The 115,343-nt window shown below is 43.4% G+C and carries 97 protein-coding genes, 1 other RNA gene and 1 riboswitch (1 of these 99 cut by a window edge); of the genes, 65 read left to right on the top strand and 33 right to left on the bottom strand.

The window, feature by feature from the left end; genetic code table 11:
* Positions 1-543, bottom strand: the 5' portion of a protein-coding gene (locus tag HF888_RS13875; RefSeq protein ID WP_007018419.1) for a GGDEF domain-containing protein. Its footprint begins 360 nt before the window's first position; only the first 543 of its 903 coding nucleotides appear in the window; the start codon lies at positions 541-543; the stop codon falls past the left edge of the window.
* 187 nt (positions 544-730) lie between these two features.
* Here HF888_RS13875 and HF888_RS13870 point away from each other — a divergent pair, with 187 nt between their 5' ends.
* The 5 genes from HF888_RS13870 to hemH all read left to right on the top strand — a co-directional run bounded on the left by HF888_RS13870 (position 731) and on the right by hemH (position 8,797).
* Positions 731-1,990 (top strand): alkaline phosphatase PhoX, encoded by a 1,260-nt coding sequence (locus HF888_RS13870; protein ID WP_007018420.1) that lies wholly within the window; start codon positions 731-733, stop codon positions 1,988-1,990.
* A 50-nt stretch (positions 1,991-2,040) separates the two neighbouring features.
* Positions 2,041-4,368 (top strand): TonB-dependent receptor plug domain-containing protein, encoded by a 2,328-nt coding sequence (locus tag HF888_RS13865; RefSeq protein ID WP_007018421.1) that lies wholly within the window; start codon positions 2,041-2,043, stop codon positions 4,366-4,368.
* 71 nt (positions 4,369-4,439) lie between these two features.
* Positions 4,440-6,314, top strand: a complete 1,875-nt coding sequence (locus tag HF888_RS13860; protein ID WP_007018422.1) for a phytase — start codon at positions 4,440-4,442, stop codon at positions 6,312-6,314.
* Positions 6,315-6,403: 89 nt separating this feature from the next.
* A complete protein-coding gene (locus HF888_RS13855) occupies positions 6,404-7,723 on the top strand; it encodes an NAD(P)/FAD-dependent oxidoreductase (RefSeq protein WP_007018423.1) in 1,320 nt (439 codons plus the stop codon).
* Positions 7,724-7,813: 90 nt separating this feature from the next.
* On the top strand, positions 7,814-8,797 hold the full coding sequence (hemH, locus tag HF888_RS13850) for a ferrochelatase (protein ID WP_007018424.1): 984 nt from the start codon (positions 7,814-7,816) through the stop codon (positions 8,795-8,797).
* A gap of 18 nt (positions 8,798-8,815) precedes the next feature.
* Here hemH and HF888_RS13845 read toward each other — a convergent pair whose 3' ends face one another.
* The 3 genes from HF888_RS13845 to lipA all read right to left on the bottom strand — a co-directional run bounded on the left by HF888_RS13845 (position 8,816) and on the right by lipA (position 12,511).
* A complete protein-coding gene (locus HF888_RS13845; protein WP_083771931.1) occupies positions 8,816-9,391 on the bottom strand; it encodes an EAL domain-containing protein in 576 nt (191 codons plus the stop codon).
* 188 nt (positions 9,392-9,579) lie between these two features.
* Positions 9,580-11,151: an IS1182 family transposase gene (locus tag HF888_RS13840; RefSeq protein ID WP_007018426.1), complete on the bottom strand. Its 1,572-nt coding sequence runs from the start codon at positions 11,149-11,151 to the stop codon at positions 9,580-9,582.
* A 286-nt stretch (positions 11,152-11,437) separates the two neighbouring features.
* The gene (gene lipA, locus HF888_RS13835) at positions 11,438-12,511 is read right to left on the bottom strand and encodes a lipoyl synthase (protein WP_007018427.1); all 1,074 of its coding nucleotides are present in this window, start codon (positions 12,509-12,511) and stop codon (positions 11,438-11,440) included.
* A gap of 136 nt (positions 12,512-12,647) precedes the next feature.
* A riboswitch (yybP-ykoY riboswitch) is annotated at positions 12,648-12,782 on the top strand.
* An 83-nt stretch (positions 12,783-12,865) separates the two neighbouring features.
* On the opposite strand from lipA, the gene HF888_RS13830 reads away from it, so the two are divergent.
* The 5 genes from HF888_RS13830 (at position 12,866) to HF888_RS13810 (ending at position 18,341) form a co-directional block, all read left to right on the top strand.
* Entirely contained in the window at positions 12,866-13,420 is a 555-nt protein-coding gene (locus tag HF888_RS13830; RefSeq protein ID WP_040298028.1) for a TMEM165/GDT1 family protein, read from the top strand.
* A gap of 69 nt (positions 13,421-13,489) precedes the next feature.
* On the top strand, positions 13,490-14,425 hold the full coding sequence (locus tag HF888_RS13825; protein WP_007018429.1) for a DMT family transporter: 936 nt from the start codon (positions 13,490-13,492) through the stop codon (positions 14,423-14,425).
* Positions 14,426-14,668: 243 nt separating this feature from the next.
* Positions 14,669-15,940 carry a DsbA family protein gene (locus HF888_RS13820; protein WP_007018430.1) on the top strand — a complete coding sequence of 424 codons (1,272 nt, stop codon included), beginning with the start codon at positions 14,669-14,671 and terminating at the stop codon, positions 15,938-15,940.
* 125 nt (positions 15,941-16,065) lie between these two features.
* Positions 16,066-17,091 (top strand): NADPH-dependent aldehyde reductase Ahr, encoded by a 1,026-nt coding sequence (ahr, locus tag HF888_RS13815; RefSeq protein WP_007018431.1) that lies wholly within the window; start codon positions 16,066-16,068, stop codon positions 17,089-17,091.
* A 218-nt stretch (positions 17,092-17,309) separates the two neighbouring features.
* Positions 17,310-18,341, top strand: a complete 1,032-nt coding sequence (locus HF888_RS13810) for a metallophosphoesterase (RefSeq protein ID WP_007018432.1) — start codon at positions 17,310-17,312, stop codon at positions 18,339-18,341.
* Positions 18,342-18,415: 74 nt separating this feature from the next.
* On the opposite strand, the gene HF888_RS13805 is transcribed toward HF888_RS13810, so the two are convergent.
* The 5 genes from HF888_RS13805 to HF888_RS13785 all read right to left on the bottom strand — a co-directional run bounded on the left by HF888_RS13805 (position 18,416) and on the right by HF888_RS13785 (position 24,861).
* Complete coding sequence (locus HF888_RS13805) at positions 18,416-19,078, bottom strand: TorF family putative porin (RefSeq protein WP_007018433.1); 663 nt, start codon at positions 19,076-19,078, stop codon at positions 18,416-18,418.
* 93 nt (positions 19,079-19,171) lie between these two features.
* Positions 19,172-19,762 (bottom strand): HAD family hydrolase, encoded by a 591-nt coding sequence (locus HF888_RS13800; RefSeq protein ID WP_007018434.1) that lies wholly within the window; start codon positions 19,760-19,762, stop codon positions 19,172-19,174.
* 5 nt (positions 19,763-19,767) lie between these two features.
* The gene (locus HF888_RS13795) at positions 19,768-22,875 is read right to left on the bottom strand and encodes an efflux RND transporter permease subunit (RefSeq protein WP_007018435.1); all 3,108 of its coding nucleotides are present in this window, start codon (positions 22,873-22,875) and stop codon (positions 19,768-19,770) included.
* On the bottom strand, positions 22,875-23,930 hold the full coding sequence (locus tag HF888_RS13790; protein ID WP_007018436.1) for an efflux RND transporter periplasmic adaptor subunit: 1,056 nt from the start codon (positions 23,928-23,930) through the stop codon (positions 22,875-22,877). Before HF888_RS13790 ends, HF888_RS13795 begins: the two co-directional genes overlap by 1 nt.
* A gap of 67 nt (positions 23,931-23,997) precedes the next feature.
* Entirely contained in the window at positions 23,998-24,861 is an 864-nt protein-coding gene (locus tag HF888_RS13785) for an alpha/beta fold hydrolase (RefSeq protein ID WP_007018437.1), read from the bottom strand.
* Positions 24,862-24,945: 84 nt separating this feature from the next.
* Between HF888_RS13785 and HF888_RS13780 the strand changes: the two genes are divergently transcribed.
* Both HF888_RS13780 and HF888_RS13775 read left to right on the top strand, forming a co-directional pair.
* Positions 24,946-25,119 carry a DUF6435 family protein gene (locus HF888_RS13780; protein ID WP_007018438.1) on the top strand — a complete coding sequence of 58 codons (174 nt, stop codon included), beginning with the start codon at positions 24,946-24,948 and terminating at the stop codon, positions 25,117-25,119.
* A 68-nt stretch (positions 25,120-25,187) separates the two neighbouring features.
* Positions 25,188-25,934, top strand: a complete 747-nt coding sequence (locus HF888_RS13775) for a substrate-binding periplasmic protein (protein ID WP_007018439.1) — start codon at positions 25,188-25,190, stop codon at positions 25,932-25,934.
* Positions 25,935-25,937: 3 nt separating this feature from the next.
* On the opposite strand, the gene HF888_RS13770 is transcribed toward HF888_RS13775, so the two are convergent.
* From HF888_RS13770 to HF888_RS13755, 4 genes are read right to left on the bottom strand one after another with little or no spacing between them, the layout of a single operon-like run.
* The gene (locus HF888_RS13770; RefSeq protein ID WP_007018440.1) at positions 25,938-26,651 is read right to left on the bottom strand and encodes an ABC transporter permease; all 714 of its coding nucleotides are present in this window, start codon (positions 26,649-26,651) and stop codon (positions 25,938-25,940) included.
* 1 nt (position 26,652) lies between these two features.
* Positions 26,653-27,360: an ABC transporter permease gene (locus HF888_RS13765; protein ID WP_168367070.1), complete on the bottom strand. Its 708-nt coding sequence runs from the start codon at positions 27,358-27,360 to the stop codon at positions 26,653-26,655.
* A gap of 39 nt (positions 27,361-27,399) precedes the next feature.
* Complete coding sequence (locus tag HF888_RS13760) at positions 27,400-28,152, bottom strand: transporter substrate-binding domain-containing protein (RefSeq protein ID WP_007018442.1); 753 nt, start codon at positions 28,150-28,152, stop codon at positions 27,400-27,402.
* A 30-nt stretch (positions 28,153-28,182) separates the two neighbouring features.
* Entirely contained in the window at positions 28,183-28,950 is a 768-nt protein-coding gene (locus tag HF888_RS13755) for an ABC transporter ATP-binding protein (protein WP_007018443.1), read from the bottom strand.
* Positions 28,951-29,255: 305 nt separating this feature from the next.
* On the opposite strand from HF888_RS13755, the gene HF888_RS13750 reads away from it, so the two are divergent.
* From HF888_RS13750 to HF888_RS13735, 4 genes are all read left to right on the top strand, one after another.
* The gene (locus HF888_RS13750) at positions 29,256-30,371 is read left to right on the top strand and encodes an aminotransferase class V-fold PLP-dependent enzyme (RefSeq protein ID WP_007018444.1); all 1,116 of its coding nucleotides are present in this window, start codon (positions 29,256-29,258) and stop codon (positions 30,369-30,371) included.
* Between the two features lie 366 nt (positions 30,372-30,737).
* On the top strand, positions 30,738-31,214 hold the full coding sequence (gene bfr, locus HF888_RS13745; RefSeq protein ID WP_007018445.1) for a bacterioferritin: 477 nt from the start codon (positions 30,738-30,740) through the stop codon (positions 31,212-31,214).
* A gap of 2 nt (positions 31,215-31,216) precedes the next feature.
* On the top strand, positions 31,217-31,684 hold the full coding sequence (bfr, locus tag HF888_RS13740) for a bacterioferritin (protein ID WP_007018446.1): 468 nt from the start codon (positions 31,217-31,219) through the stop codon (positions 31,682-31,684).
* 68 nt (positions 31,685-31,752) lie between these two features.
* On the top strand, positions 31,753-33,078 hold the full coding sequence (locus HF888_RS13735; RefSeq protein WP_007018447.1) for an SLC13 family permease: 1,326 nt from the start codon (positions 31,753-31,755) through the stop codon (positions 33,076-33,078).
* On the opposite strand, the gene gdhA is transcribed toward HF888_RS13735, so the two are convergent.
* Positions 33,075-34,424, bottom strand: a complete 1,350-nt coding sequence (gene gdhA, locus HF888_RS13730) for an NADP-specific glutamate dehydrogenase (protein WP_007018448.1) — start codon at positions 34,422-34,424, stop codon at positions 33,075-33,077. The two genes, HF888_RS13735 and gdhA, sit on opposite strands and share 4 nt — an antisense overlap.
* 138 nt (positions 34,425-34,562) lie before the next feature.
* On the opposite strand from gdhA, the gene HF888_RS13725 reads away from it, so the two are divergent.
* Both HF888_RS13725 and HF888_RS13720 read left to right on the top strand, forming a co-directional pair.
* On the top strand, positions 34,563-36,230 hold the full coding sequence (locus tag HF888_RS13725) for a thiamine pyrophosphate-dependent enzyme (RefSeq protein ID WP_007018449.1): 1,668 nt from the start codon (positions 34,563-34,565) through the stop codon (positions 36,228-36,230).
* Between the two features lie 16 nt (positions 36,231-36,246).
* Positions 36,247-37,545: an MFS transporter gene (locus tag HF888_RS13720; protein ID WP_007018450.1), complete on the top strand. Its 1,299-nt coding sequence runs from the start codon at positions 36,247-36,249 to the stop codon at positions 37,543-37,545.
* Positions 37,546-37,674: 129 nt separating this feature from the next.
* Here the strand turns inward: HF888_RS13720 and HF888_RS13715 are convergent, their stop codons facing one another.
* Positions 37,675-38,571 carry a LysR family transcriptional regulator gene (locus tag HF888_RS13715; protein WP_007018451.1) on the bottom strand — a complete coding sequence of 299 codons (897 nt, stop codon included), beginning with the start codon at positions 38,569-38,571 and terminating at the stop codon, positions 37,675-37,677.
* A gap of 121 nt (positions 38,572-38,692) precedes the next feature.
* Between HF888_RS13715 and HF888_RS13710 the strand changes: the two genes are divergently transcribed.
* Genes HF888_RS13710 through HF888_RS13695 form a run of 4 tightly spaced genes read left to right on the top strand, consistent with a single transcriptional unit; the run spans position 38,693 to position 44,709 of the window.
* Positions 38,693-40,267, top strand: coding sequence for an NADH-quinone oxidoreductase subunit L (locus HF888_RS13710; protein ID WP_007018452.1), 1,575 nt, complete (start codon positions 38,693-38,695; stop codon positions 40,265-40,267).
* Positions 40,264-42,732, top strand: coding sequence for a YbcC family protein (locus HF888_RS13705; protein WP_007018453.1), 2,469 nt, complete (start codon positions 40,264-40,266; stop codon positions 42,730-42,732). Before HF888_RS13710 ends, HF888_RS13705 begins: the two co-directional genes overlap by 4 nt.
* Positions 42,722-43,651 carry a sulfate adenylyltransferase subunit CysD gene (gene cysD, locus HF888_RS13700; protein WP_007018454.1) on the top strand — a complete coding sequence of 310 codons (930 nt, stop codon included), beginning with the start codon at positions 42,722-42,724 and terminating at the stop codon, positions 43,649-43,651. Before HF888_RS13705 ends, cysD begins: the two co-directional genes overlap by 11 nt.
* Complete coding sequence (locus HF888_RS13695) at positions 43,651-44,709, top strand: L-threonylcarbamoyladenylate synthase (protein WP_007018455.1); 1,059 nt, start codon at positions 43,651-43,653, stop codon at positions 44,707-44,709. Before cysD ends, HF888_RS13695 begins: the two co-directional genes overlap by 1 nt.
* Here the strand turns inward: HF888_RS13695 and HF888_RS13690 are convergent.
* A complete protein-coding gene (locus HF888_RS13690) occupies positions 44,661-46,136 on the bottom strand; it encodes a methyl-accepting chemotaxis protein (protein WP_007018456.1) in 1,476 nt (491 codons plus the stop codon). The two genes, HF888_RS13695 and HF888_RS13690, sit on opposite strands and share 49 nt — an antisense overlap.
* Positions 46,133-46,654 carry a PAS domain-containing protein gene (locus tag HF888_RS13685; RefSeq protein WP_007018457.1) on the bottom strand — a complete coding sequence of 174 codons (522 nt, stop codon included), beginning with the start codon at positions 46,652-46,654 and terminating at the stop codon, positions 46,133-46,135. Before HF888_RS13685 ends, HF888_RS13690 begins: the two co-directional genes overlap by 4 nt.
* Before the next feature lie 139 nt (positions 46,655-46,793).
* Between HF888_RS13685 and HF888_RS13680 the strand changes: the two genes are divergently transcribed.
* Positions 46,794-47,378 (top strand): outer membrane protein, encoded by a 585-nt coding sequence (locus HF888_RS13680; protein WP_007018458.1) that lies wholly within the window; start codon positions 46,794-46,796, stop codon positions 47,376-47,378.
* Positions 47,379-47,467: 89 nt separating this feature from the next.
* On the opposite strand, the gene HF888_RS13675 is transcribed toward HF888_RS13680, so the two are convergent.
* Entirely contained in the window at positions 47,468-49,918 is a 2,451-nt protein-coding gene (locus HF888_RS13675) for an acyl-CoA dehydrogenase (protein ID WP_007018459.1), read from the bottom strand.
* Positions 49,919-50,113: 195 nt separating this feature from the next.
* Complete coding sequence (locus tag HF888_RS13670; protein WP_243469388.1) at positions 50,114-51,109, bottom strand: helix-turn-helix domain-containing protein; 996 nt, start codon at positions 51,107-51,109, stop codon at positions 50,114-50,116.
* 126 nt (positions 51,110-51,235) lie between these two features.
* Here HF888_RS13670 and HF888_RS13665 point away from each other — a divergent pair, with 126 nt between their 5' ends.
* From HF888_RS13665 to HF888_RS13650, 4 genes are all read left to right on the top strand, one after another.
* Positions 51,236-52,624: an ethanolamine ammonia-lyase subunit EutB gene (locus HF888_RS13665; RefSeq protein ID WP_007018461.1), complete on the top strand. Its 1,389-nt coding sequence runs from the start codon at positions 51,236-51,238 to the stop codon at positions 52,622-52,624.
* A gap of 1 nt (position 52,625) precedes the next feature.
* Positions 52,626-53,432, top strand: a complete 807-nt coding sequence (gene eutC / locus HF888_RS13660; protein WP_007018462.1) for an ethanolamine ammonia-lyase subunit EutC — start codon at positions 52,626-52,628, stop codon at positions 53,430-53,432.
* Between the two features lie 146 nt (positions 53,433-53,578).
* Positions 53,579-54,943, top strand: coding sequence for an ammonium transporter (locus HF888_RS13655; RefSeq protein WP_007018463.1), 1,365 nt, complete (start codon positions 53,579-53,581; stop codon positions 54,941-54,943).
* Between the two features lie 2 nt (positions 54,944-54,945).
* Positions 54,946-55,110 carry a hypothetical protein gene (locus tag HF888_RS13650; RefSeq protein ID WP_007018464.1) on the top strand — a complete coding sequence of 55 codons (165 nt, stop codon included), beginning with the start codon at positions 54,946-54,948 and terminating at the stop codon, positions 55,108-55,110.
* Positions 55,111-55,190: 80 nt separating this feature from the next.
* On the opposite strand, the gene HF888_RS13645 is transcribed toward HF888_RS13650, so the two are convergent.
* Positions 55,191-56,441 (bottom strand): phosphatidylinositol-specific phospholipase C domain-containing protein, encoded by a 1,251-nt coding sequence (locus tag HF888_RS13645; RefSeq protein ID WP_007018465.1) that lies wholly within the window; start codon positions 56,439-56,441, stop codon positions 55,191-55,193.
* A gap of 373 nt (positions 56,442-56,814) precedes the next feature.
* Entirely contained in the window at positions 56,815-59,577 is a 2,763-nt protein-coding gene (locus HF888_RS13640; protein ID WP_007018466.1) for a peroxidase family protein, read from the bottom strand.
* A 169-nt stretch (positions 59,578-59,746) separates the two neighbouring features.
* Between HF888_RS13640 and HF888_RS16680 the strand changes: the two genes are divergently transcribed.
* The 9 genes from HF888_RS16680 (at position 59,747) to HF888_RS13595 (ending at position 72,505) form a co-directional block, all read left to right on the top strand.
* A complete protein-coding gene (locus HF888_RS16680) occupies positions 59,747-62,008 on the top strand; it encodes a LuxR family transcriptional regulator (RefSeq protein ID WP_007018467.1) in 2,262 nt (753 codons plus the stop codon).
* A gap of 77 nt (positions 62,009-62,085) precedes the next feature.
* Positions 62,086-63,441, top strand: coding sequence for a serine hydrolase domain-containing protein (locus HF888_RS13630; RefSeq protein WP_007018468.1), 1,356 nt, complete (start codon positions 62,086-62,088; stop codon positions 63,439-63,441).
* Positions 63,442-63,567: 126 nt separating this feature from the next.
* Complete coding sequence (locus tag HF888_RS13625; RefSeq protein WP_050758031.1) at positions 63,568-66,075, top strand: sensor histidine kinase; 2,508 nt, start codon at positions 63,568-63,570, stop codon at positions 66,073-66,075.
* Positions 66,072-66,500, top strand: a complete 429-nt coding sequence (locus HF888_RS13620; protein ID WP_007018470.1) for a response regulator — start codon at positions 66,072-66,074, stop codon at positions 66,498-66,500. The genes HF888_RS13625 and HF888_RS13620 overlap by 4 nt, the downstream gene beginning before the upstream one ends.
* Positions 66,500-68,179 carry a two-component system response regulator gene (locus tag HF888_RS13615; RefSeq protein WP_007018471.1) on the top strand — a complete coding sequence of 560 codons (1,680 nt, stop codon included), beginning with the start codon at positions 66,500-66,502 and terminating at the stop codon, positions 68,177-68,179. Before HF888_RS13620 ends, HF888_RS13615 begins: the two co-directional genes overlap by 1 nt.
* A gap of 110 nt (positions 68,180-68,289) precedes the next feature.
* The gene (locus HF888_RS13610; protein ID WP_007018472.1) at positions 68,290-68,940 is read left to right on the top strand and encodes a methylamine utilization protein; all 651 of its coding nucleotides are present in this window, start codon (positions 68,290-68,292) and stop codon (positions 68,938-68,940) included.
* Entirely contained in the window at positions 68,921-71,266 is a 2,346-nt protein-coding gene (locus HF888_RS13605; protein ID WP_007018473.1) for a bifunctional diguanylate cyclase/phosphodiesterase, read from the top strand. The genes HF888_RS13610 and HF888_RS13605 overlap by 20 nt, the downstream gene beginning before the upstream one ends.
* Complete coding sequence (locus HF888_RS13600; RefSeq protein WP_040298048.1) at positions 71,250-72,071, top strand: DUF3034 family protein; 822 nt, start codon at positions 71,250-71,252, stop codon at positions 72,069-72,071. The genes HF888_RS13605 and HF888_RS13600 overlap by 17 nt, the downstream gene beginning before the upstream one ends.
* A gap of 47 nt (positions 72,072-72,118) precedes the next feature.
* Positions 72,119-72,505 carry a group I truncated hemoglobin gene (locus tag HF888_RS13595; protein WP_207798136.1) on the top strand — a complete coding sequence of 129 codons (387 nt, stop codon included), beginning with the start codon at positions 72,119-72,121 and terminating at the stop codon, positions 72,503-72,505.
* Between the two features lie 98 nt (positions 72,506-72,603).
* Here HF888_RS13595 and HF888_RS13590 read toward each other — a convergent pair whose 3' ends face one another.
* The 4 genes from HF888_RS13590 to HF888_RS13575 all read right to left on the bottom strand — a co-directional run bounded on the left by HF888_RS13590 (position 72,604) and on the right by HF888_RS13575 (position 76,583).
* Complete coding sequence (locus HF888_RS13590) at positions 72,604-73,434, bottom strand: sulfite exporter TauE/SafE family protein (RefSeq protein WP_007018476.1); 831 nt, start codon at positions 73,432-73,434, stop codon at positions 72,604-72,606.
* Between the two features lie 76 nt (positions 73,435-73,510).
* A complete protein-coding gene (locus tag HF888_RS13585; RefSeq protein WP_007018477.1) occupies positions 73,511-74,554 on the bottom strand; it encodes a methionine synthase in 1,044 nt (347 codons plus the stop codon).
* Between the two features lie 24 nt (positions 74,555-74,578).
* The gene (locus tag HF888_RS13580; RefSeq protein ID WP_007018478.1) at positions 74,579-75,553 is read right to left on the bottom strand and encodes a DUF1852 domain-containing protein; all 975 of its coding nucleotides are present in this window, start codon (positions 75,551-75,553) and stop codon (positions 74,579-74,581) included.
* A 133-nt stretch (positions 75,554-75,686) separates the two neighbouring features.
* Positions 75,687-76,583, bottom strand: a complete 897-nt coding sequence (locus HF888_RS13575; protein WP_007018479.1) for a LysR family transcriptional regulator — start codon at positions 76,581-76,583, stop codon at positions 75,687-75,689.
* 113 nt (positions 76,584-76,696) lie between these two features.
* On the opposite strand from HF888_RS13575, the gene HF888_RS13570 reads away from it, so the two are divergent.
* Positions 76,697-77,479, top strand: a complete 783-nt coding sequence (locus HF888_RS13570) for an NAD(P)H-flavin reductase (protein WP_133308504.1) — start codon at positions 76,697-76,699, stop codon at positions 77,477-77,479.
* Positions 77,480-77,636: 157 nt separating this feature from the next.
* On the opposite strand, the gene ssrA is transcribed toward HF888_RS13570, so the two are convergent.
* Positions 77,637-77,994: a transfer-messenger RNA gene (gene ssrA / locus HF888_RS13565) on the bottom strand.
* A 455-nt stretch (positions 77,995-78,449) separates the two neighbouring features.
* A complete protein-coding gene (locus HF888_RS13560; protein WP_007018481.1) occupies positions 78,450-78,695 on the bottom strand; it encodes a TIGR03643 family protein in 246 nt (81 codons plus the stop codon).
* Positions 78,696-78,885: 190 nt separating this feature from the next.
* Between HF888_RS13560 and HF888_RS13555 the strand changes: the two genes are divergently transcribed.
* Positions 78,886-80,013, top strand: coding sequence for a porin family protein (locus tag HF888_RS13555; RefSeq protein ID WP_007018482.1), 1,128 nt, complete (start codon positions 78,886-78,888; stop codon positions 80,011-80,013).
* 93 nt (positions 80,014-80,106) lie between these two features.
* Here the strand turns inward: HF888_RS13555 and smpB are convergent, their stop codons facing one another.
* Positions 80,107-80,592, bottom strand: coding sequence for an SsrA-binding protein SmpB (smpB, locus tag HF888_RS13550; protein ID WP_007018483.1), 486 nt, complete (start codon positions 80,590-80,592; stop codon positions 80,107-80,109).
* A gap of 115 nt (positions 80,593-80,707) precedes the next feature.
* Here smpB and HF888_RS13545 point away from each other — a divergent pair, with 115 nt between their 5' ends.
* From HF888_RS13545 to HF888_RS13535, 3 genes are all read left to right on the top strand, one after another.
* Positions 80,708-82,060, top strand: a complete 1,353-nt coding sequence (locus HF888_RS13545; RefSeq protein WP_007018484.1) for a sodium-dependent transporter — start codon at positions 80,708-80,710, stop codon at positions 82,058-82,060.
* An 83-nt stretch (positions 82,061-82,143) separates the two neighbouring features.
* Positions 82,144-82,581, top strand: coding sequence for a type II toxin-antitoxin system RatA family toxin (locus HF888_RS13540; protein WP_007018485.1), 438 nt, complete (start codon positions 82,144-82,146; stop codon positions 82,579-82,581).
* A complete protein-coding gene (locus HF888_RS13535; protein WP_007018486.1) occupies positions 82,581-82,901 on the top strand; it encodes an RnfH family protein in 321 nt (106 codons plus the stop codon). Before HF888_RS13540 ends, HF888_RS13535 begins: the two co-directional genes overlap by 1 nt.
* An 18-nt stretch (positions 82,902-82,919) precedes the next feature.
* Here the strand turns inward: HF888_RS13535 and HF888_RS13530 are convergent, their stop codons facing one another.
* On the bottom strand, positions 82,920-83,303 hold the full coding sequence (locus tag HF888_RS13530) for an outer membrane protein assembly factor BamE (RefSeq protein ID WP_007018487.1): 384 nt from the start codon (positions 83,301-83,303) through the stop codon (positions 82,920-82,922).
* Positions 83,304-83,380: 77 nt separating this feature from the next.
* Between HF888_RS13530 and fur the strand changes: the two genes are divergently transcribed.
* Entirely contained in the window at positions 83,381-83,794 is a 414-nt protein-coding gene (gene fur / locus HF888_RS13525; RefSeq protein ID WP_007018488.1) for a ferric iron uptake transcriptional regulator, read from the top strand.
* Positions 83,795-83,925: 131 nt separating this feature from the next.
* On the opposite strand, the gene recN is transcribed toward fur, so the two are convergent.
* On the bottom strand, positions 83,926-85,599 hold the full coding sequence (gene recN / locus HF888_RS13520; protein ID WP_007018489.1) for a DNA repair protein RecN: 1,674 nt from the start codon (positions 85,597-85,599) through the stop codon (positions 83,926-83,928).
* 164 nt (positions 85,600-85,763) lie between these two features.
* Between recN and grpE the strand changes: the two genes are divergently transcribed.
* The 7 genes from grpE to HF888_RS13485 all read left to right on the top strand — a co-directional run bounded on the left by grpE (position 85,764) and on the right by HF888_RS13485 (position 93,177).
* Complete coding sequence (gene grpE, locus HF888_RS13515; RefSeq protein WP_007018490.1) at positions 85,764-86,360, top strand: nucleotide exchange factor GrpE; 597 nt, start codon at positions 85,764-85,766, stop codon at positions 86,358-86,360.
* Between the two features lie 142 nt (positions 86,361-86,502).
* A complete protein-coding gene (gene dnaK / locus HF888_RS13510; RefSeq protein WP_007018491.1) occupies positions 86,503-88,419 on the top strand; it encodes a molecular chaperone DnaK in 1,917 nt (638 codons plus the stop codon).
* 136 nt (positions 88,420-88,555) lie between these two features.
* Positions 88,556-89,668, top strand: a complete 1,113-nt coding sequence (gene dnaJ / locus HF888_RS13505; RefSeq protein ID WP_007018492.1) for a molecular chaperone DnaJ — start codon at positions 88,556-88,558, stop codon at positions 89,666-89,668.
* Positions 89,669-89,944: 276 nt separating this feature from the next.
* Complete coding sequence (dapB, locus tag HF888_RS13500) at positions 89,945-90,751, top strand: 4-hydroxy-tetrahydrodipicolinate reductase (RefSeq protein ID WP_007018493.1); 807 nt, start codon at positions 89,945-89,947, stop codon at positions 90,749-90,751.
* 100 nt (positions 90,752-90,851) lie between these two features.
* Positions 90,852-91,358, top strand: a complete 507-nt coding sequence (locus tag HF888_RS13495; protein ID WP_007018494.1) for a GNAT family N-acetyltransferase — start codon at positions 90,852-90,854, stop codon at positions 91,356-91,358.
* Positions 91,359-91,411: 53 nt separating this feature from the next.
* Positions 91,412-91,939, top strand: coding sequence for an NUDIX hydrolase (locus HF888_RS13490; protein ID WP_007018495.1), 528 nt, complete (start codon positions 91,412-91,414; stop codon positions 91,937-91,939).
* Complete coding sequence (locus tag HF888_RS13485) at positions 91,936-93,177, top strand: glycerophosphodiester phosphodiesterase family protein (RefSeq protein ID WP_007018496.1); 1,242 nt, start codon at positions 91,936-91,938, stop codon at positions 93,175-93,177. Before HF888_RS13490 ends, HF888_RS13485 begins: the two co-directional genes overlap by 4 nt.
* A 12-nt stretch (positions 93,178-93,189) precedes the next feature.
* Here HF888_RS13485 and HF888_RS13480 read toward each other — a convergent pair whose 3' ends face one another.
* Positions 93,190-93,969, bottom strand: a complete 780-nt coding sequence (locus HF888_RS13480) for a class II glutamine amidotransferase (RefSeq protein WP_007018497.1) — start codon at positions 93,967-93,969, stop codon at positions 93,190-93,192.
* A gap of 140 nt (positions 93,970-94,109) precedes the next feature.
* On the opposite strand from HF888_RS13480, the gene HF888_RS13475 reads away from it, so the two are divergent.
* Complete coding sequence (locus HF888_RS13475; RefSeq protein WP_007018498.1) at positions 94,110-94,814, top strand: SIMPL domain-containing protein; 705 nt, start codon at positions 94,110-94,112, stop codon at positions 94,812-94,814.
* On the opposite strand, the gene HF888_RS13470 is transcribed toward HF888_RS13475, so the two are convergent.
* Positions 94,811-95,257, bottom strand: a complete 447-nt coding sequence (locus tag HF888_RS13470) for an SRPBCC domain-containing protein (protein ID WP_007018499.1) — start codon at positions 95,255-95,257, stop codon at positions 94,811-94,813. The genes HF888_RS13475 and HF888_RS13470 overlap by 4 nt on opposite strands.
* Before the next feature lie 365 nt (positions 95,258-95,622).
* Between HF888_RS13470 and carA the strand changes: the two genes are divergently transcribed.
* From carA to HF888_RS13395, 15 genes are all read left to right on the top strand, one after another.
* Complete coding sequence (gene carA, locus HF888_RS13465) at positions 95,623-96,753, top strand: glutamine-hydrolyzing carbamoyl-phosphate synthase small subunit (protein WP_007018501.1); 1,131 nt, start codon at positions 95,623-95,625, stop codon at positions 96,751-96,753.
* 17 nt (positions 96,754-96,770) lie between these two features.
* On the top strand, positions 96,771-99,992 hold the full coding sequence (gene carB / locus HF888_RS13460; protein ID WP_007018502.1) for a carbamoyl-phosphate synthase large subunit: 3,222 nt from the start codon (positions 96,771-96,773) through the stop codon (positions 99,990-99,992).
* 187 nt (positions 99,993-100,179) lie between these two features.
* The gene (greA, locus tag HF888_RS13455) at positions 100,180-100,656 is read left to right on the top strand and encodes a transcription elongation factor GreA (protein ID WP_007018503.1); all 477 of its coding nucleotides are present in this window, start codon (positions 100,180-100,182) and stop codon (positions 100,654-100,656) included.
* A gap of 433 nt (positions 100,657-101,089) precedes the next feature.
* A complete protein-coding gene (locus tag HF888_RS13450) occupies positions 101,090-102,040 on the top strand; it encodes an ACP S-malonyltransferase (RefSeq protein WP_007018504.1) in 951 nt (316 codons plus the stop codon).
* Positions 102,041-102,048: 8 nt separating this feature from the next.
* Positions 102,049-103,101: a hypothetical protein gene (locus HF888_RS13445; RefSeq protein WP_007018505.1), complete on the top strand. Its 1,053-nt coding sequence runs from the start codon at positions 102,049-102,051 to the stop codon at positions 103,099-103,101.
* Complete coding sequence (gene acpS / locus HF888_RS13440; RefSeq protein ID WP_007018506.1) at positions 103,091-103,543, top strand: holo-ACP synthase; 453 nt, start codon at positions 103,091-103,093, stop codon at positions 103,541-103,543. The genes HF888_RS13445 and acpS overlap by 11 nt, the downstream gene beginning before the upstream one ends.
* Positions 103,544-103,562: 19 nt before the next feature.
* Entirely contained in the window at positions 103,563-104,321 is a 759-nt protein-coding gene (locus tag HF888_RS13435) for a 3-oxoacyl-ACP reductase family protein (RefSeq protein WP_007018507.1), read from the top strand.
* Between the two features lie 17 nt (positions 104,322-104,338).
* A complete protein-coding gene (locus HF888_RS13430; protein ID WP_007018508.1) occupies positions 104,339-104,974 on the top strand; it encodes a 3-hydroxyacyl-ACP dehydratase FabZ family protein in 636 nt (211 codons plus the stop codon).
* A gap of 10 nt (positions 104,975-104,984) precedes the next feature.
* A complete protein-coding gene (locus tag HF888_RS13425; RefSeq protein WP_007018509.1) occupies positions 104,985-105,281 on the top strand; it encodes an acyl carrier protein in 297 nt (98 codons plus the stop codon).
* Between the two features lie 14 nt (positions 105,282-105,295).
* Positions 105,296-106,489, top strand: coding sequence for an aminomethyl transferase family protein (locus HF888_RS13420; protein ID WP_007018510.1), 1,194 nt, complete (start codon positions 105,296-105,298; stop codon positions 106,487-106,489).
* 82 nt (positions 106,490-106,571) lie between these two features.
* Positions 106,572-109,070 carry a beta-ketoacyl-[acyl-carrier-protein] synthase family protein gene (locus HF888_RS13415; protein WP_007018511.1) on the top strand — a complete coding sequence of 833 codons (2,499 nt, stop codon included), beginning with the start codon at positions 106,572-106,574 and terminating at the stop codon, positions 109,068-109,070.
* A complete protein-coding gene (locus tag HF888_RS13410; protein WP_007018512.1) occupies positions 109,067-110,317 on the top strand; it encodes a beta-ketoacyl synthase N-terminal-like domain-containing protein in 1,251 nt (416 codons plus the stop codon). The genes HF888_RS13415 and HF888_RS13410 overlap by 4 nt, the downstream gene beginning before the upstream one ends.
* A 1-nt stretch (position 110,318) precedes the next feature.
* Positions 110,319-111,269: a hypothetical protein gene (locus HF888_RS13405; RefSeq protein ID WP_007018513.1), complete on the top strand. Its 951-nt coding sequence runs from the start codon at positions 110,319-110,321 to the stop codon at positions 111,267-111,269.
* A gap of 38 nt (positions 111,270-111,307) precedes the next feature.
* Complete coding sequence (locus HF888_RS13400; RefSeq protein ID WP_007018514.1) at positions 111,308-112,090, top strand: SDR family oxidoreductase; 783 nt, start codon at positions 111,308-111,310, stop codon at positions 112,088-112,090.
* Between the two features lie 12 nt (positions 112,091-112,102).
* Complete coding sequence (locus HF888_RS13395) at positions 112,103-114,616, top strand: beta-ketoacyl-[acyl-carrier-protein] synthase family protein (RefSeq protein ID WP_007018515.1); 2,514 nt, start codon at positions 112,103-112,105, stop codon at positions 114,614-114,616.
* Between the two features lie 38 nt (positions 114,617-114,654).
* Here the strand turns inward: HF888_RS13395 and HF888_RS13390 are convergent, their stop codons facing one another.
* Positions 114,655-115,158, bottom strand: a complete 504-nt coding sequence (locus HF888_RS13390) for an acyl-CoA thioesterase (protein WP_007018516.1) — start codon at positions 115,156-115,158, stop codon at positions 114,655-114,657.
* Between the last annotated feature and the right edge of the window lie 185 nt (positions 115,159-115,343).

The raw sequence follows: 115,343 nt of genomic DNA, 5'->3' as shown, positions 1-115,343 counted from the left end.
GCATATGTCGAGCATGACGATGGTTTGCTGGCTATTTTGAATGGATTGAGTGGCCAATACGTCTTTGATAAATTCTGCCTGAGAAAGTTGAGTTAGCTCATCAATAGTATGGTATTGGCGAACATAACCCTCGCGTTTTTGTAATTGACGATTCAAGGCTTGCTGCTCTTTATGCCAATGGAGTAAACCCAAGCTGAGGATTATGATTCCAAGAGGCATAAATCCGCTTTCGATCCAACCATTCCAATGTTGCGGATGAGGATTACCATACAACTCATCCAAGAAGTCCTGAAACAAGGCTAGGAATAGGCATGCCAAACCACACCATAACAAGTCAGTGACTCGTCCTTTGGGCCTAGACAATAAAATAAATGTCATCCACAAACCTGCTGCAATGGCACTGCCTCCTTCTCCGACTACATCCCACCAATCAATTTCAGACCATTCTTTGGCAATGCCTAGTTGGGAATTAATAGTAATAAGCGCCATTACTAATAGCAGTAATACTGTGATCTTGCGTTGGTGCAGGGTAATCCAGTTCATCTTGTCATTGACCTCATTTCTGATTCATAGCCTATGACGATTTTGTGACAGTTATATGAAGTAAATGATGAATGGGGGGTGCTTTTAGCTCACGCCTTTTTTGTTTCGATGCTTGCTTGTCATATTTCTGTTCCTACATGTAGCTAGCCTGTGCTTAATGATCTTTGTTTGTTGCAAGAGTTTTTCAATGAAAACTAGTCGTCGCGAATTACTAAGAAAAGCCTGCTTTGCTTCGGGTATGTTGGCCATGGGTCCTATGCTATGGGCCCATACTAATCCTGCTTCACCACGCAATGCGGTTCCACATGGGTTTAATAAAAAGCAAAGTAACTTAGCCGCTTTATCTAAAAACATGGTTGAGGTGTCTGTTGTTGGTGACCCTGAGACTCATGTGCGTATACCAGCAGGTTGTGAAATGCGCCTCGTAGCCAAATCCAATGAGACAGTAATTAATAGAGGCAGATATGAATGGCATTTTAATCCAGATGGTGGTGCCTGCTTCCCCACGGAAGATCAAGGCTGGGTCTATGTATCAAATTCAGAAATGAAGCAAAAAGGTACAGGTGGTGTAGGTGCAATCAGATTTAATCAAGAAGGTGAAATTATTGATAGCTACTCAATTTGTCAGAACACCACCAATAATTGTGCTGGAGGCATTACCCCATGGCACACCTGGTTAACCTGTGAAGAAGTGGCGGAAGGTTATGTTTATGAGTGTGATCCTTTGGGGAAAATACCCGCAAAAAAGATTCCAAGTCTAGGTAAGTTCAAACATGAAGCCGCTGCGGTTGATCCGAAAACCGGCATTGTGTATTTAACCGAGGATGAAGTCGATGGTTGCTTTTATCGTTATCGTCCATTTACACATACACCTGGTAGTAAAACAGATTTCCAAAACGGACAGTTGGAAGTCGCTTGCATGCAAGAAATGAAAGATACCGATATATGGCAGATGTATTGGTTGCCAATCAGCAAGCCCGAGCCTGATCTATCTCGATATTTACCAACGCGAAAACAAGTCAAAACGGCACAAGTATTCAAAGGCGGAGAGGGCTGCTGGTTTCATGATAGTGTCGTTTACTTTACGACAAAGCATGACAACTGTGTTTGGGCGCTTGATACACACTCACAAGAGCTAATTCGGATTTACGACCAAGCACGGGATCAGCACTTTGAACCTAAATTAAATGATGTTGATAACCTAACTGTGTCTGCCCAAGGGGACATTATCGTCGCAGAGGATGGTGCCAACATGCGCTTGGTCGTATTCAATCATCAGTCTAAACCATTCGAATTTGTTAATTTTCTTGGTCACGAAAAGTCAGAAATTTGTGGTCCCGCATTTAGTCCAGACGGGACACGTCTCTATTTTAGTTCTCAGCAAGGCATAAAAGGTGAGGCTGATGATGGCCGTACCTATGAGCTTCGCGGGCCTTTCTTCATTTAATTTTATCTATTCAATCAATCTAAATTAGGCAGTATCACTTGGGGAAATATATGAAAATACTTAATAAAAATACTCTAGCTCTGGCTATTTCTAGTCTTGCTTTTTCATCATCGGCTTTCGCCGAAGACAATACCATCGAACTACAAGGTTCCGATATGTCTATAGAAGAAGTTATTGTTCATGGTGAGATTGGGTATCGCAATCGAGTGGATACAATCGAGCAGGTTTTGGAATATGACCGTGGTTATTTTGAGCGTTTTGAGCCCTCTAGTGCTGGCGATGCATTGAAGCGAGTTCCCAGCGTGACGTTTTTGTCTGATGTCACTGAATCGGATGGTGCAAGATTACGAGGTTTAAATCCAGGTTATACGCAAATTTTGATTAATGGCGAAGCGGTTCCAGGTATCGGGCAAGATCGTTCATTTTTATTGGATCGAATTCCTGCTGAGCTTATCGAACGAGTTGAAGTCATTCGCTCCAATAGCGCTGACCGTCCAGGGGATGCTTTGGCCGGTGCAGTCAATATCATTTTACGCGATAGCTATAGTTTGGATGGTGCTTACGTGAAACTGGGCGGTGCTATTTATAGTGAAGAAGAGGAAGTAAAAGAGAGTCTGGCTGCTGTTTGGGGTGGCGAGCTGGCAGGTGGTCGTGCGGTCATTGGTGTTAATCGGCAGGGTCGTCTAAATCCAAAACAGAAAAATAGTCTGCGCTACTCTGATTCACCTGAGAATAACGCCAATTTTGCTACAGAAGAGTTTGATAATCGTGAAGATCAGAGCGATGTTCGTGATAGTACAGATACGTCTTTGAACTTTAACTATCAAAAAATGCTTATGGATGGTTCTGAACTTAAGTTTGATGGTGTGTATGTTGATACTGATAGAACCGAAAAAGAACGCTCATTTGAGTACGATAATCCAACGGCAACAACCGGGCCGGTGAACGAAGGCGGAAACTTACTCACAGATAACCAGCAACTTCAAGATATTGAGCAAAGCAACGCTAGCTTTAATGTGGCTTATAGTTTTTCCATGTTAGATGGCACATCAGAAGTCAAAGCAGGTTTCGCTCAGTTTGAAAGTACGAATGATAACAGAGAATCAGAAATTGACTTCGAAGACGCACAAAGTGTTATTGAAGATGAGCGTGAGCTGGAAGTATTTGAAGATGAAGAAATCAACATATCCTTTTCTCATGAGCGTAGCTTAAATGAGATGCTTACATTGAAAGCGGGAATAGATCTTCGCAGTAAAACCCGAGATACATCGATTAAAGCTGGCGATAATGAACGAGATATCACTACATCAGGATGGGATCAGTTTGCTTCTAATAGTCCCTTATCCGTTGCCAATTCCATTGATGACTTAGAGGCGATAGACGGGGGCTTAAATAGCATTGAAGAAGACCGTATGGATATTTATGCCTTGCTTGAAGGTGAAGTAGGTGCATTACAATGGGAAACGGGTGTCCGTTTCGAAAAAACCGATACCAGCATTGAAGATAAGAATTTAGATCAAACTGTCGATAATGATTATTCACAAGTATTACCCTCATTGCACATTCGATATGCAGTAACCGATTCTGATCGAATTATGTTGTCTTTAGCGCAAAGTGTACGTCGTCCTGATTTTAACTACTTAACGCCGGCGACACTGGAAGGAGAATTTGAAGATAATGATTTACGCGGCAATCCAAATTTAGAACCAGAGCGAGCAACAGGTTTAGATCTTGGATATGAACACCGAATTGGTCGTAAAGGTGTTATGGGTATTAACTTTTTCTACCGTGATGTAAGCGACAAAATTGAACTCGCAAATACACAGGAAGACTCAGTAACCGCCATTGAAGACAATGAACCAGGCACTTTTGTTTATGAACCTCAAAACATTGGAGACGGCACGGTTCAGGGAGTCGAAGTGGATCTGTCTATGCCTTTGTCTATTCTTGCGTTGGATAACACAGGTATATTCGTTAATTATTCGTATATTGATAGTGAAGTAGAAGATGAACTAGGGAAGCGAGCCTTTAACGATCAACCTGAGTGGGTTTATAACCTAGGATTCATTCAAGACTTACCTAATATAGCGGCATCATTCGGTGCGACCTATCGTGAGCAAGGGGATGCTTATGGCCGTTTTATCGCAGAAGAGATTACTACCAGCTATGGCCCAGACCTAGAAATTTTTATTGAAAAACGTTGGCCTTCAATGACCCTTCGATTTGTAGGTTCGAATCTGCTGGATAGCAGTAAGGACGAATCTTTCAATAAATTTGAAACCATTGCCGATCAGCAAAGCCGTAGCTTTGACGAATACGAATTGGAAACGGAAGAGGCCGGCCCCGTTTATCGCTTAAGCTTACGTATGGCTTTGTAAATAGAGTGGGTTATGGCAAAAAGCGTAGCGGATAAGTTTGCTGCGCTTAATTTAGTAGTAATGAGGAAATTATGAAATTGTTGAATATTTGCTTGGTGATAGCTCTAAGCACGCTCTTGTTAGCTTGTGATGACTCGAAATCGGCATCTCAAGTTGAGAGAACTCTGAATGTAGAAATAAAAAATGAATGGGATAAGGTCATTGCTAAGCAGCAATGGAAGAACCACTCCGCTTCAGTCTCTCAATCTGAAATACGTATTGAAAATAAAAATAATAATCCAGACGTATTAGAAAGCATAGAGGGTGATTTCGAATTGTTGACTATGGTAAAACACCAAGAAGAAGCTTGGTATTTTACCATTCAGGATGAACGAACACTGATCACTGTTAATGAAAAAGGTCTTATTTCAAAACAGATTTTACCCGCGCCAGTAGAAGGTATGTGCGCTGATATGCAGCAAGGAAAAGGTGATTTATTAGTACTGATGGAAAACGGAAACGGATTGCACTTTCATTTAGACGTCGATGAAAGTAAAGAGTTAAAGATACATAACTTACGTACTATTACATTGCCACCGCTTAGCGAATATTGTGTGATGGATCTTACTCATGATCGAGTTTTAGTTTCTGAGGAAGGTATTGGTGTGTGGGCATTGCCGTTGGATATGGAAAAGCAAATGCAGCGAACTTTGGTGGATACTGTGCAGCAGGGTCATCTTCAGCACACGGCAACTGCTATGGTTCTTCTTAAGGATCGTTTATGGATTGTGGATGAGCAAGCACTCAATCAATATCAGATATTTTCAGATCACTTCGAATTTGAAAAACGTTTTGCGTTTGCTAATACCTATGAAGCCGACCAGCTACTCGTATCGAAAAGTAATGACGTATTAGAGTTTGTATTGCTTGATGATAATACAAAGCAATGGTTAGCTTTTTCACTTAATGCGCCAGCATTCTCGATGCAGGACGTTAACACTATGGTCAAAGTGAAACCTGTGGTGGAAACCCAACCCGTTCCTTTGCAAGGAGATGTGGCGGACGACCCTGCAATCTGGGTGAATCCAAAAGATGGAGCCAAGAGCTTAGTTTTAGGCACCAATAAAAAAGCTGGCTTGCATATATATGATTTACAGGGCAAAGAGGTACAGCGCTTTGAAAATGGTCGCCTTAATAATGTGGATGTTATTCAGGGTTTCACCTTTCAAGGACAAGTAATGGATATCGCGGCTGCCAGTCATCGTGATCATAGCAGTATTGCTTTGTTTTCTATGGACCCAGAAACAGGACGCGCACAAATACAAAATGAGTTATCCACTGGCCTAACTGATGTATATGGTTTTTGTATGGGTCGCGATCCAGAAGGACAACCATTGGCGTTGATCAATGCTAAGGATGGTCGCTATGAAGTCTATGCCATAAAAGATAGCGAACAAGGTTGGTCGGGAGAGCTGGTGCGCCAATTCAAACTGCCAAGCCAACCAGAAGGCTGTGTTTATGATCGCCAACAGCATCTTATTTTTATGGGTGAAGAGGATAAGGGGATCTGGACTCTAGATTATAAAGATCCTTCAGCGACACCTCAGTTAGTTGTGGAAGTGAATGGCGATTGGCTAGTGGATGATGTGGAGGGTTTGGATATTTATTATGGCCATGAAGAGAGTGTCCTAGTGGTTTCCAGTCAAGGCAATGACTCCTATGTTTTGTTGAATGCCAAGGCACCCTTTGAGTTTATACACCGCTTTAAAATAGGTTTTAACTTGGATGCGGGCATTGATGGCGCGTCGGAAACCGATGGATTAGCAGTAACGTCTGCCAATCTTGGATCTGGTTTTGAGCAAGGCATGCTTGTTGTGCAAGATGGCCGAAACTTTTTACCCGAGGATCTACAGAACTTTAAGTACGTGTCCTGGCAAGATGTGGTAGCAACAATTCCTCGACACTAGCCGAATAGAAGCTGCCCAGCCTTGCTTGCTCGGCCTTAATGTGTAGAATCCTAAACATTGTAAAATATATTCTACATTTTGAGGTGAATATGGGCGTATCAGAGAACGCCAAGCAGCCTAGGGTGGGCGCTTATTACACTGCCACCGTCAAGCAAGAGTCTGATTATCCAGAGCTAGAGGGCGATATCCGTGTCGACGTGGCCATTGTAGGCGGCGGCTTTACCGGTGTGAATACCGCATTAGAGCTGGCTGAACGCGGCTTAAAGGTCGCCGTTATTGAAGCCAGTAAACTGGGCTGGGGCGCCACTGGGCGCAATGGGGGCCAAGTCACTGGTAGCCTCAGTGGTGATGGTGCTATGCGCAAGCAAATGCGTCGCGCCCTTGGCAATGATGTAGATAACTTTATTTGGCATCTGCGTTTTCACGGCCACGACATTATTAAAGAGCGCATCGAAAAGTACGGCATCGATTGTGATCTCAAGTTTGGTCATTTACACACGGCCTATAAACCCGCTCACATGAAAGAGCTGGAAGCGGATTATCAAGAGTTGGTTGAGCATGGCTTGGGTGATCAGGCGCAGTTAGTGGACCGCGAGGGCATATCTGAATTTCTAGAAACGGACATTTACCACGGTGGTATTTACAATAAAAAGAACATGCATCTGCACAGTTTGGATTTATGCTTAGGCGAAGCACTAGCTGCAGAATCTCTGGGCGTTCGGTTTTTTGAAAATAGCCCAGTTATCAATATTGATCATGGCAATAGCGCTGCCAATAAACCGGCTAAAGTTTTCACTGAAAAAGGATCGATAACGGCCAATACTGTGATGCTAGCAGGCAACGCCTATCATCGATTAGAGCGCTTAAAAATGAGCGGTAAAATTTTCCCAGCCGCAGGCGGTATTGTGGCCACGGAGCCACTGGGCGATGTAGCAGATTTGATTAATCCAAAAGATGTAGCAGTTTATGATTGTCGCTTTGTTTTGGACTATTACCGTTTAACCAAAGACAAGCGCCTTTTGTTTGGCGGCGGTGCTAATTATTCTGGGCGTGAAAGCCGTAATATCGAGGCGGAATTGCGTCCGGCCATTGAGCGAACATTTCCTCGATTAAAAGGCGTGAAAATTGATTATCAATGGTCTGGCATGATGGGCATTGTTATCAATCGTATTCCGCAGTTAGGTAAGCTTTCCGACAACGTATTCTACGCACAAGGCTATAGTGGTCATGGTATCGCGCTTTCGCATATTGTCAGTGAAATTATGGCCAATGCCATCACTGGCCATATGAAGGATTTCGATACTTTTGCTCAGTGCAATCATGTGCGTTTACCTGGCAGTGAATGGATTGGTAATCAATTCTTAGCGCTAGGCATGTGGTATTACGTATTGATGGAGAAGTTGCGCTAATAAATTTTACAGAGCGTTTGAACCGCGCTCTAGAATAGCGCGTATAGTTGCCCTATCATTAATGCAGACCGCATATGTTAAGGGGATACTGTGTCTCAAGTTAAAATCGGTGTTTTATTAGTCAACCTTGGTACACCCGAAGCGCCTACCGCTAAAGCCGTTCGCAAATATTTAGCCGAATTTTTATGGGATCGCCGCGTCGTGGACGTGCCTCGTCCTATCTGGTGGTTAATTTTAAACGGCATTATCTTACGTTTTCGTCCCGGTCGCGTTGCAAAGGGTTATCAAAGTATCTGGACGGAAGATGGTTCTCCTCTTATGGCCATCAGCAAGCGCCAACAGCGCGCTTTGCAAGACGCGCTTGATCAGCAAGGTTTAGATATCCCTGTGGAATTAGCCATGACCTATGGCGAACCTAGTATGGAAACAGCCGGGCGCAATTTGCGACAAAAGGGCGTGGAAAAAATGCTGGTGTTGCCGCTGTATCCTCAGTTCAGTGCGTCCACCACGGGTGCGGTTTTTGATCGATTGGCTAAAGGTTTAAAGCGTTGTCCACACCTGCCAGAAATGCGGTTTGTTAACGAGTACCATCAGCACCCTTTATACATTCAAGCCCTCACGAATTCGGTTAAAGAGTATTGGAAGGAGCACGGTAAAGGCGATAAATTAATGATGTCTTTCCATGGTATCCCACAGCGCTACGCAGACAATGGCGATCCGTATCCGCGCCAATGTAAAGCTACTGCTGATGCTTTGGCGCATGCTTTAGATTTAAAAGAGAACGAATACCTTTGTACTTTCCAATCTCGCTTTGGCCGTGAAGAGTGGGTCAAGCCCTATACTGATCATACGCTTGAAGACTGGGGGAAGTCTGGTGTAAAGCGTGTGGATATTATCAGCCCCGCCTTTTCTGCTGATTGCTTAGAAACATTAGAGGAATTGGAAGAAGAAAATCGTGAGAACTTTTTGGAAGCCGGTGGCAAAGAGTACCATTATATTCCTTGCCTAAATGATCGCTCTGATCATATTGAAATGATGTCGGAGCTAGTGAAAACTCATATCTGTAATTGGTAAGTTTTTGCGTTTTATATGTTACAGGTTTTGAATGTTCGGCAGGCATTCAAAACCAGGTTTCGCAAAGTAATAGCCTTGGATAAGTTCTACACCCAAGTCTTTCAGTGTTTGCATTTCCCCTCGGGTCTCTACACCTTCAGCAATGATACGAATGTTGAGTGCATAGGCTACTTCGATCATACCTTTAAGAATGATGTGTTTCTTTTCATCTGTATCCACATCACGTACCAAAAGCATATCAAGTTTTAAAAAGTCCGGTTGATACTCTGCTAGCAAGCCAAGGCCTGCATAGCCAGCTCCGAAGTCATCAATAGCAGTGTTCATACCACGAGCTTGGTAGTCTGTAACAATGCGCTTTAGATGTTCGCGATCTTTTATTTCTTCACTTTCCAAGAATTCGAATACAATGTTTTCAACAGGAAATCCAACCTCATCGGCGGCTTTGATTGTTGTTTGAATACAAGAAGCCGGCTCGTATACCGCGTTAGGTAAAAAGTTGATGTTGAGGCGGCATTCAATGCCGAGTTTCTGCGCTAGGGTAACGGCTTTGACTCGACAGGTTTGGTCAAACTGATAACGATTGTCGTCATTGATTTTGTCTAAGACGGAAAACGCACCTTCGCCATTAACGAGGCTGTAGAAAAACCACTTTAAGGACCATGATTCCCTACAGCCTAAATACTTAATTTAATTAGCCGTTAATTTGCCACATCAATTTTAATTATCAACCTTAAACACTAAAATAATGAAGATAAAAACTATGAGGCAGCTATATGTCTATATTAATGACTTAATTGCCCGTAATTCGTTAACTTTTCAATATTATGAACCATACAATACAGCTGCCATTGGGATTCGACCTTGTCTTTTCCTCGCAGGCTGAATCGATTTAATCCTTTATTGGTTCCGATATTGGCAAAGACAGGTTCTACTACCGACATTCGGTGGCTGTAAATCTGTTTGCCTTCTTTACTATCGACTCGATGTTTCATCCAATCGGTGTAGGTTGGCCCTCGCTTATGGGATAGCGTGAAAGAGACCTGTCGGCCACTGCCTTTTCTGTGATCGGCGGATGCTGGGTTTTGCATGCACTTGGTTTTTAGCTCGCAGTTTCGACATTGCATGATTCGGCCATTAAAGAAGGCCTTGGGCACGCCAGAGTCTGAGATGCGGGTATTTTGATAGCTAAGGGTTTCACCTGCTGGACAGACACAGACAAGATTCACTGGATCGAAGTTAAATTCACTGGGTGGAATCACATTTCGAACATGGCTTTTTTTCTTTTCATTCTGATGACGCTTACCGTATTTTCTCTTTTGTCGTGCGAACTTAGGATCTCGGCTTCGAAACTGATTATCCGGCACGTAGGCATTAATACCCGATTCATATAGATATTTCATATTAGCTTCATTGGCGAAGCCCGTGTCGGCAGTCACTATGGTTTTCTTTTTGTAGATATCTTTGCTAATGCCTATTCGCTTATATCTTTCTCGCACTTTTTCTATAATAGGCCTCAACGTATGGTGTTCCTGGCCCTCTCCAAAGGCTTGCGCATCAATAATGATTTGATGCTTTTTATCGACCGTTGCCACACCATTGTAGCCTTGAATGGTTCCTTTACTGGTGGTCATCTTGCCTGACTGATTGTCGGTGATGTTACTTTTAACTTCCTGTTTTCTCTTGCCTTGCCCCATCCTTGGACTAGACGTCTTTAGGAACTTATCAATCTTATCGTAAGCATCAGATAAAGTTTTAATGGCTTGCTGAGCGCACTTGGCTCGTTCCTCACCAAGGGATTCGTTTTTATCGATCTTTTTATGCTCGGTAATATGATGCTTGATCAAGCGCTTTATCTTTGCTCGCTTTTCCTCTAATTCTTTAAAAGTACCTGACCATTCCTTTGCCGCATTGGATGACATCTTACATCCATCAATGGCAAACAGTTCGTTACCTAGCAATCCTTGCTCGTGACAGATTAAAAGGATCTGTTCAAATAGGTTTTCAATTTCAGAGGAATGACCGCTCACGAAGGAGGCAATGGTTGTGAAGTGGGGTACCGTATCGCAGGACAACGCCTTAAAAATGATATTGGTTTCGCAGCACCATTGAATTTCACGACTAGAAGTAATGCCTTTTGAATACGCAAACAATATGATCTTTAACAAAATAGCTGGGTCATAGGCAGGACGGCCACTATCATGATTACTGTACTTAGGATAGAAAATAGAAAGATCGAGTTTTTCATTAATCAAGTAATGAACAGCGTACTCAAACGTACCCGGTTGCAATTGATCTTTGAAATTAATTACAACCATTGAGGTTTGATCGTAATTGTAAGGAATGAATTTTGGCATTGTCACACCTCCATATGCGAAGGTGCATTTTATCAAAATTTATAAAGGAAATGGGGTTTTTCTACAGTCTCAACGCCTCTAACAAGGGCTTCATAAGAAAACGGTTTACCCGTGGTGATATCCACAATGGGTTGGAAGGCAAAGCTAAAGTCAAAGTCTAGCGGTGCTTCGTCCCGGCAGCGGCTGCATCCATGTGCGTTTGAGGGCATAAGCAACTCGTAAAAAAAGGCTACTTAATTAGTTAAGCAGCCTTTATGCATGTTTGCCAAAGAATAGGACGAATTGCTTACACCTGTTTTACCGGAATGCGGTCGGTGTCTGGGATTGCTGGTAATTCTATACCTAGATTATTCTTTTCGAATACTTGGTCCGCACGATAGCTAGAACGTACCATGGCCCCAGACGCTACTTCCATAAAGCCTTTTTCTAAACCAATTTCGCGATAGCGATTAAACTGCTCTGGTGTCACATAACGGTCAATAGGTAAGTGATTACGCGTCGGACGCAGGTATTGGCCCAGAGTTAAAATATCCACATTGGCGGCGCGCAAGTCATCCATGGCTTCATAGATTTCTTCGTCGGTTTCGCCTAGGCCTACCATGATGCTAGTTTTTGTTAACACCTCTGGGTTGTGCTGCTTAGCGAAGCGCAGTACTTCAATGGTTTGCTCGTAACCAGCACGAGGGTCACGTACATCGTGAGTCAGACGTTTTACGGTTTCCACATTTTGCGCAAAGACATCGAGGCCCGAATCAACCACTTTGGCAACGTGTTCTTCAATGCCATCAAAGTCTGGTGTTAGGGCTTCCACTTTTACGTCTGGAGTGCGTTGTTTGATGGACTTTACACAGTCGGCGTAATGCTGGGCACCACCGTCCTCTAGGTCATCTCGATCGACTGACGTTAATACAATGTAGCGCAGCCCCATGAGTTCTACCGATTCGGCAACATTAGCGGGCTCCTCTCGATCTAACCAGCCTTTTGGGTTGCCGGTATCGACTGCACAGAAGCGACAAGCTCGAGTACAGACGGAGCCCATCACCATGATGGTGGCCGTGCCGTTATTCCAGCATTCGCCGATATTTGGGCAATGGCTTTCTTCACAAACCGTGCTTAGGCGATGTTCACGTACATTGGATTTGACGGCTTCAAAGCGCTGACCACTTGGAATCTTGGCTCTTAACCATTTAGGCTTGCGCAAAATAGGGGCGTTTTCAGCATGTCCGGAACCCGACTTAATACCATCTTTAATGGCACTGAATCCTTGCTCGCTTTTGAATTTGCTACCACTGCGAACGGGCTCTTGGGCGGCTTGATCACTGGCTTGCTTGTCAGGATTGGCCGGCGCTGATTTGGACATGAATACCTCAAAACATGGGACCGATAAAGATGAGTATAGGATATCACGCTTTAGTAAGGATTTGTTTTGGATTCAGTAGATTTGCTAGGCCGTTTTCGGTCAATGACTTGACCTTATACCGGTTCTTTTTATAATGCCCAGCATCTTAGGGGAGTAGCCTGCTTTTACTGCTGTGACCAAATCCAGTGGAAGAGCGGTAACGTCAACATACTTGAGCCCTCAATGGCTTATGGCGTTATCAAACAATCCGTCTCATTGGCGCTATTGTTTTGGCAAGACCTGAGGTAAATAGCAACCCCAATGGCGGGAGGTTGCCGTTTGCCTTTGGTTGTTATTCCCGCCGGAACTCTATTTATGGACGCATTACTCACTTCTACGGTCACTGTGGCCCTCGCCGAAATTGGCGACAAAACCCAGCTTCTCTCTTTCTTACTTGCAGCACGATTTCAAAATAAATGGGCGATAGTGTCGGGTATTTTCTTGGCCACTATTATCAACCACGGCATCAGTGCTTGGCTGGGTGAATGGGCAACGAACTGGCTGCACGGTCCTTGGCTAGATTGGGTTATCGCCGCTAGCTTTTTTGCCGTGGGCTTGTGGATTTTGATCCCCGATAAGGTAGATGAGGAGCCCAATTTGCTTGCTCATATGGGGGCATTTGGTGCGACTACGGTTTTATTCTTCCTTGCGGAAATGGGTGACAAAACTCAAGTGGCTACGGTGATTTTAGGTGGCCACTATCAATCCATATTCTGGGTCACCGTGGGTACTACATTGGGTATGTTGGCGGCTAATGTCCCAGCCATTTGGATGGGGGATAAACTTTTATCCAAGTTGCCGCTGAATTTAACGCGCTCACTTGCGGCTCTCTTGTTCATTGCCATGGGCGTTGTTGTCTTGAGTCTTTAAAGCGCTTGGTTTCAGCAATGATATGCTCTAGACTTCAGTGTTTTAAATATTGAACAGGTGTAAATCTTGATGAACAAGACCGCGCATTTCTGGGGTTGGGTGCTGTTATTTGTCTGCTTTGTTTGGGGAGTAGAGTTCTCCCTTGTGCATATGTCCCTCGACAGCATGGGTGCTCATACCTTTAATGGCATTCGCTTTTTAATCGCCTTTATCACCTTGGCTGCTTGGTTTATTTATTCTAAGCATGGGTTTTGGCGCCGTTTGGATAAATGGCTGGTCATTCATGGGGTGGTATTAGGCTTTTTATTATTTACCGGTTTTGCCACACAAACCATTGGCCTGCAGTACACCACTGCTAGCAATGCTGGTTTTATCACCGGCTTAAACGTGGTCATGGTGCCGATTATCGCTTGGCTATGGCTGCGTCAAACCCAGCACTGGTATGTATGGCTGGGGGTGGCTCTGGCTACTATCGGAACCCTGTTATTGACCGGTGGATTGAGTGGTTTTGGTGAAGGTGAATTATGGGTGCTGATTTGTGCGTTGGGATTTGCCACGCATATCGTTTATATCAGTCGCTTTGCCCAAACCATTGATGCATTAAGTCTCACTCAAGTACAAATGATAACGGTAACCGTATTAAGCTTTTTGAGTGCCTTTTGGTGGGAAGCGGAATCCCTTGCAGGCGTGACTCAGGTACTGTTATCTGAAGGTAGCTTTGTGCCTTGGGTAGCCTTGATTTTGGGTGGTACTTTGGGTACCGCGTTTGCCTATTTAGCGCAAACCCTTGGCCAGCAAAGTTTAGAAGCGTGGCGTGTCGCTTTGATTTACTCCACAGAGCCTTTATTCGCTGCCTTAGGCGGTTTTGTTTTGCTTGATGAGCGCCTCGCCATGCTCGCCTGGATTGGTGCTTTGTTTATCATCGCAGGTATGCTGATAGCCGAGCTGGTGGATGATGACGTAGTGGAAGAATTGCTTGATGAGCCAAACGCCGATGTTAAATGATCGCAACACATGCTTGGTTTAGCTGTATCGGTGAGCATATTTAATACCACAACTTTTTAGCGGCGTTACTTGGCAGGACGCCAAGTTCGAGCGTACATGGATGTACTTGCAGCGTCCGCGAAAAAGTAGTGGTGTTGAATGTGCCCTTGGCTACCTTTAATCACAAGCCTATACCGCTTTTGTCTCAGAATTGTTACGCTAGCTGCTTCATTCCAGCGACATCAACTCAAATAGGCGCAAGGTATGAGCATCAAATCTATGATAATGCCGTATATAGCGGCTATGATCAGTTCCCCAAGCTGGCGAAATCGACGCCGCAGATGGGCAGCGCGCAAACGTAAATTATTACGTCGCCAGCCAACTCTCACCGTTTTCATTCATATAAACGATCCATATAGCTATCTTTTGCTGCAAGTATTACCGCGTTTCGTTCGGCGTTATCATCTAAAACTGGTTATTAAGCCAATCTTAGAACGTCAAGGAGACATGTTTCCTGAATTGCGAATGTGGCAAGGTTATGCACTGCAAGACGCACAGTTTTTGGCCAAGCTTTATGAGTTGAAGGCGCCGAGAGAAATCACGTTAGATGATGAACAGATTGAGTTAGCCAGTCGCAAGCTATTGGAAAAAGGCGACAATGTTTTAGAAATCCTGAAAGTTTATGAGCAATGTTATAACAATGAAATGACATCAGATCGCTCCATTGCTAATCCTGTTTCTCAATTAAGAGCCAACGAGCAATCACTGGCAAAACTTGGACATTATTCAAGTGCCATGATCTATTTTGAATCTGAATGGTATTGGGGTGTTGATCGCTTAGACCATTTGGAGCGACGCTTAAATGAACTGGGCTTGAACGCGTCACCTGCGAAAGTAGAATTTGTAAAAACCTATGATGGACTGATGAAAACGCCGTGTCAGCATCCGCAAGATTTTGAACTGGATTTTTATTGGTCCGCACGTAGTCCGTATTCTTATATTGCACTGCGTCGCACTATTGAATTTGCTCATTTTCACCAATTGCAGCTGAATATCAAACCGGTATTACCAATGGTAATGCGCGATTTACCGGTACCAGCAAATAAAAAAATGTATATCTTTTTTGATACGAAGCGGGAGGCTCAAAAGTTAGGTATTCCTTATGGCAAAGTGGCTGACCCTTTAGGCAAGGCTGTTGAGAATTGTTACGCGCTATTAGAGTTCGCTCGTCAGCAAGACAAGCTAGAGACTTATTTATTAAGTTTTGCCAACGGTGTTAACAGTGAAGGTATACATGGTGAGCGTTTTTCAGGTATGGAAAAAATCGTTGAACGGGCAGGCCTTGATTGGCAAATGGCTAAACCTTTAACAAAGTCGGACGATTGGCGAGCAGAGATCAATGAAAATCTACAAGCTTTGTATGAGTTAGAGTTGTGGGGCGTTCCCAGTTATCACTTAAAATCACAGAACAGTGACGATGTGATTGCATGGGGGCAAGATCGGTTAGCAGCGCTAGAACAAGCCCTACTTAAGTAAAGCCACAGCCGTTGTCTGTTGAATCTATGCAACAGCGCTTTCCATAAAAATCGCTAGCCTTAATAGGAAGAGCCGTTTTTAATTATGCGCAATAGTTCGTAATAAAATCCATTGAGGAGCTTGACATGATTAAAGCCTTTGCAGCAGACACGGCGAAAGGGGAATTAAAGCCTTTCGAATATGAGGTGGGAGAATTAGGCAGCCAAGAAGTTGAAATCGAAGTGCATTACTGTGGTGTGTGTCATAGCGATATTAGTATGCTAGATAACGAATGGGGCATGACACAATACCCATTTGTACCTGGTCATGAGGTTGCTGGCTTGATCAAGCAAGTGGGTGCCGAGGTCAATCACTTAAAAGTTGGTGATCGCGTCGGCTTAGGTTGGCAGAGTGGTTACTGCAATCATTGTGAGAATTGCATGAGTGGTGATCATAATTTATGTGGAACAGCCGAGATGACAATAGTGGGTCGCCATGGTGGTTTTGCAGATCATGTACGTGCGCAAGCGAGCAGTGTGGTTAAACTTCCAGACGACATCCATATGGCTGATGCGGGGCCTCTTTTTTGTGGCGGCGTAACTGTGTACAACCCAATGAAGCAATTTGATCTTAAGCCAACAGCAAAAGTCGCTGTAATTGGTATTGGTGGTCTAGGTCATATGGCTTTACAGTTTTTGAATTCTTGGGGATGTGAAGTAACCGCATTTACATCTACAGAGGAAAAGCGAAAAGAAGCGATTGCACTAGGTGCTCATAAAACCTTGAACTCTCGTGATGAGGGAGAGTTAAAAGGTGCTGCCGGCAGCTTTGATATGATTATTTCTACTGTCAATGTCAGTCTTAACTGGGAAGCGTATATCAATACGCTAAAAGCAAAAGGCCGCTTACATTTTGTAGGTGCAGTATTAGAGCCTATTCAAGTGGGAGTATTTCCACTCATGATGGGGCAGCGTTCAATCAGTGCAAGCCCTGTTGGTAGTCCAAGTACTATTAGTCAGATGCTTGAATTCACTGCGCGCCATCAAATTAAACCACAAGTGGAGTTATTCCAAAAAGACCAGATTAATGATGCGATTAATCATGTTCGTGAAGGAAAAGCTCGCTATCGTGCGGTGATCCAGTTTAAAGCCACCTCTGATAATTCAGCTTGATTCTAAAAGCCGTGTCCTTCGGTGCCTTGATCGTGAAACACGATCAAGGCCAGAGATTAAGATGACTTGTTAGAGATGCACTTGTAGAACAAATGTTCGAGACACGTCTCACATTTCAGGTGACGTGTCTTTTTTTTGACACCACTTTGTCTCTATTTCGTATTTTTCTCGCAATAATTTATCGCTAATGTGTCGGCTCCAATCATGGAGGACACATAATGAAAATAAAAACGCTACATTCACTGGCTCTAACCGGTTGTTTGCTACCAAGCCTTGCTTGCGCTATGTCTGGTGAGCCTGAGCCCACACCCACGCCTATTCCAGCTCCTAATAGTCAGGTAAGTATTATCGCTATTGGTGATATGGGAACGGGTAAAGAAGCGCAGTACGAAGTGAGTCGCGCAATAGAAGCCGTATGTGCAGAGAAAGCTTGTGATTTTGCTATTGGCTTAGGCGATAACATTTACGAAGTTGGTATTGATAGTGCGCAAGATCAGCAAATGCTAACTAAATTTGAATACCCATACGAAAACTTAGATTTCCCGTTTTATATGGCTTTGGGTAATCACGATAACTCAAGCGTGAGCGGTATCGGTTTGAATAATAATAAGGGTGAGCATCAAGTGGACTATCACTATCAAGCAGACCGCTATAGCGATAAGTGGAACATGCCAGCACGCTATTACCGCTTTGCTGCACCGCTTGAGAGCGAGGCCAAGCTAGTCGATCTGTTTGCCCTCGATAGTAATCCGTTGGCGGCCCTTAGTGATTTGAATCCTGAGTATTATCAAATCCCTTACAAAAAAAAGCAGCAGAAGTGGTTTGAGGATCAGTTACAAACCAGCCAAACGCCTTGGCGTATCGCGTTTGCCCATCATCCCTATGCATCCAACGGATTACATGGTGATGCGGGTTTGTACGATCGCGTACCATTGTTAGGGATTGTTTGGCACAACTTTTTAGAACAATCTGTGTGCGACAATGTGGACTTAATCATTACAGGGCACGACCATGATTTACAGTACTTGAAGCCGAGAAAAAATTGCGGGAAAACAGAGTTTATTATTTCTGGTGCTGGAGCGAAAACTCGTGAGTTTCGCGATGAGAACCGTAATGAAAGCTATTGGCAGCAGGATAATATAAAAGGTTTCTTTCGCCTTGATTTCATCGGTAACAAACTTACGATTGAAGCATACACAGTGGAGGCTGATCAGCTAACTCTAGCTTATACTCGAACTATCGAGAAATAAGAGATGACGATGCTTCGGTAGTTTATAACTGAAAACGGCGCACTTGGCGCCGTTTTTTATTCTTAGACTCTAAATTAAAAGCGTTTGCGAACGCCAAAAACAAAGTTTACGTCATCGTCGTCATCTACGTCGTTTCCAGGATTTTGATCTTCGACATAGGTCGCACCGATAAAAATATCTAAACCATTGAATTCTGGAAAATCACGGGCTAACTCGATACGACCGTTGAGAGTATCATCGTCAGCATCATCATAGAGGGTGTAGCCTATAGATGCGTCTAGATAAAAGCGATTGGGTAAAAACTTCTCAAGCTTCAATTCTGGATACCAATAGTTACCTTTGATGCCTCTATAAACATCAATGGTTAATGATTTGCTTGGACTTGTACCGAACTTAAATTCGGTTTCATCAGATTGCGCGTCATTTAAATAGTTATAAGTGATAATTTCAGTATCAAGGTTGAAAGAACCGAATTTGTTGTTGTATCCGAAGCTGACGTCCATCTCTACGGGTAAGCCTTCTGCACCATCTGGTTTTTCTACGTTACTGAACCAAACGCTACCGTAGGCATTTCCATTTTTGACATCGGCTCCGCCTTGGATAGCAGGGCTGTTATCGGTTTGTGTAACACCACGAAATAGATAATCATTTACTAGAGAAATATTATAAGCAGGGCGTGCATCGGCAACGCTCGTCATCACTAGAGTAGATAACGAAAGTACAGCAAGCTTTTTCATCGTATGTCCTCTTACACCGTTTAAAGTGAATTATTTGTAAGTAAATTCTTGTAGTCGAGACTAGTATAAAGTCTGCTTAGTCCGATGATATGGTTAAAACGTGATTTTGTGTTCTAGTTCGGAAAAATCTTGAATTACAAGATCAGCTTTATGAGCATAGTCGGACAATTCTTCTGGAGCGTATAAGCATGACCACATCTCAGCATTAATGGCCGCTTCTATGTCGTAAAGAAAGTCACCAATATACATGATGTTATCGGGATTCAGTCGCCATTTATTGGCAACTCGAAGCAGTCCCTCTGGGTTCGGCTTAGGCGGTGCATCATCTCGAGTAAGTACTAGGTCAATGGGAATATTGTTGTGTTGAATTTTTAGCATGGCGGCATCTCTCATATTACGAGTGATGATCGCCATGGGTATTTTTTTCGACAGGCAAAGATCGACAAATTCCTGGGCACCCGGTAACCACGATGATTGAGCCGCGTCTTCCATTTCATGATTATAGATAAAACGATGAGCTTCTACTTTTTGTGCTTCGGGTAGATGATTAACGTGCTCTAACAAGTCTACATTTTTTGGGCAAGCTAATTCCCGCTTTAAATAAGCAAAGTCTAAACGGGAGCTAACAAGTGTACCATCCAAATCAAATATGATTGCTTTAATCGGTACTGAAGAGACATTCATAACTTCTAAATATTCTCCTGATCAATAGACTCTAGCTGTTGATTTAACATCTCTTCTCGAGCGTGAGGTGATGTGGTGTGTCGCGCCAATAGTTGGTACATAACAGGGACAATCAAAAGCGTAAACAATGTAGAAATTAATATACCCGTTAATACGACAATACCGATGACTTGACGTGTCTCAGATCCCGCACCGAATGAGAGAATCAGCGGGACTGCACCGAGCCCTGTGGTAATAGCGGTCATTAATATAGGTCGCAATCGGATACTTGCAGCAGTAAGTATCGCTTCTTCAAATTCCTTGCCTTGATCTCGCAATTGATTACAAAACTCTACGATCAGAATACCATTCTTAGCCGTTAGTCCGACCAACATAATCAGTCCGATTTGCGAATAAATATTTAATGATTGGGCAAAGATATAAAGTCCAGCTAATGCACCTACAATAGCCATAGGAACCGTAAGCATGATTACCAAGGGATGAATAAAGCTTTCAAATTGGGCTGCTAAGACCAAGAACACAACCACAAGAGCTAATGCAAAAATGAAATAAATGGATGCGTTACTATCCTCGAAGCTCTGCGATTGACCTTTGTAGCTTATAACCGCCTCACCCGGTAGGTGTTGCTTTGCTAAGTCATTCAAATAGGTAATCGCTTCACCAAGTGTATAACCTTCAGCTAGATTGGCTTCAATGGTGATAGCACGAATGCGATTAAAGCGATTCAGTTCGGCTGCATCCGCTTGTTCTTTAAAGGTCACAAGGTTTGCTAGAGGAATTAATTTTTCCTGATTGCGGCTGCGCACGAAAATGTTATTCATATCAAGAGGCGTATTTTGGATATCACGTTCACCCTCTAAGATGACATCATATTCTTCGCCGCGATCTAAAAAAGTCGTAACCCTGCGTGAACCTTGCAGTATGGCTAATGTTTCACCAATTTCTTGTGCACTTACGCCTAGGTCAGCGGCTCTTTCACGATTGATGTCTACCACGACTTGAGGTTTGGTTTCTTTGTAATCATGGTCTAGGCCTACGAGCCCAGGGTTTTCACCCGCTTTTTCCATAATGATGTCGCGCCACTGGGCAAGTTTGTCGTAACTCGGACCACCAATAACAAATTGGACAGGTTTGCCTAGGCCGCCGCCTAAACCTTGTCGCATGACGCTGAATGCGCGCACCCCAGCAAGATCCGAAAGTCGCTTGTTGACGTCTTGCATTATGGTAAACGCGGATCGACGCTCGGCCCAATCATTCAAAACTATGATGACAAAGCCACCGGAAAAGTCTGACGTACTACCAAAGCTGCGTGGTGTGCGTACCAGTAATCGTTTTACTTCTCCGCTATCAACCATGGGCATCAAACGTTTTTCGACTTCATCCATGTAGGCTTTACTATAGTCATAGCTTGAACCTTCAGGTGCAGACACAAATACAAAGAAGGCGCCACGATCTTCTTTAGGTGCGAACTCACTAGGCACTTGATTGAATAGCCAAACGCTACCTAGCAATCCGACCAAGAGCATAGCAAATGTCATGAAGGGTTTTTTCAATCGTTTCTTTAAATATTCTTGGTAAGTTCTACTTAAACTATCCAATACTTGATCTGTTTTTACTGTAAGCCAACTTTTATGTTCGTGACCGTGCAATAGTTGGCTACACAACATTGGCGATAGGGTGAGAGCTACGATGGACGAAAAGCCAATGGCAGCGGAGATGGCCACGGCAAACTCGGTAAATAATTTACCAATATCGCCCTCTAAAAACGTGATAGGTAAAAACACACTGATCAACACTAATGTTGTCGCTACGATTGCAAACGCTACTTGTCGCGCACCCAAAAAAGCCGCTACTAAAGGAGGCTCGCCGCTGTCGATACGACGGTGAATGTTTTCCAGCATAACAATGGCATCATCTACTACCATGCCGATGGCGAGTATCATGGCCAGCAAGGTTAAAAGATTGATGGTGTAACCCAAAAAGTACAAAACAATAAAGCTACCCAATAAAGAAACGGGAACTGTTAACGCGGGAATCAGGGTTGCTCGGACATTACCTAGAAACAAATAGATCACTATGATCACGAGAATCATGGCAATGAACAAGGTCTGATAAACTTCTTCGATACTTTGTTCAATGAACACCGAGCTATCATAGCTGGCCAACAGATCCATGCCTTCTGGTAGAGTTTCATTGATCTCAGTTAAAAGCGCGCGTGCTTTACGAGCGACGTCTAAGGTGTTTGCTGTACTTTGCTTGGTGATACCAATGCCGATCATTGGCACGCCATTGCCGCGGAAGGATTTACGTTTTTCTTCGGCTCCTAGTTCAACTCGGGCAACATCCTTTAGCTTTACGACAAAACCATTTTTGTTTTGCAGTACGAGATTGCTAAGAGCCTCTGGCGTGGGATATGCGCGTTCTAAGCGTACGGTAAATTGTCGCTGATCACTCTCAATACTGCCCGCTGGTAATTCAATATTTTCTCGTCTTAGAGCATTGGCGATGTCAGCTACTGTCATTTGTCGTGCGGCCAATTGTTTGCGATCAAGCCATATACGCATAGCATAGTCTAGTCCACCGCCAACACGAACGCGCGCGACGCCGTCAACAACACTGAAGCGATCAACTAAATAACGGTTCGCGTAATCGGTTAATTGCAATAAGTTCATGCGGTCACTTACGAGATTGAACCACATGATAGTATCGTCCCCTGCACCCGCTTTACTGACCTCTGGAGGTTCAGCTCCTTCAGGCAGGTTTTGTAATATACGAGAGACTCGATCGCGAACATCATTGGCTGCACCATCAATGTCTCGACTAAGGTTGAACTCAATCGTGACATCAGATTCACCGTCTTCGCTTTGGGAAATGATATTTTTAATGCCCTCGATACCCGATATGCGATCCTCAATGACTTGCGTGATGCGCTTTTCTACCACTTCGGCAGCTGCACCCGTGTAGTCGGTACGAATATTAACAACCGGCTCATCGATGTCGGGATATTCACGAAGCGGCAACTTATCAAACGCGATCAGGCCAAATGCAACGATGATCAAGCTGATAACGGATGCAAAAACCGGACGTTTAACCGCAGTATCGGTGATAATCATTATGCACCCTCACGCCAAGTTTCTACTTGGGCTTCTACCTGACTGCCCGGGCGCACTTTTAATAAGCCTTGATGTACGATTTGCTCGCCATCTTTCAAGCCTTCAATTACTTCTACTTCACCCCGAGTACGTAGTCCTACCTTTATAGCGCGCTCATTTACGACCATGTTTTTATCGACGATATAAACATAATGTTGTTTTGCACGCATAAATATGGCTTCTTCCGGGATCATAATAGCTTGTCGTTGTTCACTAATAATACGTAGTACTAGCATCATGCCGGGTTTTAATTTTTGATCTTGATTATCAATGGTGGCACGGACACGAATGCTACGAGTCGTATTGTCTATGCGACTATCTAGGGTTTTGATTTGGCCATTAAAGTTGAGTTTAGGATAAGCATTGCTGATGGCATTCAGTGATTGATTTGGCTGGATATAAGGTAGGTAAGTTTCGGCCATTTCGAATTCCACTTCGAGCTGATCGATTTTATCAAGAGTGGTGATGCTGTCACCGGGGCTCAATAAAGCACCAGGGCTAACAAAACGTAAGCCTAACTGTCCTGAAAACGGTGCGCGAATTCTGCGATCGGCAATTTTTGCTTGAGCCTCCTTTATACGGGCGTTGGCTAAATCTATTGAAGACTGCAAACGGTCTAACTCTGAGGCCGATACACTTTTTTGTTTGACTAGGTTTTCTATACGTTTATATTCACGTTTTTGCTCAGATAGGTTTACGCGAGCCGCTTTAAGCTGAGCCTCTTCCTCTTCAGAGTTGAGTGATACCAACAAGGTACCTTTATCCACCTTCTGACCTTGTTGAAAATGGATACTTTCAATTTTTTCAGTAACGCTACCTGTAATGGTGACAGATTCTTGCGCACGGGCTGAACCGATGGCTTCAATGGTTTGTTCCAATGGCTTCGTTGTTACACTATGCAGCACGACCGGAGTCGGTCCTCGATCTCGTGACTGTGAGGCATCACTGCTGAGAAAGCGCCATGTGATAGCGGCTATTATGGTGAGTGCTGTGATGATTAAAACGTTCCGGATCATAATATGGCCATCGGCAAATATGGGTTTTATACGGGTACTTTATGACAAAGGATCTTGTTAATGGTTCTTATTTATCGTGGTGTTGGCGCAAAAACTTCGATATGACTGAGTTAAACCAAATAGGATCCTCTAAAGCCGTCATGTGTCCAATGTGCTTTGCATGAGCGTGCTCAACATTGGGAATGTTGTTAATAAAATACTCACTGGTTTTCGTGAAAATAGGATCCAACTCTGCAGTGACCACTAGGGTAGGACATTCAATGGTCCGTAACGCGCTCTCATGGTGATCGGGGTCGTTGTAAAATACGCGGACGAAGTCTGCAATACTGTTTTGATCGCCGTGTTTCATCATTTCATAGGCTGCATCAAACATTGCTTTAGGGTCTTTGTGGTTGGCAAGCCCCTTAAACAATGGACCAGGTTGCAGCTTCAACCCTTGAATGATTTGCTGCCAAGAGAAGTGCTCAAAGCTGTATGCCATAGCTTTAATTGCAGCTTCGTTTGCGAATTTAGGCATCTTACTGAACATTATGCTGGCGCTGGTATTACAGAGCAGTAATGAACGCAAACGTTGATTGGCACCTTGCCCGTAATGCATCGCATATCGGGCTGCGACCATGCCGCCAGTACTATGTCCCATCAGATGGAAGCGATCAATATCTAGATGGTTTGCTAGTGCATTTACATCTTCGATTAACACCTCAACGTCATAGCCTTTCGGTTCGCCATCCACTGTAGTGAGTCCGTGGCCACGCATATCAAGACACACGACATGGTAATCTTTTGCCAAAGACTCAGTGATACCAGTGTCGGTCCAATAATGGGTATTTTGCGCTAGGCCATGCAACGCAATAACTGTGCCCTTGCTTTTTTCTTGTGAGCATTCTTCTACATAATGGAAATTCACATTGTGATGCTGAAAATAAGGCATGAATACTCCCTTGCGCTGGATTTGTAATCGGACTTCGTCATTAGTGCGTAAAAACCTTACCGTTCAATGACAGGCCAGTAAATTATGTTTGGATTCCTGAAGAAAGATCCTATCAAAAAACTCGAGAAAGAGTACGAAATGACATTGGCAAAAGCCATGCAGTATCAGCGTAATGGCGATATTAAAACGTATTCTGCATTGAGTGAGAAAGCTCAGGGTATATACGAAGAGATTCAGAAAAAAAAGTCCCAAGGCTAAATTGCTATATCGCTTAATGCATTATAAGGTGATTAATAAATACTCAACAATGTATCTATAAGGCACCCATGCGAATCGTTTGTTTGATTTTTGCGATTATTAGCATTGGCTCCAGTCAGGCGTCACAACTGGTGGTGGGCATCAGCGAGGGAGATTATGCTCCTTTTTATTATGATACCGACGAAGGGTTAACCGGCGCAGCGGTGGAGATTGTCGAGCTCATCGCACAGCAAACAGGACATTCAATCGCATATCAGCGTTTGCCTTGGAAGCGAGTTCAGCAATATTTGGCGCAAGGCCGTATTGATTTAGTGATGCTGTATTTTAAATCGCCTGATCGCGCTAGTGATGTGCATTACGTTGAGCCTGCAATTCTTCACGAAAGTAGTCACTTGTTCGTTATGGCTAGCCAACGTATTGAATTCGAAGGTGATTTAGAGAGCCTCTCTGGTTTTCGTTTCGGCTATGTTGATGGCTATTGGCACGGCAATAGTTTTGAACAATTTGAGCCGAAAGTTAAAAAGACGTATGCAAATAGCCGTGCATTAATTACGGCGCTTCAGCGTGGAGTAATTGATGTAGCGGTGGGAAACGAAGCAGTAATCGGACATTTGCTAAAAGAAATTGGTTTGCGCTTGCCAATTAATTTTCTACAGCCAGCCATCGATTATGCTCCAGATTACATTGCGATTTCGCGACAAATAGACGATGCGGAGAACTTGTCCGCTGACTTTGCTAAAGTGCTGGAGCAGTTCACTCAAACCCAGCGCTACAGGGATATTTTGAAAAAATATGGAATAACGAAGCCTAGGTAAACGTTACCTAGGCTGTAAGTGGCCTAAAAGGCGCTTTTCCAATTGTTTGAACAACATGATTATGCTGAAGGTCAAACATAGGTAAATCGCAGCCACGAACAAGAAGGCTTCAAAAGGTGCGTAGAAGCGTGCGTAAATGTCCCGCGCTGCACCCGTTAGATCAATGATCGTCACCGTAGAAGCTATCGCGCTGGCGTGCAACATAAAAATTACTTCATTCGTATAGGCTGGGATAGCACGACGAAACGCACTGGGAAGAACAATACGCTTCATACATTTTGACCAGCTCATGCCATAGGCTCTCGCAGCTTCAATTTCGCCTTTACTGGTTGTCTCAATAGCGCCTCTGAAAATTTCAGTGGTATAGGCCGCTGTATTTAAGGCAAAAGCGATTAAGCAAGGATAATAAGCGCGTTCAAAAATGACCCAAAAAACAGAATCTTGGATACCTTCAATGAGCGTAACACCATAATAAATCAGGTATAGCTGTATCAGTAATGGTGTGCCGCGAAATACATACGTGAACACCCATACTGGGTAGTTAATCAACGGATTTTTACTGGTGCGCATAATCGCTAAAGGAACCGATACCAGCAAGCCAATGATTAATGAAAGAAAAACCAACTGGGTGGTCATAACAAAACCATCCCAATAATGTTCTAATGTGGTGAGATTAAATATCTCATTTTGATCAATTAAAGCGAGTAATGCGTCCATTTTAAGCCTCCACAATGCCAGCGTTGTAGCGTTTCTTTAGACGCTTAAATACCCACTCTGAAATCGCAGTTAGCATCAAATAGACGAAAGCAACCGGAATCAAAAACAGGAAGGGCTCTCCGGTAGTTTTAGCGGCTTCTGTGGCAAGACGCACCATGTCCGCAAGACCGATTACACTGACCAATGCAGTGGTCTTTAATAATACCTGCCAATTGTTGCCGAGGCCTGGCAAGGCATGTCGCATCATTTGTGGAAACATTATACGCGTGAAAACCTGCCAGCGATTCATGCCATATGCCTTGGCTGCTTCTATCTGGCCTACATCCACGGCAATGAATGCACCGCGAAAGGTTTCTGTCATGTAAGCACCAAAAATAAAACCAATCGTGATAACGCCTGCTACAAACTCATCGATGTTTATGAAGATATCGATTTGTTCGTCGCTGGCAAAATACAGCCATTCAGTAAAACTATTGAATGCGATTTGACCACCAAAAAAGATGAGCATCATCAAGACTAAGTCCGGCACGCCGCGAATAAGGGTAGTGTAAGTAGTAGCCACAACCTGCGCCGTTTTACTCGACGAAAGCTTAGCTACAGCACCTAACAAACCTAATAGAAAGGCGATAAGGAGTGATAATAAGGCCAATTCGATGGTGACCATTGCACCACCGAAAATACTTGGACCATAACCTTGTAAATCTATCATTGCGGACGTGCCGTTTCCTAAATCAATAAAACTTAGTAATTAAATTTTGATACTGTAGCTGAAGTATTTTTTCATGATGCGGTCATAGGTACCGTCATTCTTCAACTTCTTAAGTGCAGCACTGACCTTTTTCTCTAGATCTTTGTTGCGCTTGTTAAATGCCGCAGCGATGCCTTCGCCAAAGATAGAAACAGGTTTATTCACCATGTCGCCAACTTGCTCGTAGCCTTTGTCGTCTTTAAGCATGCTTTCGCCCACAGGCGCATCCACAAATAACGCATCAAGACGTTCACCTTTAAGGTCGATCACCATGTCATCTGCTGTTGTATAGCGAACGATTTCTGCTTCTTTGTGCATTTCAGTTAGGTAGGTATCTTGAACAGTGGCACGCTGAACACCAATGCGCTTGCCTTTGCTGTCAGTTGGGTTGAAGCCATTACCTTTTTCTGCAAAAAACGCAGAAGGTGTTTGATAATATGGTTCAGAGAAAAGTACTTTCTGTTTACGTTTTTCATTGATCGACATGGAAGAGAAAATCATGTCGTATTTGCGCGCTAGTAGACCAGGGATAATACCGTCCCAAGCTTGGATGACCCAATCACAATCTTGCTTTGTGATTTCTTGGCATACTGCATTGCCTAGCTCGATTTCAAAACCGGTTAGGCTACCGTCTGGGGCTTTGTATTCAAACGGCGGGTATGGCGCGTCAACGGCCACACGAATCGGGTCCGCAGCATTTGCACTTACAGAAAGTGCTAGCGCACTAAAAAGAGTTAGTAGTTGGCGTTTCATTGTCGTTCTCCTGAGGTTTATCTTATGGTTTTAATAAACAGATGAAATGAATTGCTTAAAGCGTTCCGAATTAGGATTGTCGAATAGAACAGAAGGGTCGCCCGATTCCTCAACTTTGCCTTCGTGCAAAAACATTAACTGATTGGCAACGTCTCGGGCAAATGCCATCTCGTGGGTGACCACCACCATGGTTCTGCCCTCTTCGGCGAGCTCGCGCATGACCTTTAGTACTTCGCCTACTAATTCAGGGTCAAGTGCCGATGTGGGCTCGTCAAATAACATGACTTCTGGATCCATGGCTAAGGCTCGTGCAATGGCTGCCCGTTGTTGTTGACCGCCTGACATATGAGCTGGATAGTAATCTTTGCGATCGTATAGGCCCACTCGATTCAGATGTTCGTTTGCTCGTTCTATGGCTTCTGCTTTGGATAGCCCCAGGACGTGAATAGGTGCCTCAATGATATTCTCTAATACGGTCATGTGAGACCATAGGTTAAACCCTTGAAACACCATAGATAGTTGGGCGCGAATACGTTCCACTTGGCGGGTATTGGCAGGGATGCGTTCGCCTTTTTTGTCGTGGCTAAATTCAATGGATTCCCCTTGCACGATCACGTCCCCTTGGGTTGGGATTTCGAGCAAGTTAAGGCAACGTAGGAAGGTACTCTTACCTGAGCCAGACGAGCCGATAACGGATATTACGTCGCCCTTGTTGGCTTCAAGCGAAATCCCCTTGAGTACTTCATGGTCACCAAATTGCTTGTGGATATTGTTGGCCACCAAAGGGGCATTTGCCATGGATATCTCCTAATGCTGACGAAAGCCTATCTGATAAATAGACCGATTTTCACATTTTCCAGCCTTTTTGAGGCGCAGAATTTAAAGGGCGCAGACTCTATCCTATTTGGATAAAATTTTCTTTAGTTCCCTCGATAAAATTTTCTTCGTTCTTAGCAGTGTCTAAATTACGGTAGAATTGTTATAAATACAAGCCCCATAATCGCCATTTGATCTGCTTTGCTGCCCATATTTAGTGCAACTCTGGGGTTTACAGGGCGCGACTTGTCTTTTTAAATACACACAAAATTGTAATAGGTTTTACCATGGCTCTAAGAAACGATATCGATCCAGATGGACTACTCGAATATAGCGTGGTCTTTACTGACCGCTCACTTAACCATATGTCGCAAAGCTTCCAGCACGTTATGCGCGACATCTCCCGTGAACTGAAGCAGGTATACAATGCCGATGGCGTCATTGTGGTTCCTGGTGGCGGTACCTATGGTATGGAGTCCGTTGCACGTCAGTTTGCCAATGATGAAACCTGTCTAGTGGTTCGCAACGGCTGGTTTAGCTATCGTTGGACCCAAATTCTAGATATGGGCAAAATTACATCTGAGCACCACGTATGCAAGGCACGGACCAAAAGCGCCAGTCGTGCCTTTGAACCAGCGCCTATTGACGAGGTCGTGGCGAGTATTCGTGAGAAACAGCCTGCTGTGGTGTTTGCTCCTCATGTGGAAACCTCAAGCGGCATCCTTCTGAGCGACGATTATGTCCGACAGCTAGCGCAAGCGGCCCATGATGTGGGCGCATTGATGGTATTGGATTGCATTGCATCCGGTACGCTTTGGGTGGATATGAAAGATCTTGGTGTCGATGTATTAATCAGTGCACCTCAGAAAGGCTGGAGTGCTTCACCATGTGCCGCTTTAGTCATGATGAGCGAAAACGCATTGAAGCGACTGGATGAAACAACGAGTAGCTCCTTCGCATGTGACCTCAAAAAATGGCAACAAATTATGCAGGCCTATGAGAACGGCGGTCATGCTTATCACGCCACTATGCCTACTGATGCGCTTAAAAAATTCCGCGATACTTTACTGGAAAGTAAAGAATACGGCTTCGATAAGTTAAAACAACAGCAAATCGATTTGGGTCAGAAAGTCCGCGCCATGTTAGAAACGCATGGTTTTGACAGTGTGGCGGCCGATGGCTTTAAAGCGCCGGGAGTTGTAGTGAGTTATACCGATGATGCCGACATGCAAAATACCAAGAAATTTGCACAGCAAGGCTTGCAGGCTGCAGCGGGGGTTCCATTGATGTGTGACGAAGGAGATGATTTCAAAACCTTCCGTATTGGTTTGTTTGGTTTAGATAAGCTCAAAGATGTGGATCAAGCCGTAGCGAAATTGGAGCAGGCCATTAAAGCCATGTAAAGATATACTTAGCGCTGAATCGAATGATCGAATCGGGCTAAAGCATTCAAAATATTAAAAGGCACTTAGGGTCACCTAAGTGCCTTTTTTGTTGCCAACAAGAAAACTGGATTGATTATTAGAGAGTGGGGTGGGCGAATTGTGATAGAGAAAATAGAGAATGATTCTTAAAGATAACAGGAAAAACTTACAAAAATTCGTCACTTAACGCTGTAAACAAAACTGATAATAAATCCTATTATTGTTAACTGAAAAAAATAGCGTTAAATACGTAAAAAATTGGAAAAACTAGATGTTTTAATGCAAAGTATGACTATATTTTATGAGGCATGAGTTGATGCGTGTCAATTCAAAAAGGGTTCAATTATGAAAAGCACTTCGGATATTCTTGATGCGTTAAATGGTGTGCTCACTACCGAGTTAACATCTATTAACCATTATTTTTTACATGCGAGAATGTTTCGCAATTGGGGCTTTGAGAATCTAGATAAAGTCGCTTATAAAAAGTCCATCAAGGACATGAAACAGGCTGATGAATTAATCGAGCGTATATTAATGCTCGAGGGGCTACCTAACCTTCAGCGTTTGTCCCCGCTTAAAGTGGGTGAACAACCTAAAGAAATGATCACACTGGATGAAACCTTTCAACATGAGCAGATTGATCAGCTAAAAAGCGCCATCGCTTTGTGCGAAGAAAAGAAAGATTTTGTCAGTCGCGGCATCCTAAGCGAAATTCTTGAGTACGAAGAAGATTACTTAGACTTCGTAGAAACTCAACTACATCAGATTGACGCTATTGGTATTGAAAACTATTTACAATCGCAGCTTGAAGAGGACGAATAACCATGAAAGGCAATAACGATATTATCAATGCATTGAATGGTTTGCTGGCCTATGAATTAGCGGCAATGGATCAGTATTTCATTCACTCAGAAATGTATGCCGATTGGGGCTTGCACAAATTGTATGAGCGTATCGCTCATGAATTTGATGATGAGAAAGGCCATGCTAAAAAACTGATCGAGCGGATTTTAATGCTTGAAGGTAAGCCGGATATGACCACCCGTGATGGTCTAAACATCGGACATGATGTGCCTTCTATGTTGCAAAGCGATTTAGATGTTGAGTACGCAGTCGGCAACGCGTTAAAAGATGCCATGGCTTTATGTGAAAAAGAGAAAGACTTTGTTACACGCGATATGTTGCAAGAATTGCTGGATGATACCGAAAGAGATCATGCTCATTGGCTAGAGCAGCAGTTAGGATTGATTCAGCGCATTGGTTTACAAAATTACTTGCAGTCACAGATGTAAACTTAGAGCAACTTCATTATGATAAAAGGCAGCGGTTAAGCTGCCTTTTTTATTGCTAGGTGATTAATATGAACAAGCCACTCCTAATTATCATTCTACCTATCGTCTCTTGGCTGCTTGCCTCGTCTGTGGTTGATGAGAATGTTAAACAAGATGGTTTGTTCATTATGTTATTGGCGGCCAGTTTTTGGTTCAGCCAAGTTATTCATATCAGCATAACAGCGTTATTGATTCCCGTGCTGGCCGTTATTCTTGGCGTATTTGATGTTAAATCGGCGATGGCCCATTTTGCTCATCCTATTATATTTTTATTTATGGGCGGCTTTGCACTCGCTGCTGCACTGAAGCAACACGATTTAGATCAATGGCTAGCACAACGATTCGTCAAGCAAGCACGGGGTAATGGTGTATTGGTTTGCTTGATGATGTTTTTAGTCACTGCATTTCTTTCCATGTGGATCAGTAACACGGCGACAGTGGCTATGATGCTGCCCATTGCGCTAGGGCTACTGAGTGCCTTAAGTGTGCAGCGAGATAATAGTACGTATGTGTTTGTCCTTCTGGGAATTGCTTATAGCGCTAGTATCGGTGGTATCGCGACTTTGGTGGGAAGTCCTCCGAATGCCATTGCGGGTGCAGCACTGGGGTTGAGTTTTTCTGAATGGATGGCGATTGGTCTACCCGTTACTTTGGTATTTTTGCCTTTGATGTGGGTACTGCTCTTTGTTGTATTGAAACCTAATGTAAAAGCGTTGGCTCAGCCACATGAGACCATTTCAATTCAATGGACGCGACAACGAGTTGTGACCGTTATTATATTCCTTATAACTGCATGCATGTGGATGCTAGGTAGTGAACTAAAACCTCTCATTGGTATTGAGCAAAGTTATGATGCTTGGGTTGCGCTATCGGCCATTATCTTATTGCATGTCACGGGTTGTTTATCATTTGAAACCTTCGAAAAGCAAACTCAGTGGAGTGTATTACTGCTGTTTGGTGGAGGTCTGTGTTTAAGTGGGGTTTTAACGGAAACGGGCAGCAATGAATTCTTAGCGAATCTCATAGCATCGGCATTAAATGATATGCCAACGATGCTCATGTTGATCGCTCTTTCACTGTTCATTATTTTTATGACGGAAATTTCCAGTAATACCGCATTGGCTGCGCTTATGGTGCCGACGTTTATTGGTATTAGCGAGGCTATGGGCTTGTCGCCGACAGCTTCCGCATCAATGGTTGCTGTGGCAGCTTCGTGTGCATTTATGCTTCCTGTGGCGACGCCACCCAACGCCATTGTCTATGGCAGCGGTTATGTTTCTCAATCGCAAATGATCCAAATGGGCTTTGTATTAAATATACTAGCCGCTATTTTGGTCCCGCTGATCGTGTTTTAGCCTACACCTTGAGAGACGATCGCATCAGCCACTCGTTTAAATGCAGCCAAGTTGGCACCTTTTCGATAGTGTATGAAGCCATTGTCTTGTTGACCTTCCTCACAGCATTGGGTGTGTATATTTGTCATGATGGCTTTTAGCTTTTCGTCTAGATCATCATACCCCATTGGTGTGAAGGAGGCATTCTGAGCCATTTCAAACCCTGACAGCGCAACGCCACCCGCGTTGGATGCTTTACCTGGCGCATGTTTAATACTGCTTTCTTCAAAACAATCAATAGCGTCTTGTGTACAAGGCATATTCGAACCTTCTGCCACATATTTCACTTTGTTTTTTACTAACTTTTTGGCATCGTCAAGCTTAAGTTCGTTTTGCGTTGCACATGGCAGTGCAATATCACACTCAACTTCCCATGGTGTTTTATCGTCATGCCATTTGGCATTGGAGTCGCCATTGATACTTTTCAACAACTCCGTAGAGTCGCTATAACACTTGCCTTGTCGCTCAATCAGTTCATTTATGTGATACTCTTCTAAACCTTGTTCAACATATAAGTAACCTTTACTAGACGACAGTGTAATCACTTTGCCGCCCATTTGAATGGCTTTTTTTGCCGCATGTAATGCAACATTGCCAGCACCAGATATCGCGATGGTTTTGTCTTTCAATTCTTCATCGTCTTGCTTTAGCATTTCACTAATAAAATAGACTAAACCATATCCAGTAGCTTCTAAGCGTACATGGCTGCCACCAAACTCAATGTCTTTACCCGTGAGAGTACCGCTAAAACTATTGGCTAGGCGGCGGTATTGGCCGAATAAGTATCCAATCTCACGAGAACTCACATTAATATCGCCAGCGGGAATATCTGTATTTTCGCCTATGTGACGGTACAGCTCGTTCATGAAAGCTTGGCAAAACCGCATGATTTCACCGTCGCTACAATTACGTGGGTCAAAGTCACTGCCACCTTTAGCACCACCCATGGGTAAAGTTGTGAGGGCATTCTTGAAAGTTTGCTCGAAGCCAAGAAACTTTAATATGGATTCGTTGACACTGGGGTGAAAACGTAGGCCCCCTTTGTAAGGGCCGATAACACCACAATACTGGACGCGCCAACCGCGATTCACGCGAATGCGACCATCGTCATCTTGCCATGTCACTCGGAATGAAATAATTCGATCTGGCTCAGTCAAGCGTTCTAAAATGTTCCAATTTTGATAGCGCTCTTCGTCTTCGACGAGACCATGGACATCACAAACAACTTCTTTGACAGCTTGAATAAATTCTTCTTGACCAGGATTGCGTTCTTCTAGCCATTGATAAAACGAGTCTAAGTCAGACATAAGCATTCCTTTGAGAATTTAAAAGGTGTACGGACCTAATTAAAGGATAGATCACAATATAGAGAAGTCTGTATTTGCGCGTTTGACGTAGCAGTGAGAGTCATGCAATCTAGAAAAACACATGTGAAGGAGCGCAACATGAAAGTTTCTGATTTATTTGTAAAAGTTCTGAAGCAACATGGTGTTCGATACCTGTTCGGAATTCCAGGTGATGCCATCAATGATTTAATGGAATCAGTGCGTAAAGAAGAAGGTATTGAGTTTATTCAAGTCAAGCATGAAGAGGCAGGCGCGTTAGCCGCATCTGTGCAGGCTAAACTAACAGGTAAGCTCACCGCTTGCGTGGGGACCAGCGGCCCTGGGGCTATTCATTTATTAAATGGATTGTATGATGCGAAAATGGATCATGCTCCAGTGCTAGCGATTACAGGTCAGGTTGAAACTCAATACATGGGTACGAACTATCATCAAGAAGTGGATCTTGAACGCTTATTTTCAGATGTATCTTGTTATTCGCAAACGGTTACGACGGCCAATCAATTGCCCGATGTTTTGTTAGAAGCTTGCCGCGCTGCCATTTCTGGTCGTACTGTTGCGCACCTCAATTTACCGAGTGACATAGCGCAAAAACAAATCAACGAAGATGTAAGCGAGCTTTCTGATACAGTATTTGAAACACACACGATCCCTTCTACTAGCGATTGTAATGAAGCATTAAAGTTGATTGATGATGCCCAACGAATTTGTATCTTAGCGGGCATTGGTACTGCTTGTGCAAAACCTGAGTTGTTGGAGTTATCAGAAAAATTAAAAGCGCCGATTGTTCGCACTCTTAGAGCAAAAGAAGTGATTGATGATCAGCATCCAAATTGCATTGGCGGTCTCGGTTTATTAGGTGGAAAACCTGCCATTGAGGCCATGAACGATTGTGATTTGTTACTGATGATTGGTACCGACTTTCCTTACAAGGAATTTTATCCGAAAAACGCTAAAGTCATTCAGATTGATATTGAAGCAACCCAAATCGGTAAACGTCATCCGGTGAATGTGGGTTTAGTCGGGCATGCACGCTTTGTAATACAGGCCTTATTGGAGCAACTAACACCTCGCTCCGATGATGCCTTTCTCAGTGTGTTGCAAGATGCAATGCAAAGTTGGAGAAAGAGCCAATACAAATCTGAAACCAGTAGCGATTTCCCGATTAAACCGCAGCGTTTGATTCACGAAGTCAGCCGCGTAGCTCCTGACGATGCTATTTTCGTGTGTGATACCGGGACGGTTAACGCTTGGACTGCGCGTCATTTACATGTTAAGCCCAGTCAGCGTTATACCTTGTCATCAGCACTAGGTACTATGGGGGTGGGTTTACCCGGAGCCATAGGTGCCAAGCTTGCTTATCCTGATCGAACGGTTATTTCTCTTGTAGGGGATGGTGGCTTTGCTATGACCATGACCGATCTTGTGACGGCGGTCAATTATGATTTACCCATGGTCATTATAATTTTAAATAATCAAAAACTTGGGTTTATCAAGTTAGAACAAGAGGCGGCCGGTTTGCCAGCGTTCGGTATTGATTTAAAGAATGCGGATTTTGTTGCGTTCGCAAAGGCGTGCGGTGCCGATGGAATATCTGTTGAGCAACCAGAAAATCTAGAAACCGCCATTGAACAAGGATTGCTATCACACAAGCCATTTGTGATAGATGTTAGTATCAATCCAGACGAACTTATCATGCCGCCTAAAATAGAAGCCAGCCAAGCAATGAATTTCGTCAAAGCCAAAGCGAAAGAATGGTTAGGCCAGTAGTACGGATTAAATATAAATGAGCTTAGATCTAGATAAGTTATATCAATACGCAGCAAATGAGGAAGATGCACGGGTTTGCAAGGATATTGATGAATCGGCGTGCAAAGAAGTACCTGGTAATTTTTTCAAAATTTTACTAACGCAAACTCTCACGAAACTTGCCGATGCTCTGGCTAGCAGTAAAGTTGTTTTGCCTTGGTTAATGGCCGGAGCAGGTGTGCCCGCTTTATACACAGGTTTAGTTGTGCCCATTCGGGAGTCTGGTTCATTACTACCGCAGTTATTTATTGGCGGAGTGATTCGTAGTTATCCTGTGCGTAAATGGAGCTTTGTGTTGGGCAGCGTGTTGCAAGGTGTATGCGTCTTGCTCATGATGTGGACCCTTCTTACTTGGCAGGGAACGCAAGCCGGTATTACTACGATCGCGTTATTAATTGTCTTCAGTTTAAGTCGTGGTTTGTGCTCAGTAGCCTCTAAAGATGTGTTGGGAAAAACCATTCCCAAGTCTAGACGCGGTCTACTAACTGGATACGCCGGAAGTAGCTCAGGTTTGGTGACCTTGTTAATTAGTGTTGGTTTGTTTGTTTATGTGGATCCTGATGCTGGTGTTTATCCTTATCTATTGGCGATTGCTGCTGGAGCTTGGTTCTTAGGAGCGTGGTCTTATGCTTCAGTCAACGAGTTTGCTGGTGAGACCGATGGTGGCGGTAATGCCTTTAAAAACGCCATAGAGAGTTTGTCTATATTAAAAACTGATCCAGAGTTTTCTCGCTTCGTTACCGTGCGGGCGTTTTTACTTAGTACAGGTTTGGCCGCGCCTTTCATTGTATTGGCTGCACAGTCATCCGATCTAGCACAGAGTTGGATGAATTTGGGCTTGTTTGTTGGTGTTAGTGGTTTAGCTAGCTTGTTGTCAGGGCGCTTTTGGGGGCGTTTTGCAGATCTAGCCAGTCATAAACTTTTAATGATTACAGCCGGACTATCGACTGTTATATGTGCCCTTGTTGTGGCAACAATGTGGTTATCAACACCATACGACTTTTATCTATATTTGATTTTATTTTTCGCTCTATCTGTCACCTTGCAAGGCATCCGCATCGCGCGAAAGACCTATGTGGTGGATCTTGCTGGTGGTAATAAGCGAACCGAATACGTATCAGTTAGTAATACTGCCATTGGTTTTTTACTATTAATCTCAGGTGTGATTACCTCTGTTATCGCATTGTATTCACAAATAGCGGTAATGGTGTTCTTCTCCTTAAGCGGTTTAGCTGCTTGTTTAATCGGTCGTAAATTACCCAGCGTAGCCGATTGAAACTTACTATTTGTTCATGCAGGAGGGCACCAACTCATGAGACCCGCCAAGAATGAAATGAGTAACAATCAACACAAGTTTTTGGCTTTGACCACATTTAACGTGTAGACCAAGTCCTTGATGTCGCTCCTATTTTAGTTGGCTGGCTTGTCCCAACAAATCAGCGACTAGGCTCGGACGAAATTGTCGCTGCACAGTGATAGCGTAGAAGTTTTCATAAATGTTAGGTAGAGGCATCACCGTATGTAGAATGCCTTGCTTAATTTCATCTCTCACGACGACTTCTGGCAGTACTGCTAGTGCGCCGCTGTCTCTGGCCAGCAAACGCATCATTGCCATATCGTCGGCTTCGGCCAAAATATCCGGTTCGAATTGATGCACACTGCAAAAACCATCAAAGCTTCTTCGTATTTCGCTGTTAGATGCTGGTAAGACCCAACGATATTGGTTGAATCCGTGAGGAAATGGGTGCACTGGTTTGATGTGTTTTGCACCCACGATTGAGAGTGATTGGCGGGCGATTAGCTGACTTTGCCAAGGCGCGTCGTCATTGCTGGGACCACTAACTTGCGCATTGGTAAGAATTAAATCGAATTCATGCTGGCTCAGTCCATCTAGTAGGTTGGCCATACCTCGGGCGTGCAGGCTGAAGCGTACCTTATTCGAAGACTGTTGTAGAAGAGGGTTGATAAAACCTTCGATGAAGTTTCTCGACATGGTCGACAATATGCCAATACGGATATGCTGGTACTCAGGTTCTATGCCTCTTCTTATCAAGGATTCGAGCTCTTCACCCTTACTAAATATATCTTGTGCATAACCTAATACGCGCTGCCCAGCTTCAGTGAGTACTAACTTCCTACCTCTGCGTTCGAACAAATCTGTGCCCATACTTTCCTCCAGTTGCTTCACCTGTGAAGACAGCGCACTTTGAGAAACGTGGAGACTTTGTGCTACCTGAGTGAGGTTGCCATGAGTCGCAACCTGCCAAAAGTAGTAGAGATGATGATAATTGAGTCGGCTCATATAGTTCTCTTTTATAGAACGAAAACTTATTTTATATCTATTTTACTTTAATTCCAGTAAGACGCCATACTTCGCGTATTCGCTGATTTAAACAGCAAACTTTCGAATTAAGGTGATGGCTATGCAAGATTGGATGATGTTTGGAGCTTACTTGATGGTTCCCGTGATTCTAGCAATGGCTGCGATAGCGGTATTGCTTAATCGCGACACCATAATTTGGGGTATCGCTAAGTGTGCCACGGGAATCGCCTTCATTTTTGCTAGTCTGCTGGCCGTGATGGCTTTATTCGGTGCTCGTACTAGTGAGCCGACATCTTGGATTGCCATTACTCCACTGACTCAAATTTTAATGATATTGGTCAGTTTTATTGCCCTAGTGGTAATGCGTTATAGCCATCGCTACCTAGAGGGGGAACCGAGACAAGCTCGCTTTGTTGCTCTGCTTCTTATGACATTTTCAGCGGTGAATGTAGTACTGCTAAGTAATCACATGTTGCTGATGTTGGTGGCATGGATAACCGTTAGCTTATCCATGCACCAACTACTGATGTTCTATCCAGAAAGGCCACGAGCAGCTTTGGCTGCCCACAAAAAGTTTTTGTTTGCGCGCTTAGCAGAGGGGTCTTTGTTGCTCGCATTCATCTTGCTATACCACGTGCATGGCACATGGCAGATTGATTTAGTATTGGCCGCATATCAAGGTAGCGAAGTCGCACTGAGTTTTCATGAGCAACTGGCGGCTGTGTTAATTGCGAATACAGCTCTTATCAAGTGTGCGCAGTTACCCATGCACGGTTGGTTGATCCAAGTAGTTGAATCGCCTACTCCTGTGTCGGCAGCCTTACATGGTGGCGTTATTAACATGGGTGGTTTTCTACTCATGAGCTTTGCTGCGTTATTTAGCCAAGCGTTCGTAGCTCAATGGTTCGTCTTAATTGTGGCTGGCCTCTCAACGGTATTCGCCGCTTGGATTATGGCAACACGTATTAGTGTGAAAGTCCGTTTAGCTTGGTCTACCAGCGCACAAATGGGATTGATGCTTGTGGAATGTGCTCTTGGTCTATACGAGCTCGCTCTGTTGCACCTTGTCGCTCACTCTTGCTACAAAGCGTACGCATTTTTGTCGGCCGGAGATGCGGTCAACCAATATAAACAGCGCTTGTTGGCTTGGGGGCGCGTGCCTGAGATCAAAGATTGGATTAACGCTTTCTTGCTAGCAGGCATTTTAGTCGGCTTAGCCATTTTGGCTGCCAATCACATTAATCAAAACTTGACGTTAATGTTGAGCCCTTGGTTGCTTATCTTGCTGGCGTTAACCACTTATTTGGCTGAGCGTCGTAGTCAATTACACGCACTATCGATTGTTCAACTTTTAGCGGGTGCTTTGTTTTTGGTGGTCAGTTATACACTTCTTAAGTCCTTAGCGGCCTTAAGCTTTTCTGATGTGGTTGTTCAGCATCAAGGGTATGCAGACATTTGGATGAGTGTGCTGTTTGCATTCTTGTTCTCTGGATATCTTTTACAACGCTATGCCTTGCATTGGCATGCAGTGCAAAAAATTCAATTGTATCTCTATGCAGGCTTATACCTAGATGAGTGGGCGACGCGCATTACGCTAAAGGTATGGCCAATACGTTTACCGATGCGAATGAAAGCGAAACAACTCCAGTCTTCACATAAGGAGTCATTATCATGATCCCTGTAAAACAAGATGTTGAAATGGCGCTTGCAGAAAATATTGAAAACCTACTTCACAAGGCCTGTGAAAAGATTGCGCCCACTTGGCCTTTAGATGAATTCATTGCCGTGAATCCATTCTGGAAAATGCGTAATGAGTCTATAGACCAAGTTTCTTCCAAGCTATCTGCTCTTGCACAAGTGCAATGCTTAATGCCTGCCAGTTACTATTTGCAACAGTGGCAGCAGGGAAAAATTAAAGAAAAACATTTGCAGCGTGCTGCAAGCCTAATGGGTTCAAAAGAAACCAATAAAAACCTTTTAGCGGTTGTCAAACAGCAAAGTGACTTGCCCCATTGGCATCATATTAGTGACTTACTGGATAGTGGTCGTGATCGTCAGCATAAAATGGCGTGGCGTGATGAAATCACTCATCAAATCAGTCAGTTTTGCGCGGCTTACTTTCAGAAAGACGGTCCAGTTAACCCAACCCGCCTTGGTGAAAGTAAAAATCTTTACGAGCAGTGGTTATGGGTTGTGCAAAAAGATAAAGGCATTGCCATTCTTATGGATGAGGCGCGCTTGAATGATTACTTTAAACAGCTACCCGATAATGAAGAGAGTCTAATCGCACGTGCCCTTATGGATCTCCAAGTCAGTGAAATTGCAATTGAAGACTATGCACACGCCTTGCTTTTAGATATTAATGGTTGGGCTTCCTGGATTGCCTATTTAAATTGGCAAAAGGATCTTGGCCAAAGTGAAAATAATGTGCCTAGCATGATGAGCTTATTGGCGATTCGTATGGCCTGGGAATGGGTGCTTTGGCAATATCATAATGATGAATACCCCCATTTGGGGCGTAAGCTTTCTCATATGTGGCAGAAAGAACAAGCCTCTCTACCGCAACTTATCCGTCAGCATGAAGATTTGCAAAAAACACTCTGGGTTTGGCAGCGAGCAATGGAACTGGCTTATCAGGAGCAGATTGCTGAGCAGTTGCTCGCAAACAATGAAAGCAAGGATTTACAGTCGGCGAAAATTGAACGACCTAAACTGCAAGCGGCATTTTGTATTGACGTTCGCTCTGAGGTGATTCGTCGTGCATTAGAGTCACAGAATTCGGACATTCAAACACTTGGCTTTGCAGGTTTCTTTGGTTTACCCATTGAATATTCGCCACTGGGTTCACAGCGTTCAAGAAAACAGTTGCCGGGATTATTAGCACCGAGCATTCGAGCTGAGCTTGATAGCTTTGCTCGCCATGAGCAAGAGCAAAAAGCAAGTCGGGGCTATAACAGTCAGGCTCGATATCAAGAGTGGAGCCAAAGTTCGGCTGCTTCTTTCAGTATGGTCGAGGCAGGTGGATGGATGTATGCCTTTAAACTACTGAAGCAAAGCTTTTGGCCCAGCAAAAAATCAGATTCCATGGTGCCCGATAATCATTCTTGGGTATTAAAAACCGGACATCGATCATTAACCCGCGAAGAAAAAAGCAATCTAGCGGCCACTATTTTGAAAGCAATGGGATTAACACACAACATTGCGCCTAGCGTATTACTGGTAGGCCATGGTGTGCAGTGCAGTAACAATCCACATGCAGCCGGGTTGGAATGTGGCGCTTGCGGTGGACAGAGTGGTGAAGTGAATGTGCGCGTATTAGCGCAACTCTTGAATGATTCTCGAGTTCGTGAGGATATGGCTCAGTTTGATATTAATATTCCATTAGAAACTCAGTTTATTGCTGCGTTGCATAACACAACGACGGATGAAATTCGCATTTTGAGTGAAGGTCATACACTACGCTTAGAGATGCAAGAGTGGTTGCAAAACGCGCAAGTTCTTGCCCAGCAAGAACGAGCTGTTCGGCTTAAATTAGATGCCAGTGATGAGCGCCTGTCTCAATACATTGAGCAGCGTACAAAAGATTGGTCACAAGTACGTCCTGAATGGGGATTGGCAAATAATGCAGCATTTATCATCGCGCCCCGCGATATGAGTCAATCCGTGGATTTACAAGGAAGGGCGTTTTTACACGATTATGATTGGCAAAAAGATCAAGACGGTTCTTTGCTGCGTACCATAATGACAGCCCCTATGGTGGTCACCAATTGGATAAACATGCAATACAATGCATCGGTTTGGGATAACCATAAATACGGTAGTGGCAATAAGGTATTGCATAATGTGGTGGGCGGCAATATCGGCGTATTTGAGGGCAATGGTGGTGATCTACGAATAGGTTTACCTATGCAGTCGATTCATGATGGCGAAAACTGGCAGCATCAAGCAATGCGTTTAAGTGTATTTATTAGAGCACCAAGAGAACGCATCGAGCAGATTATCGAAACTGAATCTGTAGTGAGTGACCTAGTCAAAAATGGGTGGCTGCATCTATTGCAGATTTCGGATGATGGGAAAAACGTTGCGCAATTTGCTTTAAACCAATGGCATGAAATGGGAGTAGATACAATTGAACATTGATCGTCATTTAAGTCATTTACAAGCATTGGAAGCGGAAGCGATTCATATCATACGCGAGGTGGCAACTAGCTTTGATAACCCTTGTATGTTTTATTCTATCGGCAAGGATTCAACCGTTATGCTTCACCTTGCACGTAAAGCTTTTCACCCCGCAAAGGTACCGTTCACGTTGTTGCATATCGATACCACGTGGGAGTTTGGTGAAATGGCTCAATTTCGCGACCGCTTGGTGGATAAATTGGATTTGAATTTAAAAGTTCATATTAATCATGAAGCCTTGGAAATGGGCATTCACCCAATTGAATCGGGTTCAGTGAAATACAATGATTTCATGAAAACCCAAGCATTAAAGCAGGCGCTTGATGATCATAAGTTTGATGCAGCTTTAGGTGGTGCCCGACGCGATGAAGAAAAGTCACGTGCCAAAGAACGAGTTTTTTCCATTCGTAACCACAAGCATCAATGGGAGCCTAAATCACAGCGACCGGAGTTATGGAATATTTACAATACCTCTCTCGGGATGGGAGAAAGTGTACGAGTATTTCCATTGTCCAACTGGACGGAGTTGGATATCTGGCTTTACATTTTGCGTGAGCAAATTGAAATTGTGCCTTTGTATTATGCGGCACCGCGCTTGAGTTGGATTGATCAAGATAGCGGACAAATTTTGGCGCTGGATGATGAGCGTATGCTGCCTCATTTAACACCTCAAGAGAAAGATTCTTTAGCTGAACGATGGATACGGTTCCGAACGCTTGGTTGCTACCCGCAAACCGGAGCCGTTGAAAGTAAAGCAACGCAGGTTACTGACATCATTGCTGAGATGCTGATGAGTAATACCAGTGAAAGACAGGGGCGGTTGTTGGATAAAGATCAATCCGGCTCCATGGAAAAGAAAAAGCGAGAGGGCTATTTCTGATGACAGCAAAATTATTGAAAGCCCATTCAGCGAAGGATCGTCAGCAAGCGGGTGCGATTCTAAAGCAGGGCGGACTGGTAGCCGTGCCCACTGAGACGGTGTATGGCTTGGCGGCAGACGCGCGCAACGATATTGCGCTGGCGTCGATTTTTGAAGCGAAAGGCCGGCCTGTTGATCATCCACTTATCTTACATATTGCCAATAGCACGGAGCTAGAAAAATGGGCCCGTGATGTGCCGCATATTGCTCAAAGTTTGGTAGAAGCTTTTTGGCCTGGTGCGCTTACATTAGTTTTGAAAAAAGCTGAAGGCGTATCGGATATTCTTACCGGTGGTTTGGACACCGTTGCCATTCGTATGCCAAATCAACCAGCATTACTCGATATATTGCGCACTCATGAATTGATAGTGGCGGCACCTTCCGCTAATCCCTATGAAAAATTGAGCCCTACTCAAGCGCATCATGTTATGAACGGTATGGGAGAGCTTATTGATGCAGTGGTTGATGGTGGTGCTTGTGAGCAAGGAATCGAATCGACGATTTTGGATATCAGTGACTATCCTCGGACGTCACCGCGGGTTTTACGCCCTGGTCCGATATCAGCATCACAAATTGAAGCGGTATTAGATCAAACCGTGCTACAACCTGATAATCACAACGAAAAAGTGTCAGGTAACAAAAAAGTTCACTATCGACCAAAAGCTACCCTAGTTTTGTGTGAAACCGAACAGCTAGACGCACTCATAAGAAACGGTGTTGCAGGTGTGTTTCTTTATCATAGCGAGATAATTGAAACCGCTCTTAACGACAGTCAGTTGCATGGTGATCAAATTGCTTTGCGCTTACCTGCCGATCATCAAGGTTATGCTCAATCTTGGTATAGCACATTGCATGAAGTGGACTGCCTAATGCCTGATACCGTCTACACAGAGTGTGTACCCAATAATACCGAATGGTCTGGCATCGCAAATCGCATAGCAAGAGCGGCTATCGAGCTGAATGCTTATGATCAAAATAAGTCGGCATCAGACTCTGATACAGAAGAATGTTTAAGCTGATTCACTAAGTCAAAGACTTGATCACTGGCGGATTCGGCATTGCTCATGTGCTGTACCACGATATCGGGACGAGATTGAGAGGCATGGGCTGAGGCTGAAAGTGCTTTATGAACCTCTTCGTGAATAATGCGATGAGGTTCTTCAATTTGTGCAAATGCATGATTGGCTGAATAGCCTGCTTGAGCATCGTTAGAGTCATACCACTTACCCATACGGCATTCAGTATGGGTCAAATTCACTTCCTGTCTCGCCTGATCACTTTCGTTATTGATAGCAAAATACGCGTTTTGCTTGTAGATAATGTGATCCAATTTGATCAGCGTTAAGAAACTATCACGATTAACACCCACCAATACATCGGCAATTTTATCGGCTGAATCGGTAATGGTATTGACGCCTTGGACTACATCAACCAGCTTTTCATTGGTGCGCTTCGCTTGCTCTGATGCATGTAGAGATGAGTCTAAGGTTTGTTTCATAGCAGAGGTAAAGCCATTAATCTTTCTGAAAATTTCTTCTGCAATCTTTTGCGTTTGCTGAGATAGGTGTTTTACTTCATCCGCAACCACCGCAAACCCTCGCCCATGCTCTCCGGCACGAGCAGCTTCGATACTGGCATTTAATGCTAATAGGGTCGTTTGTTCGGTAATTTGATTAATCAGTGTCAGTGATGACTCTATTTCTTTGGCTTGCTGACTAAGCGTTTCATTCACCGAGACAATCTTGCCCATGGCATTGTCAATGCTTTCAATGTCGCTACTCATGGCCTTGATGTTTTGATTGGCATCTTGTGAGCGACTGCGGTTATTTCTCGCTAGTTCAGTCACCCCATCAATTTGCGCACTCATGGTGATTAAGTCGGATTGGTTTAGGTTTAAGTTATTGATAAGGTTGGTAACATTCAGTTCTGCTAGCTTGCTGTTCAAGGCGATACTATTTTGCAGCTTTTTACCTTGACGCATAACATGAATAGCGTGCTCAAAAAAGTCTAATGATTGTGCAAACTGTCCGTATAGGTTTTCTTTGATAGGCAAACGATCAAAGTCATTCGTTTCTACTCGCTTCATACACGCATTGACTTCGTTAAAATAGGTTTCCACTTGATCTAAAAAATCATTTAATTCCCATGCTACAAAACCGATTTCACCCAGATTAGGCGTATCCGTAATTCTACGATTGAGTTGGCCTTTGTTTGCGAAACGCAAAGCGCCATGCATGTATCGGACAAGATGTTCGACTTTCATCGCAGACCAGGATAAAAAGCTAATGCTGAGTGCGATAAGGAATAGACAGCCAAGTGTAATAGCATGCTCATATTGCTTGGATATAAGAGGGGCTAGAGCGGCCACTATTAAAGAAAAGATACATATGCCCACAACAATGAATAACTGTGTACGATAAAGTGGCAAGCGAGAGCGTTTACTCATGAAGTCACTCCACTTATGTCATGGCTCTTATTAGCAGAAGTTTGTATCGTAATGCGCGCTTTTAAAAAGTATTGCACACTGGCGTTGATGGATTCATCGGTGCCAGGTTTTTCTATTTCAAGCATGGCTTTATAAATGGGTTCGATTTGCTCTATTAATTCTTGTGACGCTTCCCTTCGCACGGAGAAAAAACCGTTTTGGTTCCCTTCTCCATCATCAGTGGCGTTGATCAGCGCATCGCTCCAATAGTATTCACCCATAGAGGTAATGTTCTTAATAATGCCGGTGAATTCATGATGCGCCTCTAATTCCTGCCACATATGGCGGAAGAACCCTTTGGGCATATCTGGATGGCGAATAATATTATGGGGCTGACCCAGCAATTGGCCTTCATGTAATTGAGTAACTTTCATAAAGGCGCGATTTATATAGGTAATATTGCCCTTAAGATCTGTTTTACTGCAGATATTCTTTCCCTGCGGCCATGTTGCTTGCTTGGCAATTGGCGTGATATCCATAATGTTTGTACCAATTAGAACTCTCTTATAAGGCTAGTTCATGATTGTTATAGGGCAAATGTGGTGAGGGCAATTGCAGAGCGATAGTGAATGTGCATAATCAGATCAATAAAATAATAATAAACGCTAAGGAAAAGCCATGAAAAGCGCATATCGTTCTACTTTAAGTACAAGTGTATTAATTTCCACTCTAATCCTATGCAATGTGGCAAGTGCTAGTGACACCGGTTTCTATTTAGGGATTGGTGGTTCTGGCGGGTCCGCTACAGAAAGCCAAGAAGGCGTGATCAATACCGATTATGACTATGACCATAGCCAAGGAGATTTAAAGTTAGGTTGGGTTTTAGAATCTGGCAATCGTTTTGAAATTAGTGCCAATGCCATTGACTTAGAAATTAGTGATGATGAGCGCAAATACGAAGGTTTAGACTTTGATTGGTATGTTCCTTTTGGTGCCCAACGTTTAAAACCCTTTGTGGGCATTGGCTTTGGTCTATATGAGTATACCGATTTAGGTGATAGCAATACCGTAAACAAAAACCTAGAGGGAATTGCACTCAATTTTATGGCGGGCGTATTGTTTGCTTTTAATGAAAACTTAGAGTTGGAATTATCTTATGAAGGCAAAGGTATTGGTTGGGAAGAGACTCAAGCGGTTGGTGCCGACATAGAAACAACAACGGATATTTCATCATTTGGTTTTGGTCTGCGCTTTAAGTTTTAACTTTACCTTAAGCCGTTGGGTAAACAACGAGTAAAAAAAAGCCAGCTCATTGAGCTGGCTTTTTTATTTTCTGATTAAATAACGCCAAGTTATGCAGGGTTGTGGTTAATCAGAGTTTCTTTGTTGCGTGCAAACTCGTCAAATGGGAAGTCATCAACGGTTAGCATTTCCAATACAGAGGCTTCGTATTGACGCATAAAGTCAGCTTCTTCTTTAGTGAAGATTTCGGCCTTAAGCGCTTCTTCGAAGCGTTGTTCTGGATGCAAAGCTTCCATTGGAATTTCGCCTTTGTTGTAGGCTTTGGTTGCTTTACGATAAAGCTTCTCGGCTTTTTCGTAGTCTTTAAGCAACGCATTATAGCGAGCAACAGGGTTTTCTGCTGTGCCTTTGCTGTCGTTCACCATGGCACCAGCCAATAGTTTACCGCGAACAGCTGAGTCGGTAGAGATTGCACGAGCGATGGCGCGAATTGCATCATCATGAGGCTTATCCCAGCGACGACCCAGTGGCATAGTTAACACACGCAGAACTTTTGCTACTGCACGGTTTGGTAGGTTTTGTAGAAACTCATCTAAAGCGGTTTCTGCACGGTAGAGTAATAAGCCAAGGCTGTATTCCATTAACTCACGCTCACCTTCTACTTTGTCACTTTCATGCCAGTTCTTCAGTACCATAGAGGCAAGGTACATATTGGCAAGAATGTCACCCAAGCGCGCAGAGATAAGTTCACGCATTTTTAGTTCTGCACCTAATGTGGTCATGGCAGCGTCTGCACATAGACCAAACGCAGCACTAAAGCGAGCAACCGCCTGCGCGTAAGGTTTGGATGCTGAATCAAACGGAACGCTTGCCTTGCCAATACCAAAACCAAGGGTAAAAGCACGAGCAGCATTACCGAAGATTAAACCAGCATGTCCGAAGAAGGCTTTATCGAACGCTTTCTTGTCGTCTGCTTTTTTCGCCGCCAGCTCTTCTAAAACGTATGGATGGCATCGAATTGCACCTTGACCGAAGATCATCAAGCTGCGAGTCATGATGTTCGCACCTTCCACTGTAATAGATACAGGGTTACCTGAGTAAGCGATGCCCAGATAGTTACGAGGTCCAAGCGTTACCGCTTTACCGCCGTGAACGTCCATAGCATCACCAAGAACGCTGCGAGAAATCTCGGTTAGGTGATACTTAAGAATGGCTGATGGAACCGCAGGTTTTTCTCCACGGTCGATCATGTTAGCGGTTTGGTTAACAGAGCTTTGGGCAATATAGGTGTGAGCTGCAATACGCGCCAATGGCTCTTGAACACCTTCCATATCCGCAACAGGCGTGTTGAACTGACGACGGATACGAGTAAAACCACCGGCAGTACCGGTTGCATAGGCACCTGCACCAGCTGCGCCAGAGGGTAGAGTGATACAGCGACCAACACTTAGGCATTCAACCAGCATGCGCCAGCCTTCACCGGCCATCTCTTCACCACCAATGATGAAGTCAAGCGGGATGAACACATCTTTACCGCGAATTGGACCATTCATGAATGGGCTACCAATCGGACAGTGACGACGACCAATTTCCATGCCCTCTGTTTCACGAGGAATCAACGCACAAGTGATACCGCGGTCTTTACCTTTACCCAATAGGTTGTCTGGGTCAAACATGCGGAACGCTAAGCCTACAACCGTTGCGATAGGCGCTAGGGTGATCCAGCGTTTCTCGAAGTTAAGCTTGATACCAACCACTTCTTTGCCATTGAACTGACCTTTACACACGATACCTGTATCCGGTAGTGATGTAGCGTCAGAACCTGCACGTGGGCCAGTTAGACCAAAGCAAGGAATTTCGCGACCATCTGCTAGGCGTGGTAGATAGTGATTCTTTTGCTCTTCTGTACCGTATTTTACCAAAAGCTCACCGGGTCCTAACGAGTTAGGTACACCAACACTTACCATTAGCATTTCGTTGGCAGATAGCTTTTGCAGTACGGCAGACTGTGCTTTAGCAGAGAAATGTAAGCCACCGTATTCTTTCGGAATGATCATGCCTAGGAAACCTTCTTTCTTAAGGTAATCCCAAACGTCTTTTGGTAGGTCGGCACGTTCTACAGCAACATCCCAAGCGTTGCAGCGAGATATCACTTCTTCACACTGGTTATCTAAGAACGCTTGTTCTTCTTCCGTTAGACCATCATATTTGTTGTCTAACAGCTTGCTCCAGTTAGGCTTACCGGTGAACAATTCACCATCCCAACCCACGGTGCCAGCGTCCAAGGCCACTTGCTCTGTTTCAGAGACTTTTGGGGCAACCTTTTTGAAGACATTAAAAATGATCGGTGTTAGCCAAAGTCGGCGGAATAGGGATAAACCGGTTACTGCTGTGATTGCTGCTAAAGCAAACAGAACAATAGCCAGAACTTTAGATGCAACTACCCACGAGGCAGCGCCTGCCACAGCCATCACGACTATCGCAGCTAGGGCGCCCATTTCACGGCGCATAACGATTAGCAAGGCCACAACGGCTGCTAATAAAATAATAAGTGTCATCATAGATCGATTACTCTCACTGTCTTAGTCGAAAACACACAAGTGCTGTATAAAAAATAACCGTAGAACGGCAAAATCACCAGCGGAAAGGGGATTTTATTGCTCATACGACAGAAATCCAAGATAAGATTGCTCGAACGCTTGGAAACAGAGGGCTGAGATTCAGAGTCTAGCGACGTTTTTAATAAAGCGGCTTATTTAGTTCACCGTTGAATAGAGGTGCTTAGTCTCTGAGGGAAGCTCACCAAAAAGTTGTTTGTAGTCTTTAGCAAATTGGCTCAAATGCCAAAAGCCCCATTGTGCAGCAACGTCCGCAATACAATCTTGCTCTGTTGCTTGCCGCAATGATCGTCGCGCACCATTGAGTCGGCTAATGCGTAAAAAATGTGCGGGGCTGATTCCGAGTACGGATTCAAAACTGTATTGTAAGGTTCGTCGGCTAACGCAAGCGAGTGTGCAAAGCTCAGTAACGGTGACGGGTTCATCATGATGCTGTTTCAGATAATGCAAGGTAAGATCTACAATTTGATTGCGTCGCTTAAGGCTCGTTGGTGGTAAGCAATTGACTGACTCCGGGGTCAAGACGTCGTGTAGCGCTAGCAGGAGTAGATCATGGCACACCTTTTCTGGAATGCCGTCATGGGGATGCATTAATAATCGCTGCAATAAATAATGGAGATTATTGTAAGTCTTGGCTTTTAAACTGATGCATTCAGATAGAGAGAACTGCTGAGCAGAGGAATAATCACTATCTTCAATATTACTTAACAGCGATTGATCGATAACAATGCCGAAAATGTTGAATTGACTCGGTGTCATCAAACTGAAATCTATATCACCGGGCCTGCACATTACTTGATGTGATTGTAAGTGGTGGCCATTGATTCGGCTTTGCTCAGGCTTACTTTCAGGTAAACCTATCCATAGAGAATCGGACCAAACGTTACATTTCTGAAATACGGATTGGCTGGTGAATTCCTTGAATACCTGAATGCCATTCAACTGTAACTCTTTAATGCTACCTTCAAATGCACCAGGACTGACTTGATCATATTCTTGCTGCCAATTAGTCAGATTGTGGGCGTGCTCATCGGCATCATGGGCTGTGATATGTCGTATTTTTCCGCACCGAGAGTGTGCATGAGTAAGTTGGTTTTGATTCATTTTATTGCTTTTCTCGAGGCTGATGGTCAAGATCTTGCCAATATTTGATAACGCTCAGCACGATAGGCCATATATGCTATCGATTATTGCTTGGCTACTTAAACTCTGTAGTAAATATTTTGCAAAAATTATTCCCAGTGATTTGGATATTTTTCCATGACGTATCAGCACAAGGCTTCAGGACAACTTTTTAAGTTTAAAGATTTAAAAACATTATTGGCTAAAGCGACTCCAAGTAGGTCTGGTGATTTCTTAGCGGGAATAGCAGCGAGCTCTGCCGAAGAGCGCGCTGTTGCGCAATTATGCTTATCGGATGTGCCTCTTAAGCAATTTTTACAAGACGCAGTCATCCCGTATGAGAAAGATGAGGTTACTCGGTTAATTTTCGATGAACATGATGCTAAAAGCTTTGCGACTATTTCTCACTTAACCGTGGGAGAATTGCGTAATTGGTTGTTGGATGATGGTATTCAGGCGGAGCATTTAGCCGCAATACAGGCTGGCTTAACACCTGAGATGGTTGCCGCTGTATGTAAGATTATGCGTAATCAAGATTTAATTCTTGTCGCTAGTAAATGTCGCGTTGAAACCGCGTTTAATAACACGATTGGTTTGCCGGGTTGCTTTTCAACTCGACTGCAACCTAATCATCCGACAGATGATATGACAGGCATCGCCGCCAGTATTCTAGATGGGTTGCTATATGGTAATGGTGATGCCGTTATCGGTATTAACCCTGCGACAGATAACGTAGCACAAACCATCACTTTGCTGAACATGATGGAAGAAGTCATTCAGCACTATGGCATTCCAACTCAACATTGCGTACTAACTCATGTGACCAACACATTACAAGCCATTGAAAAAGGTGCGCCGGTCGACTTGATATTTCAATCCATCGCAGGTACTGAAAAAGCAAACAGCAGTTTTGGCATTGATCTTTCAATTTTAGATGAGGCCTATCAAGCAGGTTTGTCACTGAATCGCGGCGCAGTGGGTAATAACCTCATGTATTTTGAAACTGGCCAAGGAAGTGCTCTTTCTGCCAATGCGCATTTCGATGTTGATCAGCAAACATGTGAAGCACGAGCGTATGCGGTTGCAAGAAAATTTAGTCCATTACTCGTGAATTCGGTGGTTGGTTTTATCGGGCCAGAATATTTATACAACGGAAAAGAGATTACTCGCGCGGGCTTGGAGGACCATTTTTGTGGCAAGCTACTAGGCTTACCTATGGGTTGTGATATTTGCTATACCAATCATGCCGACGCTGATCAGAATGATATGGATAATCTATTGACGTTGTTAGCAACCGCGGGTCTTACGTTTGCTATGGGAATACCGGGGTCGGATGACATTATGCTAAATTATCAGACGACCTCCTTTCATGACGCCCTGTATATTAGACAGCTTTTACAGCGTAACCCTGCTCCTGAATTTCATCAATGGCTCAAAGACAGCGATATTTTTTCTAACAACGAAAGCGGGCTATTGAATAAAACCTTGCCTGCCTCTTTTGCCACGACTCTAGAAAGGATTGGCTGATATGACAACGACAATTATTGCTAATCCATGGTCAAAGTTGCAGCGTTTCACCGATGCTAGAATTGGTTTAGGGCGTGCTGGCACCAGTTTGCCGACACATGAGTGGCTGAGTTTTCAATTGTCACATGCTAAAGCACAAGATGCCGTTCACAAGGAGTTTGATGTTGAAAAGCTTTATGAGCAAATTGATAGTAGGCCTTGGAATACATTTGGTGTCACTCGTGTTAAAAGTGAAGCGCAAGATCGAGCTCAGTATTTGCAACGACCTGATTTAGGCAGGCAGCTAAGATCTGAAGATATTAAACGACTGAAAACTCAAAGATCATTGAAGCCTTATGATGTGGCATTTCTGATTTGCGATGGCTTATCGGCGATTGCTGTTGAGCAAAATACGACATTATTTCTCGACCATTTAGTGCCAAAATTAATTGCACATCACTGGTCGGTCGCCCCTATTGTTATAGCTGAGCAAGGCCGCGTTGCGTTAGGTGATGATGTTGCGGAAGCCATTGGCGCTAAGTGTATTGTAGTCTTAATAGGAGAACGACCTGGCTTGAGTTCGCCGGATAGTTTAGGGCTTTATCTGACTTGGGCAGCTGAGCGTGGGTGTAACGATGCCATGCGTAATTGTATTTCTAATATTCGACCAAAGGGGTTGAATTATTCTCTTGCTTCGCAAAAAGCTTGGTACTTATTACAAGAATCGCGAAGATTACAGCTTTCTGGTGTGAACTTAAAAGAAAATGCGGATATCGCCAGTCTTAGTAATACACAAGCATCCTTGGGTAATTTTCTTACTGAAGGCTAGTATTCAGTGTCTGCACCTTTAGTGGGCGCGGATTTTCTTTGAGCTTCTAATTCGCTCGTAAAACATTGCCAATTCTTGATAACCCTAGTACTGGCGTATTGATAAAGTGCTTTATGTTGAATATTGCTACATAAAAGGAGCACTTTATGGAAACAAAAACGGCAACGATTGAGTCGTTGCAAGCCATGGTTGAGGCGCAGCAGGCCTCTTTCGAAATGCACCAAGCCATGAATATGGAAGTATTTTATTGGTGGTGTACTGCTATTATGGTCATGATCCACGCAGGCTTTCTTGCTTACGAAATGGGGGCGTCAAGAAGCAAAAATGCACTGGCTGCGGGTATAAAAAATATTCTTGCACTCGCTGTTATCATTCCTACTTTTTACTTGTTTGGCTGGTGGATTTATAACGCTTTCCCTCACGGTTTTACTCCAATTGATGCTTCCGCTGCTTTGCCTTGGTCGCAAAGTATGGGTCCTGATGTACAGGACATGGGTACTGGTATTTTTTGGGCGGCGTTTGCTCTATTTGGTGCGACTACGGGTTCAATATTATCCGGAGCGGTTATTGAGCGGATTCGAGTCAGTGCGTTTTTAATTCTCACTGTGTGCTTAGGTAGTGCCATCTGGATTTTGGCAGGCGCTTGGGGATGGCACCCTGATGGCTGGTTGCTAACGCAATTGGGTTATCACGATGTAGGTGCTTCGGGTGTTGTTCATGCCATTGCGGGTTTCTTTACACTAGGTGTGTTGATTAACTTAGGTGCGCGTAAAGGCAAGTTTATTGATGGCGTTGCGCAAACTATAGCTCCTCACTCATTACCTATGACCTTGATTGGTCTCATGATGATCATCTTTGGTTTCTTTGGCTTCTTGGGTGGCTGCATTATATTCAACGGCGGCGAAACTGGCTGGACGACTATCTATAACACTCCAACTAATTTGTCTGCATTCGCATTTAATACACTAATGGGATTTGCTGGCGGCATTATTGGCTGCTATATCGCAACTCGCGATCCATTTTGGACCATGTCTGGTGGTCTTGTAGGTATTATTTCTGTAGCCGCCGGTCTCGATCTATATAGCCCATCACTTGCGTTTATAATCGCTACTTGTATGGGTGTTGCTGCGGTGCAATTCGCCAAACTATTGGAACGTTTGCAAATTGATGATGCAGTTGGTGCAGTAGCTGTTCATGGTTTCACTGGTGCGGTCGCTGTTGTCTTGGTTGGTGTTTTTGCCCACGGCACACCAAACGTGAATGGTGCTCCAGACATTACGTTCACCGGACAATTAATTTCTGCATTGGTTATGATCGCTTTAGGTTTCTTACCAGGTTACGGAATATCTTATGCACTGAAAAAGGCCAATGCATTGCGCGTACCTGAGTCTGCGGAAGAAATTGGTATTGATGAAGTAGAGATTTTAGCTAAACCCTATCCTGAGGCGAATACACCAGCGTCGATTGAAAGTGATGTTCCAAACAAACTAGCTGAACCACAAGGAGTTTAATCATGGGTACTTCGATTGTAAGTTGGGAAAATGTGAGCGCCTATTTCACTTTCGCGGATCAGCCAGCGGCATTGGTGTTATTTAGTTTGGGTGTGGCAGGCATCGTCTGTGGATTAATTGGCTATATCATCAAACATGAAAATAAAGCATTTGAGGAACACAAATAATCATAATACCCCCGATTAATGCATTTGCCGCTACCTCTGGGTAGCGGCTTTTTTGTGTCCTACACTCTTGTTTGTCGTTGTTAATGAGTGATCCAAGTGCCTTCTTCTGTTCGATCACTGGCGTTCAACCACACGTGACTAATACCACCTTTTGCTGTTTTTAGTTTTTCGTTTTCGAGACTATTGCTGGGAGTAGAAAAGCGATAGTTACCTAATAATGAACAAGCTTGTTGTCCGGCCTGCCAGGCATCTTGATAAGTAGAAATATTCCACTCTTGTGTTTCGTTATGCTGGCAAGCGAAGAAATGTTGATTACTGCAACTTGTATCATCCCAACGGCCATTTTCCCATTGAAGCGCGCAGTCTTGGTTACCGCCCCAGTTATTCGGTTCGTTTACATCCCATGACCAAATCGCAGCAGACAAGCGGTCGTCACTATGAGTCATATCATCAAGGTTGACGATATTGCCACCATTTTTAAATGCTTGAATGACATCTTCTGATTCAATTTTCTTTACCGATCCATTTGTAAAGAAAGCGCCAATGGCCCCAATGCTGGTTCTATCTTCCCAAATGCGATTAATATCTCCAAGGCTAGTGAAAGCCATGTTGCTCATATTTTGATTACCGGAGCAACCGCCGTCTTTCCAAACAATGACTTGCTTGCCGCTTGCAAGTACTTGATTTTTGGTCAGTGTGTTGGGAATAGCTTTGCACCCTTGGCTCGCGTAAATGTTTGCGCCCAGTTGCTTGTTTATCACGTTAAAAAGTTCTTGATGGCGACCGTCTGTGTGATCTTCAAAATAGAGGATGATGACTTCTTTCGGATTCTCGTTAATCCAGCGAGCTACTTCTGCAATCCCATCTTCAACTCGGCGATCAGTCAAACTACAGCCCACATGCAAATCACCTACATCAACACCGATACCTGAATGACAAAGCAAAAGATCTGTTCCCCATTGCCAAGGCCAACCATGGGTATGCGCAGTCCAGTGTGCGTCCAGTTCAATAAAACGTGCCCCTAATCGCAGTTGATCATAGATAGAAACGATTTGTTGGGGATCAAGGTAGCGCGTGGCATTTCGGTATTTGCGAGAATTATAGGAGTTATGAGAGCCGATGATATTGTTTTCGGCGAGTGGTTTATTGGCATCCATGTTACGTTGGTGGGCTAATGCCTTTCCAGCCCAGCTGTTTTGAAACTGCGTGATGGCATCTCCGTCAACACTAGCTTGTGGATCGGGAGTAGCGCTCATTGCCAATGCATGAAGACTAAAAAAGCCAAGTGTCGCCAAAGCACTGATTTGGCGAATAAAAGTTCGTTTGAACATATTTAATTCTCGTTGAGGTGAGTTTTTTATATTTATTGTGTGCAACCAAGGTTGCTTTAGGTTTTTTATCAGACAGGAAATAGAAGTAAACATGAATTGGCAATATGGCCAATAATGCTAAGCACTTGTCCTTTACTGTGATGTTATCTGGTTAAAGAAGTATTTGAATAGGTGGGTTCAACTTTGAATGTGAGATTTGAAACGTGATTTTTTGTGATTTATAAATATGTATTGAGCTAATGTCTCATTCATTATCAAAGAACAAGGCAGCATATCTTTTAGCCGTTTAATATAATTTTTCATAGAGGTATAAAAAAGCCCGCAATCGGCAAGCGATGCGGGCAGCAATAGGCACTGGAAAACTGATTAAATGCTATCGGTCTTCATAGCGTTGATGTTTAAAGAAAACGCCGCCATCACCAAATGCCGATGTGGTCATTTCGGATGTTAGACGCATGGTTCCCACTTTAATTGCACTATTGCGACGATCGCTCGCGTAGCGACGATTGATCCAACCAAAGATACTAGTACGAATAGGTTTATCGGTGGCGTAGACGTCATATAGTGCGGTACCCGATTGCAAGGTGATGAGATCATCTCGGAAATCATGAGCACTAGAAGCAAAGCGTTGTCGCACTTCTTGCGTGGGCACAAAGTATATTTGTGTTGGTGCTTTTGGGGTTGCTTCCACTTCACCATTTGCTTGTGTTTCCGCTAGGTTCTCTGTCATCAGTCGAGTAGGTTTACTGGTCACCAAAGAGAATAGCGCCGTGCTGCCTAACGTATCATTGACTTCAGCAGATACATATTGCGAAAGCTCATTGGCAAAGAAATCATGGTTATCCCCTTGGCCTGATAATGTATAGAGTGCAGACACATTGCTAGAAGGCTTGCCATCAATAAAGGTTTTCCATGCTAATCCAGGCGCAAAACCGCGGTCATCGGGATCACCTGTGACGGAGAGACGAACAAGACCACACTCCGCGCCTTCAAATATCCCTGTATAGGGATGGCTATTGCTGGATTCAAATGCAACTGTTGCCATGGCGCCATACGGGTGAATAGGTTTCTCATAACCTAATGGCGCGACATCTTCGTTGCGATTCACCTTTTTCCACAGAATGGAATCGATTAAGCCACCAATATCAACCGGCTGCAGTGCGGGACGTTCGCCTTGCTCGTATAATGTCTGAGTTACACCGTTTTGCCATAGCAGGGTTTGCTTGTCACAGGCTGCCATTTCTTGGTAGTTATCAGGAATCTTTAAGCCCCAAGGTTTAAAGGCATTTTCAATACCGGTTAGGCTTACTTTTAGCTCTGGGAAATGACGCTCGAGTACGTCTTTCATGTCATTGTTTTCTACCCAATCAATCCCTTCTTGCGTATATACTTCTGCGCGGTAATCAGAGGTATAAAAGCGGTCTGTCATCAAACGACGAGAGGCATTTAGGATAAAGATTTGAAACGCCGTTTCACCAAATGCAAAGCCTTCGGGGCGAACAGTCTCTGCTAGTTGACCAACTAAGGCGTCGATTTTTTCAATATCGTTATCGTATAAACGTTTAAGCGCTTCTAACGTTTTGGGATCGCTCGTTAGGTCTTCAAATTTGGTGATGGGGTTTAGACCAATCTGACGACGAAACTCATTATAACGAGGCACACCACGTTCACGATCTCGTAGAATGTCGATTGTCGCTAGATCAATGTCTTCAGAGAACGGAATCGAAAGGTTTCGCAGGAATTCAGGATAGTTGTGTAGTGTTAGAGAACCTGGGTACGTTGTACCAAAAGAATACCAAAGTCGTTCGCCACCCTCTTCGTCTAGGATATCCTCTGCGTGTCCGTCACGGGTCTCCATCATAGGGATGCGACGCGCTACTTCTGCAGAGCCTATATCATAGACTTCAACATCATCACGTAATAGTGGGTGCATACGGTACACAGCTGTAAACTCTTCGGTTAACGAATAATCGGTTCCGCCGTTGTAGGGTTCGCGTGTACCTACCAAGCCACCAATCGCAAAATCAATAAAATTCGGGTCGTCCAGTTTTTCAATTAAATCAGGACGACTTGATAGAAGAGCGGTTAATAATGGAGAGCTAGTAATACCTTCAGATAACCCGTCTAAGATTTCTTGTACCTTGTCTCGACCTTCACGTTCATCTGTTAGACCATACCAGTTAGCGCGCATGGCTCTCTCAGTTACTGGATTAGCAATAATGGCAGGTGTCCATTCGATAGTGTGAATTTTTGCCATCAGCGCGGCATTGGCCAGACGAGCTTTATCGTAAAGCCATTGATCATCACGTTCAGGGTATTTTTGCTTTAGCATTTCAGCGATAGCATTGTGCTCTAACGTGAAAAGCTGGTGCAGCATTGATAAACCTAGCCACCAGTTTTTATTAAAGCCAGTAACCGGAACATTACTCCAATAATCCGTTGGCAGTGTGCCGTCTTCTTCAACCTTTAGTTTACCGTCAACGAATGCTCTTACAGAGTCATTCGTAGCTTTGTCACTACCATATAATTGAGATCCATCCCACCAGTGGGTGTTTATATTGCGATAGGTCGCCGGTAGGGTCGCGTCCTCTTCTGCAGTGCGGTCGCTATCAGGCGTTGTGCGTTTAATACTCATTGTACCAGGACCCTTAGGATCTCCAGCGGGGCGCTCCACAAGAATCGGGTTGTTGGCATCCCCATCCCCATGATCAATCCAGTCGTGAACCATGAATTGAATCCACGCGGCGGCTATAAAGTTCACGCTCGTGGCGGGCTTAAACTCTTCCCTTGCCATTAATTCATTGGAAACGGCACGGGGGTTTGGTTCTAGTAGAGTATCGTTTTCGGTTTCTCCATAGGCGGCCTCTAATTTGACGTTGCGTCCAAAGCGCCGATTAACAGAGCCCTCGGCTGGATTATCAAGAATATTACAGGTGCCATCTTCGGTACGTGCGGTCAAACTGCGCTCATCACATACAATTTCAGCATTGGCTTTGCTTAAGTCCTCTGTGGCAATGAGATTATTTTCAGTTAGGTCTTCCCTTTGCAAGCCTAGCGTGAGCAATCCTATTACGATTCCGATACTGCCACCGGCTTTAGCGATAGCGGGCCAAGTCACCCATACTGATGTCGACATATATGCCTCCTTTTTATTGTTGTTGTGGGTGCACGCAGACTAGTAGAAAAAAAGAACTTCGCCTCCCCCCCGTAGGGAGGGGATAAGACTGCTCGGCAGAAGGGGAGTGGGTGTGTTAAATTTCATACTTCCACATGAGTAAAACAATAATAAAGTGGTAGATAATGAGATGCTAAAATGCGAAAAAAAGCCCATAAAAACAACGCTTTTAGTTGCTGGTCCAGGTTTTGGTAAAACCACTTATTTACATGAGCATGCCCACCTAATTCAGCAGAGAAATGAGTTTTCTGTTCATCTTTCCGTTGATATTACAGAGAAAAAACCCCATGAATTTACGAAAAAAGTATTAGGAGAATTAAGCCAAGTTTCTACTGGCCAATCTATTTCGGTATTGCTAGATGATGTTCATCACTTAAGTGAAAAAGAGTTCACATTTTTGTTTTCTACATTGGTAGATAAGTTGAGTTGTGATGACCATATCTACATAGCCTGCCGACGCATGCCCAATATCTCCTTGATTCAACCTGATACCGTTGAAATACGATTATTGCAGGAACCAGAGTTACTTGAAAAAACCGAAGGCATATGGCCTTTGATGTTTTATATGCAGCAAAAGAACTGGCATCAAGCAAATATAGAAAACCAATTAGATCAGTATTTAGAATCTCAGTGGGGGGATACGCTTCAGGAAAAAGATTTAAGCTCTCTGAGTGTGCTGGCAAGCTTTTCAGAAATATCTGAATCGCTTTGGCGGAATCTAGCACCAAATGGTTTATCGCTATCCTACGTCTGGCAAGAGTATCGCTACCTGTTGCCAAATATCGCTCAACAAGGTCACTATCGCTGGGTTCCTGAAGCGAGGCAGTATTTGCATAAGCGTTTTCCACTAACAATAGATGAGAGAAGAACGATACTGGAAAGGGCAGCCGATTTTTGGTTGCGTCATGGGAGTTTTCAAATGTTAATTGATACTCTTTATGACAATCACGAAGAATTACTCACTTATCACTCTATTATTATTCCTCTAGTCGTAGCGTTGATTTTTACGCGACGTTTTCATCAAGCTCGATATATTATCGAACAAATGCAAGATGTTTCTACCGAAAACGACCATAAGGAAGTGATCAATATATTAAGTAATACATTGGCGCTTTTTACTGTTGATGATGAGGAGAGAGTCGAACCATTGGCTTCCCTTGAAAATATGAAATTGAAAAATAGCGTTATTCACTGCGTTGCATTAGTTGTTTCTGCTTATCAATCTTTCTATCAAGGTAAACTGGATGAGACTGCTCGAAAAGCTCGAGATGCTTTACTCTACATGAATCAGCGTCAACAGACTTATTTAGCAAGTTTAACGGAAATGCTATTGATCGCCTGTGACAAATATCGGGGATATACTGCTCAAGCTGTGCAACAGTTGTTGATGGCTTTTAATAGCAAGGAAGAAAATACTAAAGATCCGTCATGGCAGAATTATGCGACGGGTATGATCATTATGTATTATGAAAAAAATGATCTCAAAGGCGCAGAATCTATTTGTGAAAAGCTAATGCCGCATATTAACAATGCGTGCTCAACAGAAGTTATCATTCACGTTTACTTATATTATGCACGTATTCTTGATTTAACTGGGAATGTAGAAAAAAGTTTCGAATACTTGGTGCGTTTACAGCGATTTTTGTCCATGGGAAATTACCCCCGTTATCAGGGAAAGCTCGTAGCTGAAAGAATGAGACAGGCTGTAGCGAAAAATGATCTTAAGTCCATTCAATACTTGAATGAAAAATTTAATATTGACTCACTTGAGATTGACCAGAATAGCCTGATTCTTGATGTTAGAGATTACCTATCCCAGACTTGGGCAATGCAGTTGCTGTATGAATCCTGCTATCAAGACGTTATTGATCTATTGCAACCATTAAGGGATGAGCTCTTGAAGCACGATTACCATGTGCGAGCTTTGGTAGCAGAGGCACAGATTATCGTCGCTCACTGGTATTTAGGTAAAAGAGCGAGAAGTAAGATACTTTTGAAGCAGGCGGTACAGTTTTATGGTTGGCTACTTTTCAACCGTACTCTTTTTGACGAAGCGCCTTTGATTATTCCTATTCTTTCGAATTTGATATCCATGGGCGAACTACAACCGTCCAAACAATACTTGTCCACTTATCGTAATATCCTATTTCCACGGTATGCCACGGATGCCGACGATATAACTGCGCGATATAACGAATTAACGAATAAGGAAAAAGAGGTTTTAATGCTACTTGCCCAAGGGCTGAGCAATCAAGAAATAGCTGACGATATGGCGGTAGCAGCGACCACCATAAAGTGGCATTTGAAGAATATCTATCGCAAGCTGTCACTGGATAGTCGTTCTGCTGCAGTCGCCTATATGCACAGAATTCAGCCCAGCCACTTAATATGATTATCCGTTATCAACATTGTGCATTTGTCTAATATTCAGTAGCTTTTGCTCACTAAAATAATGACAAAAGAAATGCCATGAAAAAGTTCGCTATTACTTTCGCCTTGATTGCTGTTGTATTGGTCTCAGTGCCCCAATATTTCTTAGGCTTCTCCATATGGCACCTAGGCAGCGCTGTGAATGTTGCAACAGGGCTTGGAGCAAAGCTTGCCTGCTCAGCTCGGTTTATCAGTGGTTTTGATGAGCAACAGTCACTTCAGGATGTGGTGTCTTATAGCCCAGCCGCCGCACTATTGGATTTAACCTTCGACTATGAAAATAATACGGTACAGGCCGAATTATTTGGCATGGCTAAAACGATAGCCAAATATAGAAAGGGGCTAGGGTGTACATTGGAGATAGGTGACACACACGCCTTAGATCAAGTTGCATTACCTATTGCGTCCGACAAGATAAACCCTCAAGAAGAAACATGGGTCGACATTGATGAGCAATTGCAGGAAAAAGTCAGTTCAATTTTAAAACAGGATAATCGCAACGGATATCAGACGCGTGCGCTACTGGTCGTAAAAGATCAGCGCGTAGTGGCAGAAACTTATGCAGAAGGTATTGATGCAAGAACGCCATTAATGGGGTGGTCAATGGGAAAAAGCCTTACTGCAATGCTGATCGGTCGATATGCTTATTTAAATCCTAGTGAGCCGAAAAGTGTAAGTTTCAAGGCTTGGCAAAATGATGGGCGAGAAAAAATAGAGCTCGAACATTTGTTGCAAATGACATCAGGCCTAGATTTTGATGAAACTTATGCGCCAGGTAGCGATGCTACACACATGTTGTTTACGGCGGGCAGTGCGTCTAACGTGGCCTTAAACAGTCAATTAATTCATGAGCCATCAACACACTTTTCTTATTCATCGGGTACCACTAATATTCTCGCCCGTTGGCTATATGGTCGTACCGGCAATTCAGCACAAAGCTTAGTTGATTTTGCATATACTCAACTTTTTCAGCCGTTAGGCATGGAACATACTATTTTTGAGCCCGATGCATCAGGTGTATTTGTCGGAAGTTCTTACATATATGCTAGCGCACGAAATTGGGCTCGCCTTGGGTTGCTCATGGCTAACGGTGGTATATATCAAGGTCAACGTTTATTAGCTGAAGATTGGGTTATCCGTGCGGCTTCGCCTAATAACAGCCAAAATGAAAAGGCTTATGGCTATCAATTCTGGTTAAATCATGGCGATGACGAGTTGCGATGGCCCAGTTTACCCAAGGATACCTATGCAATGCTGGGTAATCGCAAGCAGCACGTTATGGTGATTCCTTCGGAGAATATGGTTATTGTACGACTTGGATGGACAAAATCTTATTACCCAACGGAAGTTAATACTAAGCAGATATTAGACGTAGTAAGCGAGCATAGCGACTAAAGTTGTAATAACATATCGTAATGAATATGAGTGTGAAAATGTGTTATTTGTCGTTTATTGCCTATTATTGCAAGGGTAATAATGTAATCGTAACAGCAATATTCTCAACATGGATTGTCAATATTTATGCAAAGACTATCGCTTGCAGTTTCTCCCCAAAGTGTTACATCGTTCATAACGCTATCCATTTCTATTGCCGTCATGCTGGGTTGGTATTTTCACTGGCCCAGTGTATTACAACTGGGCCCCGATTGGGCTCCAATGCAGTTCAACACGGCGCTGTGTTTTCTTCTTCTGGCGCTAGCCTCATTATTGAATAATCACCACTTTCTTGCTCGTCTCATTTCCTTTGTATTGATGAGCATAGGTTTAATCACGCTGTTTCAATATATATTTAAAATAAATACGGGATTAGATCAATTGTTCATGGAACACTGGTTATTCACTCGAACATCTCATCCCGGAAGAATGGCACCCAATACAGCCTTATGTTTTGTTTTATTAAGCATTTACTTCGCGGTGCCTATAAAGCATCGATTAAGCTCACTAATAATTGGGCCAGCTAGCGGCTTTGCTTTTGGCTTGAGCCTAATGGCCTTGATTGGCTATGCCACAGGGATGAGTTTTGCGTATGGCTGGCAAGAGCTTACTTCTATGGCAGTACATACCGCATTTCTATTTTTTATCATGTCTTCGGCATTGCTTCGACGCCAATATATCTTTTGGAAAGATAAACCATTTGAGTTCATCCGATGGCAAACGGCGACTTTAATACCGCTTGTTATTTTTATTGTTGTGGGAATAAAAATACCGCATATACGGACACAAGAAATATTTTTGTTAGAGACGGCTGAAGCCGACTCTGAGCTAATCGGGAACAGGATGGAGCTCAGGCTAGCGCGAGAGGGTGCGGAGATAGTATTTACGCCAGATCATGAAAAAGTTCTTATCGAAACAATGAAGTACTTTTCGTCGGTTAAAAACTATCACTATCGATTACTAATCAATGGAAAAGTATTGGATGCAGATCATGAGGATTATTGGGAACCAATCGCGGTATATGATTTAAACTATGAAGATAGCGTTATACAGGTACAGCTTTATCCAAGTGATAAGAAGAGTCAAAGCTTTATTCGATACTTCTATTTCAGCATATTTATTGCAATCTTATTCGCTGCTCTAGCGGTTTGGCTGTTGCTTACAAACTACAAGAGACAGCAGACGCTCGCCATGTTGGCCACCAGTAATATTAGGATGCAGATACTGTTTGAGTCTAGCCAATTTGGTCTGGCCATATTAGATAGCCACCTTAATATCGAGCAAAAAAATGAGTCTTTTCTTAAGGTTATTGATCATGCTGATATTAATTCTTTGAAAGAGGTTGTTGATAATAGAAAGGACTATGAGAGCTTATTAGATATAGATAAAAAACAGAAAATTACTGTAGCAACAAGAATAAAAGGAAAGAGTGTAGAAGTTAGCTTGAGTCAGTTTGGTGGTGTTGGAGAGAGGCTTCTGGTTTGCAAAGAATTATCATCTTCACCCGATAAAGGTCATCAAACGGATTCTAGCAATTTACTCGATATTACGCTCAATGCCTCCGGTTGTTGTCTTTGCTTATGTGATGAAAAAGGAGAAATATTTATTAGTAATAGCGATTTTGATGATTGGCAAGACTCCAATGTCGCAGCAGCAGGACGAGTAATCTCACAATACATACACAGCAATGATCTTCCAGAATTTCAAGATAAGTTTAAGCAAGCAATCCAAGAAAAGAACGGCCCTAAGGCTCTAGAGTGTCGACTATCTAAAAGTGGAACTTGGGAATGGTGTACTTGCCGAATCACCGCGCAGGCAGATCTCGACTCTAACCAAGAGTTAATTACCGTAAACTTTCAATCAATTGAAGACAAACGAAAATTAATCAGGCAGCTGGAGCAGTCGGTTGAAAAGCTCAAGCAAGCTAATTCTGACGTCGAGCAGTTTGCTTATATAGCATCCCATGATTTGAAATCGCCTCTTGTCGGTATTAAAAACGTAAGTGAATGGTTGATTGAAGACTATTCAGATGCACTAGATGAAGAAGGACAAGATCATTTAAGAATGATCAAGGGGCGCTGCAATCGAATGGCAGCCTTGTTGGATGATCTATTGATTTATTCTCGAACCGGTACTCACGAGCTAGTGTATTCCGATATTAATGTAAAAGCATTAGTAAAAGATGTATGTCAACTTCATGATTGTCTCAATATTACTGATATTCAGGGAGAAGAGTTACATATATCGGTTGATAAAAGGGCTTTGGAGATTGCGATTCGTAATGTTATATCAAACGCTTTAAAGCATAATACTAATGAAAAGAAAAAGATTAGAGTTACCATTGAAGAAAAAGCCGATCAGGCTTACATTAGTGTCGAAGATAATGGTGAGGGAGTGAACGAGCAATATTTCGATACCATATTTTTACCCTTTAAAACGCTAAAGCCGAGAGATCAAATGGAAGGTAGCGGGATGGGGCTGGCTATTACGGCAAAAGCAGTGCGCCGCTTACGTGGTAAAATCGACGTATCAAAGTCAGAGTTAGGCGGCCTTAATATGACGATTTCGATACCCAAACAGAGAGGTCAGCTATGAGTGATGAATCAATAACTCTTCTGTTAGTCGAAGATGATGATATTGATGCTATGTCTATTCAGCGGAGTTTTAAGAAGCACCGTATAGCCAATCCGATTCATCGAGTGGTTGACGGATTAGAAGCATTAGAGGTTATTAAAAGCGGGACGGTAAAAAAACCCTTTATTATTTTGTTGGATTTAAATTTACCGCGTATGGATGGCTTGGACTTTTTGGAATGGCTTAGAGAAAGTGATCAATTTAATGATATTGTAGTATTTGTTCTCACTACGTCTAAGGCTGAGGAAGATCAAGTTCGAGCATACAATTTACATGCTGCAGGGTATTTTTTTAAAAGTGAATGCGGAAACCAATTTTTAGATGTTGTATCTATGCTGGATGGTTACTGGAAAATCGTAAAAATGCCAAAGCCAGGGAATAGCTAGTGGATATATTAGTCGTAGATGATGATGAGATTGATCAAAAATTACTGTATAGATCACTCACCAAGAGTTTAAATTCTATCAAGATCAAATTTGCATCGGATGTGGCATCAGCTAGAAACCATATTTTAATTCAAGAGTTCGATGTCATATTATTGGATCAGCGTTTGCCTGATGCGGATGGTATTTCGTTTTTAATTGAAATAAAAGCAAACAAAACCACGAGAAATACTACTGTCGTCATGGTGAGCAATGATACTGACGAAAACCTTGCCATGCGATGCTTAAAATCCGGTGCTCAAGACTTTGTTCTTAAGTCTTCCGTAAATCCAATTATGCTGAAGACGATTATTGCTAACGCAAAAACACGACAGCAACTCGAAGAAGACCTGCGCTTGAGTCACGAGCGAACCCAACAGTTAGCTCAACAGGATCCACTTACTGGGTTATCTAACCGATACTTTTTTGAACAGTCTTTGAAGCATGCTCTATCTTCTCGTAACAAGGAATCACCCATCACGGTTATCTTTTTAGATCTCGATAACTTTAAAATGATTAATGATACTTGGAGTCATAAGCATGGTGACGAGTTATTGCGAAGGGTAGCCGTTCGCACAACCAGTTGCTTACGTGGCGACGAGGTATTTGCGCGTTTTGGCGGAGATGAGTTTGTTATTTTATTGCATGAACCCCATACAATAAATGACATCACGCGCATCACGCAACGCATACTACAAGTTTTAGCACCACCTTTTGAATTTGATGGGTTCACTTTCTATACATCGGCAAGTATTGGCGTAAGTTTTAACCCAAATCACAACATAAGTCCTGAAGTGCTAACATCTCAGGCCGACATCGCAATGCACAAAGCTAAGCAAGATGGTAAAAGCCAAGTTTGCTTTTTTGAGAAAGACATGCAAAAAGCATTTACCAATAGATTGAGAATTGAAAATGGTTTGCGAAATGCCCTCATTAATGGTGAATTCTGCCTGCATTATCAGCCAATTATGCTAGTCGAAAATAATTCTCTAGTAGGATTTGAAGCGCTTATCCGCTGGAATCAAGATGGCACATTAGTACCGCCAGATATTTTCATTCCTGTTGCTCAAGAATCAAATCTTATTATGGAAATAGGTCGCTGGGTTATTAGTGAAGTAATCCATCAGCTATCTCAATTATCGCCTGCATTGTACATTGCCATTAATCTATCGCCTTTACAGTTACGAGACCCTAGTCTGATAGATTTTTTGGTTAGTGAATGCCAAGCGTATGGTGTAAGCCGGCATCGTTTAGTTTTAGAGCTAACAGAAACTGCTTTTACAGATCAAAGAACAGACGTATATGACGCAGTTGCGCAATTAAGAAAGGACGGTTTTAAAGTAGCGCTAGATGATTTCGGCACTGGATTTTCATCGCTATCTCATTTACGTAACCTGCCGATAACTACAGTCAAAATTGATAAATCTATGTTACCCAGCGCAAATAACCATAGGCTTGAGCTTCTCCTGCGAGGTTTAGTGCAAATGATTCAAGCTTTGGACTTGGATTTGGTTGTTGAGGGCGTAGAGACTGAAATACAGCGTCAGCTATGTATTGACTTGGGGGCCGTAAATGCCCAGGGGTTATTCTTTGGTAAGCCAGAGTCAATTGATTATTATATTTGCAAGAATGAAGGTCCATGAGTGTGGGCCTAATTATTTGATCCTCTGTTTTCTTTTCCTAAAGACTACTCATTGCAAAATCACTTCTAGTTGCCATACTCAAATTAACACCCAAGGATAGTAAGGCACCTATGAACCCGTTTACATCGTCGTGGATTTGCACGGCTATCATTGTTATCTGTCTTTGCGCCAGATCAGTTAATGCAGGAGCTATAGAGGTTTTCGTTACTGATAATGCTGGTGAGCCTTTAGCCAATGCGGTAGTCCAGTTAGTTGGTTCTAGTGAGGCAGTTAATGTCTCAAAGCAACCCTTGGTTATGGATCAAATGGATAAATCTTTTGTTCCAAAGGTGTTATTGGCTCCCATACATAGCGAAATAAATTTCCCCAACTCAGACAATATACGCCATCATGTTTATTCTTTTTCGAAAGCCAAAACTTTCGAACTAAAGCTGTACGCTGGCCAACCTAAAGACCCTATTAAATTTGATCAAGAAGGGATTGTGGTTTTAGGGTGTAACATTCATGATTCAATGGTTGGTTATATTTATGTGACGGATGCCCAAGCTTATCTGACTGATGTTAACGGTATGGTGTACATCCAATCACTGCCCGAGGAAGTTAATTCGATAGCGGTCTGGCATCCAGATACAAAGCAAGGTGTCGATTATCGAAAAGTAATTCAGGTTCCATCGAGCAATACTAGTCAAATAACTGTTTCGTTGGACATTCAATCTCCAGAACCAAGAAATACGTTTGAAGATGTTTTTGGCTCCCTTTAAATCACTTCGCTTACGCTCCCAGATTACATGGTTGTTTATCGCTTTAATCTTTCTAACAACCTTAGCAATTATGGCGAGTATTTGGCTGCGCACGGCCGAATATAGCCATAACATAATTGAACGACGTGTAGAGAGTGCGCAACGTGTACTCAATCAATATCTAACCGCAAGGGAACAGCTGTTAATCACGGCAGCTCGAGTGCTTACTGCAGATTTTGGTTTTAAACAGGCAGTCGCTACCAGTGATGCTAATACGATTGTGAGTGCTTTGAATAATCATGGTCGGCGTATCAAGGCAGATGTAATGATGCTACTTGATACAGAAGGTGTTCTTAATCATCTTTCTGTCCGTGATAATACCAAAAAAGACGTATTTCAGGAGGCGCTAGATGGTTTACCCTTGCGTCTTGATAACTCGCAATTTTTAGTTGTAAACAAAAATGTCTATCAGGTCCTTGTGTTGCCTATAAAAGCGCCGCGTTTAATTGCCTATTCTGTTATTGGTTTTAAGTTAGATATGCATGCCTTGAGTGATCTTCAAGAATTAACGGGACTTGATATCAGCTTAATAGAGCAAGATGACGTATTAATAACGAGCCTTGACAGCCCTCAGAAAGCCTCGATTTTTTGGAATAGTCGTAAGGCAGAAAAAAGTAAAATTGAACGGGAAATCGAACATCCTTTGTATCGACATCGAGTGATTGATTTTGGTGAGAAGACAGGTCTGTCTGCCTTGCTTACCGCTTCATTACAGCAGGAGAACGAAGACTACTATCGGTTGCTGTATTCCGTTGTATTTATCGCCGTTATTACCTTGTTGATAGCATTGATCTCAATTCGACTTTTAGCCAAAGGTATCACGATACCGCTAAGTAACTTGGTTATGCTCACAAAACAGGTTGCAAAAGGTGAATTTAGTCATATCGAAGGCAATGCGCCAAAAGCCCAAGAATTTAGGGAGCTTGAACAAGCGTTTTTTAATATGGGTCAAGAGATTTCTGAGCGAGAGTCAGAAATCATCTATCAAGCAAAGCATGACCTTTTAACAGGGCTCTTAAACCGACACACACTACAGAAAGAATTAGACTCGTCAGTCCATGAAAGCGAGCATCTAGTATTGATAGGCATTGATATAAAGTCTTTTAAACAACTTAACGATACCATGGGCCCGAGGGTTGGTGACGAAATTCTTATTTCATTGGCAAGTCGCCTTAATGAACTTGTAGAGTCTCATGTTTCTTATCATAAGAGTTATGCGAATGCAGCACGAATAAGCAATGATTTTTTTCTTTTAGTTGTCACGCTTTCCCAGATTGATGAAGTGGATGTGTATTGCCAAACAGTGCGTCAAAAACTTATAAAATCCTATGAAATCGATTCCATGATAATAAATTTCGATCTTTATTGTGGTGTTGTAATTGATACGGATAATGCCGATCAGGGGGAGACTCTACTGCGTCGCGTTGAGATCGCAGTTAATGCTGCAAAAGATGAGTATACGGCAATTAGATACTATGAAACGGGTGAGGATGAAGCTTACTTGGAGCGTATCTCTATTATAGAGAATCTAAAAGACACCTTGGCATCTGATAATGGCAGTATGTTTATGACGTTTCAGCCGAAGTTGAATTTAAAAACAGAAAAAATTGATAAGGTTGAGGCACTCATTCGCTGGGTGAATGAGGACGGTGACTTTGTTAATCCAGAGTTATTTATAGATCTAGCTGAGAAGTCTGGTTTAATTGTTGACTTGACTCAATGGGTGGTGCGCAATGTTGTAAGACAAATTGCTGATTGGAATGAAGCTGGTTATTTAATGAAAGTGGCTATTAATCTTTCCGCGCAAGATATTCAACATGATGGTTTTATTGAATTTATACTAGATACGATTGCTAGCTATAGTGTGTCCGCGAGCCAGATTACCTTAGAACTGACAGAGCGTGATCTTATGGAGAACGAATCACAAGCTATCAATCGATTAGCTAATCTTAAAATGGTAGGTTTTGAAGTATCGATTGATGACTATGGGATTGGCCAGTCTTCACTATCAAAACTTAAAGACCTTCCGGCGAACGAATTAAAAATTGATAAGGGCTTTATTATGACGCTGGAACAGTCAGATGCTGACCAAGTTATTGTTAAGTCGACTATCGAGCTTGGCCATAAATTAGGGATGCGAGTAGTGGCAGAAGGTGTCGAAAACCAAATGAGCTTAGATATTCTACGAAGTTTCGGCTGCGATCATGCTCAGGGGTTTTATTTAAGTAAGCCTCTTAAGGCAGATGCGTTTATTAATTGGTTATCAAATTATGAAGCTCATTCTTAGTTTACTATTGCTCGTTATTAGTTCCGCATCTGCTGCAGGCGGTAAAATTCTAGCGACACCTGGTGTATCCATGGTTGAAGGTTCTGCTGGAGGTGGACTGGTACCCTGGTCACAGTTGGCGGGCTATGCTACAGAGGATGAAGTACTCGCTTCGGGATTTTGTTCACGCGCCTCAGTTGATGATTTTGATCTTAACGTATGTGGAGTTCAGGTTAATATTAAGGATCGCATTGAACTCTCTTATGCTGAGCAGACGTTTGATGTTAACCCGCTTTCTTTGCAGTTAGAGCAATCTATTACCGGGGCCAAGTTTCGTTTATATGGCGATTTGGTGTATAGCCATTTTCCTCAAATATCCGCTGGAGTGCAGTATAAAAAACTCGATACCCCGAGTGTTCCTTTTTCCCTTGGCGCAGAAAGCGATAATGGAACCGATGTTTATTTTACCGCTAGCAAACTGCACTTAGGTGTTGTGGTTGGATATAACTTACTTTGGAATGTATCAGCGCGCCATACAGAAGCTAATCAAATGGGTTTGCTTGGGTTTGGTGCAAGAGGCAAAGGCGCAAGTCTACAACTGGAGGCTTCCGCGGCGGTTCTATTTCATAAATCTCTCGCGATAGGTGTGGAGTACCGACAAAAGCCCGACAACTTAGGCCTAGGTGAAAATGATTGGTCCGATGTATTTATCGCTTGGTTTCCCAACAAGCATTTGAGTATTACAGCCGCTTACTTGGACTTGGGCTCTATTGCTGGTATCGCCAATCAAAAAGGCTGGTATTCTTCTATTACGGGGTACTTCTAATGTTCTATTTCAAATGCCTTCTAGTTCCCGTGCTTATCATTTTTCTAATGGCTTGCAGTACATTGCCAAATTCTAATGAAGATTCATTATATGAACGCATTGGTGGTTTACCCACTATCGAGAAACTTGTGGATGCGTTTATTAAAAATATCGCTCGAGATGAACAGGTTTTACCCTATTTTAGAAAATCTGATGTTACACATTTTCGCAATGGATTTATTGCTCATTTCTGTACTGTGGTGGATGGGCCTTGTGAATATAAAGGTGACAGTATGGTAGATATCCATACCGGTATGGATATAAATGAAGCTGACTTTAATCGCACGGTTGAACTATTAGTTGATGCCATGGAAAAAGTAGGCATCAGTTATCGCCAGCAAAATGAGATACTCGCACGGCTAGCATCGCTTCGAAAAGACATTATTCATCTATAAAGGTTGATATCCGATGGGATTCAATAACGATGATGATAGCGCTATCACTTTTCTTCCTTGAAATAGTGATATGCGTGTTGGTCATTCTCAAAAACGGCTTAGAGTAATATTTGCGATAACATACGCAAACCGGTGAACAGTAATACGATCGCAAAGACTTTCTTTAGTTTAGTGGCATCCAACCTAGCCGCTATTGAAGCCCCAACGGGGGCAAATAATACGGTAAGCGGGACGATACAAATAAATCCAACGAGATTTACCAATCCGACTGTACCAGATGGCGCATCAATTGGCGTACTTCCCAATACCATCATAGTGAGCGCCCCAGGTAGAGAAATGATCAAGCCTATAGCTGCTGCGGTTCCAACCGCTTTGTGAGCCGGGTAGTTGTATAATGTCAGTAAGGGTACAGAGAGAGTACCGCCACCTATTCCTACCATTGAGCTGAAAAAGCCAATAGACGTGCCCATGGTTGTTTGTCCAGCAGTACCTGGAAGTTGTTGAAACAAAGCCGATTTTCCGGTTCTGAATAGCATGTTCAATGCGGATAATGTCGCAATTATCCCAAACAATGCCGTAAGCCAAGTACCATCCACACGAGTCACTAGCCAGCTACCTAGTAGTACGCCAATTAGAATAAAAAATGCCCAATACTTGAGTAGATCAAAATCGACATTTCCCTTTTGGTGATGAGAACGAATCGAGCTGATGGATGTCGGTACAATAGTAGCCAAGGAAGTGGCAGTAGCGATTAACATAGCCGAATCTGGTGATACACCAAATCCTTGAAATAAGAAGAATAAGACAGGAACGATAACGATACCGCCACCGACTCCCAGTAGACCCGCCAAAATACCTGCAAAGATTCCGGTAATAATCAGAGCAATAAATGCCATGAGATTACTGGATAAAAATTCCATGATGTTCATTTAAGAAACTTCTATTAATAAAATGAAAGATATTGTAATTTTAATTAGGGGCTCAAGCCCCTAAGAAGTCTAAAGACTAAGCGCTTTTTTGTAGAGCGCTTAGCTCTTTTCTTACGATTTCAGCGCCTGCGCTTAATGCTTCGAGTTTACCCCGAGCGACTTTTCTGGAAAGAGGAGCCATACCACAATTGGTGCAAGGGTATAGCTTATCAGCATCGACGTATTTTAAGGCTTCTCTTAAAGTGTTTGCGACCTCTTCCGGTGTTTCGATATCGTTAGTCGATACATCAATGGCGCCTACCATGACTTTTTTTCCGCGAATCATTTCAAGAACTTCTAATGGCACACGACCGTTGTGGCACTCAAGAGAAATAATATCGATATTAGATTTCTGTATCGCTGGAAATGTTTTCTCGTAGTGACGCCATTCAGAACCTAACGTTTTTTTCCAATCCGTGTTGGCTTTGATCCCATAGCCATAACAAATATGCACAGCCGTTTCGCATTTGAGCCCTTCGATTGCCCGTTCTAGCGCAGCAATCCCCCAATCATTGACCTCATCAAGAAAAACGTTAAATGCGGGTTCATCAAATTGAATGATGTCCACACCAGCAGCCTCTAGTTCTTTTGCTTCTTGATTTAATACTTTCGCGAATTCCCATGCCAAGGTTTCACGGTCTTGATAATAATCATCGTACAACGTATCTACCATAGTCATAGGACCGGGTAGTGCCCATTTAATGGGTTGATTAGTCTGTTGACGCAAGAATTTTGCATCGTCAACAAATACGGGTTTGGTTCGACTAATCGGTCCGACAACCCCCGGCACGCTGGCATCATAACGATCACGGATTCGAATCGTTTTTTTATTTTCAAAATCAACACCGTCTAGGTTTTCAATGAAGGTAGTAACAAAGTGCTGGCGTGTCTGTTCACCATCACTGACGATATCGATTCCGGCAGTTTGTTGCTCTTGTAATATCACACGAAGAGCATCTTGTTTTCCTAATTTAAGTTCTTCATCCTGCAACTTCCATGGAGACCAAAGCTTCTCTGGCTCAGCTAGCCATGATGGTTTCGGTAGGCTACCGGCACTAGAGGTGGGTAGTAGTGTCTTCATAATTTTCATTCCTTTAGGTAGCAATTAGGCGAAGTTGTTAGACCATTGATCCAATACAGATTGATAAGGCTTAATGAAATACTCTTCTGCAAACTTGCCTTGTTTAATCGCTAACTGACTCCGCTCTTCACGGTCATAAACAATCTGAGTGACCGAGTGATCAGAGTGCTCGAGATTGGGTTGATAGATATATCCAGCTATAGAGTTGGCATTGTAGATTTCAGGTCGATAGATTTTTTGGAATGTCTCCATCGTGCTAATTGTGCTAATCAATTCAATATTGGTGTAGTCACCGAGTAAATCACCAAAGAAATAAAATGCGAGGGGAGCAACGCTGTTTGGTGGCATGAAGTAGCGCACGTCAAAGCCCATTTTTTTAAAGTATTGTTCGGTTAATGATGATTCATTGGGTCGGTATTCAGAGCCGAGGATCGGGTGTTTGTTCTCAGTTCGATGGTAAATTTTGTTTTCTGAAACGCTTAAGCAAATAACAGGAGGCTTACTGAATGTATCTTTATAGGTATTTGAGTTGAGAAAATCTTTAAATAGATTTCCATGGAGCTCGCCAAAATTTTTCGGAACGCTGAAGCTTGTTTGATCTTTATTGTAGTCACGCAATACGACACTAAAGTCATAATCTCGTACGTAAGAGGAGAAGTTATTGCCCACAATACCTTCAATGCGTTTCCCGGTCTTATGGTCAATGATATTGGTCTTTAAGATCTCAATAGATGGGAAGTGCTGGCCATCTCCTTTGATATCAATATCCACTGAAATGATCTCAAGTGCTAGAGAATAGCGATCGCCTTTAGGATTATCCCAAGTGGCTAAAGCATTGAATCTAGCATCCATCATGCGTAAAGCATTGCGTAGATTCTGCTTGCGGTTATCACCTCTCGCTAGATTGGCAAAATTAGTGGTGATGCGTGTGCTATCCGCAGGCTGATAGTTCTCATCAAAGCGAATGCTTTTAATCTTGTAGGTAAAACCGTTACTCATGACAATGTCTCCGTGTGAGCGTGCAATCAATAAACTGCACACTTTATACTTGGATCATCACATGAAAAAAATTGATTTTATCTCATTAAACCATTACATATTCTCATGAAATGGTCGTGGCTGTGCTGGTTGGCTAATTTGTTGGTGAGTTGAAGCTCCGTGCAAGATCCATAAAGGCCTGAAGGTATTGGATGCCGGAATCACCATCTCGGGTACCGAGGTAGATTTGCTTATCAATGCCATTTTCACCTAACCGTAAAACAGTTAATGGCAGTGTTTTGCTATATTCTTCGGCTAGCCATTTTGGCAATGCCGCGACGCCTCGATTGCAAGCCACCATTTGCATCATGATATCGGTGGCTTCCGTCGTTTTGTGAAGCCTAGGGTTAACATTGGCAGGACTCAAAAACTGTGAGTATATATCCAAGCGGTCTGTTGCGACTGGGTACGTGATCAATACTTGATCTCTTAAGTCCTCCGCCTTTACATATTGGTGAAACGCTAAAGGGTGATTTTTAGGTACAACCAACACTTGCTCATAGTCAAACACAGGCTGAAAGTTAAGTCCGCTTTTATAGAAAGGATCCGGTGTTACCAGCAAATCTATTTCGTAGTCCAACAAAGCACCGACACCGCCGAATTGGAATTTTTGCTTCACGTCCACATCCACATCTGGCCACGCGTCTAAGAATGGTGATACCACTCTCAGCAACCACTGATAACAAGGGTGGCATTCCATTCCAATGCGTAGCGTTCCTCTTTCACCTTGAGTAATCTGTTTTAGCTTGGTTTCTGCGTGATCCAGTAACGGCAGTACGCGATTAGCGATATTCAATAAATATTGCCCAGCTTGGGTCAAGCGCAAGCTTCGACCTTCTCGAATCCAAATCTCTGTCCCCAGGTTATCCTCCAGTTTTCGTACCGTATGGCTCAAAGCTGACTGGGTAACGCATAGCTCTTTGGCTGCTGCGGTTAGTGATCCTTGCTCTTTTACGGCATGCACGATTCGAAGATGGATTCGCTCAATCATAGTTCTTATGAATAAAAATAATGGAATGCTGAAAATATAACATTTCTACTCATTATTAAACTAAATTAAGCTTCTCATGATGAAAATTAGTAATTCAAATGACGGATTCAGCTATGAGTAGAGTGGTTGCAGAGGATAAAGTTGGCACATATGCGTGCAGTGTTATTAGTGTAAGGCCGCTAAACGGGATAATTTTTGAGATTGAATTGCAATCGCTAAAAGGTGAGCATCTTAGCTATAAATCAGGTCAGTATCTTGCGCTCGAGCTGGATGTAAATAACGACGGACAGGTACATTCTCTATTTTATACGATCGCCAGTCGTTTCAATCTAGAGCAGCCAAACTCATTGCAGTTGATTATTCAAAAAAATAGCGAATTCTCCAGCAAGGTGATAGATCGTTTAATGGAAGCGCTCCAAAATCAAGAGCCAGTCAATATTGCCTTACCCATGGGAAAGGCGTTTTTGCAAACTGATTTAAGATTTCCACATGTGCTTATCGCCGCCGGATCAGGTATTTCAAAAATAAAGTCCATTGCAGAAGAAATATTAACTCAGAGACCTGATGCCAATGTGAGAATCTATTGGTCCAATAGAAAGATAGATGACTTCTTTATGCTAAGTCGATTTCATGAATGGTCTGAGTTTCATCAAAATCTACACTTCACCCCCATTTTGGAATCCGCCGACAAAAAATGGTGTGGACGAACAGGTTACATTTATGAAGTCATCAAGGAAGACCTTTTAGATTTATCTGACGCACAGACTTATCTTTGTGGCTCCCCTCAAATGGTATACGGCACCATGGATGAACTGAGGAGCGAAGGACTTAAACAGGAAAACTGTTATTCGGATGTTTTCGAATTTGCTCCAAAAGAGAGGAAGATTGCCGTATAGGAATACAAGACAAGCGATACTAAAAGCGCTTTACAACGGTGGTTAAAGGCTTGGTTGTTATTGTTCATCGGAATGCTTTATTTATTTCAACGTGGTCTCAACATTTTCAAGCCTTAATAAAAAAGGCCAACCGAGAACGGTTGGCCTTTTAAGTATTTGGTGGAGACGGCGGGGTTCGAACCCGCGTCCGCCAACACTCCACTATCGGTTCTACATGTTTAGTCACTCTACTAGATTAACCCATCACGGCCCGAGAGACAGGGCGTTTAGGGCGAGCCTAATACTTATTTAACGCTTCAGCCTTAGACAAGCCTCCATCGCGAGCCTGTGTTGCGTGCCCTCGTCATCTGTCCACAGGCATCCAGAATCAGAGGTTAGCGGGCTATTATGCCGCTAGTGCGTAGTTTTCGTCGTTTGCGACTATTTATATGTATAACGTTTATTTAGGAGATCGTCATACCCTCTCCACATGCACCTCAAGCTTCATCATCGGCGTCGAATCCAAAATCGTCCCCAAAAGCTTTTGGTAACACGCATTGTATGGCCGCACTGGGTCTTATTCAAGGGATTATCAAATTATATCTTTCGCTGAGTGTTGCCGGATTGGATTTTGTGAAAGGTGGCTTCCGAAGAAAATCCTACGGAAATCGGGTTGATTGAATTTTAGGCATTGTGTGGTACGTATGTATTGGGTAGAATGCGCCTCAAATTGGTTCATCATACTCATTGGAGTCACCAAAATGATGCAGTTTTATTCGGTGATGGGCTCAATCATGTTTGTTTTGAGTCTTGCCTTTGTATCTGTACAAGCCCTAGCGGGTTAGTTCGGATACGTGTTTTTGTTGGACAATATCCTTTGAGTGGTTTGTTCAATGGTTGTTTTAAGGTTTTTCTTCCTTTGTTCTCTTTGCCCCATCGGTCTCCGCTGGGGCTTTTTTTGCCTGTTTTTTCTAGTCATCTTTGCATGCAACTAACGAGGTTTGTATTGGGTTGGGCAATAAGCCCGCAATACGGATTTGTCTCGCAGCTGTTCATGCTTGGTCTTGCGTCCAGATACTCTTGCTCGCCAATTTTTAAAGGCTTTCGGTTTTAGGGAGCTTCGCATGAGGGCAATTGTCGCTTTCTCGTCTAGCTTATATTCTCGTTCAATCGCCTCAAATGGGGTTCTGTCTTCCCATGCCATTTCAATGATTCGTGATTTGTCAGAATCGTTCATATGGTACCCATTCAATTTAGAATTCTGTTTGATGTACCTGTTTTTAAGGTGTTTGGTTCACATGGATTCGAAGATTCAGGCCAAAAGTGTATCTTTGCTTAATTTGAGATTGCCAGTGTGTTCAAAATACTTACAATAGCGGCTTTTTTGTTGTCCGTATGGTCAGCTATTAACCAGCGAAAGGTAGTATATGAAAAAGCAGTCTCAATTCATGGCCTTAGTATTAGGTTCTGCAATGGCCTCATCAGAGGTTTTAGCAGAGGACTATGTCAATTTAACCGGTAGTTTCCGTATGAACTACACGGTGCAAGATTGGAACGACGCACAGAAAAATCGTGGCGGCGATTTTGGTTTCAATCAAATCAATTTAGGTGTTGAGGCAAAGCATAAAGAAGTGCGCATCTCCAGTTCCTATCGCTGGTATGACAATGGTAACCCAAGCATGATTCACCATTTGTATTTTGCTACGGATATTGACGAAAACTCCGAAGTACAAGTTGGTTTGACTAAGGTACCTTTCGGCATTCAGCCATACGAAGGTCACAGCGACTGGGGTAACAACTTTTTGTTCATGGGTTTTAATGATGATTACGATTCGGGTATCAAGTACATTACCCAACAAGATAAGTTGAATGTGCAGGTAGCCTATTTTGCAGCGGGTGATAGTCGTAACGCATCTGACGCTGAGCGTTTTTCTGCAGATCTTGTAACCACAAAAGAAAACCCTACAGCGACTGAAGCTAACGAAGAAGCCCATCAAGCGAATTTGCACATGGCTTACGATCTAGGTGGTTTGGAAGTGGGTGGTTCGCTGCAGCTTTCAGGTTTATACAATAATGTGACTGAAAAAATGGGCCATGCCTATGCCGTGGCTGCGTTTGTTAACGGTGACTTAGGTCCCATTCAGGTTCAAGCACAAGCGGCTCGATATGAGTTCAATCCACGTAACGGCGGTGCGGATGATAAAACTGTACAGTACGGTACGTTTGGCGCTACCTATGACGTAGCAGCTAAAGCCAATATGTATGTTTTAAACTTGGCTTACCCTCTACCATTGCAAGGCGGTATAGTTGATTCTGTATTGCTTTTCAACGATTTCAGCATGCTTGAAAAAGACGCGTCTGGTTTTGAAAACTCTTACGTGAATACCTTTGGCTTACAGGTAGCCACGGGTAACTTATATACCAACTTTGATATCACGTCTGGTCGTAATGCGTTGTTCATTGGCGATGGCGAATACAGTACTGCATTGGCGCAGGGTGATGATCAAGGTGATTGGAATACTTTCTTTAATATCCAGATGGGATATTACTTCTAAGCAAACAAAAAGGCCCATTACACAAGTAATGGGCCTTTTATTTATGTTTATTTAGCAGTAGTAATTCGAGAAAGTAAGTCGTGTACGCTAAGACTAGCGAAGGTTGTTTTTCATGATGCGCTCTTTTTGCTTATCCCAGTCTCTTTGTTTACTGGTCTCGCGCTTATCATGGGCTTGCTTACCTTTACCTAATGCGATCTTGCATTTGACGTTAGGGCCTTTCCAATACAACTCTAATGCAATGAGTGTGTATCCTTTTTGGTCAGCCATGGCGGCAAAGCGATCGATTTCTTTGCGATGCATAAGCAACTTACGATCTCGTTTAGGCGTGCAAACAACATGGGTGCTGGCCGTATTCAAAGGCGTGATATTACAGCCAGTGAGCCAAGCTTCATTGCGATGGATTATCACGTATGAATCCGTTAGTTGTACCTTGCCCTCACGAATACTTTTCACTTCCCAACCTTCTAAAGCCAAACCGGCTTCAGTGAGGTTATCCAAGTGATAGTCGTGTCGCGCTCGCTTATTACTGCAGATAGTCGAACTGGTATTCTTTGGTTTTTTCTTAGTCTTTCCCATGGCGCGAATTATAGGGCGCTACGAAAAAAAAAGATATGGGCATTTTCGGGCCTTGAGATATACCAGAAAATTCAACACAATTCGTTTGTACAATAACCATAAACTGGGGAAACACATGGCGGAACAAAAAAGCATTCATGGTCTGTGGCGTAGCCGCTGGCTGTTTATTTTGGCAGCAACGGGCAGTGCGGTTGGTCTTGGAAACATCTGGAAATTTCCATACATAACCGGTGAAAATGGTGGTGGCGCGTTTGTATTGGTTTACCTTGCTTGTATTGCCATTATCGGTATCCCAGTGATGATCGCAGAAGTAAGCTTGGGTCGTATGGGGCGTCAGAGTCCAATCAATACCATGCAAGCCATATCTAAAGATCAAAAGGCCAATCCGTTTTGGGGCTCGATTGGTTGGATGGGTGCTTTATCAGGCTTCTTCATTCTTTCTTTCTATTCAGTTATTGCAGGTTGGGCGCTGGCGTATGTATTCCGCATGGCAGGTGGTGCCTTCGATGGTGCAACGCCCGCACAAGCTGGTGAAATATTTAGCGGTCTTATCTCCAACCCAGAAGTGTTGTTAGCTTGGCATACTATCTTTATGGTTATCACGATTGCCATTGTGGCACGCGGTGTAAACAAGGGCTTAGAGCGTGCGATCAGTATCATGATGCCGCTATTATTCTTGATCCTTGTTGTGCTTCTAGGTTATTCCATGAACACGGATGGTTTTGCAGAGGGCTTTAGCTTCTTATTTAGCTTTGACTTTAGCAAGATCACGGGTGAGAGCCTAATGGTTGCACTTGGTCATGCATTCTTCACCCTAAGCTTGGGTATGGGTGCCATTATGGCTTATGGTGCTTACATGCCAGCCAATACATCTGTTGGTAAAACCGTATTGACGGTTGCTGCGCTTGATACCATTATCGCCTTGGTTGCAGGTCTTGTTATTTTCCCTGTTGTCTTCTCAAACGGTATGGAAGCAGCGGCTGGCCCAGGCCTATTGTTCCAGACTCTGCCTGTTGCGTTTTCTCAAATTCCTGCTGGTACCTTTTTTGGTACATTATTCTTTATTTTAGTTGGCTTTGCAGCACTAAGCTCTGCCATTTCATTGGGTGAGCCAGTAGTCGCTTGGGCAGTAGAAGCGAAAGGTGTATCACGGGCAACGGCCGCCACTTGGTTGGGCATTATCATTTGGTTGTTAGGTATTGGTACCGTGCTTTCCTTTAACCTATGGTCTGAATACACCCTATTCGGTAAGACTTTCTTCGATACCCTAGATTTCTTAACGGCAAATATCATGCTACCTCTAGGTGGTCTATTGATCGCAGTGTTTGTGGGCTGGAAGATGCGCTCTCAAGACGTTGCTGCAGAGGTTCGTATGCAAAACCCTGTAGTGTATAATGTCTGGAAGTTGATATTGCAGTTCATCGCTCCGCTAGCAATTGCGGCAGTTTTGATTAATGGCTTGATATAACAGAGTCAAAAATCATACGAAGAAAAAGGCCTGCTTAGCAGGCCTTTTTTTTGCACTCTAGGTATCATTTCTTGAGAGGATTCATGGCAAAGATAGAGCGTAGCGCACTGGTTATGCATAGTGCTGAAGATATGTACAAACTTGTAAAAGATGTAGCGTCGTATCCGCAGTTTTTGCCATGGTGTGACCGCGCTCATGTGAACGAAGAAACCGCCGATTCTTTAGAGGCAGGGATGACCATAAAGAAGGGGGGCTTGGAGCAAACCTTCACAACTCGAAATGCCCTTAACCCGCCACATTCTATGTCTTTACAATTGGTGGATGGCCCATTTGATAAACTAGATGGCTTGTTCGAGTTTCAAGCTCTATCTGATGAGGCATGTAAAGTCGTGTTAACATTAGACTTCGAAGTCAAAGGTCGTATTTTATCAATGACATTGAGCCCGATCTTGAAGCAAGCCGCCAATACCATGGTGGATGCGTTCGTAAAGCGAGCCGATGTAGTGTACGGAAAGAAATAATGGCAGATATGATTCAGGTAGAAGTGGCATACGCTAAGCCAGAAAAACAGCGTATCTTGGCGCTTGAAGTCGAGCAAGGGACCACTGTGTTTGAAGCTGCGGAAAAATCAGGAATCCTTCAGGAGTTTCCAGAGATTGATCTTGAAAACGCAAAAATGGGTATTTTTGGTAAAGCGGTACGTAGTCCTAAAGACGACGTGCTACGCGCAGGTGATCGAGTAGAGATTTACCGCCCGCTTATAATCGATCCCAAGCAAGCACGGGCCAATCGGGCTGCGAAAGCTGCAGAAAAAGCAGCTAAAGAAAAAAAGGCCGATTAATATCGGCCTAGTGTTTGATTATTCTGGCGCTCCATCACCAAACACACTGATTGGTTTTTCGTCGTCAGTTAGTGGTTGCGGATCAACGGTATTATCCAGCTCACCTTTATAATGTGTGTAATTGCCAGCGTTATCAAAGAAAACTGTGATAGCGTATTGCTTTACCTCATCTTCTCTACGTTCGCTTCGATAAACATAATCCCAGCGCTTGGCAGTGAAGGGATCTTTTAGAACTGGGGTTCCCATAACGTAGGCCACTTGGCGCTGGTTCATGCCAGGCTTTAATTTTTCTAGCATGTCTTGGGTCACAATATTGCCTTGTTGCACTTTTAATTTATAAACCTGCATGGAACATGCGGATATAAAAGTGGCAAGAATGACTGTGATAATAATTCGGAACATGTAAAATAACTCACTTATTTAACGATGAATGCATGATACCTGAAGTTGCGCGGCTCGCAACGACCAAAGGGCAAGTTATGGCAGATGAAAACTTAGAATTACGCAAAGCAGGTCTTAAAGTGACACTGCCGCGGGTAAAAATACTGCAAATTTTAGAAAATAATCCCGAACCTCACATGAGTGCTGAGGATGTATACAAAGCACTTATGGATGCCGGCGAGGAAGTGGGTTTGGCCACTGTCTACCGTGTACTCACTCAGTTTGAGACGGCAGGCCTTGTAGAGCGCCATAACTTTGATGGTGGTCATAGTGTTTTTGAGCTGGATCGCGGCGATCACCATGATCACATGGTTTGTGTGCAAACCGGCAAGGTGATTGAGTTTGTTAATGAAGAGATCGAGCGCCTTCAGCATCAAATAGCAGAAGAATATGGTTATGATCTTGTTGAGCACAATTTAGTGCTTTATGTGAAGCCAAGAGACGAGAAATAAAAAAAGCGGATGGCGATAATTCCTTTATCGTCATCCGCTACTTCGTTCAGTTTGTCCACAACCTCACGAAACTTCCTTTCGGAAACTGTGTTTCCTCCTGAAACACCTCCCACACAGAGTCTTTTTTATCTTTAGGCCTGGGCCGCATGTAGCATATCTCTTGCGTGCGCAAGCGTTGTATCAGTAATTTCTAAACCGCCCATCATGCGAGCTAATTCGTGTTGGCGCTGATCAGCGCTAAGCTCTCGAATTTGAGTGCGAGTTTGTTTTTTACCACTGAGCTTATTCACCAATAAATGCTGGTGGCTTAATGCCGCGACTTGCGGCTGGTGAGTAACACTAATGACCTGCTTATGTTCTCCCAAACTCTTTAATAAGCGCCCCATGCGCTCAGCGGTGGCGCCCCCAACTCCTACATCAATCTCATCAAAAATTAAGGTATTAGGTCCGCGTTGTATCAGGATTTGTAGTGCTAAGCTAATGCGAGAAAGTTCGCCACCCGAGGCTACTTTGTGCATTGGCTGCATAGGTTGGCCTGGGTTTAAGCTGATCATCAGCTCAATATCATCTAAGCCGTAGCTATTAGCCTCATGAAGGCTATGTGGTGTCACTTGAAACTCTAATTGAGCTTTATCCAGGGCCAGTTCTTTTAATTGAGAGAGTAGCGCTTTAGCCAATTTTGCCGCTGCTTTTTGGCGCTTATCGCTTAGTTGATTTGCACTTTGACTATAGGCTTCTTGAGCTTTTTCTTGAGCTGCTTGTAAAGATTCTAGCGATGCGTCTTCATGTGTAATGTCCGCTAGTTCATTGGCCAAGTCTTGGTGTAAGTCGAATAATTCTTCTGGACGTACCTTGTGCTTGCGAGCCAGTTCATAAATGGTGTTTAGGCGCTCTTCTACTTGCTGTAAGCGTTGAGGGTTAATCTCGAATCCGTCAATATAGTGATGCAATTCATTTGCACTTTCTTCTAGAGCAACCTGAGCTTGATTGAGTAGTTCATGGGCAGCTTGCAATTTGGTGTCGCTCTCTACCATAGGATCCAGTTTTTGTAGTGCCATTTGTACCGCTTGATAGGCGTCAATTTGATCTTCGTCACTGCGGCAAAGCTGCAAAGCTTGTTGGGCAGTGAGCAGATGATGCTCTGCATTAGCGAGACGTTTCTGTTCTTTTTCGAGAGACTCTATCTCGTCTTTTTCAAGGCTGAGTATGTCTAGTTCTTCTACCTGGTATTCCAATAGTTGAATACGAGCGTTGACCTCATCGCTCTGGTTCTGCAAGGCGTCCAGTTTTTTATTTAGGCTTTGCCACTCTTGGTATTGGGATTTGACTGTTTGCAATAGGTTTTCATGTTCGCCATAAGCATCTAAAAATAAACGAGGACTGTCTTTGTGTAGCAATTGCTGATGAGCATGTTGTCCGTGAATATCCAATAAAGACTGACCGACGTGTTTAAGTTGTTGAAGTGATACTGGGCGGCCATTGATGTAGCCGCGGCTGCGACCTTCGTTGGTAATAATGCGGGAAAGAATTAATTGTTCACCGTCGCCTTCGAGGTCATTGTCATGAAGCCACTGGCTAACAGTTGATTGATAAGCAATATCGAAGCAGGCATATATTTCGGCTTTTTGAGCGTCAGGGCGAACTTGCTTGGCATCGGCCTTTTGGCCTGTGGCAAGAGATAAGGCATCCAGCATAATGGATTTACCTGCGCCGGTTTCGCCTGTGACGGCACTGAACCCTTGCTTTAGATCCAGTTCAAGGCTGTCTACGATAGTGAAGTCTTTTATGGATATGTGCGTGAGCATAAATCCCTCTCCCTTAATGAGCGTCTTTCTCGCTGCCTGTATGCTTATACATATGTTTATTTATACAGTAAAAAATGTCTTTGTAAAGCCTCTTGAAACAAATAATTTCATCCCCACATTAAAGGCAGCTTAAAAATAACCTGAATATTTGTACGGAGAGGCGAATGTCTGAACAAGGCCAAGATATTGAAAACCCTGAAGTAGAAACTCAAGAAACTGCTCAAGAGCAATCTGAATCAGCTCAAGAATCAGCGGATAACACTGTTGAGTCAGTGGTAGAGCAAGATTCTCAAGTGGAAGCCCTGCAAGCGGAAGTGGCAGAGCTCAAAGAAGAAGTCCTACGCGCTCAAGCGGAAACGCAAAATGTTCGTCGTCGCGCTGAAGTAGATGTAGAAAAGGCTCATAAATTTAGCACAGAGAAATTTGCACGAGAGCTGCTCGAAGTTGTTGATAATTTAGAGCGTGCTATTGCAGCATCTCCTGAAGATGAAGTGGTGAAGCCTTTCTTGGAAGGCGTTGAAATGACACAAAAGAGCTTCGTTAACACGTTGAAGAAATTTAAGGTGGAAGCGATTGAGCCAGAAGGTCATCCGTTTGATCCAGATTTACACCAAGCAATTAGCATGGTGGATGCGCCAGATGCCGAGCCAAACACGGTTCTTAATGTGGTACAGAAAGGTTACACCATACACGATCGCTTATTGCGTCCTGCAATGGTTGTAGTATCTAAAGCAGCGCCTGCTGTGGATGAAAAAGCCTAAGAAATTAGGTTGTAATGGGTTGAAAAGGCAATATCCGCACCCATTAAAGGGTCAAGCAAAGAAATAATCAGGCATATGCCGAATTGCTAGAGTCAGCAACTGTTGCGGCTCTTACGAATTGAGAAAGATTGGAGAGGATAACATGGGTAAGATCATTGGTATCGACTTAGGCACAACAAACTCTTGTTTGTCTGTATTGGATGGCGACAAAGCACGCGTAATTGAAAACGCGGAAGGCGATCGCACTACACCTTCTATCATCGCATATGCAGATGATGGCGAGATTTTAGTAGGTCAGCCTGCAAAACGTCAGGCGGTTACTAACCCACAAAACACATTATACGCCATCAAGCGTTTAATCGGTCGTCGCTTTGAAGATGATGTCGTACAGAAAGACATTAAGATGGTGCCTTACACCATTACAAAAGCAGACAATGGTGATGCTTGGGTCGAAGTAAAAGGCGAAAAATTTGCACCGCCACAAATTTCTGCTGAAGTTCTTAAGAAAATGAAGAAAACAGCGGAAGACTATCTTGGTGAAAAAGTAACTGAAGCCGTTATCACTGTACCGGCTTACTTTAACGATTCACAGCGTCAGGCAACAAAAGACGCAGGTAAAATCGCAGGCCTAGAAGTCAAGCGTATCATCAACGAGCCAACAGCGGCTGCATTGGCTTATGGTATCGACAAAGAAGGCGGTGACCGCACTATCGCAGTTTACGACTTGGGTGGTGGTACATTCGATATCTCCATCATCGAAGTTGCTGACGTGGATGGTGAGAAACAATTCGAAGTATTGGCAACCAATGGTGATACTTTCCTAGGTGGTGAAGACTTTGATATGCGCTTGATCGAATTCCTAGCGGATGAGTTCAAGAAAGATCAAGGTATGGATCTACGCGGTGATGCACTGGCTATGCAGCGTCTGAAAGAAGCGGCAGAGAAAGCGAAAGTAGAATTGTCATCGGCTTCTCAGACTGACGTTAATCTACCTTACATCACAGCGGATGCATCAGGTCCTAAACACTTAAATGTAAAAGTGACTCGTGCCAAGCTTGAGTCTCTTGTAGAAGAGTTGGTTAAGAACTCGTTGAAGCCTTGTGAAATGGCTCTTAAAGATGCGGGTGTAAGTGCATCTGAAGTAGACGAAGTGATTTTGGTTGGTGGTCAAACTCGTATGCCACTAGTACAAAAATCTGTTGCAGATTTCTTCGGCAAGGAACCACGTAAAGACGTGAACCCAGACGAAGCAGTAGCCATGGGTGCTGCAATTCAGGGTGCCGTACTATCTGGTGACGTTAAGGATGTTCTTCTACTAGACGTAACGCCACTAACCTTGGGTATTGAAACCATGGGTGGTGTTGCCACAGCCGTAATCGAGAAGAACACGACGATTCCAACTAAGAAATCACAAGTGTTCTCAACAGCTGATGACAACCAGTCTGCGGTAACGATTCATGTTGTACAGGGTGAGCGTAAGCAAGCGTCTCAGAACAAGTCTCTAGGTCGTTTCGACTTGGCTGACATTCCACCTGCGCCACGTGGTGTACCGCAAATCGAAGTAACTTTTGACATCGATGCGAACGGTATTCTTAACGTAAGCGCGAAGGATAAGGCAACGGGTAAAGAGCAATCTATCGTGATTAAAGCCTCTTCTGGCTTGAACGATGATGAAATCGAAAAAATGGTGAAAGACGCTGAAGCGAATGCGGAAGCGGATAAAAAATTCGAAGAGATGATTCAAGTACGTAACACGGCTGATGGTCTTGTTCACGCAACTAAGAAAACGCTTGAAGAAGCTGGCGACAAAGCCACTGACGAAGAGAAGTCTGCAATTGAAGCAGCTATCGCGGAAGTGGAAGAAGCCCTTAAAGGTGATGATAAAGACGCCATCGAAGCGGCAACGAACAAGCTTACTGAAGCCTCTTCAGGTTTAGCTCAGAAGATGTATGCTGAGCAAGCACAACAGGCGCAAGGCGCTGAAGGTGCTCAGGAAGAAGCTGGCAAAGATGACGATGTCGTAGATGCTGAGTTCGAAGAAGTGAAAGACAACAAGTAGCGCTTTGCGTCAAAGCTGGCGGTGTAACAACATCGCCAGTGAGACACGCTAACGACAATTTGTCTGAGCAGACGATAAGCGCGGCGCTTTTTGAAGTGTTCGCGCTTATCTACTTTTAAAAGAAGCGTAAAAAATTATGTCTAAACGAGATTATTACGAAGTTTTAGGGGTTGACCGCCAAGCGGATGCCAAAGAAATCAAGCGAGCATACCGCAAGCTGGCCATGAAGTATCACCCGGATCGTAATCCGGATGACGCTGATGCTGATGCGAAATTTAAAGAAGCCTCTGAAGCGTATGAAATTCTAGGCGATCAAGAAAAACGCGCCGCATATGATCAATTTGGTCACGCTGGTGTTGATGGGTCAGCCGGTGCAGGAGCGGGTGGTTTTGGCGGCGGCAACTTCAGTGATATTTTCGGAGATGTGTTTGGTGACATTTTCGGTGGCGGCGGTGGGCGTCGTGGTGGGCCACAACGCGGCAACGACCTGAAGTACAACCTAGAACTAAGTCTAGAAGAGGCGGTTAAAGGCACTGAAAAAACCATTAAAGTGCCAACACTCGTCGACTGTGAAGTCTGTGATGGTTCTGGCGCCAAGGCAGGTAGTAAACCGACTGTATGTGGTACCTGTAATGGTCAAGGCCAAGTACGCATGCAGCAAGGTTTCTTTGCGGTGCAGCAAACTTGCCCGACGTGCCAAGGTCAAGGAACGATTATTAAAGACCCTTGCGACAGCTGTCATGGTCAAGGTGTTAAAGAAGAGACTAAGACACTGAATGTTAAAATTCCACCAGGTGTCGATAACGGTGATCGTATTCGTCTTAATGGCGAAGGTGAAGCCGGTGCAATGGGTGGCCCAGCGGGCGACCTTTATGTTGAAGCTCACATCAAACCTCATTCAATATTCGAACGGGATGGTCGCAATCTCTATTGCGATGTGCCAATCAGTATTGCAGATGCTGCCCTTGGTGGTGAGATTGAAGTACCGACGCTTGATGGACGCGTGAATTTAAAAATTCCGGCAGAAACACAAAGCGGTAAATTGTTCCGTTTACGTGGTAAAGGTGTGCTTCCTGTTCGTGGTGGCCCGCAAGGTGATTTGCTATGCCGAGTCATGGTTGAAACACCGGTGAACTTGAATGATAAGCAGAAAGAAATTCTGCGGGAGTTTCAAGCCTCACTAAAGGGGGAGAAACACTCGCCTCGTAAAAAAACATGGTTCGATAATGTAAAGGCATTCTTCGAATAGTTTGAGCGCGAGTGGCTTGTTTGAGTTGTTTGAATGTTGAGTTATGAGCGTCTTCCTCAACTTGATTGAGGATCCATTTCAATAGCATTGAGTTTTGAATATTCAGTTATAAAAATGGATTCTCCGGTCTGTCGCTTCGCGACGCCGGAGAATGACGACTTGGCTTGACCGTCGTGGTTAATAATCAATCACCTCCCACTCACTGTATACTCCCTCCTTTCTAGTAATTGCTGTACAATCCGTCACTATCTAACGTGTATTTAAAAGGTTGTAATCATGACAACGCGTATTGCCATTATTGGTGCTGCTGGCCGCATGGGCCGTATTCTTATCGAAGCTACAGACGCTGCTGACAATGCTGTACTGGGTGCTGGAGTTGTGTTACCCGATGATAGTCTTAAGGGTGCTGATGCAGGGGAAATGGCGGGCCTTGGCAAGAAGTTAAATGTGGCTTTGGCGGGCAGTTTAGAAGACGTTGTAAATGACTTTGATGTGTTGATTGACTTCACCTCACCTGAAACCACGATGCAAAATATCGAATTTTGTAAGCAACATGGAAAAGGTATCGTGATCGGCACGACAGGCTTAAACGATGATCAGAAAGCCTCGCTTCAAGCTTCGGGTAAAGAGCTTCCTATCGTATTTGCACCAAACTATTCAGTAGGTGTTAATTTATGTTTAAACCTATTACGTATGGCAGCGTCGATAATGGGTAATGATAGCGATATAGAGATCATTGAAATGCACCACCGCCATAAAGTCGATGCGCCTTCTGGTACAGCGTTGCGTATGGGAGAGGTAATAGCAGACACATTAGATTGGGATCTAAAAGAAGTAGCGGTTTATGGCCGAGAAGGACAAACGGGGGCGCGTCCGCAAAAGCAAATTGGTTTTGAAACCATTCGTGGCGGAGATGTTGTCGGTGATCATACAGTAATGTTTGCAGCCGATGGTGAACGTGTCGAGGTGACGCATAAAGCACAAAGTCGTATGACCTTTGCTAAAGGTGCAGTTCGAGCTGCTGCTTGGTTAAAAGGTAAAGACAACGGCGTTTACGATATGCCCGATGTGTTAGGCTTTTAACTGATCAGCTTTAAACGAGTCGTCAAAAACCGAAGCATCGCTTCGGTTTTTTATTTTTAGCATGAAACAAAACGAATTGAATTAATTGTGTCAATAAGCAATGGATAAACTAAGCGGCTCTCAAACTCTTCAATTTAAACCAGTGGATTTTGATCGACACGAACAACTATGCTTACAGTTTCGAAAAGACGCGCATCTAGCCAGTTACGGGAGTCTTGCGTATTTTAATGAAGAAGAAATGTTGAACTGGTTTCGTTATTTAATCCAGGAAAACCCTGAGGGTTTTAAGCACGTATGGCTTAAAGGTCAGATTATTGGTCAGATTGAGTATAAAGCGATAATTGAAGAGGCCAATGAGAATAATCAAGCCAATTCCTACTCTTATATTAATTTGTTTTACCTTAAGCCCGAGTATCGGAATCTGGGCTTGGGACAACAGTTACATGATTTTGTAGTCAAGCAATGTCAGTTAGCCGGCAGTAGAGAGATCTTTCTTAGATATATTCCGGGTAATAAACAAGCGAAAGCATTTTATCGGAAAAATGGTTGGCTGTTCTCAGGTGAGCCGGATTATCGAGGTCAATTAATGGTGTTGGACTTAACTTAAATGTCACAAATATTTGTTGTAGTGCTAAGCTAAAGCACTCAGATACTTTACTTATGAGACAAATTGCAGTTCTTCTTTTCATTTTGATCGCTGCGTGTTCAGAGACGAAGCTCAAGGGTGCAGGTGTCGTCGCTTTTAGTAAAGCGAATACAGGTGAAATTTATTTCCTACTAGCGGACCATAACTTTCCTCAAGCCCATCGTGGATACGGCGCGTTTGGTGGAGGCATTGATGAAAACGAAACTATTCAAACTGCAGCACTAAGAGAGTTTCATGAAGAGACGCAGTGTCAGTTCGCATCTGATAGCCTAGTCTTGTATAAAGAGGCTTTTTATAACGAAGACAGAAGTTTTGTTAGTTTGGTGGTTTCAGTTCCCCATAGAACTTTGTCTCCATCATTTCAGCCAGATGAGTGTCAGGGGAGTGTCTATAACGAACGTTCCGATTGGCGCTGGGTCTCGGAAAAAGATTTACAGGACTATCTAGATAAACCGCAAACAGCCCCCTTTCAGATCTGGAAAAAATCAGCAGTGATACTGCAGCAAGTGTTAGATAAAGCGCCTTGGGAGGAATCAATATGATTCGCTTATTTCCGATCATTCTCTTGTTATCAGGGTGCACGTCATTGAGCATCATGAATCAGCAGACTTCAATTAGTGTAGGGCCACGTCCAATGTTTTTGATTGATCAGATGGAAGATGGTCAATTAAAAACACAATTACGTGGATGCCAAAATAAAATTTTGGAGCATCAAGCATTTTCAATCGCCCATCGTGGCGCGCCGCTTATGTTTCCTGAACATGGTTTTTCAAGTTATCAGGCGGCCCATACTATGGGGGCGGGCAAGCAAGAGTGTGATGTGACCTTTACCAAGGACGGAGAGCTAGTTTGTCGGCATAGTCAATGCGATTTGCATCAAACAACGGATGTGCTTTTACGTCCGGAACTGGCTAAGCAGTGCTATCAACCTTTTGTTCCTGCAAATGAATCACAGCCGGCGCAGGCTAATTGCTGTACATCAGACTTTACCTTAAAGCAGTTAAAACAGCTTTGTATTAAAATGGATGGTTACAACAGTAGTGCGGTAACTGCAGAAGAGTTTGTTAAGGGAACGCCAAGTTGGCGCACAGATTTATTCCAAACTTGCGAGCAAATCGTTACTCATAAAGAGAGCATTAAACTGTTCTCTGAGTGGGATGTTGACATGGTCCCGGAGTTAAAAACGCCGCAAGTGGAGATGCCATTTTCTCTCAATAAGGAAACAGCATTTACACAGCAAAGATATGCTCAAAAGCTGGTAAATGAATACAAAGAAGCGAAAATAAATCCAGAAAAGGTGTGGCTGCAATCGTTTGATTTAAAAGATATTCGATATTGGCTTAAAAATGAGCCAGAATTTGCGAAGCAAGCTGTTTACTTAGATGGCCGATACGTTGATCCGCAGTTTGACGAGAATAAGCCAAGTACGTGGCAGCCGAGCATGAAACAGTTGAAAGAGTTAGGGCTTCACTATATTGCGCCGCCGTTATGGGTACTTATGAAAGAAGAGGGCAACGAAATTGTGCCCAGTGAATATGCAATCCACGCAAAACAAGCAGGTTTGAAACTTATTGCTTGGACGCTTGAACGCAGCAATAACATGGAGCAGGGCGGCGGCTGGTATTATCAAACGATACAGAATAAGGTAAATAGCCAGGGAGATATTTTTGTTGTGTTGGATGTGCTCGCAAGACAAGTGGGGGTACATGCAGTATTTTCTGATTGGCCTGCCACCACGACCTACTACGCCAATTGTATGCTTAACCAACATTCTTTGTGAGAGCATCTTCTGCTAGATGGTGGCTTGGCCATGAGCAATGACTTCACCTAGCTGCCATAGCTTCCACTCTCCTGGCTTGTATAAATGCCATTCTTCGTCACTGGTTAGCGGTTCAGTGGCGACAATACTGACGACATCATTGGGTGTTGTTTCTGATTCGAAGTCGATCGTAACGTCTGCATCGGTTAATCTGGCCGGTCCAAAAGGGGCGCGACGAGTGATGGACGCCAACTTAGTTGAGCAAAAAGTAAATAGCCAGTCGCCATTGCTTAACAAGCAGTTAAAGACGCCCTGCTTTGCATAACCCTGAGCTAATTTGACGAGTATTTCTGCCAATTGCTTTGGTGTAGCATTTCTAGGTAGGTGGGCTCGGATGTAATTCATGACATCACAAAAGATCCTTTCACTATCAGTATCACCAACCGGTTCGTAAATACCGTTTTTTGGTGAAAAAGATTCTAATTGACCATTATGTGCGAATACCCAGTAGCGCCCCCAAAGCTCTCGAATGAAAGGGTGGGTGTTGGCTAAATTGATGTCCCCCACATTGGCTTGGCGAATATGACAAATTGCCGTTTTACTTTTTATTGGATGGCCCTGAATCATAGATGCAATTTCACTGGTAGCGGAGGGTGTTGCATCATGAAAACTGCGCACGCCTTTTCCTTCATAGAAAGAGACTCCCCAGCCATCTTTGTGCGGGCCTGTTTTTCCTCCTCGCTGAGTCAGTCCCGTGAAACTAAAACATAAATCTGTAGGAGTGTTGGCACTCATGCCCAGTAATTCGCACATAGTTATCTCGTTGATCTTTGAACCTAAAATATTTAATCGGTGTCCACGAAAAGGACGTCCGTAACATTCTCGCCGGAACTCTTGGTATATCACGCATCAAAGCTTATGCTGAAAAGAATATCAAATACAGGGATTTACAAATGCACAATTACAAATGGCCATTATTGGCAATGATCATAGTCCTCATTAGCGCCTGCAATATCGAGGAGAAATCTCAGTGGACGGTAATAGATACCCATGGCGTATCAAATGGCAGCGCTATTGCTACCAGTCATACGGTTTCTGTGAATTTTAATAGTGAAGCATTAGGACAATCAGAGGCTTCGCAAGCGCTCAAAAAACAGATCGCCGAATTTGAAATCTGGGCAAATAAGCGGGCATTTAAGGTTGTACCGAAGCAGCATTCTTTGCGCCCCATGTATCAGTATCATAAAGAGGAAGGCCGAGAACTCGTTGGGTATATCGCCGAACAGCAATTCTTGCTGGAGGAACTGTCCCCTGGTGACTATCAAATTGTACTAAAAGAGCTGCCTAGTCTGAATCCTAGCCAGTTAAGCTTACAAAGTGTTGAGGCGTCTGAAGAAGCGCAATCGAAATTAAAAGCCGAGCTAATCTCGAAGGCTTTCGATGATGCCAAAGCGACTGCGAAAGCCATGCAAGACAGTGCCGGATTATGTGGTTTACAAGTCGCGTCCATGAATGTTCAAAAAAGTGGCCTGCACGCTACTCCGATAATGATGCGGATGGAAACTCAAGCTGATGGCGTCATGCACAAAGCTCAGGCCGAGCAAGAGCAAAGCATTCACCTGCAAGTGTCTTGGCGAGCAAAACCTTGTGCAGATTAAGCGCTGATAGAAATCGGGTCAGTGAAAAGTGGGTCTTTGCTTCCGGTTTCACAGTAATTTTTTAGATGACTCATGAGTGTTCCCCAAGTGCTGTTGCATAAAGGGAACAAGCCATCGTCTCGCTGCCAATTCATATGTTTAAAGTCTAGCTGGCAGTGTTTTTCTGCTATTTCAGTTATCTCCCACCAGAGTTCAGTTTGTTGCCATTCTTTTGGACCATCCTCACACACCCAAAAAATCCGCTGATTAGACAGAAGCTTTTGTGCGCGCATGACAAAGTGAGTTTGACGGTTATTAAAATAGAAATGACATAATCCACCTTCGTCACTCGCTACATCGCAGTCACTGGTCCACCATCCTTGAATGCCAGGATTAGTGGTGAGAGCTTTGAACACGTCCGCTTTATCGGCGTGAATTTCTATTTGATGCAGGCTATCGGCCATGGCGCACCTCCTGGTTTTAGAAAGTCAGCTCTTGGTCAAAAAAGCGACAGAAAGAGCGTTCTATAGAGTGCTCTGCAAATATCTGGCCAAAAAACATACAAAAACGTTTGCTATACTGGCAGCTGTGGTTACCATATCGGCTATTTTTTAACAGGATATTATTAGTCATGGACGTTGTGCCTAAATTCGCGTAGAATGCGCGCCAATTTGCATGGGTGGTTTGAAGCCGCAACGGCGGCCACCGGCACAGTCAAAGATCATATTGAAAAAGCGGGATCGAAGTTCGGAAAGAGCAGGTTTGCTACTTCCTCTTTAGTCCCGCTTTTTTACGACCAGTCACTTTTGCAGGATCGAGGAAAGAAGCCTTGTCAAAGCCAGCTATTCTTGCGCTCGAAGACGGAAGCATTTTCAAAGGCACCGCTATTGGTGCAGATGGTCATTCTGTTGGGGAGGTAGTCTTTAATACCTCCATGACAGGTTACCAGGAAATTCTTACCGACCCTTCTTATTGCCGCCAAATCGTTACTCTTACATACCCCCATATCGGAAACTACGGAACCACTTCAGAAGATGCTGAATGTGACCAAATCTGGGCTTCTGGCCTAGTTATCCGCGACTTACCACTTGTCGCAAGTAACTTCCGTAGTGAACAAGCGCTAGATGAATACTTGCGTCAGCGCAATGTAGTGGCCATCGCCGACATTGATACACGACGTTTAACCCGTATCCTTCGTGAGAAGGGCAGCCTGAACGGTTGCGTGATGGCCGGTGACGATGTGGATACAGATAAGGCACTAGAGCTTGCCAAAGGTTTTGCCGGACTCAAAGGCATGGACCTTGCCAAAGAAGTTACTACAGACAAAACCTACACTTGGAATGAAACCAGCTGGCAGCTTGGTGTAGGCCACGAGAAGAAAGAGGGTGGTCAGTTTAAAGTCGTTGCTTATGACTATGGCGTCAAACGCAATATTTTGCGCATGCTGGTGGATCGTGACTGCGAGTTAACGGTTGTGCCTGCGCAAACCCCAGCCAAAGACGTATTGGCTATGAATCCTGATGGTATCTTCCTGTCAAATGGACCTGGTGACCCAGAGCCATGTGACTATGCCATTGCAGCAATCAAAGAGATATTGGAAACCGATATTCCTGTATTTGGTATCTGCCTAGGTCACCAATTGTTGGCGCTCGCTTCTGGTGCCAAGACTGAAAAAATGGGCCATGGCCACCACGGTGGTAACCACCCAGTACAAAACTTAGAAGACAAAACAGTGATGATTACGGCGCAAAACCATGGTTTTGCGGTATCAGAAACCGGTATTCCCGATAATCTAACGGTGACGCACAAGTCATTGTTCGACGGCACTACCCAAGGGATTCATCGCACGGACAAGCCTGCGTTTAGCTTCCAAGGTCACCCAGAAGCGAGCCCTGGTCCGCACGATGCTGCACCGCTGTTCGATCATTTTATTGAATTAATGCAAGCCCGCAAAGCTTAGTTGGAGAGTAGAGAACTATGCCAAAACGCACGGATATAGAAAGTATTCTGATTATCGGCGCGGGCCCAATTGTAATCGGCCAAGCCTGTGAGTTCGATTACTCTGGCGCGCAAGCCTGTAAGGCCCTTCGCGAAGAAGGTTATAAAGTTATTTTGGTGAACTCTAACCCAGCCACCATTATGACCGATCCATCCATGGCCGATGCTACATACATCGAGCCGATTACGGTTGAAGCGGTCACGAAGATAATCGAGCAAGAACGTCCCGACGTATTGTTGCCTACCATGGGTGGTCAAACTGCACTGAACTGTGCGCTTGGTTTGGAAAAAGCTGGTGTGTTAGAGAAGTATGGCGTGGAAATGATCGGCGCCAATGCGGACACCATCGACAAAGCGGAAGATCGTGATCGCTTTGATAAGGCCATGAAGAAAATTGGTCTTGAGTGTCCAAAAGCGTCTATCGCTCACACTATGGAAGAAGCCTGGGAAGTACAAAAAGACTTAGGTTTCCCTTGTATCATTCGTCCGTCTTTCACCATGGGTGGTAGCGGCGGTGGTATCGCTTACAACAAAGAAGAATTTGAAGAAATCTGTACTCGTGGTTTGGATCTTTCACCAACCAATGAATTGTTAATCGATGAGTCATTAATCGGTTGGAAAGAGTACGAGATGGAAGTGGTTCGCGATAAGAATGACAACTGCATCATCGTATGTTCTATCGAAAACTTTGACCCTATGGGTGTACACACCGGTGACTCTATTACAGTGGCGCCTGCTCAAACCCTAAGCGACAAAGAGCTGCAAATTATGCGTAATGCATCACTAGCAGTATTGCGCGAAATCGGTGTTGAAACCGGTGGTTCAAATGTTCAGTTCGGTATTAACCCTGACAATGGCCGCATGGTCGTCATTGAGATGAACCCTCGTGTAAGTCGTTCATCTGCATTAGCATCCAAAGCAACAGGTTTCCCAATTGCGAAAATCGCAGCGAAATTGGCAATCGGTTATACGCTTGATGAACTGCAAAATGATATTACTGGCGGTCGTACACCAGCATCATTTGAGCCATCAATCGATTATGTTGTAACTAAAATACCTCGCTTTACGTTTGAAAAGTTCCCGCAAGCGGACGCGCGTCTAACCACACAGATGAAGTCTGTGGGTGAAGTGATGGCCATTGGTCGGACTCAACAAGAGTCATTGCAAAAAGCATTGCGTGGCCTGGAAGTGGGTGCGTGTGGTTTTGATCCAAAGGTCAACTTAGAAGATCCAGAAGCCGCCCGTGAAAAAGTGATTGCTGAATTGAACACACCGGGAGCCGAGCGCATTTGGTATATTGGTGATGCCTTCCGTTTAGGCATGACAGTGGAAGAGATCTTTAGTCACTGCAAAGTCGATCCTTGGTTCTTGGTTCAGATTGAAGATCTGATCAAAGAAGAAGCCGCCGTAGCAGAAAGTGCTTTGACTAGCTTGGATGAAGATCGCATCTTCCGCCTGAAGCGCAAAGGCTTTAGTGATGAGCGCTTAGCTCAATTATTGAGTGTGAGTGAAAAGGCGTTCCGTAAGCATCGTCAGAAGCTGGGTATTCGTCCTGTTTATAAACGCGTTGATACCTGTGCGGCTGAATTCGCTACTGATACTGCGTACATGTATTCAACGTACGAAGAAGAGTGTGAAGCGAACCCAAGCGAGCGCGAGAAAATTATCGTACTGGGTGGTGGTCCTAACCGTATCGGTCAAGGTATCGAGTTTGATTACTGCTGTGTACACGCTGCTCTGGCGTCAAAAGAAGAAGGTTACGAGGCCATTATGGTCAACTGTAATCCAGAAACCGTTTCCACTGACTATGATACCTCTGACCGTTTGTATTTCGAGCCATTGACGCTTGAAGATGTATTAGAGATTGCCGACAAAGAGAAGCCAAAAGGCGTTATCGTGCAGTATGGTGGTCAAACGCCATTAAAATTGGCCAATGAGCTAGAGGCAGCTGGTGTACCTATTATCGGTACGTCTCCAGAAGCTATTGACCGTGCTGAAGATCGTGAGCGTTTTCAGCAAATGATTCAGCGCTTAGGTATGAAACAACCTAAGAACTCTACTGTGACTTCTGAGCAAGAAGCGATTCAAAAAGCGGCAGAAATTGGTTATCCATTAGTGGTGCGTCCTTCTTATGTGCTGGGCGGTCGTGCTATGGAGATCGTGAACGACGAAACGGCGTTAGTTCGCTACATGACCGAGGCGGTTAAAGTTTCTAACGATTCTCCTGTATTGTTGGATTACTTCTTAAATCAAGCTGTAGAAGTGGACATCGATGCGGTATGTGATGGTGAGGATGTGGTCATTGGTGCCATTATGCAGCACATCGAGCAAGCGGGTATCCACTCCGGTGACTCGGCTTGTTCTTTGCCACCATATAGCTTGCCTGAAGACGTACAAGATGAAATGCGTGCACAAGTGGCAGCCATGGCTCGTGAACTGGGTGTAGTTGGCTTAATGAATACTCAGTTGGCTTACCAAGACGGTGAAATCTATGTGATTGAGGTGAACCCCCGTGCATCACGTACTGTGCCGTTTGTTTCTAAGTGCATTGGTACTTCTCTTGCCGCCATTGCAGCAAAAGTGATGACGGGCAAAACACTGAAAGAGCTTGGCTTTACTGAAGAGATCGTACCGAACTACTACTCAGTAAAAGAAGCGGTGTTCCCATTCAACAAGTTCCAAGGTGTGGATCCAATTCTCGGCCCTGAGATGAAATCCACAGGTGAAGTCATGGGCGCAGGTAAAACCTTCGGCGAAGCCTTCTTGAAAGCACAAATGGGCGCAGGTGAGAAATTGCCGACATCTGGTAAAGTATTTGTATCGGTTCGTGATGCAGATAAAACGGGTGTGATTCCTGTAGCTAAAGGCCTAGAAGCGCTAGGGTTTGAGCTGGTCTCAACCTCTGGTACCTACAAAGCCCTTAGCGAAGCAGGCGTCAAAGTTGAACGCGTGAACAAGGTGAACGAAGGTCGTCCGCATATCGTCGATATGATCAAGAATGACGAGATCGCCATGACCGTGAACACCACAGAAGGCCCAAGGGCTATCGCTGACTCAGCTGAAATTCGTCGTAGTGCACTACAGCACAAGGTGTACTACACTACGACGCTAGCAGGTGCAGAGGCTGTAGTGAAAGGTCTTGAATCTGGTGGATTGCAGAGCGTTGCACGTCTACAGGATTTGCATGCTGGTATGAAGTAAGTCAGTAATTTGTACTTACCTATTGAATAAGGGCGCTTGCGCCCTTATTCTCGTTAAATAGACTAATAAATTGGTATTACATTCACGAGGGACTTGGGCTCACTAGAGTATCTGAGGAGCTCGTGTTTTGCGTTTAACATGAGGCCATTATCGAGCGACTCGGCCTCGGATCGCTAAAGGATAAAATATGCAAAAAGTACCCATGACGGTAGATGGCGAGAAGGCCCTACGCGAAGAACTCGATCAACTGAAAAAAGTTGAGCGTCCAAAAGTGATTAAAGCGATTGCAGAGGCCCGTGAGCACGGTGACTTGAAAGAAAATGCGGAATATCACGCTGCCCGTGAACAGCAAGGCTTTATTGAAGGCCGTATTCAAGACATCGAAGGGAAGCTTAGTAATGCTCAAGTGATTGATGTTACGACGCTACCTCAAACCGGCAAAGTTATCTTTGGTACAACGGTCCGACTGATTGACGCCAATACTGACGAAGAAAAACAGTATCAGATTGTTGGTGAAGATGAGGCCGATATTCCTAATGGAAAAATTTCTGCAGGTTCGCCCATTGCTCGTGCCTTGATTGGTAAAGAAGAAGGTGACGTTGTCGTTGTAAAAGTACCCAATGGAGAAATCGAGTACGAAATCGATCAAGTGCTTTATCTCTAAAAAAAGTCATTGATAACAACCAGAAAAGCCGAGCATACCTGCTCGGCTTTTTTTGTGTCATTAGAAAATCATCGCCCATTCATCCATTATTCCGACTCCGTTTGTCCTTTTATTTGTGACGTTTATCAGATTTTTTATACTTAAGTCGATAATGATTTGGTACTAGCAAGATCATAATGTGACCTATAAAAGCATTAGACGGTATTGGTCATGTAGCTTGGTAAGTCACTGAATTAATAGCTCTTAGTACATTTGTTTTTGCTTTTTGTATTAGATTTTTTGTGCCCTATGTCTAATTACTGGTTAAAAATTATTCGTACTAGCGTTCATCAAATAGTCATTGTTGAAAATTTATTATGTGTTTAGACTCGCTGCGTCACTGCTCAATTAATAATTAAAAAGAAAAAGAGCAAGACATTTTAAGGGCATAAAAATGACTAATAATAAAATGGATTTGGATAGCGATTGGGTGGTCGTTTATCCTGGTCAAGGTTCTCAATACATTGGTATGGGGAAGGATTTGTATGAATCGTTTCCCTACGCGACATCTCTTTTTGATTTTGCTGAAAAGCAAAGCGAAAAAAAACTGACTAAGTTTTGCTTTTCTGGACCGATCAGTAAATTAAGCAATACCGATGTACTGCAAGTTGCAACAACGGTAACAAATCTAAGCGTTGATGCTTTTCTTTCCGATAGAAAGCCATTCCGACCATCTGCGGTGCTAGGTCATAGTGTTGGTGAGTACAGCGCTCTTTGCAAAGCTGGCGTCATTTCTGATCAAGATGCGATTCGTTTAACGGTCGCTCGTGGTCAGCTGATGCAGCGTGAAGCGAAGTTGCATAAAGGCCAAATGCTTGCCGTAAAGGATGTATCAGCCGCACGGGTTCAAGAAATACTTGATAGTGAAAGCACTATCGAAAGTGTTGTCATTGCCAATGATAATGCGCCAACTCAGCAAGTTATTTCAGGCAGTAAAGTTGATATAAGTTCGGCCATGTCATTGCTATCGAATCATGGTATTGAATATGTGAAGCTTCCAGTCAGCGGAGCATGGCATAGTCCCTTAATGCTTGGTGCGGTAGAGGACTTTTCTAAAATCGTGCACTCTATTGAATTTCATTCGCCAAAAACGCCGGTTATTGGGAACCTAAAGGCGAAGCCCTACGAAAGTGTTCAAGAAATAAAAGAGAGTCTAGTTAATCACCTTATAGAAAAAGTACGATGGACTGAATCGATCCAATACTTATTAGATCAAGGACATCGACACTTTATAGAAGTCGGCCCCAAAAAAGTACTGTCCAGACTGATATCGACAATAGCGTCTGATATAGACGAAGTGACAGTCTTGAATGTTGAAAACATAAGCGATATCGAAAGCTTATAGGGGGCGATATGGCAGCCATTCACTTTCGTGGTTTTATATTCTTTTCAGCGTTGATTCCGACCATTATTTATACGCTTGTAGCGAGTATTCTGGTTTGGGTTCTATCAACCCGAATTGAAAGTGGTCAATTTCATTTTCTATGGATACTGTTGGCCAGTATCGTATTCTCTGCCGTGTTTAAAATGGGCAAAGATGCTCCCCTGCTTATAAAGAATGCGATTTTCGCCAATAAATTTCACGTCACAAATGAAGACAGAGTTTTATTAAAAAAGCTCGAAAAAACAAAAGAGATAGTCCACTTTTATCGCTATTTATTTGTAATGGCCATGACTTCATCGTTTGTCATGCTGGGGACGGCGTGGTTCATACTTGAGTTCTTTGATCAAAATCTATGGCAAGTTTATTTGGCAGCGACAACTATCCTGCCCGTAATAGTGTTTATAAGCCTGTTTTCTATCAATATAAAAGCGTATCTCTCTATCGAACGCGATATCAACTGCATTACGCCTAGCTCGTTTGAGCAAGCCGTTAGAAGGTGGTTTATATTACCCGAAGCCTTTAGTTTTCTGGTTATCAATCTATCTATATTGATACCACTATATAATATTTCGCTCCATCCTTTCAGTGATCAGTTAGTGACGATTGTTATTGTGTGCTTGGTGACCACTGCATTCCTTTTTCTTTCGATTAATTCCAACGCAAAAAATCAAGTAAGCGGTTTGATTCTTTACGGTCAAAGAGACCATGCTATCAAGCCTGTCGATTTGTCGTCGATTAGGACTGGCCCCAAAGCGTATCAAATAAAGAATTATTCCTATTGGAAATGGATGCCAGTCATTCTCGTATTTCAATTAATGCTCTTTGCTACGACACAATATGTATTTGTGGAGCAATGGTTCTCTATTTTTGTATTCCTATTAGAAATTTTCTGGTTAGTACTTTTTTCTGTTTTTCGCTATTCGGTGGTTCTAGATACCTATAAAAAGATTATCTATTTCCGTTACCCGAGTTCCCTAGAAGAAACACAACAATACGGGAGTATCGAAGCAAATGACGTTTAATTTAAATGAACTCGCCAGCGAAGGGGCGAACGACTTAGTGGAAACGTTGCCGAATAAGCTGAAAAACTCGATTCATGGTATCGGTACAGATATCGCTTCGGTAGAGCGAATGAAATTAGCCATAGACCGCAGTGGTAAGGCTTTTTTGGACCGAGTATTTTCCAAAGTAGAACAACAGTATGCCAATGATTCGGAGATACCATTTCAACGCTTTGCGGCTTGTTGGGCGATGAAAGAAGCCGCAGTAAAAGCTTTAGGAACAGGGTTTCGATATAACATCAGCTTTCAAGATTTGGAGTTGATAAAAAATGAACATGGTCAACCTAGTATCAACGCTCGGGGTAAATTTCGAGAACTCATGGATGAAAAAGAGCTTACTCAGTGTTTTGTATCTATCAGTCATGATGCTAGTTATGCCATCGCAACGGTGTTAATTCTTTAAAAATGGAAGGGTTTAGAAAATGGCTAAATACGAAGACTTAGAAGGCAAAATCGTACTCATTACAGGAGGTAGTGGTGATTTGGGCCGCGCGTCTGTTCTGGAGTTTGGAAAGCAAAAATGCCGAGTTTATTTTACTTATAACAGCTCGAAAGACTCCGCAGATGAATTAGTGGCTAGCGCTGAAGAATCTGGGTTTGAAGCATTTCCTATACGTTGCAACATCTCTGATAAAGAGCAGGTCAATGCTCTTGTTAATGATATTGTGGAAAAAGAAGGGAAAATCGATGTATTGGTAAATAATGCTGGTATATACAAAGACAACTTATTCACATCAATGACCGATGAAGAGTTTGAACAGGTTATTCAAACAAATCTATACGGCACCTTTTACTGCACAAAATCTGTTGTCGATGTTATGTACCGAAATCGTTGTGGTGCTATCGTTAACGTTTCCTCTATCGCTGGTGTAACCAACTCCTTCGGACAGGCTAACTACAGTGCCGCCAAAGGTGCTGTCGTTTCGTTTTCAAGAACATTAGCAGCAGAGCTCGCACCAAAGAATATTCGCGTTAATACAGTCGCGCCAGGCTTGATTGACTCTAGTATGGTCAAGCGTATTCCTCGTAATATCATGAAACAAACACTATCGGGTATTCCTGTTAAACGTTTAGGTAAACCTGAAGAGATTGCTAAGGCTATTGCTTTTTTGGCTTCTGAAGATTCTAGCTATGTGGTGGGTCAAACTCTGATCGCCGATGGCGGATTAATTATGCGCTAACACAGGGAAAGAAATCGATGACAACCGTTACTCGTAGAAAAAGAGTTGGCAAAGACTTTATTTTAGTTGAGCCATTCATGCTACAAAAGCTGAGTGTATTTCGACAGCCATTTATGATGGTGGATCGAATCGTGAATTTTCAGGATGGTGAAAAACCAAAAATTCAAAGTATCAAGACGGTGGCCTCTAACGAGCCTCACTTTGTGGGTCATTTTCCAGGCTATCCGGTCATGCCTGGTGTGTTGATTGCGGAGACTTTTGGTCAAACCAGTGAGTATATGAATCTAATTTTACAGTTCATTGATTCGTATGAACAAGATACGGGTATACGTTTAGAAGACCCCCACGAATTGAAGGCAGCGTTGCATTGCCCTCAAGGCATTGAGCGAGCGCAAAAATTACAACAAAAAACGATGGGATTCTTGGCGTCTCAGGATCTCAAGTTCAAAGGTGTGGTTTATCCAGGCGATGTATTAGAAATCAGTAGTGAGATGTTTTTAGTTGATAGCGCGGGCTTCAATCACTTCAATGTGGAAGCTCGTGTCGGCAAAAAAATTGTTTGTTCTGGACGCATGTCGAATTGGCGACAAACAGATATAGGCTTTGGATTTCAAGAACCTCAAGAAACAGAAGAAGAAATTGCTGCATTATAAGGAGAGCATTATGCAACCTGAATTACAAAAACAAATAGAAGAACGTAAAGCTGTGCTTGATGAGGTAAAGCGTGTACTAATTGAACGCTTAAATCTTTATCAAGAACCACAAGACATCGATGAAGACACACCGCTATTTGGCAGTGGGTTACGTCTGGATAGTGTTGATGCCACTGAAGTGGTTGTAATGCTTGATATGAGCTTTGGTATTAAGGTGCCAGAAGGTACAGATCCTTCATTCATGCGAAATATTAATAAGCTTGTCGATTTCATTTTAGAGCATAAATCTGCTCAGCAAGCAGCTTAATCAGGGAGAGGATAATGTTAGATTCAATTCATGCAAACCAAGCAAAAAAAATGGTAGAAGTGAACGGCATTAGTGTGCCTTACGCCTATAGTGATTTTGACAAAGAATATAAGGCTCTGCGTGAGAATATTGTACTTTCTGACTATAGCCATTATTCAAAAGTTAAAGTTGAAGGTGATGAAGCCTTTGATTTATTAGATCTTGTTGTGGCTGGTGATGTTGCTGAAATCAGAGATGAGCAAACGCTTTATACAGTTATTCTAAATGACGAAGGTGAAATCATCACTGACCTATACGTGATGAACGATGATGACACCTATATTCTACTTTGTGAGCATATCACAGCCGACAGCCTGATTGCGCTTCTTGAGCCTTATAAAGAAGATCTTGATGATGTCGAAATCGAAGATCTCACTAAAAGCCATGCCATGATCGCCGTGGAAGGTCCGTATAGCTGGGAGCTAGCAACAGAAGTGTATGGTATGGATGTCATTGGTATTCCATTTCATGGTTTCATCGCCTTAGATGAAGATACTTTTATCCTGCGTGCAGGTAAGCATGGTGAGTTCGGTTACAAGGTTGTACTGCCTGTTGATCAAGCACAAGAACTTTGGGATACCTTTGAAGAAAAGGGCGAGAAATTCGATCTTGTCAAAGCGGGACTAGAGCTTCATGAAACGACTCGCCTAGAAAACCCTTATTACAACCCTAAAACAGTAGGTCAGTTTTCCAATGACCCGCGTGTCTTGCAGCTGCAATGGATGGTTCGTTACGACAAGGAAGAATTCGCTGGTCGAGATGCTCTACTTGAGAAACGAGAACAACCTCTTGATAAAAAGCTTGTAGGCGCATTGATTCAGTCCGAAAAAGCTGAATTACCTATCATGGCTAACGATCAGGTTGTTTTAGAAGGAGAGTCAATTGGTGTTGTTGCGAATGTTGGTTATTCACCCTCACTAAAACAGTTGATCGCTCAAGTGATTTTGGATGAGGCATATGCTTATGCAGGCATAGATGCCTATAAGATAAAAGCATCTGACGGATCTGAGTACTCTATTCAGACTACCGCAACACCGTTTATTCAAAATTACAGCATGATCGTTAATCCAAATGAAAACAGTTATGTGAATCCGGATAAACATAAAAACATGCTTGATCAACTAAAAGCGAAGGAAGCCGAAGCGAAGGAAGAAGCTGCGGACGCTTAATCCTTATCGCTTACCACCCTCAGAATAGTCTCAGGAGTGAGGGTGGTTTCTCTATTTATTTTGCAAGAACATTGGGTGTCTCATGAGTGTTACACGGAAGCGCGTCGTTATTACTGGTTTAGGTGTTCTATCGTCAATCGGTAAATCGATTCCAGAATTTAAGCAAGGTTTATTGGATAAACAGGTTGGTATTAAGCCTAGCGAGGCTTATCGTGAATACTTTGAAGGTGCTTATGCGTCAGAAATATTAGGTGAACTGGATTATCCAGGCTTGGATCCCGAGTTGACTCACAAACTCGATAAAGGAGCGCTATGGGGTTATCGAGTGGGCCGCGAAGCGCTATTGGATAGTGATCTTTTAGAAAGCGATCTAAAAAAGAAGATGGGTCTTATGGTGGGGGTGTCTGCAGCGGGTACTGAAGCCTACTTACCCTTCATTATGGGGAAGCCAGAAGAAACCAACCTAGACATGGTTAAGTATTCAGGTAGTTACGCCAGTATTTGTCCGCTTGTGTCCTCATTGTTGGAGATTGGAGGTGGCTACGAGCTTGTGGCTACTGCATGTACAGCCAGCCCAAATGCTATTGGTTTGGCCTATGATGCTATTCAGAATAACAAAGGTAATGTCATGCTAGCGCTCGGTTCTGAGCCGCTTTATATTCCTACCTTTGCAGGCTTTTACGCACTAAAAGCAATGGCCAGTGGACCATGTAATCCGTACTCAGACCAGCCTGGAATGTCTGTTGGTGAAGGTGCCGGTGCCATTGTTTTAGAAGAGTATGAACATGCCAAAGCTCGTGGGGCAAAAATCTATGGTGAACTGTTAGGTTATTCCACTACCAGTGATGCGTATCACGAAACCGCACCTGATCCTAAAGCTGAAGGTTCCAGCTTGGTTATGAACACGGCTCTGCGTAACACAGGATTGACTGCAGAAGATATTGATTATGTGAATGCACATGGTACTGGTACAGAAGCGAACGATCGCTCTGAAACACTTGCGATCAAAAAAGTATTCGGTGAAGGTAGTACTCCACCAATCAGTTCCACCAAGTCTTATTTCGGTCACAATATTGGCGCAGCCGGTATTTTGGAATTAATTGCTTGTTTGTTGACGCTACCTGAAAAGAAAGTACTGCCAACGCTGAATTTTGGTGAAGCTCGTAGCTATGCGGATTTAGATTATATTCCCAATGATTTTCGTGATATGGACGTCAATGTCTTCATGAAAAATAACTATGCCTTTGGTGGCAATAATAGTTGCTTAGTTACCTCCACTAAACCAGGCACCATCAAAACCGCAGAGTTTGATGAACAGCGCGTTGTGATTACGGGTATGGGGAGTGTTTCTTCTCTTGGATTAGGTAATAGCGAATTCACTAAAGGGTTAATGGAAGGCGGTGCTACGCCGCAATTACAGGAACTAAAAGTTGAGCTAGATGAGAAAGATTTAGGTGATCTTCCTGTCGATGAGGACGGTTTAATTCGCTATTACTGTCACAAAGTCGAAAGCTTTAACCCTCGTAAAATTTTGCGCAGCGTGGATGTGCGCAAGCTGAACAACATAACGCTTTATGCCATGGTTGCCATGGAGCAAGCCCTAAAAAACGCGGGCTATAAAGTACCCAAAAGTGCTCGCGAAGAGGTTGGTATGATCATGGGCATTTCAAAGGGACCTACGAGTACAATCTCTAGATTGTGTGAAAGCCTTTCGCCAGATCCCAATAATGTGCGCACCAGCGAATTTGCTATGTCGCTAATGAACTCTATTGCTACACAGTGTGCTATCTCGAAAGGTGTGAAAGGTTATAACACGACATTATCATCCGGTGTAAACGCTGGCTTGGGATCATTGATTCAAGGTTATGAAGTGATTCGTCAGAACTTGCAAGATTTTATGCTTGCAGGGGCATCCGATGAGGAATCTCATGGCTTCTCGCCCCTAATGATGCTTGGTAACGAAGATATTAACTACGGTAAAGATTCAGGTAGCTATAAACCTTATAGTGAGCGTGATAGCGGTTATATCATGGGAGAGGGCGCAAGTTGCCTATTTATGGAATCCTTAAGCGCGGCTAAAAACCGAGGCGCAAAAGTCTACGCAGAAGTTTTGGGTTACGGACGTGCAAGCGAATATGTGTATTTCCATGAAGAGCAAAGTGATGGCCACGCTATGGCTGATGCTATTACACAGGCCTTACAAGAAGCTCAGCTTTCTGCAAGTGATTTAGATGTTATTTATGGTAGTGCTTGGTCTGGTAAACGTACGATTCAATCTGAGTTATTAGGGATTAAAACTGCACTAGGTGAGTCAGCGTCTGAGATTCCACTTACCAATGTGAATAGTTATTTTGGTTTTATCGAGGCATCTGGTGGATTGTTAACGCTCACGTCAGCGATTCATGGCGCACAGGATAACTTGATATTTCCAATAAAGAATACAGAATCCTTCGCTCTAGATGGTCTTAACTTTGTAAAGGATGAAATCCTTGAAAAGCCGTTACAACATCTATTAATTACCGGACAAAGTGAAGGCGGTAATTGTTATGCGATCGTTCTTAAAAAGGGTGAGCCCTCTTGAAATCCGTAGCAGTAACCGGACTAGGTTGCGTATCAGATTTTGCTTGGTCCACGCGGGAATTTGTCGACAACATACAAAAAAAACGTGTTGTCGATTTTACGCCAGTTTTCTCTGACAAGGCATTACAGGGATTCTTTGGTTTTAGCTTTGATCCTGATTACGCTCCGTTAACCGACGCTCAAATGACTTTCTCTAAAGACTATAAGAAACGCGGGGTGACTGATCCGCGTATCGCTGTGATGGCGAACGTTACAGAGCAGTGTTTAGAGGATGCAGGTGTAAACACTAGTATACTCGCAGATGAAAATTGTAGGGTTTTTTGGGGGGCGCCGGGAAATCAACCTGATTTAAAGCACTTTTTCGCTCACCTACATGAAAGTGAAAAACTGGATGTATTACTGAAGCCTAAAATTAAGGCATTGCAGGCGCGAAATTTTCGTAATGGAAGTCTAACAAAACAATTTGAAAATGCATTCGCTTTAAAATATCCGGTTAACACAATATTCTCTGCTTGCTCGTCCAGTCTTTCCGCAATGATGGCCGCTAAAGCAATGCTTCAGCAAGGTAAAATAGAACGAGCCCTTGTGCTTTCTTGGCAAGAAGTTTCGACGTTTGACATTCTATTTATGTCTGGAATCAATATTCTAGCAAAGCAGAATTTTCTTCCATTTTGTCAGGAAAGTGATGGCATAAAACCGAGTTTTGGTATCAGTGCTGTTTTATTGGAATCGGTGGAAAGTGTAAATAATAGAGATGCAAACCCCCATTTCTTATTGGGTGAAATGCAAGCAGCAAGAGCTTTTTCTGGGTCTCAAAACTCACCTAGCATGAGTGTACCTTTCCGCGCCATCGTGAAAAATATTAATGCGCTATTAGAAAAATCCGAACGTTTAGCAGAAGAGATCGATTTAATATATCCGCATGGTAATGGCCTAAAGGCAAGTGACCAAGCTGAGGCAATGGCTATGGAGAAAATATTCTCTCAAAGCAATCCCTATGTCGCTAATTATACTGGTCAGACAGGCTATTTATTAGCATCATCAGGTGCTTTTGACTTCATTATGGCGTCGGATGCTTTTAATCAGGATCGAGTTTTACCATTTTATTCTAGTAAGAAACTAGAGTTTTCAGATCGTATTAACTTTGTGACAGATGAAATGATCAGAGCAAAACCAAATATGATATTGAAAAATAGCATAGGTATCGATGGCTCTATTGTTAGCTGTTTGTTGGAGCGAGTTGCTTAGTATGGATACATCATTGGTGATTACAGGTTGTCACCTTATTAAGGGGAACAATAAAAAACTATATTATCCCCATTTGGACAATTTTTATGAGCAGTATTTATATGAAATTGGTGAAAAGAAGACTGGTATCAGTCACTATTTCACCCATCGATTCAAGGACTCAGGATTTAAAAACCATCTAGAGGCCGTGGAAGTCTGCTTTGATCAACTGATTAAGAATTCTGGTTTACATAGAAAGATTAATAAGAAGCGTTCATCTAGGGTCGGTGTCATTTATTTTGATCAATACGGTCCGGTATCTTTTTTTAACCAAGATGCACAAATAAAGGAAATGTATTACTCGGATGTTTTTCCCTCGTTTATTTTAAATAGCCACAATATTTCAGGTTACTCTATTCGATTACGTGCCGAGCGAAGTGCGTTTTTTCAAGCTGTAGAAACTGCTCAGTCTCTTATCGAGGACGATGTGCTTGATATGATTATTATTGGCGGGGTACATCAATGCATTCCGTATTTATTTCTAACCGATGTGGTAGATGACTATCAATGGATGAAAGACAATAGGTCTTTAACCAAAAACAAGCACCACGAGTTATCTCTTGCCGATGCTACAGGTTTTGTTCTTTTGGAGTCACCTGAAAATGCTCAGGAACGATCTGCGGACATTTTGGCAACTGTTGAGTCACTGAAATGCCAATTGAGAGAAAGTCAAAAAGAAATTACTGAAGGATATGATAATTCTGCGTTTTGTTATCCGTTCTTCAGGCAATCAGTTTCAGAGGATTCAGGCATTAAATCAGATTTTGGTCCAGATATGGGATGTATCAATTTAATGAACCGGCTTCATAGCCTGCTTCAAGATAAACCGCAGCAGTTATCGGACGTGATTAGTAGTACTGATCGAGATGGATATGCTTGGTCGTTACAGTTAAACATTAATCCCTCTATATAAAAAATAAAAACGATATAAAAATACACAAAGGAGTTCTCATGGAGACTTTGCATTCAAAACCCAAGGGACAGCACGTAGGAAAAGTGGCACTTATTACCGGTGGATCACGCGGTATAGGCGAAGCAATTGTAAAAGAGCTTATCGATGAAGGCTGTGATGTGATTATTAATCATCGACGGAATATCGGTAAAGGAGCGGCTCAGGTAAAGCAACTGATTGAGTACGCTGAAGAGAAAGGCGTGAATGCATGTAATGTATTGGCTGACATCTCGCAACGCAAAGATGTTGAGAAGATGTTTTCTCAGCTAGAAAAAGATTACGAAAAAATTGATTACCTAGTTTTAAACGCGGGCCAGACTCCTTTCAAAGAGTTTCAAGATTTCAATAAATCCGATTGGAAAATGTTGTTGGATACTAATCTTGTGGGTAACGTGGGCTGTGTTCAAGGCGTTCTGCCTTTTATGAAAGAAGGCGGCAGCATCGTTTTTATTACCAGTACAGGAAGTCGACGAGTAATGCCTCGCTATCCAATGGGCGTTATGAAAGCAGCGCTAGAGCATTTGGTGCGCTATTTGGATTATGAATTACACGATAAAGGTGTGCGTGTTAATGGTGTGTGTGGCGGTCTTGTTAAAACTGATACGTTAGAACAGCTGGAAACTGTTTGGCCTGGGTTTATGCAAATGCTAGAGATACGCGGTCGTGATTTTTTATTAGATCCACGTGAATTGGCAAATGTTGTGAGCTTCTTGTGCTCTGAAAAAGCCAGTGCAATTCAAGGTACTGTTATTTTAGCTGACCGCGGCATTACCCTCGAATAATAGGATGACATCATGGATATAGAACGTAAGCGAGTTGTAATCACCGGCGTTGGCATTTGTTCTGCCATTGGTCAAGATAAAGAAAGCTTTACAGATGGCTTGTTTGCATGTCGCAGTGCCATTGCATCGAGCGAAGAGTTTAATCAATTCTTCGAAGATTGCTATGCGGCGCAGATTCATGATGAAATCCAATACTCTAACTTGTCTCAAAGCCAAATCGATGAACTAGATAAAGTCAGTTTGTGGGCGTATAAAGTCGCAGAAGAGGCAATGCAAGACAGTAATATTCTGGATACGCAATCTAGATACGATATGTATTCATTGTTTGCTATTAGCGGCGCCGCTACCGAACCATTTATGCCTGTTATCAAGGATGATCCCGTGCCAACTAAGATGTTAGCAAAGGTTGGAAATTATGGCGCTTGTGCTTCTATCGTAACTGAATTGTTAGGCTTAAAAGGTGGGTATGATGTCGTCGCTACTGCCTGTACTGCAAGTACGAATGCCTTGGGTCTTGGTTTCGATGCGATTCAAAATAATAAAACGCAGCAAGCGTTGATCGTTGGCAGTGAGCCTTTATATTTACCTACATTCTCTGGTTTTAAAATCTTGGATGCCATGGCTCAAGGGCCATGTAGCCCCTTTTCTGGGGAACCAGGCATGTCGGTAGGTGAGGGAGCCGGTGCGTTAATACTTGAAGAGTACGAGCATGCAAAGGCTCGCGGAGCTCGTATTTATGCTGAAGTCTTGGGTTACGCTACTTCATGTGATGCCTACCATGAGACTTCTCCTGAACCAAAAGGGGAAGGCGCCAGTATGGTGATGAATTTGGCATTGCGTAACGCCAATGTGTCGGCGGATGAAATTGATTACATTAATGTTCATGGCACAGGTACCGCAGCCAACGATCGTGCGGAAAGTGCAGCTGTAAACCGTGTATTTGAGAGCAATCCTGATGTACCAGTGAGTTCTACCAAGTCTTATTTTGGCCATAATATTAGCGCTGCTGGCATCATGGAAATGGTGGCTTGCTTAGTGACCTTGCCCGAAAAACAGCTATTGCCAACTCTAAATTTTAAACAACCCAGAGAATACGTAGATTTGAATGTTGTTGCCAATGACTTTCAGCACAAAGACGTAAACTTGTTTATGAAAAACAATTACGCGTTTGGCGGTAACAATTGTAGTTTAGTGGCATCAGTCCATGCTGGTCGTCACGCTGTTTCACGTTATCAGCAACAAGAGGTAGCCATAACCGGTATTGGAAACATTTCTTCACTGGGAATTGGGCATGAGGCTTTCATGGAGGCTATCCAGCATGGCCAATCACAATCCGAGCTTGTGAATAAAAAAGTATTAAATAATGATGACGTCAGTGACTTACACTGGTTAACCGCTAGTTCGGAAGTGCGTGGCTTGTTAAAACGATTACCTTTAACTGAGAATGGAGATTTACCGTTAAGACTTCATCAAGTAGCTGAGTTCAATCCCCGTAAATACTTAAGAAGTGTTGATATCCGCAAACTGCAACCGGCCACGATTTTTGCGATGGTGGCTATGGAAAAGGCGATCAGCGATGCTGGCTTGAAAGTCAACAAACGCAATCGTGATGATATCGGTATGATTTTAGGTTTATCGAGGGGTCCTCAAACTGCATTGGATAACTTCTTCTCGAGCATGAAACCTGAGCCCAGCAATGTGCGCACCTCAGAATTTCCAAAAGCTTTATACAACAGTATTAGCTCTAGCTGCGCTACGATGAAAGGCATTCGTGGTTATAATACAACCATTGCGACAGGCTACAACGCCGGTTTGGGCGCGGTGATTCAAGGTTATGAAGTTATTCGACAGTCTATGCAAGAATTAATGATTGTCGGCGCGTGTGATGAGCAAGCTCTGGGTTTCTCTCTTGTTATGCATGCTGCTCATCAAGATGAATCTCTTAATTATCAAGAAGATGCCGAGAGTTTTAGAGTATACGATGAAAACGCACAAGGCTATCAAATGGGTGAAGGTGCAGCGCTTATGGTGCTAGAACCAATGCAAAAAGCCCGAGAGCGCAGTGCAAAGGTGTACGCACAGATATCTGGTTATGGTCGAGCCAATGGTACGGCGGCTGATTACGCCGGGGCATTAGAAAAAGCGATGCTTATCGCTTTGGACGAAGGGCAAATCAGCGCGGATCAGGTTGATCTTATCTGTGGCAGTAGCTGCGGTCATGTGACTCAGGATACTCAAGAGCTAGACGCAATCGCTCGCATTCAGGCCAAAAATGCGTTGGTTACTAATATGAATGGTTATGTCGGCTTGTTAGAGGCAACCTCGGGCACGCTTAATTTGCAGGCCGCGTTATGTATGATCGATAACAAACTTGTTTACCCAATTTTGAATACTGACCGCCCAATACGTGACGACGTCAATCTTGTGTTGGGTAATCCCACAGAGAAGGACATTCGCTATGCTATGGTCATTGGCGCAAGTGAATCGGGGAACTGCTACGCCTTATTGGTTAAACGAGCAAATTAGTCTCGTTTAACCGACGAGTTAGATGAAGAAAAGGTTGGTTAACGAGCCGCAGCTTCAAACGCTTCGTCGTCTTCGTTTTCGATGGCTTTCATCATTTCTTGTAGCTTGAAGCGAGCTTCTTTACGCTTAACGGCTTTATTCCAACGGCGACGTTGAATATCGTCAGTGATTTCTAAAGGTGGCACTGGAGTCGGTTTGCCGTTATCCATCGCAACCATAGTAAAGAAGCAGCTGTGGGTATGGCGCACTGTCTTTTGTTTGATGTTTTCTGCGATAACTTTGATGCCGATTTCCATCGAGCTACGGCCTGTATAGTTTACCGTAGCTAGGCAAGTTACCATTTCACCTATATGGATAGGCTGCTTGAACAGAACATTATCAACCGAGAGTGTGACCGCATAATGGCCACTGAAACGCATCGCGCAAGTGTAGGCGACCTTATCCAATAATTTCAGTAACTCACCGCCGTGCATATTTCCTGAAAAATTGGCCATTGACGGTGTAACAAGCTCCGTCATTTCGGTCTGGATAATTTGCCCCATCTTATCTCCATTGTCTGTACAAGCTGCAATCTAAATGGCGATGCCTAAGGGGTGGTAAGGCATCGCCTCCGGAATTCTTATGAAACCCGGAAAAACTGTAAGCACAACTTAGGCCAACTCGGTAAATGCCCATTTCATAGGGGCTAGAGCTCGCTCTCTTGTAGTTTGCACTATCTGGATGCACG

This window comes from Bermanella marisrubri, from assembly GCF_012295615.1.
In the GTDB taxonomy this organism is placed as follows: domain Bacteria; phylum Pseudomonadota; class Gammaproteobacteria; order Pseudomonadales; family Oceanobacteraceae; genus Bermanella; species Bermanella marisrubri.
The sequence above is the reverse complement of the archived record's forward strand: the minus strand, read 5'-3'. Positions and strand labels throughout refer to the sequence as shown.

What these genes read in the sequence shown, in the direction of transcription:
- HF888_RS13725 (WP_007018449.1), top strand. Translation starts at nt 34,563, where the DNA reads ATGAAAGTTTCTGATTTATTTGTAAAAGTTCTGAAGCAACATGGTGTT.
- HF888_RS13600 (WP_040298048.1), top strand. Translation starts at nt 71,250, where the DNA reads ATGAAGCTCATTCTTAGTTTACTATTGCTCGTTATTAGTTCCGCATCT.
- bfr (WP_007018446.1), top strand. Translation starts at nt 31,217, where the DNA reads ATGAAAGGCAATAACGATATTATCAATGCATTGAATGGTTTGCTGGCC.
- HF888_RS13560 (WP_007018481.1), bottom strand. Translation starts at nt 78,695, where the DNA reads ATGAACGATTCTGACAAATCACGAATCATTGAAATGGCATGGGAAGAC.
- HF888_RS13735 (WP_007018447.1), top strand. Translation starts at nt 31,753, where the DNA reads ATGAACAAGCCACTCCTAATTATCATTCTACCTATCGTCTCTTGGCTG.
- HF888_RS13830 (WP_040298028.1), top strand. Translation starts at nt 12,866, where the DNA reads ATGGACGCATTACTCACTTCTACGGTCACTGTGGCCCTCGCCGAAATT.
- HF888_RS13610 (WP_007018472.1), top strand. Translation starts at nt 68,290, where the DNA reads ATGAACCCGTTTACATCGTCGTGGATTTGCACGGCTATCATTGTTATC.
- HF888_RS13760 (WP_007018442.1), bottom strand. Translation starts at nt 28,152, where the DNA reads ATGAAACGCCAACTACTAACTCTTTTTAGTGCGCTAGCACTTTCTGTA.
- HF888_RS13640 (WP_007018466.1), bottom strand. Translation starts at nt 59,577, where the DNA reads ATGTCGACATCAGTATGGGTGACTTGGCCCGCTATCGCTAAAGCCGGT.
- HF888_RS13755 (WP_007018443.1), bottom strand. Translation starts at nt 28,950, where the DNA reads ATGGCAAATGCCCCTTTGGTGGCCAACAATATCCACAAGCAATTTGGT.
- HF888_RS13390 (WP_007018516.1), bottom strand. Translation starts at nt 115,158, where the DNA reads ATGGGGCAAATTATCCAGACCGAAATGACGGAGCTTGTTACACCGTCA.
- HF888_RS13715 (WP_007018451.1), bottom strand. Translation starts at nt 38,571, where the DNA reads ATGAGCCGACTCAATTATCATCATCTCTACTACTTTTGGCAGGTTGCG.
- HF888_RS13470 (WP_007018499.1), bottom strand. Translation starts at nt 95,257, where the DNA reads ATGGCCGATAGCCTGCATCAAATAGAAATTCACGCCGATAAAGCGGAC.
- HF888_RS13585 (WP_007018477.1), bottom strand. Translation starts at nt 74,554, where the DNA reads ATGAAGACACTACTACCCACCTCTAGTGCCGGTAGCCTACCGAAACCA.
- HF888_RS13690 (WP_007018456.1), bottom strand. Translation starts at nt 46,136, where the DNA reads ATGAGTAAACGCTCTCGCTTGCCACTTTATCGTACACAGTTATTCATT.
- dapB (WP_007018493.1), top strand. Translation starts at nt 89,945, where the DNA reads ATGACAACGCGTATTGCCATTATTGGTGCTGCTGGCCGCATGGGCCGT.
- HF888_RS13545 (WP_007018484.1), top strand. Translation starts at nt 80,708, where the DNA reads ATGGCGGAACAAAAAAGCATTCATGGTCTGTGGCGTAGCCGCTGGCTG.
- HF888_RS13435 (WP_007018507.1), top strand. Translation starts at nt 103,563, where the DNA reads ATGGCTAAATACGAAGACTTAGAAGGCAAAATCGTACTCATTACAGGA.
- HF888_RS13420 (WP_007018510.1), top strand. Translation starts at nt 105,296, where the DNA reads ATGTTAGATTCAATTCATGCAAACCAAGCAAAAAAAATGGTAGAAGTG.
- HF888_RS13475 (WP_007018498.1), top strand. Translation starts at nt 94,110, where the DNA reads ATGCACAATTACAAATGGCCATTATTGGCAATGATCATAGTCCTCATT.
- HF888_RS13770 (WP_007018440.1), bottom strand. Translation starts at nt 26,651, where the DNA reads ATGGACGCATTACTCGCTTTAATTGATCAAAATGAGATATTTAATCTC.
- HF888_RS13825 (WP_007018429.1), top strand. Translation starts at nt 13,490, where the DNA reads ATGAACAAGACCGCGCATTTCTGGGGTTGGGTGCTGTTATTTGTCTGC.
- HF888_RS13485 (WP_007018496.1), top strand. Translation starts at nt 91,936, where the DNA reads ATGATTCGCTTATTTCCGATCATTCTCTTGTTATCAGGGTGCACGTCA.
- greA (WP_007018503.1), top strand. Translation starts at nt 100,180, where the DNA reads ATGCAAAAAGTACCCATGACGGTAGATGGCGAGAAGGCCCTACGCGAA.
- HF888_RS13685 (WP_007018457.1), bottom strand. Translation starts at nt 46,654, where the DNA reads ATGGATATCACGCCAATTGCCAAGCAAGCAACATGGCCGCAGGGAAAG.
- fur (WP_007018488.1), top strand. Translation starts at nt 83,381, where the DNA reads ATGGCAGATGAAAACTTAGAATTACGCAAAGCAGGTCTTAAAGTGACA.
- lipA (WP_007018427.1), bottom strand. Translation starts at nt 12,511, where the DNA reads ATGTCCAAATCAGCGCCGGCCAATCCTGACAAGCAAGCCAGTGATCAA.
- HF888_RS13675 (WP_007018459.1), bottom strand. Translation starts at nt 49,918, where the DNA reads ATGATGACACTTATTATTTTATTAGCAGCCGTTGTGGCCTTGCTAATC.
- bfr (WP_007018445.1), top strand. Translation starts at nt 30,738, where the DNA reads ATGAAAAGCACTTCGGATATTCTTGATGCGTTAAATGGTGTGCTCACT.
- HF888_RS13570 (WP_133308504.1), top strand. Translation starts at nt 76,697, where the DNA reads ATGAGTAGAGTGGTTGCAGAGGATAAAGTTGGCACATATGCGTGCAGT.
- HF888_RS13530 (WP_007018487.1), bottom strand. Translation starts at nt 83,303, where the DNA reads ATGTTCCGAATTATTATCACAGTCATTCTTGCCACTTTTATATCCGCA.
- HF888_RS13780 (WP_007018438.1), top strand. Translation starts at nt 24,946, where the DNA reads ATGTTTGGATTCCTGAAGAAAGATCCTATCAAAAAACTCGAGAAAGAG.
- HF888_RS13595 (WP_207798136.1), top strand. Translation starts at nt 72,119, where the DNA reads ATGGCTTGCAGTACATTGCCAAATTCTAATGAAGATTCATTATATGAA.
- dnaJ (WP_007018492.1), top strand. Translation starts at nt 88,556, where the DNA reads ATGTCTAAACGAGATTATTACGAAGTTTTAGGGGTTGACCGCCAAGCG.
- HF888_RS13605 (WP_007018473.1), top strand. Translation starts at nt 68,921, where the DNA reads ATGTTTTTGGCTCCCTTTAAATCACTTCGCTTACGCTCCCAGATTACA.
- ahr (WP_007018431.1), top strand. Translation starts at nt 16,066, where the DNA reads ATGATTAAAGCCTTTGCAGCAGACACGGCGAAAGGGGAATTAAAGCCT.
- gdhA (WP_007018448.1), bottom strand. Translation starts at nt 34,424, where the DNA reads ATGTCTGACTTAGACTCGTTTTATCAATGGCTAGAAGAACGCAATCCT.
- eutC (WP_007018462.1), top strand. Translation starts at nt 52,626, where the DNA reads ATGACAACGACAATTATTGCTAATCCATGGTCAAAGTTGCAGCGTTTC.
- HF888_RS13575 (WP_007018479.1), bottom strand. Translation starts at nt 76,583, where the DNA reads ATGATTGAGCGAATCCATCTTCGAATCGTGCATGCCGTAAAAGAGCAA.
- HF888_RS13795 (WP_007018435.1), bottom strand. Translation starts at nt 22,875, where the DNA reads ATGATTATCACCGATACTGCGGTTAAACGTCCGGTTTTTGCATCCGTT.
- HF888_RS13860 (WP_007018422.1), top strand. Translation starts at nt 4,440, where the DNA reads ATGAAATTGTTGAATATTTGCTTGGTGATAGCTCTAAGCACGCTCTTG.
- HF888_RS13775 (WP_007018439.1), top strand. Translation starts at nt 25,188, where the DNA reads ATGCGAATCGTTTGTTTGATTTTTGCGATTATTAGCATTGGCTCCAGT.
- HF888_RS13720 (WP_007018450.1), top strand. Translation starts at nt 36,247, where the DNA reads ATGAGCTTAGATCTAGATAAGTTATATCAATACGCAGCAAATGAGGAA.
- HF888_RS13430 (WP_007018508.1), top strand. Translation starts at nt 104,339, where the DNA reads ATGACAACCGTTACTCGTAGAAAAAGAGTTGGCAAAGACTTTATTTTA.
- HF888_RS13580 (WP_007018478.1), bottom strand. Translation starts at nt 75,553, where the DNA reads ATGAGTAACGGTTTTACCTACAAGATTAAAAGCATTCGCTTTGATGAG.
- HF888_RS13765 (WP_168367070.1), bottom strand. Translation starts at nt 27,360, where the DNA reads ATGATAGATTTACAAGGTTATGGTCCAAGTATTTTCGGTGGTGCAATG.
- HF888_RS13450 (WP_007018504.1), top strand. Translation starts at nt 101,090, where the DNA reads ATGACTAATAATAAAATGGATTTGGATAGCGATTGGGTGGTCGTTTAT.
- HF888_RS13840 (WP_007018426.1), bottom strand. Translation starts at nt 11,151, where the DNA reads ATGCCAAAATTCATTCCTTACAATTACGATCAAACCTCAATGGTTGTA.
- HF888_RS13705 (WP_007018453.1), top strand. Translation starts at nt 40,264, where the DNA reads ATGATCCCTGTAAAACAAGATGTTGAAATGGCGCTTGCAGAAAATATT.
- recN (WP_007018489.1), bottom strand. Translation starts at nt 85,599, where the DNA reads ATGCTCACGCACATATCCATAAAAGACTTCACTATCGTAGACAGCCTT.
- carB (WP_007018502.1), top strand. Translation starts at nt 96,771, where the DNA reads ATGCCAAAACGCACGGATATAGAAAGTATTCTGATTATCGGCGCGGGC.
- HF888_RS16680 (WP_007018467.1), top strand. Translation starts at nt 59,747, where the DNA reads ATGCTAAAATGCGAAAAAAAGCCCATAAAAACAACGCTTTTAGTTGCT.
- HF888_RS13870 (WP_007018420.1), top strand. Translation starts at nt 731, where the DNA reads ATGAAAACTAGTCGTCGCGAATTACTAAGAAAAGCCTGCTTTGCTTCG.
- HF888_RS13540 (WP_007018485.1), top strand. Translation starts at nt 82,144, where the DNA reads ATGGCAAAGATAGAGCGTAGCGCACTGGTTATGCATAGTGCTGAAGAT.
- smpB (WP_007018483.1), bottom strand. Translation starts at nt 80,592, where the DNA reads ATGGGAAAGACTAAGAAAAAACCAAAGAATACCAGTTCGACTATCTGC.
- HF888_RS13650 (WP_007018464.1), top strand. Translation starts at nt 54,946, where the DNA reads ATGGGTACTTCGATTGTAAGTTGGGAAAATGTGAGCGCCTATTTCACT.
- HF888_RS13800 (WP_007018434.1), bottom strand. Translation starts at nt 19,762, where the DNA reads ATGAATGTCTCTTCAGTACCGATTAAAGCAATCATATTTGATTTGGAT.
- HF888_RS13395 (WP_007018515.1), top strand. Translation starts at nt 112,103, where the DNA reads ATGGATATAGAACGTAAGCGAGTTGTAATCACCGGCGTTGGCATTTGT.
- HF888_RS13480 (WP_007018497.1), bottom strand. Translation starts at nt 93,969, where the DNA reads ATGTGCGAATTACTGGGCATGAGTGCCAACACTCCTACAGATTTATGT.
- HF888_RS13425 (WP_007018509.1), top strand. Translation starts at nt 104,985, where the DNA reads ATGCAACCTGAATTACAAAAACAAATAGAAGAACGTAAAGCTGTGCTT.
- HF888_RS13495 (WP_007018494.1), top strand. Translation starts at nt 90,852, where the DNA reads ATGGATAAACTAAGCGGCTCTCAAACTCTTCAATTTAAACCAGTGGAT.
- HF888_RS13750 (WP_007018444.1), top strand. Translation starts at nt 29,256, where the DNA reads ATGGCTCTAAGAAACGATATCGATCCAGATGGACTACTCGAATATAGC.
- HF888_RS13855 (WP_007018423.1), top strand. Translation starts at nt 6,404, where the DNA reads ATGGGCGTATCAGAGAACGCCAAGCAGCCTAGGGTGGGCGCTTATTAC.
- HF888_RS13695 (WP_007018455.1), top strand. Translation starts at nt 43,651, where the DNA reads ATGACAGCAAAATTATTGAAAGCCCATTCAGCGAAGGATCGTCAGCAA.
- HF888_RS13865 (WP_007018421.1), top strand. Translation starts at nt 2,041, where the DNA reads ATGAAAATACTTAATAAAAATACTCTAGCTCTGGCTATTTCTAGTCTT.
- HF888_RS13665 (WP_007018461.1), top strand. Translation starts at nt 51,236, where the DNA reads ATGACGTATCAGCACAAGGCTTCAGGACAACTTTTTAAGTTTAAAGAT.
- HF888_RS13445 (WP_007018505.1), top strand. Translation starts at nt 102,049, where the DNA reads ATGGCAGCCATTCACTTTCGTGGTTTTATATTCTTTTCAGCGTTGATT.
- dnaK (WP_007018491.1), top strand. Translation starts at nt 86,503, where the DNA reads ATGGGTAAGATCATTGGTATCGACTTAGGCACAACAAACTCTTGTTTG.
- HF888_RS13405 (WP_007018513.1), top strand. Translation starts at nt 110,319, where the DNA reads ATGGATACATCATTGGTGATTACAGGTTGTCACCTTATTAAGGGGAAC.
- HF888_RS13555 (WP_007018482.1), top strand. Translation starts at nt 78,886, where the DNA reads ATGAAAAAGCAGTCTCAATTCATGGCCTTAGTATTAGGTTCTGCAATG.
- HF888_RS13645 (WP_007018465.1), bottom strand. Translation starts at nt 56,441, where the DNA reads ATGTTCAAACGAACTTTTATTCGCCAAATCAGTGCTTTGGCGACACTT.
- HF888_RS13710 (WP_007018452.1), top strand. Translation starts at nt 38,693, where the DNA reads ATGCAAGATTGGATGATGTTTGGAGCTTACTTGATGGTTCCCGTGATT.
- HF888_RS13805 (WP_007018433.1), bottom strand. Translation starts at nt 19,078, where the DNA reads ATGAAAAAGCTTGCTGTACTTTCGTTATCTACTCTAGTGATGACGAGC.
- HF888_RS13790 (WP_007018436.1), bottom strand. Translation starts at nt 23,930, where the DNA reads ATGATCCGGAACGTTTTAATCATCACAGCACTCACCATAATAGCCGCT.
- HF888_RS13630 (WP_007018468.1), top strand. Translation starts at nt 62,086, where the DNA reads ATGAAAAAGTTCGCTATTACTTTCGCCTTGATTGCTGTTGTATTGGTC.
- HF888_RS13680 (WP_007018458.1), top strand. Translation starts at nt 46,794, where the DNA reads ATGAAAAGCGCATATCGTTCTACTTTAAGTACAAGTGTATTAATTTCC.
- grpE (WP_007018490.1), top strand. Translation starts at nt 85,764, where the DNA reads ATGTCTGAACAAGGCCAAGATATTGAAAACCCTGAAGTAGAAACTCAA.
- HF888_RS13625 (WP_050758031.1), top strand. Translation starts at nt 63,568, where the DNA reads ATGCAAAGACTATCGCTTGCAGTTTCTCCCCAAAGTGTTACATCGTTC.
- HF888_RS13810 (WP_007018432.1), top strand. Translation starts at nt 17,310, where the DNA reads ATGAAAATAAAAACGCTACATTCACTGGCTCTAACCGGTTGTTTGCTA.
- HF888_RS13785 (WP_007018437.1), bottom strand. Translation starts at nt 24,861, where the DNA reads ATGCCTTATTTTCAGCATCACAATGTGAATTTCCATTATGTAGAAGAA.
- HF888_RS13400 (WP_007018514.1), top strand. Translation starts at nt 111,308, where the DNA reads ATGGAGACTTTGCATTCAAAACCCAAGGGACAGCACGTAGGAAAAGTG.
- HF888_RS13820 (WP_007018430.1), top strand. Translation starts at nt 14,669, where the DNA reads ATGAGCATCAAATCTATGATAATGCCGTATATAGCGGCTATGATCAGT.
- HF888_RS13535 (WP_007018486.1), top strand. Translation starts at nt 82,581, where the DNA reads ATGGCAGATATGATTCAGGTAGAAGTGGCATACGCTAAGCCAGAAAAA.
- HF888_RS13490 (WP_007018495.1), top strand. Translation starts at nt 91,412, where the DNA reads ATGAGACAAATTGCAGTTCTTCTTTTCATTTTGATCGCTGCGTGTTCA.
- HF888_RS13620 (WP_007018470.1), top strand. Translation starts at nt 66,072, where the DNA reads ATGAGTGATGAATCAATAACTCTTCTGTTAGTCGAAGATGATGATATT.
- HF888_RS13655 (WP_007018463.1), top strand. Translation starts at nt 53,579, where the DNA reads ATGGAAACAAAAACGGCAACGATTGAGTCGTTGCAAGCCATGGTTGAG.
- HF888_RS13415 (WP_007018511.1), top strand. Translation starts at nt 106,572, where the DNA reads ATGAGTGTTACACGGAAGCGCGTCGTTATTACTGGTTTAGGTGTTCTA.
- acpS (WP_007018506.1), top strand. Translation starts at nt 103,091, where the DNA reads ATGACGTTTAATTTAAATGAACTCGCCAGCGAAGGGGCGAACGACTTA.
- HF888_RS13590 (WP_007018476.1), bottom strand. Translation starts at nt 73,434, where the DNA reads ATGAACATCATGGAATTTTTATCCAGTAATCTCATGGCATTTATTGCT.